Consider the following 115,343-nt stretch of genomic DNA (forward strand, 5'->3'; position numbering starts at 1 on the left):
GGCTTTGTTGAATAAATCAGAATTAGCCGACAGGATGGCTCCCTCTGCTACACCTGTTATCCGATCCTGACGCTGTGTGGCATACCCAACAACGTCATACGGTTCAGCGCTTTGACCATCGCCATTGCTTCACCTACCTGAGCCTCATAGTCACGCAGCCTCAGATGGCCACCCAGCAAAGTTTTTATGCGGAACATCGCTGTTTCTGCCACTGAACGCCGGTGATAACCCACTTTCTTTTTCCACATATCATTACTCCTGCTCAGACGCTGATTCGCCACCGCATGGTTACGTTCATGGTACTTGTCCGGCCAGTATTTCGCTCCGCTTCGCGGCGGGATAAGGGGCCTGATTTTCTTTCTTAGCAACGCATCGTGGCAGTAACAGGCGTCATAAGCACCGTCTGCTGACACTTCCCTGATTTTCCGGTGGGTTTGGTTAATCAGGCCCGGCAGTGACTGCGCATCTGTCGTTCCGCTGAGCGATAAGTCGGCACAGATAATCTCATGAGTCACACTGTCTGCTGCCAGATGAAGCTTGCGCCACACTCTTCGTCTGTCAGCCCCATGCTGCCTGACTTTCCATTCACCTTCGCCAAAGACCTTCAGACCGGTACTGTCGATGACCAGATGCGAGATTTCACCACGCGTTGGCGTTTTTATGCTGATGTTGACGCTCTTTGCTAGTCTGCTGACCAGCGAGTAGTCCGGACAGCACAGCGGCTAAGACATGAGTTTAAAAATCGAATCAACGAAGCCCTGTAATGCCCGGAGCGACAGGTTAAACACACGCTTCATCATCAGGACAGTGGTAACAGCCATATCGCTGTAGTAAAGCGGCCGGCCACGACCTTCAGGCGAAGAACTGTCAGTCCATCCAGCGATGGCCGACTCATCAAGCCAGACCGTCAGGGAACCGCGTTGTCTGAGTGCCTTGTTGTACGCGGGCCAGTTGGTAATTTTAAACTTTTGCTTTGCCATGGGGACCTGATGTTGAAACGAATTTAGCGATCAGCTCCGCCAATCACCTAAAAGTTTGATTTATTCAACAAAGCCGCCACGTTATGGATCATAACGAGTATGCTGACATGAAATTTCTAAATTAATCGCTAATAGACAATTTTATTTAGAACAGGATACTCCCCAATGACTTATTACAAAAGATATCATAAAAATAATAAAAGGCAATTATTTAAATTTTTATTAATTTATAAAATTAATATCATTGAATTTTTAATAAAAAATAATAATTCTAGTTGATTAAATATATAAGAATAATTAACAATATTATTTATATTTATTTATTATTGATCATAAAATTGTAAATTTTATCTAAATCATCAAACTGTTTAACAGCAATATAAATTTTTCTTTTTTCTAAACCGACTATTAATATTCCATCTTTCGATAAATTAATTGTTTTAATATTTTCGTACAATATATAGACATTATTGTAGTAAAAACCTTTATCTTTAAAATAAAGCTTAGGATAACGAATGAATGTTAAGTAAATAGCAATAATAATGGTAATCATTAATAAATAGGTTGTTAGCTGACTACCATGTTGAATAATATTATGATAAATAACAATCGCGATCAGTATAATAAAAATAATGTCATCGATTCTATTTTTACGCCTTAACTTTATTTTTAATTTTGTTTTTCCATTTAATAAGTTCACAATCAATTCTTCATAGATAGCATAAGTTAGCATTAGTAGGATCAAGACAGTCAATACAATATTATTCATATTCATAAGCAAAGACTCCAATCGATTATTAATCTGCTGTAAAGATAAAATTAAAAACGGGAGGTTGCAACCTCCCGCAATTGACAATTAAGAAATTGAGTCTGTTAGCCTAAAAATCCAGCCCAATAGCCAACAATGCCTAGAATAAAGAAACCAATGATAATCCATAGTGGATTAACCTTGCGTCTCAATAACCACATACAACCAAAGGTTAGTAATAATGGCACTAAACCCGGCATTAATTGATTAAGGATAGTTTGTACTGTGGTCATTGTTACCTCACCAGTATTGGGATTTTTTATCTCTGATAGGACTAAAGGGATATTAACATTAGTCCACTTATTGACTAATGCGCCCATGACAAATAGCCCTAGGATAGAAGCACCTTCGGTCATTTTTTGTAAAAAGCCACCCTCCATGTCATGAACAATATCGAGCCCTTTTTTATAGCCATAGGTAACACCGTAATAACGGGTTAATAAGCGAACTAAATTAAACAAAATAAAAAATAGTAGCGGTCCTAGTAGACTACCTGACATTGCAATTCCGGCGCCTAGAGCCGCAAAAACTGGACGTACTGTGCCCCAAAAAATAGGGTCACCAACGCCCGCTAGAGGGCCCATTAAACCTACTTTGATGCCATTAATTGCACCATCATCGATATCCGCTCCATTAGCTCTTTGCTCTTCCATCGCTATGGTGACACCTAAAACAGGCGCTGCTACATAAGGATGAGTATTAAAAAACTCAAGATGGCGTTTAATGGCTTGTTTACGTTCTTCACTGTTTTCAGGGTATAAACGGCGGATCACTGGGATCATTGAAAAACAAAAGCCCAGGGCTTGCATACGTTCAAAGTTCCACGATCCTTGAAAAAGATTGGAACGTAAAAAAACTCCGCGAATATCACCAGCAGTAAGCTTTTTTAGATTTGTTTGTTTTACTGAAGTTGTATCTGCCATTATTACATTCCTTAATTAATCTAATTCATTATCTAAATCACTATTGCCGTTATTTTGCGAAGCCGCAATTTGTGATTGGTTGTATTTTGGACTGAGTTGAATATAGAGAATAGCCATCACAACACCAATCACGCCTAGTGCAACTAGGTTGAAATTGGTAAATGCAGCAGTTACAAAGCCCAAGTAGAAGAATGGCATTAGATAACCTGCACGCATCATATTGATTACCATAGCGTAACCGACAACAACGATCATACCGCCAGCAATATTCAACCCTTTAGTGACAACCTCAGGAATTGAATCCAGTAGGTGTTGGACTTCTGAAGTACCTACAGAGATAGCAACAATTAAAGAAGGAATAGCAATACGCATAGCCTGTAATAACAGAGCTAAGATATGAATTATGGTTAATGCACGTAAATTAGCAGATAATGCAGCGCGATCAGATGCATGTTGGAATGCAACAGTGATTGTCCGAACAATAACGGTCAATACTTGTCCTGCGGCAGCTAAAGGAATTGCTAGTGCAATACCGGTACCAATATCCTGCCCGCCGGCAATAACCAGAATGTTAGAAATAATTGAGGCTAGGGCGGCATCGGGAGCCATGGCCGCACCGATATTCATCCATCCGAGCGCGATCATTTCCAGCGTGCCGCCGATAATTATCCCTGTTTTTAGATCACCAAGTACGAGACCAATTAGTGTACAAGCAATTAAAGGACGATGAAATTGGAATTCATCTAGCACAGAACCCATACCTGCAATACAGGCAACAAGGAAAACGAGTATGATTTGAAAAACGGTAAGCTCCATTGTTTATCTCCTGTAACCAACAACGTTGGTGAATCTATTTTTAAGTCGTGAATGGATAACCAAAAAAAGGAAACTCAGTTTTTTGCTTTTTTGATAAGAGCTAACATATCCAGTTTGTTGTCACTAGAAACTTTACGCGCTTCAAGTTCAATGCCTCGTTTGGATAATTGATTGAAAGCATCAATATCCTCATTATCGATCGAGATTGCATTGTTAACCTGTGTTTTACCTTCACGGTATGCCATGCCACCAATATTCACAGACTTTATTTCGACACCGCCGTCCACAAGGTGTAAAACGTCTGTTGGATTGGTAAATAACAGCATAACGCGTTCACCGGCATACTTAGGATTATTGTAGACACGAATACATTTTTCTACGTCGACCACATGCGCAGTGACACCCGGTGGTGCAACTTGTTTTAATAAGGTGGAACGAACATGATCTTTAGCAACTTCATTACTGACTACGATAATACGTTTAACTTTTGTCTCTTTGGTCCAGCGAGTAGCCACTTGACCATGAATTAAGCGATCATCAATTCGTGCAAGGGCAATAAACATATGGCCTTGCGTAGCTGCATTGGTTACCTTAGGAGGAGGGGGAGTTGGCGTCGGTGAATTTTGCGGTTTATCGCTAGTCTGCTGATTGTTGAGCGCTTTAATTTCGCTGCGACCGGTTTCAATAGCAGTGTTGACTAATTCACTAAAAGTAGGATCATCATCGCGGGATAGTAACGTAGCAACTAACATGGGGACGTTAACTCCGGTAACTATATCATATTTGTCTTTATCTTTACTTTCAATAATTCGACTAGCGGCGTTAAATGGACTGCCTCCCCACATATCTACTAAAAATAACACACCTTGAGAAACATCGAGCTCATTAAGCTTTTGATTATATTTTTCAATTAATGTATCAGCGTTTTTACCTGGAATAAAATCGATATAAGCGATATTTTGTTGTTCGCCAATCAACATTTCAGCGGTCATGAGCAACTGTTTTGCAGCAACACCATGAGTGCTAATTATAATAGCTACACTCACTACTTTTCCCCTTAAGAAGTAGGTTAAATAATAAAAATGATTATTAGAGTGTACTCTCCGTTGACGGATTAATACAATCAAATAATCACTAATATGAATAGTTTTTAATGGGCTTTGTTGAATAAATCAGAATTAGCCGACAGGATTGCTCCCTCTGCTACACCTGTTATCCGATCCTGACGCTGTGTGGCATACCCAACAACGTCATACGGTTCAGCGCTTTGACCATCGCCATTGCTTCACCTACCTGAGCCTCATAGTCACGCAGCCTCAGATGGCCACCCAGCAAAGTTTTTATGCGGAACATCGCTGTTTCTGCCACTGAACGCCGGTGATAACCTACTTTCTTTTTCCACATATCATTACTCCTACTCAGACGCTGATTCGCCACCGCATAGTTACGTTCATGGTACTTGTCCGGCCAGTATTTCGCTCCGCTTCGCGGCGGGATAAGGGGCCTGATTTTCTTTCTTAGCAACGCGTCGTGGCAGTAACAGGCGTCATAAGCACCGTCTGCTAACACTTCCCTGATTTTCCGGTGGGTTTGGTTAATCAGGCCCGGCAGTGCCTGCGCATCTGTCGTTCCGCTGAGCGATAAGTCGGCACAGATAATCTCATGATTCACACTGTCTGCTGCCAGATGAAGCTTGCGCCACACTCTTCGTCTGTCAGCCCCATGCTGCCTGACTTTCCATTCACCTTCGCCAAAGACCTTCAGACCGGTACTGTCGATGACCAGATGCGAGATTTCACCACGCGTTGGCGTTTTTATGCTGATGTTGACGCTCTTTGCTCGTCTGCTGACCAGCGAGTAGTCCGGACAGCACAGCGGCAAAGACATGAGTTTAAAAATCGAATCAACGAAGCCCTGTAATGCCCGGAGCGACAGGTTAAACACACGCTTCATCATCAGGACAGTGGTAACAGCCATATCGCTGTAGTAAAGCGGCCGGCCACGACCTTCAGGCGAAGAACTGTCAGTCCATCCAGCGATGGCCGACTCATCAAGCCAGACCGTCAGGGAACCGCGTTGTCTGAGTGCCTTGTTGTACGCGGGCCAGTTGGTAATTTTAAACTTTTGCTTTGCCATGGGGACCTGATGTTGAAACGAATTTAGCGATCAGCTCCGCCAATCACCTAAAAGTTCGATTTATTCAACAAAGCCCTAATTTTTATTAAAATTATATTGTTGGTAATTGAATCTCTTTAAACATTTCTTCAATTTCTTCATTTGAACGTAAAGCAATCGCTTTATCAACAACATCAGGCGTTAAATGTGGTGCAAAACGCCAAATAAAATCATACATATAGCTACGTAAAAAACTATTACGATGAAAACCTATTTTTGTAGTGCTATAGCTAAACTTATCCCGCATATCAATAATAACTAAGTCCTGATCTTGATTAGGGTCAACTGCCATGCTAGCAATAATTCCTATACCTAATCCCAATCTTACATAAGTCTTAATAACATCAGCATCAGTGGCGGTAAAAATAATCTTAGCCTGTAAACCTGCCTTATAAAAAGCCTCATCCAATTCAGAGCGGCCTGTAAAACCATGGGTATAAGTCACAATCGGGTATTGAGCTAGTTCACTAATGGTAATATTTTTCTTGTCAGCTAAAGGATGATCAGCTTTAACGACAACCGAACGATTCCAATGATAACAAGGTAACATCACTAAATCTTTGTAAAGATGTAACGCTTCAGTCGCAATAGCAAAGTCGCTATTTCCTTTACTGACATCTTCCGCAATTTGTATTGGCGAACCCTGACTCATATGTAATGAAACTTGTGGATAATGTTCAATAAATTGTTTAATAACCGGAGGAAGAGCATACCTTGCTTGAGTATGTGTGGTAGCAATGGCTAATATGCCACGATCAGGATAAGTATGTTCACCAACGACTGCTCGGATAGCGTGCATTTTCGTCATCACTTCTCGAGCAATTTTAATTACTTCCTTTCCGGCTGGAGTAACATGAGTTAAGTGTTTACCACTGCGTCCAAAAATTTGCACTCCCAATTCGTCTTCAAGCATACGAACCTGTTTGCTTATACCTGGTTGTGATGTGTATAACCCTTCTGCTGTTGATGAAACATTTAAATTATGATTTTCAATCTCTACAATGTAACGTAATTGCTGTAATTTCATCTTATTCAGCGTCCTTATAAATTGAATAAAGGATTAATTATTTAATAACTTATAGTAATTTTATTATAACAAAAAGAAATATAAGCATTATTTATTATAATCAATAATATATACGATGAAAATATAACAACAAATAAATTACAAATTAAATATTATTTATATAATGAGCTTATTTTACTAACAATTAATTATATGTTTATTAGTTATAATGAATATAAATTTTGGCAATATTATTAATTAACTGAATGCTAAAATAAAAAGCCAAACAACGCCGTTTACTATTACTCAAGATTTCCTAAACTAACTTTGAATGGCCTAAAATAAATAAATAAATAAATAAATAAATAAATAAATTAATTTATTTAATAATACCGCAAACTACCCTGAAACCACCACCGCTTAATGTTTCTGGATGATCTGAATAATTATCTCCACCTTCATGGATTATTAATGCTCTATGCTTAATTTGACTTATTGATTTTAACCGCGGAGCTAAAATGGCATAGTCAGCACTACCATTAGCATTAACAACTAAACCCGGTAGATCACCTAAATGGCCACTACTACTATATGGACCTTTATGTTGGGCTGTTTTACTAGGATCAAAATGGCCACCGGCTTTTCCTGCTGCGATTAACTTTCCATCTTTTTGCAAAGCATCACAACTAGGATATTCGTGAACATGGAAACCATGTATTCCAGGCGCTAATCCTTGTAATTTGGGGGTAAATAATAACCCAAATTTTTTTCCGTAATCTTAATTTCACCTACCGATTGGCCGTTATCTTTTTTAGTAACTATGTTCATTGGAACTATCATTGTATTGGCTAGCGATGTTGCAGCAAAAAAAGTGCCCATAATTAGTAACATTTTCAATTTCATATATTAATCCAGGTTATGATTTGAAATAGCGACGATATATAAACTAAAAATTAGGATACTGATTTCAGTAGCCTTGTTTAATTATAGAAAATAGATAAATTTTTATTTGTTTTTTTCTATCCATTTGCCATCGATATAAAATGCACTCCAGCAAGTGGCTTTACCATTTTTTTCTGAGGAAACATATTGTTGTTTAGTCTTACGACTCAATCTAACAATCGTTTTATTACCTTCAGGATCGACCGATGGCGCCAGGGTTAAATAGCTAAATTTAGCTGGCAGACGATCTTTAAAACGTACCAATTCTTCAACCAATGGTGCGCGGGTCTCTCTTGATTTTGGAAAAGTGTTAGCGGCTAAAAATATTCCAGCTGCCCCATCTCTTAATACAAAGTAAGCATCAGATTTTTCACAAACTAGTTCCGGCAATGGAATAGGATCTTCTTTAGGCGGAGCCACTTCACCACTCTTCAAGATCTTGCGAGTATTTTTACAAGCCTCATTGGTACAGCCCATATATTTTCCAAATCGACCCATCTTCAGATGCATTTCTAAGCCACATTTATCACATTCAATCATTGGCCCATCATAGCCTTTAATGCGAAATTCACCTTCTTCAACCTGATAACCATTACATACTGGATTATTCCCACATACATGTAATTTACTTTTATTATCAATAAGGTAGCTATCCATCGCGGTACCACATTTAGGGCATCGCCGGCGGGCTCGCAAAGCATGCGTTTCCACATCCTCTTCTTCTGCTACAAGGATATTTGATAATTCATCTTCAGGAATTAAATTAATGGTTTTTTTGCAGCACTCTTTTGCTGGTAAGCTGTAACCAGAGCATCCCAGAAAAACCCCCGTAGAAGCAGTTCTAATTCCAATTTGGCGGTGACAGTCAGGACATTCAATCGATGTTAATACCATCGGATTGGTGCGCATGCCACCTTCCTCGGGTGCTTTATTTGCGCGTTCTAGCTGTTCGGTAAAAGCAGCAAAAAACTCATCTAATACACTCTTCCACTCGATACGATCTTCTGCTATCAAGTCAAGCTGATCTTCCATTCGCGCAGTAAAATCATAGTCCATTAATTCACTAAAATTTTCATCTAACCGGTCAGTAACTATTTCACCTATTTTTTCAGCATAAAAACGGCGATTTTCAATTTTTACATAGCCCCGATCTTGGATAGTTGAAATAATAACCGGATAGGTTGATGGACGACCAATGCCACGTTTTTCAAGTTCTCTAACCAGAGAAGCTTCGCCAAAACGTGCTGGAGGTTTAGTAAAGTGTTGGCTAGGACACAATTTATCCAATTCAAGCTGACTACCAACTTTGACCATAGGTAATATTTTATCTTCATCACCTTTGCGCAATGCGGGCATAACTTTAGTCCAACCATCAAAACGCAAAATACGCCCTTTAGCCTTCAACTCAAAATCTCCAGCTTTGACGGTTATTGTCGTTGAATCAAATTCAGCTGGTATCATTTGACAAGCAACAAATTGGTTCCAAATCAGCTGATATAGTCTTTTGGCATCCGCTTCCATATCTTTTAGAGCATCAACACCAACGTCAATATTAGAAGGACGAATAGCTTCATGTGCTTCCTGCGAACTTTTTTGATTGGTGTAAACATTCGCCTGTTTAGGCAGGTATTTGCTGCCAAATTTATGGTCAATATAATTGCGAGCCATACTTAAAGCATCCTGACTTAAGTTAGTTGAGTCAGTACGCATATAGGTAATATAACCTGCTTCATAAAGACGCTGTGCCATCATCATGGTTTTTTTAACGCCAAAGCCAAGACGTGTACTTGCCGCTTGTTGCAGGGTTGAGGTAATAAAAGGGGCGCTGGGTTTACTAATTGTGGGCCGATCTTCACGATCTGACACCTGATAATGGGCATTTTTTAATAATCTAACAGCAGCATCAATTTGTGCTTTGGTGACGGGTTTAAAAGGCTTACCCTTTTCATGCGTCACTTCCATTCGAATCAATGCCGTATCTACGGTCAGTAACTCAGTATGCAGCTGCCAATACTCTTGTGGGACAAATGCTTTAATTTCCCGTTCCCGTTCTACAATCAAACGTACAGCGACTGACTGAACACGACCGGCAGAAAGGCCGCGAGCAATTTTTTTCCATAATAACGGTGAAACCATATAACCAACAACCCGATCTAAAAAACGCCGAGCTTGTTGAGCATTAACACGATCAATATTTAATTCACCAGGATTATCAAAAGCTTGCTTAATTGCATTTTTAGTAATTTCATTAAAAACTACTCGACTAAAGCGCTGATTATCACCGCCAATCACTTCTCGCAAATGCCAGGCAATTGCTTCCCCCTCACGATCGAGATCCGTTGCCAGATAGATATGCTCTGCGTCGGAAGCAAGCGATCTTAATTCAGCAACGACTTTTTCTTTGCCAGGTAAAATTTGATAATTGGCTTTCCAGCCATGATATGGGTCAACTCCCATTCTATTTACAAGCGCCTCATGCTCATCTTTTTTTACTTTTTTAACCTTGTTGGCTGAGTTTGTATTCTTTTGTGAGCTGGAACCACCACTTTTTGGCAAATCACGTATATGCCCTACGCTACTTTTAGCAACGTAGTTATTACCAAGGTATTTGTTGATAGTCTTAGCTTTTGCCGGGGACTCCACAATAACAAGAGCTTTACCCATAGTTATCTTTACCTAAAATATTGTCTAAGCGTACTGACTTTCCAGCCAGATGGAATGAAATCTCTTTTTATATTGCGTCAGATTCACAATATATCAACTTTTTTTGCTTAAATACTTTGCCATAAAGATAAAAACCTTTGTTAATTCATACTGTAATCAGATTCAATAGTACAATTTTGTCAGCAAAACAATGACAAAAGTAAAGCATCATAAGTAATAAAAAGCCTACACTCTACCTGATAAAAAATGATGCGCAACCACTTATTTTATTCATAGGTATTGTTATGACAACAAAAACCACCTCAATAAGTTATGAATAGATTATAAAAAAATCAATAAAATTATATAAAATTATATAAAAAGTAGCAGAGATCTAGTTCAAACAGATATATAAATAAAATTTTCAGAAAGAAATTAATTTCCAAATAAAATAGCTTAGTAGTGCTGTATAAAATTGTTTATCATGTTTTTAAGTAATTAATTAATATTTTATTTGCAATTAAATAATTAAGTTTTAACTATTACATTATAAAAATACCGGCTGAAAACGCCGGTATGTATTTCTTATTCATAATTTAAAGCAGTGGTCTCTGTCCTCTTTGCCACCAGCGTATTAACAACTTATCTGCATTTTCTACCATGCTGCCCATTAAACGATCAATAAAACGTCTGGCCGGAGTATAAGTTATCTCAATAATTTCACGAGCATCAATTTGATTGATAATAATGTCATCACTAACGCCTATTTCATCAATTAATCCTTTTTCCTTTGCCTGGATACCATACCAATGCTCACCTGTTGCCACAGCATTAATATCAAGGGCCGGCCGTTTTTGATGCACAAAATCTTTAAAGAGCTGATGTGTTTCATTTAAATCTTGTACAAACTTCTTACGCCCTTGCTCGGTATTTTCACCTAATAAAGTTAGTGTACGTTTATACTCTCCGGCTGTATGTAATTCTACATCAATATACTTTTTCTTCAGTAACCGATGAAAATTGGGTACTTGCGCAACTACACCAATAGAGCCAATAATCGCAAAAGGAGCCGCCACAATACGATCGGCGACACAAGCCATCATATAACCGCCACTGGCTGCCACTTTATCCACCGAAACAATTAATTTAAGGCCTTTTTCCCGTAAACGATTTAGTTGAGAGGCAGCTAAGCCATAGCCATGCACAACGCCACCTGGACTTTCAAGCCTAAGCAATACTTCATCTTTGTTATCAGCAATTGCTAAAATTGCAGTAATTTCTTCACGTAATGCATTGACTTCATGAGCATTCATGCTGCCTTTGAAATTAATTACAAAAAGACAAGGTTTTTTTAACGTTGTTTGACCAACTTTAGCATCCGCTTTCTGCTTTTTTTCTTTAATTTTACGTTGTTTTTTATAGGTTTTTAACCAAACTTTATATTCAGCGTCACTCATCTTAACCTGTTGCATCTCACGCTGACGTTGACGATAAGCTTCACTTAAATCAATAAGTTTTAAATTACCTTTTTTGCTATGTTTACGCTGTCCAAAGCTAAAAATAACCAATGAAATCAATATAATAGCAACAACCACTGTTGCTATTTTAGCAACAAATAATCCATACGATGAAAGAAATTCCACAATTCTATCCTTCTTTACAGAATATAAACAATAGGGGTATTGTAACTAAAAACTTGATAAAGTGCTTATAGCTCTTATTAATAAATTTGAATAATCAAAAGTAGGAAAATATCATGCTACCTTACCAAGCTAAAGCTGATTTACTTAAGCAAAAAACCATTTTAATTACAGGCGCGGGCGATGGCATTGGACGTGATGCGGCATTAACTTATTCACGTTATGGCGCCAATCTTATTTTATTCGGTAGAACAACCGCAAAACTAGAACAAGTCAAACAAGAAATTATTTCTAATAGCAAATTTACCCCTTCAGTCTCTATTTATACCCTTGATTTATTAACAATAACCGAATCACAATGCCATGAATTAGCAACTGACATTAGCCAACATTATCCCTATCTTGATGGTGTATTACATAACGCAAGCATATTAGGAAAAATTGCGCCGATTATTTATCAACCTATAAAACTTTGGCATGAAGTTATACAAATAAACGTTAACGCAACTTTTATGCTAACACAAGCCCTACTACCACTGCAGCTACAAGCACCAAATAGTTCCTTAATATTTACCACTTCAAGCGTCGGCAGACGAGGTCGAGCTAATTGGGGGGCCTATTCAGTTTCCAAATTCGCAACCGAAGGTCTAATGCAGGTATTATTTGATGAATATAAAGATACTAATTTACGTGTTAATTGCATTAATCCCGGTGGCACAAGAACGCAAATGAGAGCCAATGCTTTTCCTTCAGAGGATCCTATGCAACTAAAAACTCCACAAGAAATTATGACGATATATCTTTATCTAATGGGAGAAGATAGTATTAAGGAATCAGGAGTAAGTTTTGATGCACAGCCTAATCGTAAACCCGGTGTGGCAATTTAATATTTAGCTATAAAAACTAACCGCAATAAAAATTAATAATAAATGATATAACCAATTATCAAACAAAGTGACTAGTCAATTGACTAGTCAATTAATGAGCTTTATAGTTATTTACTGGGTGCTGCTTTAATATCCCTGCATTAAAAGTACTATAAATTTTCGCCATATTGTAAATGTAGTGGTAATATTCATCATAGATTTGCGCTTTTGACTCTATATTACTGATTTTGTTAGAGTCATCAACAATTTCAACAATTCTATTAGCATAAGATTGTAAAGAATAATTATTAAAATTTGCAATTGGAAGTGCATATTCAAACGAATGCGTTACCGTGTTTTGTTCCTTTATTCCTTTATCAACAATATGAATATTATTAACTTTTGATCCGGCTTTGTTGAATAAATCAGAATTAGCCGACAGGATGGCTCCCTCTGCTACAGCTGTTATCCGATCCTGACGCTGTGTGGCATACCCAACAACGTCATACGGTTCAGCGCTTTGACCATCGCCATTGCTTCACCTACCTGAGCCTCATAGTCACGCAGGCTCAGATGGCCACCCAGCAAAGTTTTTATGCGGAACATCGCTGTTTCTGCCACTGAACGCCGGTGATAACCCACTTTCTTTTTCCACATATCATTACTCCTGCTCAGACGCTGATTCGCCACCGCATGGTTACGTTCATGGTACTTGTCCGGCCAGTATTTCGCTCCGCTTCGCGGCGGGATAAGGGGCCTGATTTTCTTTCTTAGCAACGCATCGTGGCAGTAACAGGCGTCATAAGCACCGTCTGCTAACACTTCCCTGATTTTCCGGTGGGTTTGGTTAATCAGGCCCGGCAGTGCCTGCGCATCTGTCGTTCCGCTGAGCGATAAGTCGGCACAGATAATCTCATGATTCACACTGTCTGCTGCCAGATGAAGCTTGCGCCACACTCTTCGTCTGTCAGCCCCATGCTGCCTGACTTTCCATTCACCTTCGCCAAAGACCTTCAGACCGGTACTGTCGATGACCAGATGCGAGATTTCACCACGCGTTGGCGTTTTTATGCTGATGTTGACGCTCTTTGCTCGTCTGCTGACCAGCGAGTAGTCCGGACAGCACAGCGGCAAAGACATGAGTTTAAAAATCGAATCAACGAAGCCCTGTAATGCCCGGAGCGACAGGTTAAACACACGCTTCATCATCAGGACAGTGGTAACAGCCATATCGCTGTAGTAAAGCGGCCGGCCACGACCTTCAGGCGAAGAACTGTCAGTCCATCCAGCGATGGCCGACTCATCAAGCCAGACCGTCAGGGAACCGCGTTGTCTGAGTGCCTTGTTGTACGCGGGCCAGTTGGTAATTTTAAACTTTTGCTTTGCCATGGGGACCTGATGTTGAAACGAATTTAGCGATCAGCTCCGCCAATCACCTAAAAGTTCGATTTATTCAACAAAGCCTATTGGACCCTGTACTTTTATTCCATCAACAACAATTTGATTATATTTCAAAGAGAATAATTGGTTAGAAATAATTTCTTTAAAAACCGAACTAAAAACCGAACTATAAGAATAATAATATTGCCTGGTAGGATTAATAATTCTCCCCTGGTTACCTGGGTAAATGATAAATTCAGTTTTTTGGCCAATGGGGTATTCAATCGTATGCTTGCCAGCTAGTAAATCAAGTTGTTTAATTTCACCCTGAACAAGTTTAACAGGTTGATTATCAATCTTAAAATAAAGGGCATCTTTATTATTATGACTAACGTAAAATTTTCCATCAGCAGAATGGGTTAATTGCGTCTCATCACAGCTTGCTAACAGAAATATAAATATGCTGCTAGCGATAATTTGCCCAAATTGTGGCATATAAAATTTCAACCTTCTAATCAAACTGAGCCTAATGAAAGTAGCCTATTCTAAGGATCATCTCAATTAAATTAAAAGTATTTATATAGCGCTATTTTTATCTATTAAAAAAGCATTAGGCAGCTGAATTTGACTATAATATTGCCTTTAATTTTATATTATCCTTTACGCGAAGATGTATTACGCCCCCTGGCAGCCCCAGTTGCTCGTTTATTTGTTACTCGCATCGAAGAAACTTGGGTATGCCGTTTTACAGCACGACGGATCTGATTTGCTTTAATACGCCGTCTCTCTTGCTCAACCGATATTTTACTGGCTGTTTCATCTGTAAGACCAACCAGTTGACGCAAATAATTAATCTGGGCTAAACCTAATTCCGTCCATCCTCCTCTGGGTAATCCCTTTGGTAAATAAATATCACCATAACGAACGCGGATCAGGCGGCTGACTTGTATGCCTACCGCTTCCCATAAACGCCTTACTTCACGATTACGGCCTTCCGTTAAAGTAACATTGAACCATTGATTCATGCCTTCTCCGCCACGAAACTTCAGTGTCTTAAAATTAGCTTCACCATCTTCAAGTTGAACATCTTTGGTTAATTGCCGAATTTTAGCATCATTAATTTCACCAAAAACACGAACTGCATATTCACGTTCAACCTCATGACGAGGATGCATCAAACGATTAGCCAGTTCCCCATCTGTGGTAAATAATAATAAACCACAGGTATTTACATCTAAGCGACCTATCGCAATCCAGCGAGAGCCGGTTAATTTAGGTAAGCGATCAAATACGGTTGGACGTCCTTCTGGATCATGATGAGTACATAATTCGCCTTCCGGCTTATAATAAGCCAAGATCCGACAAACTGTTTTCTCCGCTTCTTTGATTTTTAAAAGGTGACCATCTAAGCGAATTTTAGTGTTAGATTTTACTTCTATTCGGTCACCCAAGGTCGCTAATTGACCATCAACACTGATCCTACCGGATTGAATAAAAATTTCTATTTCCCTGCGCGATCCATAACCACAACGAGCAAGGACGTTTTGTAACTTTTCACTTTGCTGCTTTTTAACGCTCATAGCGTAAACCTCTTGTGTCACCTTTACAGGCGTCATAATTATAAAAATAACTAAAAAAATAAACTGTGGTTATTATACACCGTTTTTCTATTAACCTCATCTGAAGCTTTTTTATTCAAATGGTATCGTGGAACCCATTCCAACTCGGATGATATTTGGCATACTCTCTGTTAAATCAACTACAGTGGTTGGTTTTTCACTTAAATAACCAACATTTATAATCAAGTCAACTTGTTGACCAATTAAACTTTCTATCTCATATGATGAAGACTGAGCAAAATCTTCACCTGGCAATATTAAACTAGTCGATAGCAAAGGTTCGCCAATTCCGGCAAGCAGATCTCTGGCAATCGGATTATTGGGTAAACGTATGCCTATTGTTTTACGTTTTTTATTCATTATTCGACGTGGGACTTCTTTTGTTGCACGTAAAATAAAAGTGTAATGACCCGGTGTACTATTTTTAATCATTCTAAACACCTGATTATCTAGATAGGCATATTCAGCTATTTCAGATAAATCACGACACATTAGGGTAAAATTGTGGCGGGAATCCAATTGACTTAGGCGACAAATTTGCATAAGTGCGTTTTTATTATCTAACTTACAGCCCATTGCATAGCCGGAATCAGTAGGATAAACAATAATGCCACCTTTGTTTAATATTTCTATACATTGGTTAATTAATCTAAGTTGCAGATTTTGTGGGTGAATATGGAGAGATTGTCCCATAAATGTTCTCTATATATTTATTTAATCACTATATTATTTAATTAAACTTGAAAATTCAGTTATCAATATACCTAAGCTGCTTACTATATAATATTTAAGCCTAAACGATAATCCCAAATTTTTATTGCCAGGTTTGCCAAATCGGTGTAACACCTGAGGGCAACCAAAGATTTCTACCTAGCTCAGTCCAGGCGCAGGGGCGATGAAAATCAGAACCGACCGAAGCATATAAATCATGTAGTCTAGCTAATTCAGTTAAATTTTTTCGTTCATCAGACAATTGTTGGCATTGAGCAATTTCAATCGCATCACCCTGTTGCTGTTTAAAATATAAAACTAACCTTTTTTGCCATTTTGCTGATAGCGAGTAGCGACCAGGATGTGCCAAGACAGCAACGCCTCCCGCTTGATGAATAACGTCTATGGCCTCATCAAGCTTACACCAATCAGCCGGGACGTAACCTGGTTTACCTCGGGTTAAATATTTTTTAAAAACTTGGCCGATACTTTTTTGTTTAGCATAATCCATAATATAACGCGCAAAATGGCTACGTGTCACCTGTCCACCGGCAGCATAAGCTTTAGCATTTTGCCAGGTATCAGGAATACCGAATTTTTCTAATTTATAGCCTATTTTTTCCGCACGCAGGTTACGCCGTGCTGTTTGCATTTCCAGTAAATGTTTAAGACAGTTTGCATCCAGATTAATGTTAAGACCGACGATATGAATTTCAATTTTTTCCCAAATTGTGGAAATTTCAACACCGGCAATTAATGTTAGCGGCTTACTTTTTTCATTAATATACTGCCATGCTGGCAAAATTCCATTAACTGTATCGTGATCAGTGATAGTTAATACATCGACCCCCATTAATACCGCTCTGTCTACTAATTCTAAGGGGGTGAGATCACCATCAGAAGCTTTTGTGTAACTATGTAGATCATAAATAACAGACAATTTCTCATTGTCGTGGGACAAAGCTTTATCCTCATTTACAGCTGACGATTATAGAAAAAATTCATAGTGTGGCATCAATTACTTGACACAATCCGAATGATCTAATTTACTAGTGCGGTGGTTAGCGATAGCGCTAACCTATCATGACATATTGCGAGGAAGAACAAAAATGAGATTGGTATTTTTTATCATCATTAAAATCAGTTTGTGGCAAAACTCCCTTAAATAGGCAGTTTCTTCCTGCGCGTGCATTAATAACGCAACACCAGATCAAGACCCGCCATGAAGCGGGTTTTTTTATAGCCAATTAATATAATATGAAAGGCAACCAATATGGAAAACATAGCAGTCAATCAAACAACTTTTCGCATATCAGAGAATAAAATTAATTATCAGCCTGAAGTTTGTCTGTTATTTCATCATTTATGCAGCAATCTCCCAGGCACACTATTGCTAGAGTCCGCTACCGTTAATAATAAGCAAAATCTACAAAGTATCCTGATCGTTGATAGTGCATTACGAATTACCGACAACCAACAGCAAGTTACTTTTGCCGCTCTTAGCACTAATATAAATGCACTCTTAAGCCATATTTACACCGCTCTACCCAGTGAATTAGAAAATAGCAAATCGGATGGTCAATTAGTAGTTAATTATCCCCCAATAGAGCCACATCTTGACGAAGATAGCCGGCTAAAAGCAACTTCATCCTTTGATGGGCTACGTTTGATTTATAATTTAGCCAAACATAACACTATTGATGCAGATAAAATTCTGTTAGCGGGGTTATTCGCTTACGATTTAGTTGCTTATTTTGAAAATTTACCACCAGTAGCAAAATCAAATCGCTGTCCTGATTACTGTCTCTATTTAGCTGAACATTATATTGTGATCGAGCACCAAAAACAGTCTGCAAAACTGATAAGCTGTCAATTTTTAACAAAACAATCTATTGCTAATACGATATTAAACCGTCATCAAGCAATTATTACAGCCTGTCAGCAGCAACCTCTACTCCCCTTACCAATCGCAGCTGAGCTAGCAATACCTTTAGTAGTCAATAAAAACGATAATGAATATTACCAGATTATTGAAAAACTAAAAAAATACATCTATCAAGGTGATATTTTTCAAGTAGTACCTTCACGTACATTGATGTTGCCATGTACCGCACCATTAAGCGCCTATCAACGCCTTACAATACAAAATCCCAGCCCTTACATGTTTTATATGCAGGATCAAGAATTTACCCTATTTGGCGCATAGCCTGAAAGCGCACTCAAATATGACGCCAAAAGTCGACCAATTGAAATATATCCAATCGCCGGAACTCGGCCAAGAGGACGTAATGAACTAGGCGAAATAGATGCTGATTTAGATAGTAAAATTGAACTGGCGCGGCGAACCGATCCGAAAGAACTGGCTGAACATATTATGTTAGTTGATTTGGCCCGCAATGACTTGGCGCGGATTTGTCAGCCGGGTAGTCGATATGTTGCCAACTTAAACTATGTTGATCGTTATTCCCATGTTATGCACCTCATTTCGCGGGTAGTTGGTAAATTAAGGGCTGATCTGGATATATTACATGCTTATCAAGCTTGTATGAATATGGGTACTTTAACTGGCGCGCCTAAAATCAAAGCAATGACACTTATTGCTGGCTATGAAAATGAAAATCGAGGCAGCTATGGTGGTGCAATTGGCTACTTTAAGGGCAGTGGAGATTTTGACTCCTGCATTGTTATTCGTGCTGCTTATATTGAAGACAATATTGCCACTATCCAAGTCGGTGCTGGCGTGGTATTAGATTCGGATCCGCAATCTGAAGCGGACGAGACGCGCAATAAAGCCCAGGCAGTTATCAACGCCATTATGCAATCTCATCAAACCCAGGAGAGCAGCTAATGGCTAATATTTTGCTACTTGATAATATTGATTCTTTTACTTATAACTGGGTCGATCAATTAAGAGTATTAGGTCATACAGTCACTATCTATCGCAATACGCTGCCGAAAGCTATCATCGAGCGCCAGCTTAAAATGATGTCTCAGCCTGTACTAATGCTCTCTCCTGGCCCCGGTAGACCTGCCGATGCTGGCTGTATGCCTGCACTTTTGCCATCAGTATTAGGTCAAATACGCGTGATTGGTATTTGCCTTGGTCATCAAGCAATTATTGAAGCTTATGGCGGAAAAATTTCATGCGCTAAAGATATCATGCACGGCAAATCATCATTAGCGATACATGATGATCAACTTATGTTCCGTGATCTGACAAATCCACTACCAATTGCACATTACCATTCTCTGATTGGTGAAAAAATTCCTGCTGATTTGCTCATTAATGCTCACTGCCAAGGTGCAGTAATGGCAGTACGGCATAACCAACATAAAGTCTGCGGATTTCAATTCCATACCGAGTCAATTTTAACAACTAATGGAACCTCTTTATTAACACAAACCCTATTATGGGCATTAAATTAAGGAGCAGCAAAATGCAATTTATTTTGGATAAATTATTTAATGCACAAATACTGACACAACAAGACAGTCATTTACTTTTCAGCGCCATGATGCGAGGTGAATTAACGGAGCCTCAAGTAGCCGGTGCATTGATCAGCATGAAAATCCGCGGGGAAGCACCAAATGAAATTGTTGGTGCCGCGCTAGCTTGTTTAGAAAATGCGCAACCGTTTCCTCGGCCTAATTACGATTTCTGCGATATCGTAGGTACTGGTGGCGATCACAGCAATAGTATTAATATTTCCACTGCCAGTGCTTTTGTTGCCGCCGAGTGTGGATTAAAAATTGCTAAACACGGCAATCGTAGTATTTCAAGTCGCTCCGGATCATCTGATTTATTGGCATCTTTCGGCATTACTCTCGATATGCCGCCAAACTCAGCTCGGCGTGCTTTAGATGAGATCGGAATATGTTTTTTATTCGCACCACAATATCACCAAGGATTTCGCTATGCTGCACCGATTCGTCGTCAATTAAAAACGCGTACTCTATTTAATATTCTTGGCCAGCTAATCAATCCAGCTAAACCGCCAATTTCACTTATTGGTGTTTATGATCCTAAGCTAATTTTATTTATTGCTAAGACATTGCAATTAATAGGATATAAACGTGCTGCTGTTGTTCATAGTGGCGGTATGGATGAAGTTGCCTTACATGCCCCTATTCAAGGGGCTGAATTAAAACAAGATGAAATTTTAACTTACCAGCTAACGGCTCAAGATTTTGGCTTACCAACCTACTCTCTATCAGAATTAACTGGCGGCTCTGTTGATAAAAATTATCAACTTATTACCACATTGTTACAGGGTCACGGGAAGCCAGCCCATGCTAACACCGTTGCTGCCAATGTCGCATTACTGATGAAGCTTAATAACCATGAAGATCTAAAAACCAATACCGATTTTGCTTTGCGGATTATTGGTAGTGGAAAAGCCTATCAACGGTTAACCACACTAGCCAACAGGAGGAAGTTTCACTAATGCAAGCGACTATTTTACAAAAAATTATTGCAGATAAGATGACATATTTAGCGGCAAGAAAATTAAAGCAACCATTAATTAGCTTTATTGGGCAAATTACGCCAAGTGAACGCCATTTTTATACTGCTCTTTCGAAAAGCTATCCGGCATTTATTCTGGAATGTAAAAAGGCTTCACCATCGAAAGGCATTATTCGTCATCACTTTGATCCTGTACAAATTGCTAAAGATTACCAACATTATGCAACAGCAATATCAGTGTTAACTGATGAAAAATATTTTCACGGCAGTTTTGATTACTTACACCTGGTGAGTAACACTGTGCCACAACCAATTTTGTGCACAGACTTTATTATTGATCCCTACCAAATCTATTTAGCTCGCTTTTACCAGGCTGACGCTATCTTATTGATGCGATCAATATTATATGACCAAACCTATCAATCTTTAGCGGCACTGGCGAATAAATTAAAGATGGGCATTCTTACTGAAGTGAGTAACGAAGAAGAGCTAAAACGAGCGGTTAGGTTAAAAGCCAATATTGTCGGTATCAATAATCGTGATCTTCGCGATCTGTCAATTGATCTAAATCGCACTAAATAATTTGCCCCACAATTAGTCGGAAAAACATTAGTCATCAGTGAATCCGGTATTGATAGCCACCAACAAATTCGTCAACTCAGTAAACAAGTTAATGGTTTTTTGATCGGCAGCGCATTAATGGGTGAAGAAAATTTAATGTTAGCTATTCGTCGGCTCATTATTGGTGACAATAAAGTTTGTGGTCTTACTCGCCCACAAGATGCCCAAAGCGCTTATCAAGTGGGGGCGATTTATGGCGGTTTAATTTTTGCAGACAAATCGCCACGCAAAGTAACACTTGAGCAAGCAAGAGCCGTTATAACCGCAGCCCCTCTTAACTATGTTGGCGTTTTTCAACACCAGGTAAATTACATTAATCGCTGAAATTAGTCATCAGTTAAATTTATTTGCCGTCCAGTTGCATGGTTATAAAACAGCTGCTGACATTCAGCAACTTCGTTCTTTATTACCCACAAATTGCGAAATATGGCAAGCAGTTAATATGGCTCAATCACCACCTTGTTTCAACGCAAAAAATATCGATCGCTATTTACTTGATTATGGTGAAGGTGGCACAGGCAAAACTTTTGATTGGTCCAAACTACCTGAGAAACATCTTGATAAAATTATGTTAGCCGGTGGATTAAATGCGGACAACTGCCAACAAGCAGCTGCGTTAGGCTGCTTAGGCCTTGATTTCAATTCTGGTGTTGAACAGCGGCCTGGCATAAAAAGTTGCCATAAATTACAGATTAACTTTGAAAAATTGTTTGATTATTTATAAGCGTAACAATCAAATTAACAATTTAACGATCAGAACAACGGAATAAAGTAATGAGTAAATTAAATCCCTATTTTGGCCAATTTGGTGGTCAATATGTGCCTGAAATTCTTATTCCCGCACTTAACGAACTGGAACAGGCTTTCATCGAAGCCCAGCAAGATGATACGTTTCAACAACAATTTCACGATCTATTACAAAATTACGCTGGCCGTCCCCCCGCCTTAACGCTATGTCGCAATTTAACCATCGGTACTAAAACTAAACTTTATCTAAAACGAGAAGATCTATTGCATTGCGGCGCACATAAAACAAATCAAGTGTTAGGCCAGGCTTTATTAGCCAAACGGATGGGCAAAACTGAAATTATTGCAGAAACTGGCGCTGGACAACATGCCGTTGCTACAGCACTGGCTTGCGCATTACTTGGGCTTAAATGTCGCATCTATATGGGAGAGAAAGATGTCCAACGCCAATTGCCCAATGTATTTCGGATGCAATTATTGGGAGCTAAAGTTATTACGGTAAATAATGGCTCAGCAACCTTAAAAGACGCCTGCAATGAAGCCTTGAGAGATTGGTCAGCCAGTTATAGCAACACCCACTATTTACTTGGCACCGCAGCCGGGCCCCATCCCTATCCAACGCTAGTACGCGAGTTTCAACGTATGATTGGCGATGAAGCCAAAGTTAGCTAGAGAAGGACGACTACCCGATGCCGTAATTGCTTGCGTTGGCGGAGGCTCTAACGCTATCGGATTATTCACAGCGTTTAAATCAGAGCAAAATGTACGTCTAATTGGGGTTGAGCCAGCCGGTCTAGGTATCGACTCTGGCGCCCATGGTGCACCATTAAAACATGGTCGGCTTGGTATTTACTTTGGTATGAAATCTCATCTAATGCAAACCGATGAAGGCCAAATTAAAGAGTCTTATTCTATTTCTGCCGGGTTAGATTTTCCTTCAGTAGAAACAGAGCATACTTATTTAAATAGTATTGGCCGTGCTGATTATGTCTCAATTACCGATAATGAAGCGTTATCGGAATTTAAAAAACTGGTTAATCATGAAGGTATTATCACAGCTTTAGAGTCGTCACACGCCCTGGCTTACGCCTTAAAAATGATTGAAGCAGAACCGGAAAAAGAACAACTACTGATTGTTAATATCTCCGGCCGTGGAGATAAAGATATTTTTACTGTACAGGCTATTTTGCAAGCCAAAGGAGAGATCTAATGGAGCGTTATCAGCAACTGTTTAACACCTTAAATGCTAAAAATCAGGCCGCATTCGTCCCATTCCTCACTTTAGGAGATCCCAATGCAGAAATGTCATTAAAAATTATTGATACATTAATTGAAGCAAAAGCTGATGCATTAGAGATTGGTATCCCTTTTTCTGATCCATTGGCTGATGGTCCAACGATTCAAAAGGCCAATTTACGCGCACTTAATGCCAACATCACACCAACATCCTGTTTTGAGTTATTATCACAGATCCGAAAAAAGCACCCTTTGATTCCTATTGGCTTATTAGTTTATGCAAATCTGATTTTTAACTATGGTATTGATAACTTTTACGCTCAATGTCAGAATGCCGGCATTGATTCCGTTTTAATCGCCGATGTACCGATGAATGAGTCCCTGCCATTTCGCACTTCAGCGTTGCAACATAATATTGCACCAATCTTTATTTGTCCTCCTAATGCTGATGACGATCTTCTACGCCAAATTGCTTTATATGGTCGTGGCTATACTTATCTACTCTCGCGTTCAGGTGTAACAGGCACAGAAAAAAAAGCCAATATTCCAGCTAGCCAGTTATTAACCAAGCTACAAGCCTACCATGCCGCCCCACCACTGTTAGGTTTTGGTATTGCTAGGCTTTGTTGAATAAATCAGAATTAGCCGCCAGGATGGCTCCCTCTGCTACAGCTGTTATCCGATCCTGACGCTGTGTGGCATACCCAACAACGTCATACGGTTCAGCGCTTTGACCATCGCCATTGCTTCACCTACCTGAGCCTCATAGTCACGCAGCCTCAGATGGCCACCCAGCAAAGTTTTTATGCGGAACATCGCTGTTTCTGCCACTGAACGCCGGTGATAACCCACTTTCTTTTTCCACATATCATTACTCCTGCTCAGACGCTGATTCGCCACCGCATGGTTACGTTCATGGTACTTGTCCGGCCAGTATTTCGCTCCGCTTCGCGGCGGGATAAGGGGCCTGATTTTCTTTCTTAGCAACGCGTCGTGGCAGTAACAGGCGTCATAAGCACCGTCTGCTGACACTTCCCTGATTTTCCGGTGGGTTTGGTTAATCAGGCCCGGCAGTGCCTGCGCATCTGTCGTTCCGCTGAGCGATAAGTCGGCACAGATAATCTCATGAGTCACACTGTCTGCTGCCAGATGAAGCTTGCGCCACACTCTTCGTCTGTCAGCCCCATGCTGCCTGACTTTCCATTCACCTTCGCCAAAGACCTTCAGACCGGTACTGTCGATGACCAGATGCGAGATTTCACCACGCGTTGGCGTTTTTATGCTGATGTTGACGCTCTTTGCTCGTCTGCTGACCAGCGAGTAGTCCGGACAGCACAGCGGCAAAGACATGAGTTTAAAAATCGAATCAACGAAGCCCTGTAATGCCCGGAGCGACAGGTTAAACACACGCTTCATCATCAGGACAGTGGTAACAGCCATATCGCTGTAGTAAAGCGGCCGGCCACGACCTTCAGGCGAAGAACTGTCAGTCCATCCAGCGATGGCCGACTCATCAAGCCAGACCGTCAGGGAACCGCGTTGTCTGAGTGCCTTGTTGTACGCGGGCCAGTTGGTAATTTTAAACTTTTGCTTTGCCATGGGGACCTGATGTTGAAACGAATTTAGCGATCAGCTCCGCCAATCACCTAAAAGTTCGATTTATTCAACAAAGCCCTTTTTCGGCTAAACCTGTAGCTAACGATTTAGCGCCAGCCAAAAAGTTAGGAATATCATTAATACCCACCACATCAAACCAAAATACTGAATTTAATGCATGATGTAATCCAACCGAGATTAATAGACGATTAAAAAAAGCATAAATACCGGCACCTAATGAACCCAAATCTTTAATATTTTCACCAAACAGTACTAATGCATTATAGATAAATGGCCAAACATACATCAGAACGAAAGATAACAGGATCATCAAAAATGAAGTCAATATAGGTACTAAACGGCGGCCACTAAAGAACGAAAATGCTTTCGGTAACTCGACACCGCTATAGCGATTATAAAGTTCCGCCGCCAATACACCAACCAATATCCCAACAAACTGATTATTAATTTTACTAAATGCTGCAGGAACTTGCTCGATAGCAATACCCATAATCATCGAATAAGCCGTTGGTGAACATAGGGTTGTTACCACTAAAAAACCGACAAAACCGGTTAATGCCGCCGAACCATCTTTATCTTTTGATAAACCATACGCAACGCCAATTGCAAATAATATTGACATATTATCGGCTTTGTTGAATAAATCGAACTTTTAGGTGATTGGCGGAGCTGATCGCTAAATTCGTTTCAACATCAGGTCCCCATGGCAAAGCAAAAGTTTAAAATTACCAACTGGCCCGCGTACAACAAGGCACTCAGACAACGCGGTTCCCTGACGGTCTGGCTTGATGAGTCGGCCATCGCTGGATGGACTGACAGTTCTTCGCCTGAAGGTCGTGGCCGGCCGCTTTACTACAGCGATATGGCTGTTACCACTGTCCTGATGATGAAGCGTGTGTTTAACCTGTCGCTCCGGGCATTACAGGGCTTCGTTGATTCGATTTTTAAACTCATGTCTTTGCCGCTGTGCTGTCCGGACTACTCGCTGGTCAGCAGACGAGCAAAGAGCGTCAACATCAGCATAAAAACGCCAACGCGTGGTGAAATCTCGCATCTGGTCATCGACAGTACCGGTCTGAAGGTCTTTGGCGAAGGTGAATGGAAAGTCAGGCAGCATGGGGCTGACAGACGAAGAGTGTGGCGCAAGCTTCATCTGGCAGCAGACAGTGTGACTCATGAGATTATCTGTGCCGACTTATCGCTCAGCGGAACGACAGATGCGCAGGCACTGCCGGGCCTGATTAACCAAACCCACCGGAAAATCAGGGAAGTGTCAGCAGACGGTGCTTATGACGCCTGTTACTGCCACGATGCGTTGCTAAGAAAGAAAATCAGGCCCCTTATCCCGCCGCGAAGCGGAGCGAAATACTGGCCGGATAAGTACCATGAACGTAACCATGCGGTGGCGAATCAGCGTCTGAGCAGGAGTAATGATATGTGGAAAAAGAAAGTGGGTTATCACCGGCGTTCAGTGGCAGAAACAGCGATGTTCCGCATAAAAACTTTGCTGGGTGGCCATCTGAGCCTGCGTGACTATGAGGCTCAGGTAGGTGAAGCAATGGCGATGGTCAAAGCGCTGAACCGTATGACGTTGTTGGGTATGCCACACAGCGTCAGGATCGGATAACAGCTGTAGCAGAGGGAGCCATCCTGGCGGCTAATTCTGATTTATTCAACAAAGCCCATATTATCTATAATTGCTGAACCTGATTTCATCAGTAAAGCAGCAATAGTACTATTAGCTCCCCAGCCATTAGGATCGATCCAATAACCGATCCCCATTAAAATCGCAGCGGCAGGCAGCACAGCGACAGGCACCATCAAAGCACGGCCTATTCGCTGTAAATAACTTAACACATTCACTATGTTTTCCCCTTGAATAACCTCATTACTGAGATCTTATTGCTAAATATTATAAATATTCAATTTTTTGCATATATTATCATTAAGTAATTCAGACCCAATTATTTTGCATCACAAATTATGTCAGCTAAAGTTGTGATAAAAGTCTAAATATGACCCTGTTATTTGACTAAAATAGTGGCTAAACAAAAAACTTTTTTTTCATGAAAAATATCTTCTTTTACTAGAATTCAGGCGTTAATAAATAGACAATCTTTGAGTTATAAAAACTCAAGTAATAACAAAGAATAATACAAAATTATTAAAATATAGCTGATATGAAACAAAATTAAGTGAGGTAAAAAAATAATGAGGCTTATTCCTCTAACAGCAGCAAAAGATGTCGGTCTTTTTTCCGCCAATTACATTGCAAACAAAATTAATCAATTTAATCCAACGGATACACATCCATTTGTATTAGGGCTGCCCACAGGCGGAACACCACTAGCTACCTACCATGAGCTAATTAATCTCTATAAAGCAGGTAAAATTAGTTTTAAACATGTAGTTACTTTTAATATGGATGAATATGTCGGCATCCCAAAAAATCATCCACAAAGCTATCATACTTTCATGTATGAAAATCTGTTTAACCATATTGATATTACAAAAAATAATATTAATTTACTCGACGGTAATGCAAAAGATATCGACGCTGAATGCAAACGTTACGAAAATAAAATTAAGTCTTATGGTAAAATACATCTATTTATGGGAGGCGTTGGTAGTGATGGCCATATTGCTTTCAACGAACCTGCTTCATCTCTTTCTTCTCGCACCCGGATCAAAACGTTAACACCAGAAACCCGACAGGCAAATTCTCGTTTTTTTGATAACAATATTGATATGGTGCCTAAATATGCTGTCACTGTTGGGGTAGGGGAACCCTACTTGATGCGGAAGAAATTTTAATCTTAGCAACCGGTGCAAATAAAGCATTAGCCGTTGAGGCTGCGTTCGAAGGTTCGATTAACCATATGTGGACGATTAGCTGCCTACAAATGCATGCAAAATCGGCTTTAGTTTGTGATGAACCAGCAACCATTGAGCTAAAAGTAAAAACTTTAAAATATTTTTGTCAATTAGAATCTGACATCATTAATCAATTTGCTAGTTAAATTAAAATAGCAAAATTCAATATAATAAACAAAAAAATACAAAAAATTCGATAAATTATACTATTTTTTAGCCATTATAGAAAAGTAAAATATCATGTATGCATTAATCAACTGCATTATTTACACAGGTTATGAACGACTGGACAATCATGCTGTTATTATTGAAAAAAAACAGATAAAACAAGTTTGTCCAATTGCAGAATTACCTCAGGATATTGAAATTCATGATTTACAAAATGCGATCCTAGCGCCGGGATTTATTGATCTACAAGTTAATGGCTGCGGTGGTGTACAGTTCAATGATAATCCAGCAAATATCTATATTCAGACGCTGGAAATTATGCAAAAAACAAATGAACGAAATGGCTGTACCAGCTTCCTGCCTACATTGATCACCAGCCCTGATCCGCTGATTAAAACAGCAATAGAGACGATGCGTGACTACCTGGCCAAATATAAAAACCAAGCATTAGGGCTACATATTGAAGGGCCTTACATTAACCCAGTCAAAAAAGGTACCCACAATGTTGAATATATTCGTCAGCCTTCTGCCGAAATGATCAACTATCTATGTCAAAATGCCGATGTGATCACTAAAATTACCTTAGCACCAGAAATAGTTGCAGAAAAATATATTCACCAATTAGTTGAAGCCGGTATTGTTGTTTCAGCAGGCCATTCCAATGCCACTTATGAAGAAGCACAAAATGGCTTCAAGGCAGGTATTCAATTCTCAACCCATATTTTCAATGCCATGCCTGCTATTTCAGGTCGAGCCCCGGGATTAGTGGGTGCTATTTACAACACTCCTAATGTATATGCAGGAATTATTGCCGATGGATTACATGTTCACTGGGCTAATATTCGTGACAGTAAACAATTAAAAGGCGATAAATTAGTTCTAGTAACAGATGCCACCGCACCTGCTGGCCTGGATTCTAATGGCAGTGAAATGGATTATTTTACCTTTGCTAGTAAAACCATATATTATCGCGATGGATTATGTGTTGATAAAAATGGTACATTAAGTGGTTCATCCTTAACGATTATAGATGCTGTCAAAAATATCGTTGAACATGTAGGTATTGCATTAGATGAAGCATTACGAATGGCCACACTTTATCCAGCTCGTGCTATTGTTGTTGACAAAAAACTTGGGAGCATAGAAAAAGATAAAGTTGCAAACCTTATCGTATTTGATCACGACTTCATCATCCGCAAAACCATTCTTAATGGCCGTGAAATAAAACTGTAACGAGCATATATACTGATGAGTAACAATTACATCTTGAAGCAAATTGGTAATATTGATTTAGTTAAACAATTAAATAGTGCTGTTGTATATCGAATTATTGATCAAAATGGCCCTATTTCTCGAATTCAGATCTCAGAACAAAGCCAGTTGGCGCCTGCTAGTGTAACCAAAAGAACCCGCCAACTACTGGAGCGTGGTTTAATTAAAGAAGTCGCTCAACAAGCCTCTACCGGTGGTCGCCGACCAATTTCAATTATTTCTGAACATCATATTTTTCATAGCATCGGTGTCAGATTAGGCCGTCGTGACTGTACATTAGCGCTTTGCGCCTTAAACGGCAAAATGCTCGCCGAAGCGCATTCACCCTTACCAGAAACCGGTCAACAAGAAACAGAAAATCATTTAATTGCCGCCATTTAAAATTTCATTCAACAACATCAACGCCCTAATCGCTAGTTGATTGCTATTTCAGTTATTTTACCTGGCTTAGTCAATCCACAAGCAGGAATTGTCCATTATATGCCCCATATAAAAGTACATAACTGGCAATTGCTGCGTAATCTGAAAGAGCATTTCAAAATAACCTCTTTTATCGGTCACGACATTCGTAGTTTTGCACTGGCAGAACATTATTTCGGCGCTACACAAAATTGCGCCGATTCAATTTTTGTACGCATCCATCATGGCGCTGGTGCAGGTGTGGTTATGGGTGGTGAAATTTTATTGAACAACCGTTACAATCTGGGTGAAATTGGCCATATACAAATAGATCCATTAGGAGAACGTTGCCATTGTGGTAACTTTGGTTGTCTAGAAACCGTTGCAGCTAATAGCGCTATTGAAAATAGAATTAGGCAACAACTTGACCAAAATTATCCGAGCCAATTAAAATCAAATAACTGTTCTATTAAAGCAATTTGCCAGGCGGCAAATAAAAACGATCCGTTAGCAATTGAAGTAATTAAACACGTAGGCCATCATCTTGGTAAAGCAATTGCCATTATTATTAACCTATTTAATCCGCAAAAAGTGGTCATTGCAGGAGAAATTACAGCAGCTGAAAAAGTTCTCCTACCCGCCGTGCAAAACTGTATCAAAACCCAAGCGCTAAAAGATTTCCGCAATGATTTACCGATTGTTACTTCACAACTGGTACATAATTCAGCTATTGGCGCTTTCGCCTTAACTAAACGTGCTATGTTAAATGGTGAACTTTTACAACATTTGCTTGAATAGCAATAGCGTTGTAATACATTTATCTATGCTTTTACTAGCGCGAATATAAAGAATTTATGGTGCCACTCACATTTATCTTTTATTTTAATAGACAACAGCAATTATTAATCACTGCAAACTAGCTGCATAGATATACAATATTACGCGCTAATTTGTTTACTTTTGCCCACTGATAAGTTGCTCAATGGCCATCAACATTTTATCGCAAGATACCAATAAGATGCTTTTGGTTGTTAATGGAAATTATCACTACCATTGAAATAAAAAGCATCGCTTCACTTCATGAGCAAAAATATCTTAACATAATTAGCTTTTATATTTAACATATCAAGCTATTATTATTTGGCGACCACGTCGTTATTTTTTATCGATTTTATCGACAAAATGATTACAACCCAAACAAACAGATACTTTTCTGTAGAAATCGTAAAAAAATCAGTTGACGACTAGGGTCGATATACGCATAATTGCGCCCCGCAACGCCGATAAAGGTTATGCAAAAAGATGGCTACGTAGCTCAGCTGGTTAGAGCACAGCACTCATAATGCTGGGGTCACAGGTTCGATTCCCGTCGTAGCCACCATATTTGCGGGAGTGGCGAAATTGGTAGACGCACCAGATTTAGGTTCTGGCGCCGCAAGGTATGCGAGTTCAAGTCTCGCCTCCCGCACCATTATTTATAAAAATTATTTATATTCTCGTTGGGGTATCGCCAAACGGTAAGGCACCAGGTTTTGATCCTGGCATTCCCAGGTTACAATCCTGGTACCCCAGCCATATTATAGATATTAGTTTATCCAGTTGGGGTATAGCCAAGCGGTAAGGCACCAGGTTTTGATCCTGGCATTCCCAGGTTCGAATCCTGGTACCCCAGCCATCAGCTTTCAATTAGCTACAAAATTAAATAATTTTGCAAATAATTCAAAAAGAATATCCAGTAAGAATATTTTACTTTCCATAAATTAAATTTAAAAGCAACGATATGACATACTTAATGGCGTGATTTTTATCTAATTTAAATATGATTTAAAAATGTCGCTGACTGAAGGTGTACCACCAACAGCCAGCTAACTTAGTAAATTAGGCAAATCAAAAATCCCGAGCGGCATTGAATAAGAATAAGTTACATATAAAAAATGATTTTTTGTTAATAATGATTTACCGGCATATCTCTAGTATTTTAGTTAAACATGGCTAAGGGTAAAAAATCCCCAAAGTGAGATAACCTAAAAATCTAATTAAGAATTGTTTGATAATTTATTCAAACAATTACAAACCATCACAAAATAGCCATTAATTACTTTTTATTAATTATTGTAATACGCCTTTGTTTTGCCAAAAGCTTAGCTCTATAACCAGTTAAAGAAAAGGAAGTTGATGGTTGATAAGAATTAATAACGCCGCTGAAAAACAGCGGCGATCTACTTCAAACGCGTAAAATAAAAAGTATCAAAACATAGCTATTAATATCACAGTAACATGACAGAAATAGTAAAAAACATATGCCAAATTGGACTACCAACACCAGTAAAAACGATAAACTTTATGAATAAAAACAAACATCTAGACACAGTATAACACGTGAATCATAAAAAAATAACAAAAATAATGTTTTTTTGATCCATCTCACAATTTAATTAATCTTGACATTCTCTCAACCTGAAAAACAACGTTTTACAATATAACAGTCAAAAAATATCATAATCGACTTTATATTATAAACCTAAAGCATATTTAAGTAGCTTTTTCTTAACTGTATTTAGTTGTTGTACTAACATTAATGCTAAATTTCGGCCCGATTTCACACCCGCTAGCTGAGAACTAAACAGTGTATAAATAGCATCAATACCTGCCTGCATCAATTTGTTATCTGGCATCCTATCCTGTTGATAAGTCAGTAAAGTTTTTCGAGTATAAAAAGGTAATAAATAGGTTTTAGCATTAATAAATACTTGCAACAAACTATCAACATCACGGTAACCAAGATTAACGCCCTGACCAGCAAGTGGATTAATAGTATGAGCCGCATCGCCAATCAAAGCTAGCCCTTCTTCAACATAACGATTAGCATGATGGCGGGTCAGTGGAAAACTCGCTTTAGCAACAACTTGCAGTGAGCCAAAGCGAGCTGGGAAAGGTGCCATAATTTCTTGCTTAAGCTGCTCTAGGGACATAGCTTGCAGTTGTCTAATTCGGGCAGGTTTATCATACCAAACCAAACAGGCCCAATGATCAAATAACGGCAAAAATGCTCGCGGACCAGAAGGAAAAAATTGCTGCCAAGTAATATCCTGTTGCGGTTGCTCCATCTTAACTGTAATAAGCAGACATGATTGATTATATTGCCAACCGCTACTGCCAATGCCAGCTAAAGATCGCACCTGAGAACATGCGCCATCAGCCGCAATAATTAACTTTGCCGATAGTTGCTGATTATTACTTAAAGTTATTTCCCACTGTTGATTCTGACGCTGCATTGCTACCAATTTGGCGGGACATAACAAGCTAAGATTGGGATATTGAGAAAATTGCTGCCATAATGCCAATTGCAAAATACGGTTTTCAACCATATAACCCAGTTCAGGTAAACCAAGGCTGTCTGCTTCAAACATCACATGTGAGTTTTCCCATTCCCACGTTTCTAACCTTCGATAAGGGGCGGCACGCATATTTAAAACACTATCCCACACACCAAGTTGCTTAAGTAGATGCACCGAAGTATAACTTAGCGCTGAAACGCGTAAATCAGGCTGCTCTAACGGATCGAAAGGTGCAGGTTTAGTGTGTTCAAGTAACAGGATCTGCCAACCTTCTTTGGCTAATCCAATTGCCATGGCTGCACCTATCATACCGGCACCAACCACTACAATGTCATAATTTTCATCTATTCTATTCATATCAACTTAGCTATCAATAGTCATCAATCTAATAGTAGGCCTAGTTTTTCTTAAGTCATTTAATAATAATCTATCCAACATACTGTTCACCGATGCCCCAAACGAATACAATACATATCAAAATTTTCTAATTTAATACATAATGTTCCCAGTATGACAGATTTTGCTACTGAAAACTTCGGATATACAAAATGTTGACGAATAAAAAACTATACATTAGAACCTGGGGCTGCCAGATGAATGAATACGATTCATCAAAAATGGCTGACCTGCTCAACAGCACCCATGGATATCAATTAACAGAAATAGCCGAAGAAGCCGATATTCTACTGCTAAATACCTGCTCAATTCGCGAAAAAGCGCAAGAAAAAGTATTTCATCAATTAGGGCGTTGGAAAAATCTAAAAGATGTTAATCCCGATATTATTATTGGTGTTGGTGGTTGTGTCGCTTCACAGGAGGGGGATTTAATTCGTCAACGGGCTCCCAGTGTTGACATTATTTTTGGCCCACAGACTTTGCACCGTCTACCTGAGATGATCAATCAAGTCAAAGGTACACGTAGTCCAATCGTCGACATCAGTTTTCCTGAAATTGAAAAATTTGATCGATTACCGGAACCTCGAGCAGAAGGCCCTTCAGCTTATGTTTCCATTATGGAAGGCTGTAATAAATACTGTTCATTTTGTGTCGTTCCTTACACGCGTGGTGAGGAAGTCAGCCGACCCTGTGATGACGTTTTATTTGAAATCGCACAATTAGCTGCGCAAGGTGTGCGTGAAATTCACTTATTGGGTCAAAATGTCAATGCCTATCGTGGAACAACTTTTGACGGTGCAATTTGTTCATTTGCCGAATTATTACGTCTAGTTGCCGCCATTGACGGCGTTGATCGCATCCGTTTTACCACCAGTCATCCAATTGAATTTACCGACGATATTATTGCTGTCTATGAAGATACCCCTGAACTTGTTAGCTTCTTGCATCTTCCCGTTCAAAGTGGGTCAGATCGTATTTTGACTATGATGAAACGGTCTCATACAGCCCTTGAGTATAAAAGCATTATCCGAAAATTACGTAAAGCACGACCCAATATTCTTATTAGCTCAGATTTCATTATTGGTTTTCCGGGTGAAACAGAAGATGATTTTCAAAAAACCATGCAGCTTATTGCCGATGTTAATTTTGATATGAGTTTTAGTTTTATCTACTCACCACGCCCTGGTACCCCAGCTGCTAATTTACCTGACGATGTCTGCGAAGATGAAAAAAAACAACGCCTCTATCTACTTCAGCAACGTATTAATCAGCAAGCAATGAATTATAGCCGAACAATGTTGGGTAGCATTCAATGTATTCTGGTTGAAGGGCCTTCACGTAAAAATATTATGGAACTTTCCGGCCGTGCCGAAAATAATCGGGTGGTAAACTTCGAAGGTAGCCAAAATATGATCGGAAAGTTTGTTGATGTCGAAATTGTCGATGTCTATGCCAATTCTTTACGCGGTAAAGTAGTTAAAACAGAAGATAGTATGGCATTAAGGAGCCAAGAATCACCCGAATCGGTTATTGCACGTGCACGGACACGCAAAGAAGACGAGCTCGGTGTAGCAAATTACCAACCTTAATATTAAGTAGAGAGACTAAGTGATCGCAAAAGATAATCCACAAATTGCCACTAGCGAAATATTTTTAGAGCCAGCCGATAACCAACGGTTAATCAGCCTTTGTGGCCCGTTCGATGATAATATAAAGCAATTGGAACGTAGACTCGCTATCGAAATTAATCGTCGAAATAACCGTTTCAAATTGATTGGCAAACCACTTAATATCAACGCAGCTAGCAACATTTTACGCCGCCTATATGTTGATACAGCCCCTATACGTGGCATTATCCCTGACATTGTCCCTGAACAAATCCACTTATCTATTATGGAAAGTCAATTTCTTGAGCAATCCGTTGAAAATGTTGGCAGTTACGACAAATTTGTAAACATTAAAATCAAACGAGGCGTTGTCAAACCACGAACAGCGAATCAGGCTCAATATATTGCTAATATACATAGCCATGATATTACTTTCGGCATTGGCCCTGCCGGAACAGGTAAAACCTATCTCGCCGTTGCTGCTGCGGTTGATGCTTTAGAACGTCAAGAAATACGTCGTATTCTACTCACTCGCCCCGCTGTTGAGGCCGGCGAAAAACTCGGCTTTCTGCCAGGTGATCTTAGTCAAAAAGTTGATCCCTATTTACGGCCGCTTTATGATGCCCTATTTGAAATGCTGGGTTTTGAAAAAGTAGAAAAATTGATTGAGCGCAATGTGATTGAAGTGGCGCCATTAGCCTATATGCGAGGTCGCACACTCAATGACGCTTTTATCATTCTTGATGAAAGCCAGAATACCACCATTGAACAGATGAAAATGTTTCTGACCCGCATCGGCTTTAACTCTAAAACCGTGATCACCGGCGATGTAACTCAAATTGATCTGCCTCGTGGCCACAAATCAGGTTTACGCCACGCAATTGAAGTACTTTCTGAAGTTAAAGAACTGAGCTTTAATTTTTTTCATAGTGATGATGTAGTACGCCATCCTGTAGTAGCAAAAGTGGTTATTGCCTACGAAAACTGGGAAACAAAAGAACAAGAACGAAAACAGTTACTTCGTCAACAAAAAGAACCATCAAGCGCCCTATAGAAAAGGAGATATTTGCTTGCAATCAGTTATTCTTGATCTCCAGCTGGCCTGTAGAGATCATAATGGATTACCCAGTGAAACGACATTCCAACACTGGCTTGAAGCTTTACTGCCACAATTTCAATCTGAAAGTGAAATCACAATTCGTATTGTCGATATAGCAGAAAGCCAATATTTAAATCTGACATATCGAGGAAAAGATAAACCAACAAATGTGCTATCCTTCCCTTTTGAAGCGCCAGAAAACATTACATTACCCTTACTTGGCGATCTGATTATTTGTCGTCAAGTTGTTGAAAAAGAAGCGATTGAACAACAAAAAAACCAAGATGCTCCCTGGGCGCATATGGTAATACACGGTTGTCTTCATCTATTAGGTTATGATCATCTAACTGACTTTGAAGCAGAAGAAATGGAGACAATAGAAACTGAAATTATGCAAAAATTGGGTTATCCTGATCCTTATCAGAATGAAAAAGCATAACTATAATGCTACTTTTGTGCTAAATAATTATGATACGATAAACTACCTAGAGAAACTTTAATAAAACGCCATGAGCGACGACCATCCTACAAACAATGATAATCATCACTCGAAAAAGAGTTTTTTCGGGCGCCTAAATCAACTATTTCACGGTGAACCCAAAAATCGTGATGACTTAGTTGAACTCATTCGTGATTCAGAGCAAAAAGATGTTATTGATCCTGATACCAGAGAAATGCTTGAAGGGGTAATGAATATTTCCGACGAGCGTGTTCGGGATATCATGATCCCACGCTCTGAGATAGTAACCTTAAAACGAAATCAATCGTTAGATGAATGCCTTGATGTGATTATCGACTCAGCACATTCTCGTTTTCCAGTAATTAGTGAAGTTAAAGACCATATTGAAGGTCTATTAATGGCTAAAGATTTACTGCCATTTATGCGTACTGATGCTGAACCTTTCACAATCGATAAAGTATTACGTCCCGCCGTTGTTGTGCCTGAAAGTAAACGTGTTGATCTGTTATTAAAAGAGTTCCGCTCACAACGTTATCATATGGCAATAGTCATCGATGAATTTGGTGGCGTTTCTGGTTTGGTAACAATCGAAGATATTCTCGAATTAATTGTTGGTGAGATTGAAGACGAATATGATGATGAAGAAGACATTGATATTCGCCAGTTAAGCAAACATGCTTATTCTGTCCGTGCGCTAACCCAAATTGATGATTTCAATAAAGCATTTAGCACGCGCTTTAATGATGAAGAAGTTGATACCATTGGTGGCTTGGTGATGCAAGCCTTTGGACATTTGCCGGCCCGAGGGGAAGTTATCACAATTGATGGTTATATGTTTAAAATTACCATGGCCGATAGCCGCAAAATCATTCAAGTTCAGGTAAAAATTCCTGATGAAGCACCAATCCCAAATCTTATAGAAGAATAGCATTAATGAAAAAAATGCCACTCTATCAACGTCAGTGGTTACGAGCTTTGATCGCGTTAATTTTCGGGCTCTGCGGAACACTGGCTTTTTCACCTTTTGATATTTGGTTAGCCGCGCTTTTTTCTCTTTTTGGCTTACAGCTGCTAATTGTTAATTGCTCAAGCAAACAAGCAAGTTTAATAGCATTTTGTTGGGGAATTGGTCTTTTTGGCAGTGGTATTAACTGGGTTTATGTCAGTATTGCCGATTTTGGTGGTATGCCATTAGTGGTTAATGTCTTTTTAGTCATCTTACTGGCAGCTTATTTATCACTTTATCCCGCGCTATTTGCTTATCTGCTCAATCGATTCTTTCCGCGCCTTAATATTGCTCGCTTTATTTTTGCCGCACCAGCAATATGGCAAATAACTGAATATTTACGTGGCTGGATACTAACTGGTTTCCCTTGGCTACAATTTGGTTATAGTCAAATCGACGGGCCGCTTAAAGGCATCGCGCCGATATTTGGCGTTGAGATGATAACATTACTACTGCTGATCATTAGCAGCTGCTTCGTGTTTACTTGCCTAAAACGCAGAATTATTCCGCTCATTACAGCAATTATCTTATTATTGTTACCCCTAATATTTAAAAATTATCAGTGGTTCACGCCGGTCGCAGAAAAAAAATCACAAATTGTTTTAGTTCAAGGTAACATCCCGCAAAGCTTAAAATGGCAACCAGGATTTCTCGAACAAACCATTAGTACTTATCTCGATCTCTCTAAACCTTATTTTGGCAATTCCAATATCGTTATCTGGCCAGAATCCGCTATTCCATCGATCAAATTGGATAATAACGTTTGGCTAACCTCATTAGATAAACTACTGCGCTTACAAAATACTCGCCTAATTACTGGTATAGTTGATGCTAAACCAAGCACACAGGGTGTGAGTAATTTTTTTAATAGTATTATTGTGTTGGGAGATAATAAACCTTACCAATATCCAACCAGTAATCGTTATCAGAAACACCACCGGGTGCCTTTTGGTGAATTTGTACCATTAGAAACTATTCTTCGACCAATTGCCCCTTTATTTAATTTACCAATGTCAGGTTTTAGTCGTGGTGATTATGAGCAGCAGCAGTTAATTGCTGGTAATATTCATCTAACTGCTGCTATCTGCTATGAAATTATTTTAGGCTCCCAAGTTAGAGACAACTTTAAATCAGATACCGATTTTCTATTAACGCTTTCAAATGATGCATGGTTTGGACATTCTATTGGCCCATGGCAGCACTTTCAAATGGCGCGCATGCGGGCACTCGAGCTTGGTCGACCACTATTACGTGCCACTAATAATGGTGTTACAGCAGTAATCAAACCTAATGGTGATATTCAGGCAGAACTTCCTCAATTCACTCGCTCAGTATTAAATACTGAGGTAACACCAACATCTGGTCTTACACCTTATGCACGTTGGAGTAACTGGCCTATGTGGGCATTGGTTGCCCTATTTATCATATTGGCATGTTTTATTAAGCAAAAATAAGACTAATCAATTTAGCATATATTAATTATCATCATGTCTTAACAACCGATGATACTGTTTTATCTTGTTATTGATATTTATCATTAAATTTAGTTAATGAGCTTTTTTATTATAATAATTTGTTAAAAAAAATAATATTTCATTAATTTATATAGATTTATGCTAGTTAGCTATCTGAAAAAGGACTATTAATGATTTCTTTAAAAAATGTTTCTAAATGGTATGGACAGTTTCAGGTGCTTACTGATTGTTCGATGAATGTCAAAAGAGGGGAAGTTGTCGTTATTTGTGGCCCTTCCGGTTCAGGTAAATCAACATTATAAAAACCATTAATGGCTTAGAACCGATTCAACATGGTGAAATATATATTGATAATATTCATGTTAATGACAAAAAGACAGATTTGGCTAAATTGCGCTCAACAGTCGGTATGGTATTTCAACATTTTGAATTATTCCCTCATCTATCAATTATTGAAAACTTAACACTAGCACAGATAAAAGTCTTAAATAGAGATAAAAAAACCGCTGAAAGTACTGCCTTAAAATTATTAGAGCGAGTTGGAGTAGCTAACCATACCAATAAATTTCCAGCTCAGTTATCTGGTGGGCAACAACAACGCGTTGCCATTACCAGAGCACTCTGTATGGATCCGATTGCGATGCTTTTTGACGAACCGACCTCCGCATTAGATCCAGAAATGATCAACGAAGTACTTGATGTAATGATAAAGCTTGCTAATGAAGGAATGACCATGATAGTAGTCACTCACGAAATGGGATTTGCTAAAAAAGTTGCTCATCGAATGATTTTTATGGACGAAGGAAAAATTATTGAGGATAGCAATAAAGATGATTTCTTTGCTGCGCCGCAATCAAAACGTGCTAAAGAATTTCTTGCTAAGATCATACATTAATCCCTCTATCCTTGTTGGGTGACAAAAATCGTCACCCAATCAGCTAAATAATAATATTAAAATAGCGCCTAAAGCGGGCTAGACTTACCATCTAACATACTACCATCTGAAACAACCCACTATTTGCATTAATAAAATTAATTTAACTTGCTCGTTAAATATTTATCAATAGTTGTTGTTAGAGGCATTTATCCGCTATTCTATGCAGATCTAAAATAAACTATATCATTCGCGGCCAATGCCGCATTATCGCCATAGGAACATCGGTGTCATGCAAGAACAATATCGACCAGAAGAGATAGAGCAACACGTACAACGTCATTGGGAAGAAAAACAAACATTTAAAGTAATAGAAGATAATAACAAAGAAAAATACTATTGCCTGTCAATGTTACCTTACCCATCTGGTCAGCTACATATGGGGCATGTACGCAACTATACCATTGGTGATGTTATCTCACGTTATCAACGCATGCTAGGCAAAAATGTACTGCAACCTATCGGCTGGGATGCTTTTGGTTTACCGGCAGAAGGAGCCGCAGTAAAAAATAATACTGCTCCAGCGCCTTGGACTTATACCAATATTGATTACATGAAAAATCAATTAAAAATGCTCGGATTTGGTTATGACTGGAGTCGAGAAGTCACAACTTGTACACCGGAGTATTATCGTTGGGAGCAATGGTTTTTTACTAAGCTTTATGAAAAAGGTTTGGTTTATAAAAAAACCGCTGCCGTTAACTGGTGTCCAAATGATTTAACGGTGTTAGCAAACGAGCAAGTCATTGATGGCTGCTGCTGGCGTTGCGATACCCCGGTAGAACGCAAAGAAATTCCCCAATGGTTCATAAAAATTACCGCTTATGCAGAAGATCTACTCAATGATTTAGATAAACTCGATGGCTGGCCAGAGCAAGTTAAAACCATGCAGCGTAATTGGATCGGCCCCTCAGAAGGGGTTGAAATTACCTTTGAACTGGCAGACATGGATGAAAAGCTAACTGTCTATACTACTCGGCCAGATACTTTTATGGGGGTGACTTATCTCGCTATTGCAGCAACTCATCCGTTAGCAAAAAGCGCGGCAGAAAAAAATGCTAAACTTAACGCTTTTATTGATGAATGTCGTAATACCAAGGTTGCTGAAGCAGAAATGGCAACCATGGAGAAAAAAGGTATTGCCACCAATCTGTTCGCAATTCACCCGCTAACTAATGAAAAAATTTCGATCTGGATAGCCAATTTTGTGTTAATGGAATATGGTACAGGGGCAGTAATGGCAGTTCCAGGGCATGACCAACGTGACTGGGAATTCGCAACCAAATATCATTTACCGATCAAAGCGGTTATTGCTGATAATGAAGGCCAGATGCCCGATCTAAAAGCAGGTCCGTTGACTGATAAAAATGCACTGATTAATTCAGGCGAATTTAGTGGCATGGACAATAAAACAGGCGCCAATGCGATTGCCGATAAACTGGTTTCACAAGCTTCGGCGCAACGTAAAGTCAATTATCGTCTACGCGATTGGGGAGTTTCTCGCCAACGTTATTGGGGAGCACCAATTCCTATGGTAACCATGGAAGATGGTTCTGTCATGCCAGTACCCGAACAACAACTACCTGTCATCTTACCTGAAGATGTGGTGATGAATGGCATCACAAGTCCTATCAAAGCCGACCCACCATGGGCCAAGACTAACATCAATGGTCATGCAGCATTACGTGAAACGGATACCTTTGATACCTTTATGGAGTCTTCCTGGTATTATGCCCGTTATACCTGTCCTAATTATGACCAAGGGATGCTAGATCCAGCCGCGGCCAATTACTGGTTGCCTGTTGATCAATATATCGGTGGTATTGAACATGCCATTATGCATCTATTATATTTACGTTTTTTCCACAAACTAATGCGTGATGCAGGCTTAGTAAATTCTGATGAACCAGCTAACCGTCTGTTATGTCAAGGAATGGTATTAGCCGATTCTTTTTATTACTTAGGTGAAAATGGACAACGAGTTTGGGTGTCACCCGTTGATGTGACTGTTGAACGGGATGAAAAAGGTAAGATTGTCCAAGCAACTGATAAGCATGGACATCAACTCTCCTATACCGGGATGAGTAAAATGTCTAAATCGAAAAATAACGGTATTGATCCACAATTAATGGTAGAAAAATATGGGGCGGATACGGTTCGCTTATTTATGATGTTTGCCGCTCCGCCGGAACTTACTTTAGAATGGCAAGAATCAGGTGTAGAAGGTGCAAATCGTTTTGTTCGTCGTCTTTGGCGTACCGTTTTTGAACATACGCAAAAAGGTAAAACAGCGCCATTAAATAGCACCAACCTTACTACAGAGCAGAAAAACCTGCGGCGTGACCTACATAAAACCATCGCTAAAGTGACTGATGATATCGGCCGCCGTTATGCATTTAATACTGCGATTGCTGCTATTATGGAGTTCATGAATAAACTGACGCGAGCCTCCCATGATAGTGAACAGGATCGAGCATTAATACAAGAATCTCTAGAAGCTATTGTGCGGATGCTATCGCCCATTATCCCCCATGCTTGCTTTATCCTGTGGAAAGCACTTGGTCAGCTGGAAGATATCGATAATGCGCCTTGGCCAGTTGCTGACGAACAAGCAAAAATAGACGATACTAAATTAGTCATTATTCAAGTTAATGGTAAAGTTCGTGGGCGTATTACTGTCGATATCAATGCATCACAAGATTCTGTGTTAGCTATGGCAACGCAAGAGTATGGTGTGGCAAAATACCTTGAAGGTATGAACATCCGTAAGGTAATTTATGTGCCAGGCAAGCTGTTAAACCTTGTTGTCGGCTAACTTAATAAGGAGACCATGTGCGTTATTTAATTACCTTATTTCTAAGCTTAGCCGTGTTGATCACGGCTGGCTGCGGATTTCGCCTACAAGGTACGACGCAAATACCTGAAGAACTAAAAACATTAAGATTCAGTAGTGGTGATCCCTACGGCCCGCTAGCACGTGCAATTAGGCAGCAATTACGCCTAAATAATGTCAACTTAATCGATGAAAATCTTCAGAATGTGCCAATTTTAAAAATAGGGGGTTCATCTGAAAACACCAAAACCGTTTCCATCTATCAAGACGGTAAAAGTGCAGAAAAACAATTAAATTTCTGGGTCAGCGCACAAATTATCCTCCCTAACGGCACTGTTTATCCGATAAAAACACGCGTCGAGCGCGCTTTCTTCGACAATCCGTTAGAAACACTAGCTAAAGACGCCGAAAGCGAACTTGTTAAACAAGAAATGCGTGAACAAGCGGCTCGCCAGTTAATTCGTAAATTACTGATCGTTCATAGCACTATTCAGAATGAGCCAGAAGGATCTGTGGTTGTCGAGAAAGCGCTATCGGTAGACTCAGAATGATCCGTATTTACCCGGAGCAGCTAACTTCGCAGCTTACTGATAAGCTGCGAACCTGTTATCTGATTTTTGGCAATAATCCGCTTTTATCACAAGAAAGCATGGATAACATTTGTCAAGTTGCTCAACAGCAGGGTTTTTCTGAACGTTATACCTATTCGCTAGATACAAGCACCGACTGGGACACTATTTATCATCTTAGTCAATCACTTAGCCTATTTGCTAGCCGACAAATACTAATCTTAATATTACCTGAAAGTGGCCCAACAAGCGTCATAGCGGAAAAGCTACTTAAGTTGGCTGAATTATTACATCCTGATTTATTACTCATATTATGCGGCGGCAAATTAACAAAAGCACAAGAAAATAGTGCCTGGTGCAAAAAAATAGGCAAAGATGCAGTCTATATTAATAGTCTGACACCAGAACAGTCCAGACTACCTCAATGGATAAACCAACGAGCAAAAGCCATATCTGTTACCTTAGATAAACAAGCTAATGAGCTTCTTTGTTACTGTTATGAAGGCAACTTACTAGCTCTTAACCAAGCTCTTAAACATTTATCACTCTTATATCCCGATGGTAACCTCACCCTAACTCGTGTCAAAGAGGCTGTAAATAATGCCGTTAATTTTACACCTTATCATTGGGTTGATGCGCTACTTGCAGGTAAAATTAAACGCGTTTGGCATATCCTACAACAATTACAACGCGAAGATTATGAAGCAGTGATTCTATTACGTATAATTCAACGTGAACTGATATTGCTTTTGACATTAACACAACAAAATAGCGATACAGATTTAAAAAAATTATTTGATCAGCATAAAATTTGGCAAGCCCGCCGCCCTCTTATTAGCGCTGCGCTACAGCGTTTATCCATTCGCGAACTACAGCTTGCAATACAGTTAATTACCCATGCTGAATTACATTTAAAACAAGATTATGGCCAGACAATTTGGCCAAAATTAGAAACTTTATCTATGCTATTGTGCGGTAAATCACTGCCCGAGAGTTTTATTAATGACTCAACAAACTAAGCAAACAGCTAATTCTAAATCTATTCAAGCACTATTTGGTGGTACCTTTGATCCTATTCACTATGGTCACTTACTTCCCGTTGAAGCGCTAGCCAAGCAAGTCGGTTTACAACAGGTTGTTTTACTTCCCAATCATGTGCCACCCCATCGCCCACAACCTGAAGCAACCGTTCAACAAAGATTGGCAATGATAAAATTAGCTATCAAAAATAATCCGCTATTTAGTATTGATACCCGTGAACTTAAACGTAAAACTCCCTCTTATACCGTTGAAACACTACTCTCTTTTCGGCAACAAATCGGTAGGCAAAAACCACTAGCCTTTATTATCGGACAAGATTCACTACTATCAATCAATACCTGGTTTGATTGGCAAAAAATTTTGGATATTTGTCATTTATTAGTCTGCGCTCGCCCAGGCTATAGCACTTATTTTTCAACTCCATCAATGCAACAATGGCTAAAAAATCATCAAGTGCATGAGCCGGAAATACTCAGCCATAAACCTTGTGGTGCCATATATCTGGCTGATACTCCCTTGTTAAATATTTCTGCAACTGAAATTCGTGAACGAAAACGTGATAGAAAAAGTTGCAAAGATATATTGCCACCTGCAGTTTTGCGCTATATTGATAAACATCATCTTTATCAAAATTGCTCATAATTAACCAATAAATATAAAAAATTGACAAAAATTCCATTAAACTATTGTGAGTATATAAGGTGATTGGTAATATCTTGGAGCTTTTTATATTGCTGATGAAAATAAGGCATCATTTCCGATAATTTATCTTAAAACTAATTATAAATATTAAACTGGTTTTACTAAAAATTAGATTAAAATATAGATTATCTTATGCTTATTTCTTTCAACAGAATTTTATAACTGAATAAAATATAACATTAATATTTTTTATTTAACTTGAAATTAAAGGTGAACCTTTGCAAGGAACTGAACTCCAACAATTTATTATCGACAGGCTTGTCGATACAAAAGCGCAAGATATTGTCACTATTGATGTACGTGGAAAATCTAGCATTACCGATTGCATGATAATCTGTACCGGAACATCTAATCGCCACTTAACATCAGTTTCGGACAAATTAATTGAAGCATGCCGTAAGACAGGAATAATTCCTCTGGGTGTTGAAGGACAAGGTGTTTCTGCCTGGATCGTTGTCGATTTAGGCGATACAATTGTTCATATCATGCAAGAAGATAGTCGCCGTATGTATGAACTTGAAAAACTCTGGAGTTGAATTTGAAATTACAACTGATTGCCGTTGGTAGCAAAATGGTTGATTGGATCCAGACCGGTTTGCAAGATTATCTTCATCGTTTTCCAAAAGATATGGCTTTTGAACTCATTGAGATCCCTGCGGGAAAACGTGGGAAAAATGCTGATCTCAAACGTATCATCGAGAAAGAAGAAGAACAGATGCTAGCTGCAGTTGGCAAAGGTAACCGTATAATTACCCTTGATATACCAGGTACAAGCTGGACAACTCGACAACTTGCTGAACAATTAGATCAATGGAAACAAGATGGACGTAATATTAGCTTTCTAATTGGTTGCCCAGAAGGTCTTGCCCCTGCCTGTAAAGAAGCAGCAGAACAAAGTTGGTCACTGTCATCCTTAACAATGCCTCATCCTTTAGTTCGAATATTTGTTGTAGAGAGCCTTTACCGGGCATGGAGCATTACAACAAATCAGCCTTACCATCGGGAATAACATATTTGTATAGGTTATTAGTGTGAATGCGAAGAAAGAAACAAAAAAAAAGAAACGCACCCCTTTTCGCGATTACACCGCTGAATCTACTCTATTCATTCGTCGGGCGTTGATAGCTTTTATTATCATTGTGATATTAGTAAGTATTTTAATTGCTAATCTTTATCATCTACAAGTGGTTCGCCATGAAGACTACCAAACTCGCTCCAATGATAATCGGATAAAATTGGTTCCTGTTCCACCTAGTAGAGGTATTATTTATGACAGAAATGGGATTCCTCTCGCGTTAAACCGAACATTTTATCAGTTAGAAGTCATTCCTGAAAAAGTCCCTAATTTAACAGAGCTATTGGCACAATTGCGTGATGTGGTTGATCTCACTGACGACGACATTGCAAACTTCAAAAAAGAGCGTAAACGTTCACGCCGCTTTACCTCTATACCGTTAAAAACCTCACTAGATAAAGTGCAAGTTGCACGTTTTGCCGTTAATCAATACCGGTTTTCAGGGATTGAAGTCAAAGGTTACCAACGCCGCTATTATCCTTATGGCTCTGCGCTAACGCATGTTATTGGTTATGTAGCCAAAATTAATGATAAGGATATAGAACGTCTAGAAAATGATGATCTACTAAAAAATTACACTGCCACCCATGATATTGGTAAATTAGGTATAGAACGGTATTACGAAAATATTTTACATGGCAAAACAGGCTATGAAGAGGTCGAAGTTAATAGTCGGGGAAAAGTCATACGCCAACTTCATGAACAAGCACCTCAGGCAGGCAAAGATATTTATCTCACTATTGATCTCAATTTACAAATTGAGATCGAAAAGTTGCTCACCACCAGCCGAGCTGCCGTTGTTGTAACCGATCCTCGCAACGGAGAAGTACTGGCGCTGGTATCTACTCCAAGCTATGACCCTAATCTATTTGTTAATGGTATCTCTAATAAAGAGTACCAAGCTTTATTAAATAATCCTAATCGTCCGCTAATTAATAGAACTACTCAGGGATTATATCCGCCCGCCTCAACCGTTAAACCATTCATGGCGGTCGCAGCGTTAAGTGAAAACATTGTCACCGCCAACTCCACCATATTTGATCCTGGTTGGTGGCAATTACCAAATTCCGAAAAACGTTACCGAGACTGGAAAAAATGGGGACACGCTAGATTAAATGTCGTTAGAGCCATTATCGAATCAGCCGACACCTTTTTCTACCAGGTTGCTTATGATATGGGTATCGATCGTATCTCCGATTGGATGCAGAAATTTGGCTATGGCCATTATACTGGTATTGATCTTGCCGAAGAACGCTCTGGCATTATGCCAACCCGGGAATGGAAATTAAAACGCTACAAAAAACCTTGGTATCAAGGAGACACTATTCCAGTCGGCATCGGCCAAGGTTATTGGACCACAACACCGATCCAAATGGCAAAAGCATTAGTGACGTTAATTAATGACGGCACGGTTAAAATTCCCCATCTACTTTATGGCACTAAATTAGGTAATGCTATGCTGCCTGATGAGCAGAAAGAACATATCCAAATTGGTGATATTCATTCAGGCTGTTGGGAGTTAGCTAAAGAAGGTATGTATGGCGTTGCTAATGCACCAAATGGTACAGCACGTAGAAGTTTTGCCAACACTCCCTACAAGGCTGCCGTCAAATCAGGTACGGCGCAGGTATTCAGTTATGAAACCTATAATGCAAGTAAATTAGCTGAGCACTTGCGTGATCATAAATTAATGATTGGATTTGCCCCTTATCAAAAGCCGACCGTTTCCGTTGCTATTATTCTAGAAAATGGTGGGGCTGGACCGGCCGTTGGCGATCTTGTCCGCAATATTCTTGATTATGTTTTGCTTGGTAAAAAAACGATATCACAAACACCAGATACCAGTGTATCTCCAGAAGAAGATCAGTAATATATGACCGATAAATCACATAAATTACCTATTTGGACGCGTTTACATATTGATATTCCAATGTTGCTGATTATTCTCGCCTTAACGATATACAGTGTCATGATCATGTGGAGTGCTAGTGGGCAAGATATTGATATGATGCAGCGTAAGCTGATACAAATCGCGATTGGATTTGTTGTCATGATTGTTATGGCGCAGATTTCACCGCGTATCTATGAAAATTGGGCGCCCTACCTGTATATTTTTTGCTTAATGCTGTTAATTTTTGTCGATGCATTTGGGCAAATCAGTAAAGGTGCGCAACGATGGTTAGATCTTGGCTTCGTTCATTTTCAACCGTCTGAAATTGCTAAAATTGCGGTTCCATTGATGGTTGCACGTTTTGTCAATCGCGATCTCTGCCCTCCCACCTTAAAAAATACCCTGCTGGCATTGATACTTATATTTCTCCCCACACTACTGGTTGCCGATCAACCTGATCTAGGCACATCTATTTTAGTTGCTGCCTCCGGTTTGTTTATCCTGTTCTTAGCGGGTATGAATTGGAAATTGATTGCCATTGCAGCCACGGGCATCGCTTGCTTTATTCCTATTCTATGGTTCTTTCTGATGCACGACTATCAACGAGATCGTGTTATGATGTTACTCGATCCAGAAACAGATCCTCTCGGTGCTGGTTATCATATTATCCAATCTAAAATTGCTATTGGCTCAGGGGGATTATTGGGCAAAGGCTGGTTACATGGCACGCAATCGCAATTAGAATTTCTACCAGAACGTCATACTGATTTTATTTTTGCCGTATTAGCTGAAGAACTAGGGTTAATTGGCGTAGTTATTTTACTGGTATTATATCTACTACTAATCATGCGAGGGTTAATAATTGCAGCTAATGCACAAAATACCTTTGGTAGAGTTATGGTTGGTGGCTTAATGTTAATTCTGTTTGTCTACATATTTGTCAACATTGGCATGGTTAGCGGTATCTTACCTGTAGTGGGTGTTCCTTTACCGTTGGTAAGTTATGGCGGCTCGGCATTAATCGTTTTAATGGCTGGATTTGGAATTATTATGTCAATCCATACCCATCGAAAATTTCTGTCAAACAGCTTATAATCACGAGGTATGTAATGCACTATCACTGGCTTATATTTAGCATTACTATAGCACTTTTAGCAGGCTGTGTTTCTCAAACTAAACAAAATACCAATACGCCTATGGCGCCGGTACAAGATATATCAGGAGCAGAGCAGCGTTATGAACCTTATCACTCTGGCGCTAATAATGACTATCAACTTAATGGCCAAACTTATCAAATAATAAAAGATCCTGCCCATTTCAGTGAAACAGGCTTTGCTAGCATTTTTGGCTCTGAAGTTATCGGTAAAACAACTACGACGGGTGAAACAGCCAGCCCTTATGAGTTCACAGCTTCACACCCTATTTTACCTATTCCAAGTTATGCCCGTATTACTAATTTAATCAATGGCAGAATGATGATAGTCCGCATTAATGATCGAGGCCCCTATATAGCCGGTAAAAATATAGCGCTATCACATGCAGCTGCCGATCGGTTAAATTTAATGCTAACAACACGTATTAAAATTGATCCGATTTTAGTTTCCCCTACCAGCACCTTAAACCACCAAAATTAGAGACCCACTCCTCAAGCAGCAATCAATCAACAGCAGAAAATCACACTCACCAACCCGCTTTATCTCAATCAATACAATCAACAAAAATTCCTAGTACGGTATCAACCAATATGGTGAGTCAAAATAATCCTGCTAATCCGTCGTCAATGAAATCAGCAAGCGTGGCTACTGAACGTTATTTCGTACAAATAGGTGCGTTAAGTGATCAGGCTAAAGCAGCAGCATGGCAACAGGCTGTTTCAAAAAAGCTAAACACACCTGGGCGTATTCAACCATTTAATAATATCTACCGTGTGCAGCTTGGCCCTTTTCAAAATGCTAAAATAGCGGAACAAATACAAAACAAAATATTAATAGAATTAAATCAATCGAGCATTATCATAAATACCAAATAATCTATTGATTAATCAATAAAATCTCATTAGAGTAAAATAAAAAGCAACTAACCAGGCATCTATGTTTCAGAAATAGTATATGACTTTTTAAGCTGATATTACGATGTCCACTCTATTAACATATTGCCAGCGGATCCCGTATATTATTATGAAATATGCAATTTTCTCCCGTTCTATCGGTAGCCTAATACTTAATATTAGCCTTATATTTTCCAGCACTCTATTTGCTAATAGCAATAATGCTATGCAAATTAACGTGATCCCTTCTGCACCAAATATTGACGCTGAAGCATATATTCTTATTGATTATTATTCAGGCAAAGTGTTAGCGGAAAAAAATGCCGATCAACGTCGTGACCCTGCCAGTCTGACTAAAATGATGACGAGTTATATCATTGGTCAAACAATTAAAGCAGGTAAAATTAGCATGAACGATATCGTCACTATCGACGAGAATGCCTGGGCCACAGGTAACCCCGTGTTCAAAGGCTCCTCGCTGATGTTCTTAAAACCCGGTGATCGTGTCTCTGTATCTCAATTGATACGTGGCATTAATTTACAATCTGGTAATGATGCTTGTGTGGCAATGGCTGAGTATGTGGCGGGTGACGAAGCGAGTTTTGTCAAATTAATGAACAACAATGTTCAACGCCTTGGTTTAAAAAACACCCACTTTCTTACTGTCCATGGCTTAGATGCTGATGGACAATATAGTTCCGCACATGATATGGCTCTAATCGGCCAAGCGCTGATCCGCGATGTTCCGGAAGAATATGCCATTTACAAAGAAAAAGAGTTCACTTTTAATAAGATCCGCCAATTAAATAGAAATGGTTTGTTATGGGATAAAAGCCTGAATGTAGATGGCATTAAGACAGGACACACTGCCGCAGCAAGTTACAACCTGGTTGCCTCCGCTACCGAAGGGAATATGCGACTCATATCTGTTGTATTAGGTGGCCATAGCAGTAAAGGTCGGGACACCGAAAGCAAAAAATTACTCACTTGGGGCTTTCGCTTTTTTGAAACCGTCAAACCATTAGAAGGCGGGGTGGAGTTTGCCTCTCAACCGGTTTGGTTTGCTAATACTGATCAGGTAAAATTAGGTATTGAAAACGATCTCTATCTGACCATTCCCCGTGGTCGTATGAAAGATTTAAAAGCTAGCTATACATTAAACAATACTGAACTACAGGCACCATTAGCGAAAAACCAAGTTGTTGGTACCATTAACTTACAATTAGATAATAAGATCATTGAACAACGGCCGCTTGTTGTCTTGAAAGAGGTCGATGAAGGTGGATTTTTTAGTAACATATTAGATTATATTAAATTGTTTTTTCAGCGCTGGTTTGGCTAAAGATTGAAAAATAACATTGCAACCTCCATTATGGTAAATATGTTCAATTTATAACTTAATTTTTTATTTAAGAAATATGAATAAATATACTATCTAAATTATATAACATTTAATATGGCAATAAGCGTGGTGGTAGTATTTTAGGAGAAGCTATGAAAACCAAACTGCATGAGTTCCTAGAGTTTCCTTGCTCATTTACCTACAAAGTGATGGGGCTTGCTAAACCTGAGTTAACAGATCAAATCGTTGAAGTGGTTCAACGACATGTTCCGGGTGATTATGTACCATCGGTTAAACCCAGTAGTAAAGGTAACTTTCACTCAGTATCAATTACCATCACAGCAACCAACATTGAACAAATAGAACAACTGTACGAAGAATTAGCTAAACTAGAATTAGTTCGTATGGTGTTGTAGACACAAATTATTGATGCACTTGAAATTATAAACCCGAAGATAGCAGATTTTCGGGTTTATAGTTTCAAGCGTCACGCTAACTATACTAGCAAGAATAATTTATGCAGGTTATACTGCATAATTATTGCATACCCCTCCTATCAGTGGCAGAAAAAGTTTGTTAAAAAAAACCATTATATTACGTCAATTTGGGCTGCATGCTTACCAACCCATTTCTGATGAGATGCATCAGTTTACTAAAAAACGCGCGGTTGATACACCAGATGAACTTTGGCTAGTGGAACATTACCCTGTTTTTACCCAAGGCCAAGCGGGTAAAAAAGAGCACCTACTCACGCCTGGGAATATTCCAGTTATCCAATCTGATCGTGGTGGACAAATCACTTATCATGGCCCCGGTCAGCAAATAATGTATATTTTATTAGACTTAAAGCGTAATCAAATTGGTGTGAGAGAGCTTGTAACTACACTGGAAAATACGGTAATTAGTACTTTATCCGAATTTGGTATTACCGCCTACGCACAGCGCGAAGCCCCCGGGGTTTATGTTGAACAAAAAAAAATATGCTCTCTTGGGTTACGTATCCATAAAGGTTGTTCGTTTCATGGCTTAGCATTAAATATTAATATGGATCTTGCGCCCTTCGAACGTATTAATCCTTGTGGCTATGCCGGCATGCAAATGACGCAACTAAATGATTTAGTCCCTGGCAGCCAGGTTAAAGATGTCAAACCTTTATTAATAAAACATTTCTGCAACCTACTAGGATTTCAACTTGCAGAATAAGTTGTTATAATTTTTTATAATTATTAAAAAAAATTTAAACATGACATAAATAATGATCACATGTGATAACATAAAATATATCTATTATTGATCCGCAGCAGGAACCTAATGGAACTGGCATAATTATGAGTAGACCAATTCAAATGGAGCGTGGCGTTAAATATCGTGACGCTGATAAAATGGCACTGATCCCTGTCAAAACAATAAGAACGGATCATACAGAAATTTTACCTAAACCTGAGTGGATGAAAATAAAACTCCCCGCTGATTCCAGCAGAATAAAAGAGATAAAAAACGCAATGCGTAAGAATGGCTTACACTCAGTCTGTGAAGAAGCCTCTTGTCCTAACCTCGCTGAATGCTTTAATCATGGTACCGCCACTTTTATGATTTTAGGGGCTATCTGTACTCGTCGCTGTCCATTCTGCGATGTTGCCCATGGACGTCCTAATGCTCCTGATCCTAATGAACCAGCAAAATTAGCAGAAACCATTAAAGATATGGGATTAAAATACGTTGTTATTACTTCAGTAGATCGTGATGATCTGCGCGATGGAGGAGCCCAACATTTTGCTGACAGCATTACCGCTATTCGAGAGAAAAATCCAAACATCAAAATAGAAACGCTAGTGCCTGATTTCCGCGGTCGTATGGATCGCGCCTTAGCAATTTTAGCCGCTGCGCCACCCGACGTTTTTAATCACAATCTTGAGAATGTTCCGCGTATCTATCGCCAAGTACGCCCTGGCGCTAATTACGAATGGTCATTACAACTACTAGCAAAATTCAAGCAAATGCATCCTGCAATACCGACAAAATCAGGATTAATGGTTGGACTAGGTGAAACTAATGAAGAAATATTTGATGTTATGCGAGACTTACGCCGCCACGGCGTTACCATGCTAACCTTAGGCCAGTATCTCCAACCCAGTCGGCATCATTTATCAATAAAACGTTATGTCAGCCCTAAAGAATTTGAAGAAATGAAAAATGAGGCAATAGCAATGGGCTTCACTCATGCAGCATGTGGCCCATTAGTACGCTCATCTTATCATGCAGATTTACAAGCGAAAGGCATAGAAATTAAATAGCGACAACGTTTATAGCAGATGGCCCTTTCTCCCCCTCAGTAATATCAAACTCAACTTTCTGACCTTCGGCCAAAGTCTCTTAAAACCTTCGGTTGTAATAGAACTGAAGTGAACGAACACGTCTTTACTGCCATCTTCTGGAGTGATAAAACCAAAACCTTTTGCTTCGTTGAACCACTTAACGCTACCTTTAACTTTTGACATCAATATTACCTTTACATAAATAAAAACAGTTTGTGTCTTATATAGTACAGCAAAAATTATACTTCATTGTCTACTACTAAGATCACGAAATTAATTAAAAACTTAAATTATCATTGTAATATAGGATAAAAACCTAAAAACAATCAAAAAAACCAATAATAGTGTTTATAAATGTTTATTATAACATTTTTAGCCAATTTTTCGACTATTTCCATTCTTTTCATAATCTAAACGGCTTTGTTGAATAAATCAGAATTAGCCGACAGGATGGCTCCCTCTGCTACAGCTGTTATCCGATCCTGACGCTGTGTGGCATACCCAACAACGTCATACGGTTCAGCGCTTTGACCATCGCCATTGCTTCACCTACCTGAGCCTCATAGTCACGCAGCCTCAGATGGCCACCCAGCAAAGTTTTTATGCGGAACATTGCTGTTTCTGCCACTGAACGCCGGTGATAACCCACTTTCTTTTTCCACATATCATTACTCCTGCTCAGACGCTGATTCGCCACCGCATGGTTACGTTCATGGTACTTGTCCGGCCAGTATTTCGCTCCGCTTCGCGGCGGGATAAGGGGCCTGATTTTCTTTCTTAGCAACGCATCTTGGCAGTAATAGGCGTCATAAGCACCGTCTGCTGACACTTCCCTGATTTTCCGGTGGGTTTGGTTAATCAGGCCCGGCAGTGCCTGCGCATCTGTCGTTCCGCTTAGCGATAAGTCGGCACAGATAATCTCATGAGTCACACTGTCTGCTGCCAGATGAAGCTTGCGCCACACTCTTCGTCTGTCAGCCCCATGCTGCCTGACTTTCCTTTCACCTTCGCCAAAGACCTTCAGACCGGTACTGTCGATGACCAGATGCGAGATTTCACCACGCGTTGGCGTTTTTATGCTGATGTTTACGCTCTTTGCTCGTCTGCTGACCAGCGAGTAGTCCGGACAGCACAGCGGCTAAGACATGAGTTTAAAAATCGAATCAACGAAGCCCTGTAATGCCCGGAGCGACAGGTTAAACACACGCTTCATCATCAGGACAGTGGTAACAGCCATATCGCTGTAGTAAAGCGGCCGGCCACGACCTTCAGGCGAAGAACTGTCAGTCCATCCAGCGATGGCCGACTCATCAAGCCAGACCGTCAGGGAACCGCGTTGTCTGAGTGCCTTGTTGTACGCGGGCCAGTTGGTAATTTTAAACTTTTGCTTTGACATGGGGACCTGATGTTGAAACGAATTTAGCGATCAGCTCCGCCAATCACCTAAAAGTTCGATTTATTCAACAAAGCCAATCTAAACGCCAACTTTTTATATCTAACCCACCGCTGTAACCTACTAATTTACCATCATGACCAATAACACGATGACACGGAATAATAAGCGCAATAGGATTACGCGAATTTGCCATACCAACTGCTCTACAGAAATTATCAGAACCTAGTGCAATTGCGAGTTCCTTATCACTCCAGCATTGGCCATATGGAATTTCACCAAGTTGCTGCCAAAATCTTTTCTGAAAATGGGTACCAGAAGGATTCAAGATGACAGAAAAATTGTCTCTTTCACCATTAAAATATTGCTCTAATTCTTTTATACACTGTTCGGTATGAACATTTTTACGTTCTTTTTCATTTATTTGGTTAACAAAATCAACACCGATTATTCCATTATGATCAGCGGTAATGTGAATGAAAGGTCTTGGAAAACCTTTTGGGGTAGAAAAATAATGGTGGTACATAACAACTTCCTTAAAATAGTGAACTATTTTAACAATTCATTTTATCCCGCAAGCAAAATTACCGCTGTTGGGAAAAATATTTCTACCTATTGGAATATTTGTTAAAAAATATAATAAAAATACAAATTTTTTATTTCTTGTTGAAATAATAAGTTAGATAAAATTCCCACCACAAATTAGATAACACTATATATAGTATGGTTGAATAAAAATAAATCAAGATATAGTATTTATAATGGCTGATCAATTGTAAACTTAGTTATTACCAAATTAAGGAGCCAACAATGAATATTATCGTCTACAGTAAACCAGATTGTGTACAGTGCAATGCAACTTGTCTAGCACTAAAACGTAAAAATTTACCTTATGATGTCGTGGATTTAACCCAAGATCATGAAGCATTGCGTTTTATGACCAAATTGGTCTATCAGCAAGTACCCGTTGTTATAGCCGGTAAACAACATTGGTCAGGCTTTCGCCCTGATATGATCAATCAATTAGCTAGTAATTAACATAATATGATGAAAACTCAGTCACTTATTTACTATTCCAGTAAATCGGAAAATTGCCATCGCTTTGTGCAAAGATTGGGCTTCCCTGCTACACGCATTCCTATTGATACGAATGAGATACTACCAAATGCGATCCAACCTTACGTTTTACTGCTCCATAACTATGGTGGCGGTGGTAAAAACGGTGCTGTGCCCAAAGCTGTTATTTACTTTTTAAATCAACCCCAAAATGGCTTTGTTGAATAAATCGAACTTTTAGGTGATTGGCGGAGCTGATCGCTAAATTCGTTTCAACATCAGGTCCCCATGGCAAAGCAAAAGTTTAAAATTACCAACTGGCCCGCGTACAACAAGGCACTCAGACAACGCGGTTCCCTGACGGTCTGGCTTGATGAGTCGGCCATCGCTGGATGGACTGACAGTTCTTCGCCTGAAGGTCGTGGCCGGCCGCTTTACTACAGCGATATGGCTGTTACCACTGTCCTGATGATGAAGCGTGTGTTTAACCTGTCGCTCCGGGCATTACAGGGCTTCGTTGATTCGATTTTTAAACTCATGTCTTTGCCGCTGTGATGTCCGGACTACTCGCTGGTCAGCAGACGAGCAAAGAGCGTCAACATCAGCATAAAAACGCCAACGCGTGGTGAAATCTCGCATCTGGTCATCGACAGTACCGGTCTGAAGGTCTTTGGCGAAGGTGAATGGAAAGTCAGGCAGCATGGGGCTGACAGACGAAGAGTGTGGCGCAAGCTTCATCTGGCAGCAGACAGTGTGACTCATGAGATTATCTGTGCCGACTTATCGCTCAGCGGAACGACAGATGCGCAGGCACTGCCGGGCCTGATTAACCAAACCCACCGGAAAATCAGGGAAGTGTCAGCAGACGGTGCTTATGACGCCTGTTACTGCCACGATGCGTTGCTAAGAAAGAAAATCAGGCCCCTTATCCCGCCGCGAAGCGGAGCGAAATACTGGCCGGATAAGTACCATGAACGTAACCATGCGGTGGCGAATCAGCGTCTGAGCAGGAGTAATGATATGTGGAAAAAGAAAGTGGGTTATCACCGGCGTTCAGTGGCAGAAACAGCGATGTTCCGCATAAAAACTTTGCTGGGTGGCCATCTGAGCCTGCGTGACTATGAGGCTCAGGTAGGTGAAGCAATGGCGATGGTCAAAGCGCTGAACCGTATGACGTTGTTGGGTATGCCACACAGCGTCAGGATCGGATAACAGCTGTAGCAGAGGGAGCCATCCTGGCGGCTAATTCTGATTTATTCAACAAAGCCCCCCAAAATCGAAAGTTTTTACGGGGCGTCATTGCATCAGGAAATAGTAATTTTGGTGCAACTTACGCTATAGCAGGTAACATTATTTCCGCTAAATGCCAAGTACCATTGCTCTATCGTTTTGAATTACTCGGTACTGAACGGGATCTTCAAAAAGTACGCCAAGGGTTACAACAAGTTTGGCAACAACAAATGCAGTGAAGTAATACGGAGCTTCCTTATGACAGTACAGCCTCAAGAACAACTCGATTATCATGCACTCAATGCCATGCTAAACCTGTATGATAAAGATAATAAAATTCAACTCGATAAAGATAAGCAGGCGGCTCATCATTACTTTCGCCACCATGTCAATCAAAACACGGTTTTTTTTCATAATTTACAAGAAAAACTGGATTTTTTGGTAGCAGAAAATTATTACAACTCGGCAAGACTGGCACAATATGCATTTACTTTTATTAAAAAACTTTTCCAGCAAGCCTATAACCACAAGTTTCGTTTTCAAACATTTCTTGGTGCCTTTAAATATTATACTAGCTACACCTTAAAAACTTTTGATGGTAAGCGTTACTTAGAGCGTTATGAAGATAGAGTTTGCATGGTTGCTTTGACGCTTGCCCCAGGAAATCAAGAGTTAGCTAGTCAACTGGTGGATGAGATTATTAGTGGCCGCTTCCAACCAGCAACGACCACTTTTTTAAATTGCGGTAAAAAACAGCGTGGTGAACTGGTATCTTGTTTCTTACTGCGGATAGAAGATAACATGGAATCGATAGGCCGTTCTGTCAATTCCGCCTTGCAACTGTCAAAACGTGGCGGTGGTGTAGCTTTCTTATTTACTAATTTACGTGAAGCTGGGGCACCGATAAAACTGATTGAGAACCAATCTTCTGGCGTAGTACCTGTAATGAAAATGCTAGAAGATGCCTTCTCTTATGTCAATCAACTTGGCGCAAGACAAGGGGCTGGAGCAGTCTATCTGCACACCCATCACCCTGATATTTTAAGCTTTTTAGATACTAAACGTGAAAATGCCGATGAAAAAATCCGGATTAAAACCTTGTCACTGGGTGTAGTGATCCCGGATATTACCTTTCATCTAGCTAAAAATAATCAAGATATGTATCTTTTCTCACCTTACGATATTGAGCTCTGTTATGGTGTCCCTATGTCAGGGATTAATATTACTGAAAAATATTCAGAAATGGTAAATAATAAAAACATTCGCAAACAGAAAATCAACGCCCGTGAGTTTTTCCTCACCTTAGCAGAAATTCAATTTGAATCAGGCTATCCTATATTTTATTTGAGGATAATGCCAATCGTCTAAATCCTATTTATGGTCGGATTAATATGAGTAATCTGTGCTCAGAAATCTTACAAGTCAATGATGCCAGCATCTACGACGAGAATTTAGAATATCGGCATGTAGGTAAAGATATTAGCTGTAATTTAGGCTCAATGAATATTGCCAAAACGATGGATTCCCCTGACTTTGCTCATTCAATTGAGATTGCCATTAGAGCATTAACAGCTGTTTCAGATATGAGCCAGATCCAATCAGTGCCCTCGATTCAAGCAGGTAATAAAAAATCACACGCTATTGGTTTAGGACAAATGAATTTACATGGCTATCTGGCACGTGAGCATATTCATTATGGTTCAGACGAGGGAATTGATTTTACCAATATCTACTTTTATACCGTAACTTACTACGCATTACAGGCATCGAATAAGCTAACTATTGAGCGCCAACAATATTTTAGCGGTTTTGAGCACTCTAAATATGCCTCTGGCGAATATTTTGATAAATATATTAATCAGCAGTGGCAACCTAAAACTGAAAAAGTAAAACAGCTATTTCAACGCTCAGCCATCCATATCCCAACTACTGAAGATTGGCAAAAACTCAAGCAATCTATTATAGAGCACGGGATCTATAATCAGAATTTACAAGCCATTCCACCCACAGGCTCTATCTCTTATATTAATCATTCAACTTCCAGCATTCATCCGATTGTTGCGCGTATTGAAATTCGTAAAGAAGGAAAAATTGGCCGCGTCTATTATCCAGCCCCTTACCTGACGAACGAAAATTTAGAGTATTATCAAGATGCTTATCAAATAGGTGCTGAAAAAATCATTGATACATATGCTGCTGCTACCCAACATGTCGATCAAGGGCTGTTATTGACCCTTTTCTTTACTGATGACTCAACCACGCGAGATATTAATCGTGCTCAGATATATGCTTGGAAAAAAGGGATTAAAACCCTTTATTACATACGGATCCGACAATCAACATTAGAAGGAACAGAAGTCAAAGGCTGCGTTTCATGTGCACTATAATTTATAGGTTTATCAAATGGCGATAAAAAATTCGATAGTACGAGCAATCAACTGGAACCGTATTGAGGATGATAAGGATCTAGAAGTATGGAATAAATTAACCACCAATTTTTGGTTACCAGAAAAAATTCCACTTTCAAATGATATTCCAACTTGGAATACATTAACAAAACAGGAAAAAACACTAACAATACGTGTTTTTACTGGCTTAACCCTACTTGATACTATTCAAAATAGCGTAGGAGGGCCTGCACTGATGACGGATGCCTTAACACCGCATGAAGAAGCCGTTATGTCAAATATCAGCTTTATGGAAGCAGTCCATGCTCGTTCATATAGTTCTATCTTTTCAACCCTTTGTCTGACTTCCGATGTTGATGATGCTTATCAATGGAGTGAAGAAAATAGCGCTTTACAAAAAAAAGCCCATTTAATATTGGAGCACTATTGTCACACTCATCCTCTTAAGAAAAAAATTGCCAGTGTCTTTCTCGAATCATTTCTCTTCTATTCTGGATTTTACCTGCCAATGTACTGGTAAAGCCGAGGAAAACTAACCAACACCGCCGATCTTATTCGATTAATAATTCGCGACGAAGCGATTCATGGCTACTATATCGGCTATAAATTTCAAAAATCACTCATCAAATATAGTGATAAAGAAAAAAATGAAATAAAAGATTTCGCTTATGAATTATTATTAAACTTATACGATAATGAAATTAAATATAGCGAATCTTTATATGATGACGTTAGTTGGACAGAGGATGTCAAAAAATTTCTTCACTATAATGCCAATAAAGCATTAATGAATTTAGGATATCAGTCTCTTTTCCCTGAAGAGACGACTAATGTCAGCCCGGCAATCTTGTCAGCACTCTCACCAAATGCTAACGAAAACCACGATTTCTTTTCTGGTTCAGGTTCCTCTTACATCATTGGTAAAATGATCACCACAGAAGATGAGGATTGGAACTTTTAATTTATTAATATTCTATTAAATAATGATAAAAAAGCAGGCTAAATAAATACGACATATAATATTATATATCTATATTTTATTTAGCCTGCTTTTTATTATCAATAACAGCTAGCAAATCAATTTTTTAGTTGATAACACAAAGCAAACCTATCTTTACGCTTTATATTAATCAATTACTCATATTATTCTTCTATAAAAAAACAAAAAATAATTAAATTCATAAATTCATTTAATTGGTAAATAAAAAATCATATTAAAGATTATTTGATAATAAAAAAATGCCATCCTCAAAGTAAAATTCAATATATTTGCAGTAATAACAACCAGTTAAAAACAAAAATCTCATTTATTAAAAAATAATTTGGTAATAAAAATAACGTTTTATGCAATATTTGCTAAAAATTACACCCACCTTTTTGATTAATTTTGTTAAACATAGGGTTGCCAGAATATTTCATTATGTTAAGTTATATAAAACATAAATTTAAATAAGGATACGAAAAATTAATACGCCAATTAATTAACTAACCATAGGATATTGTTATTGCATGTCATTTAAAATAGAAGTGAAAAATTTGTACAAAATATTCGGAGATCATCCTCACCAAGCTTTTAAACTTATCAATAAAGGCTTAACTAAAGAACAAATATTTAATAAAACCGGTTTAGCTATTGGTGTTAAAGACGCCAATCTGTCCATTGAAGAAGGCGAAATTTTCGTCATTATGGGTCTATCGGGCTCAGGAAAGTCTACCCTAGTGCGCCTCCTCAATCGCCTAATTGAACCGACCAAAGGCCAAGTCTTAATTGACGGTGAAGATATTGCTAATATTTCGCAGGAAAAATTACGTAAAGTACGGCGTAAAAAAATTAGTATGGTATTTCAATCCTTCGCATTAATGCCCCATCTCAATGTATTAGATAATGTCGCATTTGGTATGGAATTAGCTGGTGTTGCCAAACCAGAACGAACAGAAAAAGCATTAGCCGCGTTGCGACAAGTTAATCTTGAACAATGGACACAATCTTTTCCAAACGAATTATCAGGTGGTATGCGCCAACGTATTGGCCTTGCACGAGCATTGGCTAATGATCCTGATATTTTGCTGATGGATGAGGCATTCTCTGCGCTAGATCCACTAATTAGAACAGAAATGCAAGATGAATTACTGTCATTACAAGGTGATAAACAACGCACGATTATTTTTATCTCTCATGATCTGGATGAAGCTATGCGGATAGGTGACCGGATCGCAATTATGCAAGATGGCGTTATTATCCAAGTTGGTACCCCTGATGAGATCTTAAATAATCCGGTTAATAATTATGTTAAAACGTTTTTTCGTGGCGTCGATATTAGCCAAGTCTTCTCTGCCAAAGATATTGCCCGCCGTAGACCCGACGCCCTGTTACATATTGCTCCTGGTTTTGGCCCACGTTCAGCACTAAAAATACTGAATGATGAAGATCGTGATTATGGTTATTTAATTGAAAGAGGTCACAAATTTGTCGGTATAGTTTCCATCAACTCATTGGAACAAGCATTATTCGATAAAAAAAATATTGAACAGGCAATCTTAACCTCCCCTTGTGCTATTGATGCCAACACTCCACTTAATGAACTTATTTCAACTATTGCTCAATCTCCCTGTGCAGTTCCTGTTATTGGTGATAATCAACATTATATTGGCGTTATTTCTAAAGGGATCTTACTGCAAACATTGGATAAGGAGACAATAAATGGATAACCAAACTCACATAAGTCAAGAAATAATTCATGATCCTTGGAACACTATAACAACAGAAACCTCTACAGATTGGTTAGACATCCCGGTAACCGATGTACCAATCAAACATTTTGATATCATGCATCCCTTTCAACAACCACTCATACCGTTAGACTCATGGGTTTCACATGCTATCGATTGGATAGTTTTACACTTCCGCCCATTATTTCAAGGGATCCGTCTGCCGATTGATTTTATGTTAAGTCGTTTTGAACAAATCCTAACAACATTACCTGCTACTTTTATCATTGTTTGTTTCGCTCTATTAGCCTGGCAGTTATCAAATAAAAAAGTGGCAGTAGCAACTTGCATCTCATTGGTCTTCATTGGAGCTATTGGCGCCTGGCCAGAAGCAATGATAACTTTATCTCTGGTATTAACTTCCTTATTTTTCTGTCTGTTAATAGGTTTACCATTGGGAATATGGTTAGCAAATAGCAAACCAGCAAGCCAAATAATTCGGCCTCTACTAGATGCAATGCAAACTACACCAGCATTTGTTTATTTGGTACCTATTGTTATGTTATTCGGTATTGGTAATGTCCCTGGTATTGTCGTCACAATTATTTTTGCTCTACCGCCAATTATTCGACTAACTATTTTGGGAATAAGGCAAGTACCCGATGATCTTATTGAAGCTGCAGAATCGTTTGGTGCCAGTCGAAATCAACTTTTGTTTAAAGTTCAGTTACCGCTTGCTGCGCCTACTATCATGGCGGGAGTTAATCAGACATTGATGTTATCACTTTCAATGGTTGTTATTGCATCTATGATTGCTGTTGGCGGGTTAGGTCAAATGGTACTAAGGGGCATTGGTCGATTAGATATGGGACTAGCAGCGGTAGGTGGTACTGGTATTGTTATATTGGCTATTATTCTGGATCGGCTAACCCAATCATTAGGTGAAAAAGCCTGCATTAAAAAAAATACCGCTTGGTATCACTCGGGGCCTATTGGCTTAATGACCTGTTTATTGCAAAAAACTAAAACTCGTTTCTGCAAATAAACATGATGTCATTTTTATCATATAAACAATTTTAGCCTATTCATTTTGTCGATACCCCCTAGAGAGGAAATCACATGCGTAAAACTATTTTGCTGGCTGCGGCTTTAACAACATTAATCAGTATTAAACTTGCCGCCACTGAACTACCAGGTAAAGGTATAAAAGTACAACCGATACAAAGCACAATTGCAGAAGAGACTTTCCAAACTTTGATTGTTAATAAAGCATTGGAAAAACTAGGCTATCAAATTTTACCCATCCAAGAGGTGGACTATACCGTTGCTTACGCATCAATTGCGGCCGGTGATGCGACGTTTATGGCTGTCAATTGGCAACCATTACATAATGCCCAATATGCAGCGTTTGGTGGAGATAACCGCCTATACCGTAAAGGCATTTATGTCAGTAATGCCGTTCAAGGTTATCTGATAGATAAAAAAACGGCGGATAAATACCACATCACCAACATAGCGCAATTTAAAGATGCTAATATTGCTAAATTATTTGATACCAATGGTAACGGCAAAGCCGATCTCACTGGTGGTAATCCAGGTTGGGGCTGTGAAGCGGCCATTAATAACCATTTAAATGCTTATCAACTAAACAAAACCGTTGAGCATAATCAGGGTAATTATGCAGCGATGATAGCGGATACCATCACTCGTTACAAAGAAGGTAAACTCATTTTCTATTATACCTGGGCACCTTATTGGGTCAACGCCGTGCTTAAACCGGGTAAAGACGTTATTTGGTTGCAAGTTCCTTTTTCTTCACTACCAAATGATGATAAAAGTGATACCACGTTAGCAAATGGTAAAAATTATGGTTTTCCTCCTAGTACAATGCATATCGTCGCCAATAAAATTTGGGCAGCAAAAAATCCTGCGGCGGCAAAACTATTTGCCATTATGGAAATTCCAATTACAGATATTAATGCCCAAAATCTTCGTATGCATGATGGTGAAGCTTCGCAAGCTGACATTGAACGTCATGCTCAAGGTTGGATAAAAGCTCATCAACAACTTTTTAATAACTGGATAAAGATTGCTTTAAAAAATAACTAGCAAAAATTCTATCGTTACACATTTTATGTGATTTTCTATAAATAGGCTGAATGTTATCTTGGCTTTGTTGAATAAATCGAACTTTTAGGTGATTGGCGGAGCTGATCGCTAAATTCGTTTCAACATCAGGTCCCCATGGCAAAGCAAAAGTTTAAAATTACCAACTGGCCCGCGTACAACAAGGCACTCAGACAACGCGGTTCCCTGACGGTCTGGCTTGATGAGTCGGCCATCGCTGGATGGACTGACTGTTCTTCGCCTGAAGGTCGTGGCCGGCCGCTTTACTACAGCGATATGGCTGTTACCACTGTCCTGATGATGAAGCGTGTGTTTAACCTGTCGCTACGGGCATTACAGGGCTTCGTTGATTCGATTTTTAAACTCATGTCTTTGCCGCTGTGCTGTCCGGACTACTCGCTGGTCAGCAGACGAGCAAAGAGCGTCAACATCAGCATAAAAACGCCAACGCGTGGTGAAATCTCGCATCTGGTCATCGACAGTACCGGTCTGAAGGTCTTTGGCGAAGGTGAATGGAAAGTCAGGCAGCATGGGGCTGACAGACGAAGAGTGTGGCGCAAGCTTCATCTGGCAGCAGACAGTGTGACTCATGAGATTATCTGTGCCGACTTATCGCTCAGCGGAACGACAGATGCGCAGGCACTGCCGGGCCTGATTAACCAAACCCACCGGAAAATCAGGGAAGTGTTAGCAGACGGTGCTTATGACGCCTGTTACTGCCACGACGCGTTGCTAAGAAAGAAAATCAGGCCCCTTATCCCGCCGCGAAGCGGAGCGAAATACTGGCCGGACAAGTACCATGAACGTAACCATGCGGTGGCGAATCAGCGTCTGAGCAGGAGTAATGATATGTGGAAAAAGAAAGTGGGTTATCACCGGCGTTCAGTAGCAGAAACAGCGATGTTCCGCATAAAAACTTTGCTGGGTGGCCATCTGAGGCTGCGTGACTATGAGGCTCAGGTAGGTGAAGCAATGGCGATGGTCAAAGCGCTGAACCGTATGACGTTGTTGGGTATGCCACCCAGCGTCAGGATCGGATAACAGCTGTAGCAGAGGGAGCCATCCTGGCGGCTAATTCTGATTTATTCAACAAAGCCCCGATTAGGCCAAAAATTCATTAGCCTATTAACGAAAAAAACGATAGATGGTTTTGTCTATCGTGTTGATATGCGTCTACGTCCGTTTGGTGATAGTGGACCATTAGTTTTTAGTTTTGCTGCTTTAGAAGATTATTATCAGGAGCAGGGGCGCGACTGGGAACGTTATGCCATGATCAAAATGCGCATGATAGGTAATGATCGCTCAATTTATACTGATGGATTAAAAAATATGTTGCGCCCCTTTGTTTTTCGACGTTATATCGATTTTAGTGTTATTCAATCGTTGCGTAATATGAAAAACATGATAGCGCTTGAAGTACGCCGTCATGGTTGGCAGAATAATATTAAATTGGGTGCAGGTGGTATCCGTGAAATCGAATTTATTGGCCAGGTTTTTCAGTTAATTCGAGGTGGTCGTGAACCTAAATTGCGCTCACAGGCTTTGTTACCTACATTGATTGCAATCGGTGAGCTTTCATTGCTGACAAAGGAGCAGGTCACGCAATTAACGGATAATTATCTGTTTTTGCGTCGAGCAGAAAATATATTGCAATCGATTAATGATCAACAAAGCCAGATGTTACCTGAGCACACTTTACATCGCGCGCGACTGGCCTGGGCGATGGGGTTTGACGATTGGTCGGCGTTTTATCAGCAACTCATCGTCAGAATGCAAAGTGTCCACGCTATATTTAAGCAAATTATTGGCCAAGATGATGAGAAAAGCGATGATACGGAGTTAACATTTTTGTCTATTTTTGGCAACAAATTGCTAATGAAAGTGAATTGCCCCCACTATTTTCTGAATTTAATGACGAAAAAAAGCAAAATATTATTAAACAGTTATGGCTATTTCGCCAAGATTTAGCTAAGCGAACTATCGGGCCCCGTGGTCGTGATGTTCTTGATAAATTGATGCCAAAATTGATAGCTAAAATCTATCATAGAGATGATATTAATAGTATTTTGCAACGAATTATTCCTTTGCTACTTAGTATAGTGAGCCGAACAACTTATTTAGAATTAATTTTAGAGTCTGAACAGGTATTAACCCATGTGATCCGTCTTTGTGCGGCTTCCCCAATGATCGCTGAGCAATTAGCTAGTCATCCGTTGTTACTGGATGAATTAATCGATCCCTTCTCACTATATCAGCCTTTACCTGTTACGGCTTATCGCGATGAATTGAGACAATATTTATTGCGTATTGATGAAGATGATGATGAACAGCAACTTGAAGCATTGCGGCAATTTAAACAAGCACAGCTGTTACGCATTGCCGCAGAAGATATTTCTGGTGTTCTTACTGTTATGAAAGTGAGTGATCATTTAACCTATTTAGCGGAAGCCATTATTGATGCAGTAGTAAGACGGGCGTGGAATAAGTTAATTAAGCGTTATGGTAAACCTGCTCATTTATCTCAACAACAAGCTGCTGTAACCGGTTTTGTAGTGGTTGGTTATGGTAAGCTAGGTGGCTTTGAATTGGGTTATGGTTCTGATTTAGATTTGGTTTTTTTGTTTGATTGCCCATTGTGTGTTGTTACCGATGGGCCACACATAATCGAAGCTCGCCAGTTTTATTTACGATTAGCTCAGCAAATTCTTCATCTTTTTAGTACGCGAACTTCATCGGGTATTCTTTATCAGGTAGATGCTCGTTTGCGTCCATCTGGTGAATCTGGCATGTTGGTAAGTACTTTGCAATCATTCGAGGATTATCAGAAAACGCAAGCATGGATCTGGGAGCATCAAGCTTTGATCCGAGCACGAACGATTTTCGCTGAACCGTCATTAGAACAAGAGTTTAATCGAATTCGACGCGAAGCACTGCTCATACCAAGAGAAGAAACGATATTACGTCAACAGATCGTTGAAATGCGACAAAAAATGTATCAGCATCAAGCTAATCGGCAGCAGGCATATTTTGATTTAAAAACCGATCCTGGTGGTATAAATGATATTGAATTTATTGCTCAATATCTGGTATTACGTTACTGCGCAGACAATGTAGCATTACTCTGTTGGTCAGATAATGTGCGTATTTTTACCATGTTAGCTGAATATGCTGTAATGCCTACCTAGGAAGCTGAAAAGTTAATTCAAATTTATACTGAAATGAGAGATACCTTGCATCATTTGTCATTACAGGCGTTACCCAGTAAAGTGTTAGTCTCTCAGTTTGAACAGCAACGTAACAAAGTTCTGCTTAGTTGGCAAAAATGGTTTTATGCTAGTTAAGTTGAAATAGAATTGACTCGCCGTACTTTTAGTATGATTGATAGAGTTGGGCTATGTTACTATTGGTAGCAATCTTGATTGCGGTAATTTATTTGTAATTGGACTATGGATGAAAATCACTCTCCCTGATTTTAAACAGGCTAGTATTTTGGTGATCGGCGATGTTATGTTAGATCGTTATTGGTATGGATTAACTAACCGAATTTCACCAGAAGCGCCGGTTCCGGTCGTTAAAGTGGAAATGAAAGAAGAACGTCCTGGTGGTGCTGCTAACGTTGCCATGAATATTGCAGCTTTGGGCGCTAATGTTCGTTTGCTAGGGCTGACTGGTATTGATGCTGCTGCTCAAGTATTAACCGAAAAGCTTAATCAAGCTAATGTATGTTGTGATTTTGTTACATTATCAACGCATCCTACGATTACTAAGCTGAGAATTTTATCGCATAATCAACAACTTATTCGACTAGATTTTGAAAAAGGATTCGGTGATGTCGATATAAATCCGCTGTTAGATCGGATTCGGCAAGCTTTGCCACGCGTCGTGGCACTGGTATTGTCTGATTATGGTAAGGGTGCGTTAGCACAAATTTCGCAGATCATTGCATTAGCAAATGCTGCTCAAGTGCCAGTTCTTATTGATCCGAAAGGTAGTGATTTTGAACGTTATCGTGGAGCGACTTTATTAACTCCCAATATGTCTGAATTTGAAGCTATTGTTGGTAAATGTGCAAACAATAGCGAAATTGAGCAGAAAGGAATGAAGTTAATTGATTCCATTGATCTTAAGGGATTACTTATCACTCGTTCAGAACGCGGGATGACACTGTTGCAGCGTGAAAAACCGCCTTTACATTTACCGACCCAAGCGCAGGAAGTTTATGATGTTACCGGAGCTGGTGATACGGTTATTGGTGTTTTGGCAACGGCGTTGGCGGCTCGACTCGATTTTCATCAAGCTTGTGTATTAGCTAATGCGGCTGCTGGAGTCGTGGTTGGAAAACTGGGTACTTCAACGGTATCACCCATTGAGCTGGAGAATGCCATTCATGGTCGAACTGATGATGGTTTTGGTGTGATGAATGAGCAGCAGCTAAAGCATGCGGTTGCAGCTGCCCGCTGCCGTGGTGAAAAGATTGTGATGACCAACGGTTGCTTTGATATCTTACATGCTGGGCATGTTATCTATTTAGCCAATGCACGTAAGTTAGGCGATCGATTAATTGTTGCGGTGAATAGTGATGCTTCAACTAAACGGCTAAAAGGTGATGATCGTCCTATTAATCCATTAGCTCAGCGTATGACCGTGTTAGGGGCGCTAGGTTCAGTATATTGGGTGGTCTCTTTTGAAGAGGATACTCCTCAACGCCTGATCAGTGAAATCTTACCCGATGTATTAGTCAAAGGTGGCGATTATAAGCCGGAAGATATTGCTGGTAGCCAAGAGGTCTGGGCGGCAGGTGGTGAAGTTAAAGTGCTTAATTTTGAAGCGGGGCTGTCGACGACAAATATTATTAATACCATTATGCAAAGTGATTAATATTTTGAGATAAACAATAGCGATGCCACGATAATAGTATCGTGGCATTTTGTTATTCATTCTTGTTTTCGTTGGCTAGCCGTTTTTTTTCTAATTGTTCAATGCGTTTTTCCATTTGTGCCATTTTTTCACGGGTTCGCAGTAAAACTTGTGTTTGAATATCAAACTCTTCACGTGAGACTAAATCGAGTTTTCCTAACTGGGACTGTAATATTGCCCGTAGCTTTTTATCAAGATCTTCGCCTAAGTCGCGTATTCCTTGCGGTAAGGTATCTTTGATCTGGCGAACAACTTGTTCAATTTTTTTCGCGTCAAGCATTACGCTATCCTTTTAGGTCACAAATTATAAGCTATAGGTTATTTAGTAGCAGATCTTAAAATAATCAGCTTACTTTGACAAAATTATTTTTAATAAATTTGCTGAGAATAATGGGTCTAAATTAGTGCAATAACCACTAAATACTAAGTTGGCTGACTATATAAATGAAAATACTATTCCACGATATATTTGGCTATGTCTGCGTAAAGTGTGGTTGTGGGCTAAACTGATCATGATTTCTTCCGACGATAGGTATACATCATGGACGCGATTCAGTTTGATCGCTGGATTTCCAAGCTTTCCAGCCTTAATAATGAGCAGCGGGAGCAGGTGAAAGCCTCTCTTTCAGTAGACAAACCTCTCCCGGATGTGTTGAGAACTACACCGAATAACTGCCTACATTGCCATCTGTGGGCATTACGACCGTGGGGATTCAGTAGTGGTCTTCCCCGCTATCGCTGCAAATACTGTGGTAAAACCTGTAACCCAATGACAGGTACGCCAATGGCCCGGTTACGAAAGCGGCATCTTTGGCTGGATTATGCTGATATGTTGATTCAGAGTCTGAGTGTACGCAAGGCCGCAACAGGCTGTGGCATAAACAAGGATACAGCGTTCCGCTGGCGACACTGATTTCTGAAGCAGATTGCCGGACATCAGGCAGTTCATGCGTCCGGTATCGTCGAAGCTGATGAAACCTTCTTCCTTGAGTCGTTCAAAGGGAAGAGGGGACTTCCACGACCTCCTCGAAAACGGGGAGGAAAAGCCAGGTTGCGGGGGATATCCGCCGAGCAGATCCCCGTACTGGTGGTTCAGGATCGTAGCGGTCAACATGCCGACTTCCAGCTGGATAAACTTGACATTCGGCATGTCGGAGAGCGGTTAGCGCCCTTGATCGACGCGGATGCGATTCTTTGCACCGACAGTACGAAGATCTATGCCCACGTGGCCCGGGAACAGGGAATACCACATTGCCCGGTAAACCTCAGGCAGACGCGCAGGGTGAATGGACCTTTTCATATTCAGAATGTTAACGCCTACGACAGCAGACTGAAAAACTGGATGCGCTCGTTTCATGGGGTCGCCACCAGGTACCTTACGCATTATCTGGGCTGGAGACGCATAATAGAGCGCCATAAAATCCTAATCAATCCTGTGATTTTACTGCAAGAAGCCTTGGGCCTGTTCGATGTACAACATTTAACGCAGACATAGCCTTTTTTTATAGTAATGCGGATAAATGGGTATTAAATAAATAAATTAAAAATGATTTTAGGTGGTCGGTTACGTTTTTTACCTGCCGCTGGCGCTCATCTTGATGATAAAGTTATTAGCTTCTTTTTGGCTGTCGGTATCAATATCAAATATGGTTATGGTATGACAGAAACTTGCGCAACAATTTCTTGTTGGGAAGAGAATAATTATTGCTTAGGTTCGATTGGTACACCGCTATCTGATATTCAGGTGCGTATTGGTCAGGAAAATGAGATCCAGGTTAAAGGGCCTATTGTAATGAGGGGCTACTTTAATAAGCCAACTGAAACAGCACAGGCCTTCACCCAAGATGGTTGGTTCAAAACAGGAGATAGCGGTAAGCTTGATGCAGCCGGAAACTTGTTCATTACCGAACGGTTAAAGGATTTAATGAAAACCTCTAATGGTAAATATATTGCTCCTCAATGGATTGAAGGGGCATTAGGTCCAGATCGTTTTATTGAACATATTGCAGTAATCGCTGATGCGCGTAAATTTGTTTCCGCACTGATCGTGCCTTGTTTTGATGCACTGGAAGAGTGTGCCCATTCAATTAATTTGAAATATTGCTGTCGATTGGAGCTATTACGTAATAGTCGTATTGTTGAACTATTTGATTCACGCCTTCACGCCTTAAAGAAATGCAAAAGAATTTTGCCAGTTTTCATCAAGTAAAACGTTTTACTCTGTTACCTATTGGTTTTTCTATGGAAAATGGCAAATTAACCCCGACTTTAAAATTAAGGCGTATGATCATCGCACAACGATATCAGCGTGAAATTGAATCCATGTACCAAGACTAAATTCTAATAGGGTTTTCATGGTGAAAAAAAAGCAAATTTTGCGGTGAAAATATCTCTTCAGCAAGTTAAAATGGAGCAACATTTATTGTCTCAAGCTTTTGAGACTTTTCCTGTTTGTAAAAGGGGTCATCAACGTGAAATTGGATGAAATTGCCCGTCTAGCCGGAGTTTCTCGCACAACCGCCAGTTATGTTATTAATGATAAAGCTAAACAGTATCGAGTCAGTGATAAGACTATTGAAAGAGTGATGTCTGTTGTTAAGGAACATAACTATTATCCAAATGCGGTTGCTGCAGGTCTGCGAGCTGGTCGTACCCATTCAATTGGTTTGGTGATCCCAGATTTAGAAAATACCAGTTATACACTGATTGCAAATTATCTTGAGCGTAAGGCACGTCAATGTGGGTATCAGTTACTCATTGCCTGCTCGGAGGATCAACCAGATAACGAAACTCGGTGTATCGAGCACTTACTAAAGCGTCAGGTGGATGCAATAATTGTTTCTACCGCTCTAGCCCCGGAACATCCCTTTTATCAGCGCTGGACTAACCGTTCATTACCTATTATTGCTTTAGATCGCGCATTAGAACAACAGCATTTTATTAGTGTTGTTGGTGATGATTTACAAGATGCCAAAATGTTAGCAACTGCATTACACAAATTTTCGGTTAAAAAAGTTCTCTATTTAGGTGCTCTGCCAGAGCTTTCTGTTAGCTTATTACGTGAACAGGGATTTAGAGAATCTTGGCAAGATAATTCACATTATGTCACTTATTTATATGCGAGTAGTTATGAACGTCATGCTGCTGAAGAAATTTTTGCGCAGTGGTTAAATCATAATGAAATGCCGGAAGCGTTTTTTACAACATCATTTTCTCTGTTACAAGGAGTAATGGACGTGATGTTAAAGCGTAATGGGCAATTAGCAAATGATATTGTAATTGCAACTTTTGGTGATAATGAATTGTTAGATTTTTTTACTTGTCCAGTATTATCGGTTGTTCAACGTCACCAAGCTATTGCTGATAAAGTAATAGAACTGGTATTAGCCAGTTTAAGTGAAAATAATAAGCCAAGCATTGGTGTAACACGTATCCAGCGTGACCTATGTAGAAGAGGTAGCTTAAGTCGTAAAATTTAACTTAAGTTAAAAATTATTTAATCACATTTAAAAAATGCGCTATTAAAATGGCGTATTTTTTAAAAATTAATAAACTAATAACAATAAATAGTAATAATTCGGATAATTCCTAATAAAATTGTTTCGAATAATAAGCTTCACACATAAAATAGTCACGGACTAATATAGAATATTTTTCTATTCAAAGTATAGACTTTGTACGATAAGCGATATAAAAAGTTACTGTATATTTATCAGTATTTGCAATATACTGATAAATAATATAATTTTTAAAATTTTACGACAAATAATTTTGGGGAAGCTTGATTAATTGTTATTTGTATGGATAAAGTGTTATCTGAAATAAGTATAAAAATTAATTTATTCAATTGTATAATAATGTTAATTGTTTTTAATTTTTTACTCGTCAGAAAACCCACCAATCATCTTCCAACATTATTCTGTAAATAAAACCACAGCACCGTGCTGTTGCTTGACAAGATTTTCATACCCTTCGTAAACTCTATAGTAAGTGGTAAATTGTGGTGTAATGTGGTGATTTTTGTAATATAAGGATTGAAGAGATATGTTTCGTGGCGCAACACTCGTCAATCTCGACAGCAAAGGGCGATTCACCGTGCCTACGCGTTATCGCGGTATGCTGAACGAGGAGTCTGAAGGGCAGATGGTTTTTACTATCGACCTTCATCAGCAATGCCTATTACTTTATACATTACCTGAATGGGAAATTATTGAAAAAAAACTATCACAACTTTCTACTATGAATCCGGCTGAAAGTCGTGTTCAGCGTTTATTACTTGGGCATGCCAGTGAATGTCAGATGGATAGTGCAGGTCGTCTTTTGCTCGCTAATACTTTGCGGCAACATGCCGGGCTCAAAAAGGCAGTTATGCGGGTTGGTCAAATTAATAAATTTGAGTTATGGGATGAGCAGACTTGGTATCAGTAAGTACAAACGGATGTTGAGGCTCAACACAGCACAAATGAACCAATTATCAACGCGGTTACAGGAGCTATCTCTTTAATATGGCAGACAGTCGGTTTAAACACATCAGTGTGCGTCTTGATGAAGCAGTCAATGGATTGAATATAAAAGCAAATGGCATTTATGTTGACGGTACTTTTGGCCTGGGAGGGCACTCGCAATTAATTCTCTCCCGGTTAGGCAGTGAAGGGCGCCTGATCGCGATAGATAGAGATCCGCATGCAGTGGCAGCCGCTGAAAAAAGGATCACTGATGACAGATTTTTAATTAAACATGGTTCTTTTTCTCAGTTACAGACATTTATTGCAGAAGAAAAATTAGTTGGCAAGATTGATGGCGTACTGCTTGATTTAGGTGTTTCATCACCGCAATTAGATGATCCAGAGCGAGGCTTTTCTTTTATGCGTGATGGACCATTAGATATGCGAATGGATCCGACGACAGGTCAATCTGCCGCTGAATGGCTGATGAAGGCGGAAGAATCGGATATAGCCTGGGTATTGAGAACTTATGGTGAAGAACGATTTGCAAAAAGAATTGCAAAAGCGATTGTGGCTCGTAACCATCATTCAGCGGAAGAGCCATTAACACGGACAAAACAACTTGCAGAATTGATAGCACAAGTTAGTCCGTTTAAAGAGAAACATAAGCATCCAGCAACGCGATCGTTCCAGGCAATTCGTATTTATATCAATAGTGAATTAGAAGAAATAGCAAAAGCATTAGAGGGTTCATTGAAGGTATTGGCACCGCTGGGACGGTTGTCGATTATTAGTTTTCATTCATTGGAAGATAGATTGGTTAAGCGTTTTATCCGCGAGCATAGCAGAGGACCAAAAATCCCGGTCGGATTACCATTAACCGATGTGCAATTAAAAGCAATTGGTAGCCCGATATTGAAAGTGTTAGGCAAAATGAAACCGACAGCAAGAGAAGTTATCGAAAATCCACGAGCAAGAAGCTCAGTTGTACGTTTTGCTGAAATGTTGGAATGATAATGACTGCGGAAAAATATAGCTTAATTAGGATGATTGGTTACGATATTTTTCGGCACGGAGCTGTCCCGTTGATTCTATTGATAGTGATTATCATATCAGCGATTTCAATTGTTACAGTCAGTCATCAAACACGATTATTAACAGCACAAAAGGATTTGATGACAGAAGAAAAAGAATCTTTAGATATAGAATGGCGCAATTTGATTTTGGAAGAAAACTCATTAGGAAATCATAGTCGAGTTGAACGCCTTTCGGTTGAAAAGATACAAATGGTCCATGTAGATCCGACACAAGAACATATTGTGATTGCAAAATAGTTTTAGTCAATAGGTAAACAACATGAAGCCTGCGCGCTCAGTGAAGTATAGAAGACGGTACGAAGAAAAAGTTAGCTATGTTAGCTGGCGTTTCTTGCTATTGTGTGCGGGCATAGGATTGGCATTAATTGGTCTTATTATTCGTGTTACTTATCTACAAGTTATTAACCCGGAAGAGCTTGTTAAAGAAGGTGATATGCGTTCGCTTCGCGTTCAGAAAGGGACGGCTGCACGGGGCATGATAAGTGATCGTGAGGGGCGTCAGCTAGCAGTAAGTGTTCCGGTTTATGCTATTTGGGCTGATCCGAAAATAATTTACGAAAATGGTGGATTAACCAATGATGAACGTTGGCAAGCATTAGCTGATGAGCTAAGGCTCCAGCTCGAGCAAGTGAACCATAAAATTAGTCTTAACCCTAACAGTCGGTTTGCCTATTTAGCGCGCCAAGTGAATCCATCTGTTGGTGAATATATTAGCAAATTAAAAATAGCCGGTATTTATTTGCGTAAAGAGTCTCGTCGCTATTATCCATCTGGTCCAGTAGCAGCGCATTTAATTGGGGTAACAGATATTGATGGACAGGGAATTGAAGGAATTGAAAAAAGCTTTAACTATCTATTAACTGGGGCTCCAGGCGAAAGGATAGTGCGTAAAGATCGTTATGGGCGAGTTATCGAAGATGTTTCTTCCATTGATAGTCAGGTTGCCCACGACTTGGTATTAAGTATTGACGAACGCATACAGTCATTGGTTTATCGTGAATTAACACGCAGTGTAATGGAGCATAAAGCTGAGTCGGGTACTGCTATTTTAGTCGATGTTCATACGGGTGAAGTATTGGCGATGGCTAACAGCCCCTCCTATAACCCGAATAATCTTGCAGGTACTCCAACTCAAGTGATGCGTAACCGAGCGATCACCGATGTATTTGAACCTGGCTCAACAGTTAAACCGATGGTAATCGTTAGTGCATTGAATAATGGAATTGTCAAAGCCAATAGTGTGTTAAATACTCAACCATATATAATTAGTGGTCATGAAATTAAAGATGTAGCAAGGTATAGTGAGTTATCGATTACAGGTATTTTACAAAAATCAAGTAATGTTGGTGTTTCAAAGTTAGCGTTAGCGATGCCTGCCGATGAACTGGTAGACGTTTATGCTCGTTTCGGTTTGGGTAAACCAACAAATTTAGGATTAATTGGAGAAAGTAGTGGCATCTTTCCTAATAAAAAAATGCGGTGGTCTGAATTTGAAAGGGCCACCTTTTCTTTTGGTTATGGGCTAATGGTAACACCACTACAGTTAGCGAGAGTTTATGCAACAATTGGTAGTTTTGGTATTTATCGCCCGCTATCAATTACAAAAGTTGATCCGCCGGTATCTGGAGCTCGTATTTTTCCTGAGGCAATTATGCGGATGGTGGTTCGCATGATGGAAAGTGTTGCATTGCCTGGTGGCGGTGGTGTTCTAGCCGCAGTGAAGGGTTATCGAATAGCAATTAAGACAGGTACAGCAAAAAAAGTTGGTAATGATGGCCATTATATTAATCAATATATTGCTTATACGGCTGGCGTAGCACCGGCAAGTAACCCTCGTTATGCCGTGGTTGTGATTATCAATGAGCCTACTGCGGGGAAATATTACGGTGGTGCTGTTTCTGCGCCCGTATTTGGAGCCATTATGGGCGGCGTTTTACGTTTAATGAATATAGAGCCTGATGCATTGACCTAAGATGATAATGAATTAGTAATTAACAAGATAAAAGAGGATACAGGTGGCAGATCGTAATCTACGCGATTTACTTGCAACACTGGGTGTTAACGCGCCAGATAAGGTGTTACGAGAAATGACGCTTGATAGCCGTAAGGTAGCGGCAGGAGACCTATTTTTAGCAATTAAAGGCCATCAAACAGATGGACGACAATATATTTCTCAAGCGATAGCGCAAGGTGTCGCCGCAATTATTGCTGAAGCACAAGGCGAGACAAAAGCTGGAACGATTCGATATATGCATGGCGTCCCTGTCATTTATATTAATGATTTGAATAATCAATTATCACTGTTAGCGGGAGAATTTTATCAACATCCAGCTGCAAAATTGCGATTAATTGGTGTAACAGGAACAAATGGTAAAACAACCACTACTCAGCTAATTGCTCAGTGGGCTAAAGGGCTGGGCGAAGTCAGTGCTATAATGGGCACGGTTGGTAACGGAATATTAGGACAAATTGTACCTAGTGAAAATACCACCGGCTCGGCGGTTGATGTTCAGGCTGAATTGCAGTTGTTGGTTGACAAGCAGGCAACCTTAGTGGCGATGGAAGTTTCCTCCCATGGCTTAGTGCAAGGTCGGGTGGCTGCTATTCCTTTTACCGCTGCTGTGTTTACTAATTTAAGTCGTGATCACCTTGATTATCATGGTGATATGCAAAATTATGCAGCGGCAAAATGGTTATTATTTTCAAGCCATAAATCTGATAAACAGATTATCAATGTAGATGATGATACCGGTTTGCAGTGGCTTGCAAGATTGCCACAAGCATGTGCAGTTTCGATGGAGGATCTCATACCTACTGATTGGCAGGGTGCTTGGGTGCTAGTGGAGCAAGTTGATTATCATGATCGTGGGGCGACTATTCATTTTAATTCGACTTGGGGAAAAAGTTTGCTAGAAAGCCCACTAATGGGGGCTTTTAATGTTAATAATGTCATGTTAGCCATGGCGACACTTTTAATGATCGGTTACCCATTTGATACGGTGATAAAATCATCACATGCCATACAACCGGTCTGTGGACGAATGGAAGTCTTCACCTCACAAGGGCGGCCAACGGTTGTTGTCGATTATGCTCATACTCCGGATGCACTCGAAAAAGCATTAATTGCGCTCCGTCTCCATTGTCGTGGCAAACTTTGGTGTGTATTTGGTTGTGGTGGTGATAGAGACAAGGGTAAACGTGCATTAATGGGCAGTGTGGCTGAACAGTATGCTGATATTGTGATAGTAACCGATGATAATCCACGTAGTGAAGAGCCAAAAGCCATAATCGATGATATTTTAAGCGGTTTTCTTGATGCTGGTCGGGCAATGCCGATTGTTGGCCGAGTGGAAGCGGTCACTAGTGCGATTATGCAGGCCGATACTGATGATGTCATATTAATTGCCGGTAAAGGTCATGAAGATTATCAAATTATTGGTGATCGTCCGCTCGATTATTCCGATCGCTTGACGGTAGCCCGGCTATTGGGGGTGATGGCATGATCCCTATTTCATTGAAGCAATTGGCTACTGTAACCCAAGGTGCTTTACAGCAAATAAATGATCAGCAGGCAGCGAGTTTATGGCTGGATACGGTAACAACCAATAGCCGCCAGCAATCCATTAATGGTTTATTTATTGCTTTAAAGGGTGAACATTTTGATGGTCACCATTTTGCTAAAGAGGCTATTGCAGCTGGTGCTACGGCATTATTAGTTGAGCGGCCGTTAACTATTCACTGTCCACAAGTTATTGTGAAAGATACGCGGTTAGCTATGGGAAAGTTAGCCGCTTGGGTTCGATCACAAATCAAAGCTAAGGTTATAGGGCTGACGGGCTCTTCTGGCAAAACTTCGGTTAAAGAGATGGTGGCCGCCATTCTATCACAATGTGGTACAACACTTTTTACTGCAGGTAATTTCAATAATGATATTGGTGTGCCGTTAACGTTATTTCGATTGACGGCAGAGCACCAGTATGCAGTGATTGAAATGGGAGCCAATCATATCGGTGAAATTGCCTATACCACTAATATGGTTAGACCGGATAGTGTATTGGTTAATAATTTATTTGCTGCTCATCTTGAAGGTTTTGGTTCATTAGCGGGTGTCGCTAAGGCAAAGGGAGATATTTTTCAGGGATTAGCGGAAACAGGAACGGCAGTTATTAATTTGGCTAGCCATGATTGGAAAAATTGGCAATCTTATTTTAAACAACAACAAACCATTTGGCGTTTTTCTATAGAGAAACAGCAACAGGCTGATTTTTATGCGGAAAATATTACCACGAAATCAATAGGTAGCGAATTTGAGTTGCATACACCAATCGGTATTGTCTCAATATTATTACCCTTAGCCGGTAAACATAATGTTGCTAATGCATTAGCGGCTAGTGCTTTAGCTATGTCTGTTGGTGCGACGCTTGAGCAAATAAGGCTTGGATTGGCAGCTGTGCAGCCGGTATCAGGTCGTTTATACCCAATTCATTTAGCGCCCGGTAAACTTATTTTAGATGACACCTACAATGCCAATACAGGCTCTATGATTGCTGCTGCTGATGTTTTATCTCAAATGCCTGGATACCGTATTTTGGTGGTCGGTGATATGGGTGAATTAGGCGATCAGACCGAAAAATGGCATCAAGCAGTCGGTTTGGCGACTCAGCAAATGAAGCTTGACCGAGTGTTAAGTATTGGTCAACAAATTATCGTTATTAGTCAACAGAGTGGTTGCGGTGAGCATTTTGCTTCTAAAAAAGAGTTAATTGCAAAACTGATCCCATTAATAAAAGAACACGAAACGGTATCAGTTTTAGTTAAAGGTTCGCGCAGTACAGCAATGGAAGAAGTTGTACACGCCTTACAGGAGTGCTTTTTATGTTAGTCTGGTTAGCCGAATATTTAGTTAAATATTTTTCTGGCTTTAATCTTTTCTCCTATTTGACATTTCGGGCTATTACCAGTTTGTTAACGGCTTTGGTGATTGCGCTATGGATGGGGCCCCATTTGATTTCCTATTTGCAAAAATTACAAATAGGTCAGATTGTGCGTGATGAAGGTCCCGAATCGCATTTTTGCAAACGTGGCACACCTACCATGGGCGGTGTGTTGATTTTATCTTCTATTGTGATTTCAGTCATGCTATGGGCGCGGTTAAATAATCCATATGTTTGGTGCGTATTAGCCGTTTTATTGGGATATGGTGTTATTGGCTTTATTGATGATTATCGTAAAGTGGTACGTAAAAACTCTAGAGGGTTGATTGCTCGGTGGAAATATTTCTGGCAATCCGTATTGGCTTTGGGAATAGCATTTGCTCTATATAGCACAGGTAAAGATACGGCAGTCACTCAATTGGTTGTACCATTTTTTAAAGATGTCATGCCACAACTTGGTATGTTTTATATTTTACTGACTTATTTTGTTATTGTTGGCACAAGTAATGCAGTTAATTTAACTGATGGACTAGACGGTTTAGCGATTATGCCAACCGTTTTTATTTCGGCAGGTTTTGCATTAGTGGCTTGGGCAACGGGTAATTTCAATTTTGCCAACTATTTAAAAATTCCTTATATCAGCCACGCAGGTGAATTAGTCGTGGTTTGTACGGCAATTGTTGGTGCCGGTTTGGGATTTTTATGGTTTAACACCTATCCTGCGCAAGTTTTCATGGGCGATGTTGGCTCATTGGCATTAGGCGGTGCATTGGGAACGATTGCGGTTTTATTACGGCAAGAATTTTTATTACTGATTATGGGTGGTGTGTTTGTTGTTGAAACCTTATCGGTAATTTTACAAGTTGGATCATTTAAACTGCGTGGTCAACGCATTTTTCGGATGGCGCCGATCCACCATCATTACGAATTAAAAGGATGGCCTGAACCTCGAGTCATTGTGCGTTTTTGGATCATCTCATTAATGCTGGTATTGATTGGATTGGTAACATTAAAGGTACGTTAATAATGGCTAATTATCAGGGCAAAAAAGTTGTCAGCATCGGGTTAGGCCAGACAGGTCTATCTTGTATCGACTTTTTTCTCTCTCGCCAGGTGGTGCCACGCGTAATTGATACCAGAATAACACCGCCAGGTAAGGATAAATTGCCGGCGGAAGTCGTCTGTCACTGTGGTAGTTGGAATAGTGAATGGTTGATGGCGGCTGATTTGATCGTTGCAAGCCCCGGTATTTCGCTTGCTACTCCAGAATTAAAAACAGCTGCAGATAAAGGTATCGAAATTATTGGTGATATTGAACTTTTTTGTCGTGAAATAGATAAACCGATAGTTGCTATCACCGGTTCTAATGGTAAGAGTACGGTTACAGCATTAGTTGGTGAAATGACAAAAGCAGCTAATTGGCAAGTGGCAGTTGGTGGCAATATTGGAACGCCGGTGCTGACATTATTAGCAAAAGATTATGATTTGTATGTATTAGAGCTTTCTAGTTTTCAGCTTGAAACAACATCAAGTTTAAAGGCTGCGGTAGCAACCATATTAAATGTGACAGAAGATCATATGGATCGGTATCCGACAGGTGTTGAACAGTACCGCGCTGCGAAGTTACGAATTTATGCTGGCGCTAAAGTTTGTATTATTAATGAACAAGAACCACAAACTTGGCCACTATTGGGCCGTGATGCACGTTGTATCAGTTTTGGCATTAATAGTGGGGATTATCAATTAAATACAAGTTGCCAAGAACTACAAATAAAAGGGCAACCGATTATTGATACCGCTGAAATACGGTTAGTTGGGCAGCATAACTATCTTAATGGCGCGGCTGCCCTGGCTTTAGCGGATGCGGTGAAGATTCCAAGAAAAGCAAGTTTAACGGCATTAACTCAATATGCAGGCTTGCCTCATCGTTGCCAATTAGTTCATCAGAATCAAGGTATTCAATGGGTTAATGATTCTAAAGCAACGAATGTTAGCAGCACAGAAGCCGCTTTAAAAGGTTTACAAGTAGCTGGAACGCTTTATTTATTATTGGGTGGGGAGGGAAAGTCAGCAGATTTTTCACCATTAAAACCCTATATCTCAGCAAAAAACATTAAATTATGTTGTTTTGGCCGTGATGGTTATCAATTGGCACAATTAAAACCGAATAGTTTGTTACTAGATACAATGGAGCAATGTCTGCGCGCCATCGCACCGGAATTGAAAGCCGGTGATATGGTACTTCTTTCACCAGCTTGTGCTAGCTTCGACCAATTTCGTAACTTTGAACAACGGGGTGATAGATTTAGCCAATTAGCAAAGGAGTTAGGTCAAGAATGATATTTAACTTCAAACGACTAACAAATTGGGCTAACGGTGAGCCGGATAACGATGTTCTGGATACGATCCTTTATGATCGTACTTTGGTTTGGCTTACATTAGGTCTGGCTATAATTGGTTTTATTATGGTGACATCAGCATCGATGCCAGTTGGGCAGCGTTTAACGCAAGATCCTTTTTTCTTTGCTAAACGCGATGTTATCTATCTTATTTTATCATTTGGTTTAGCTTTATTAGTCTTAAATATTCCAATGGTGTGGTGGGAAAAATATAATTTTTTATTATTGATAACCTCCCTAATATTGTTATTAGTGGTATTGGTTGCCGGAAGCTCAGTTAATGGAGCTTCTCGTTGGATTAATACCGGTATTGTCCGTATACAGCCGGCTGAGATCGCAAAATTAGCCTTATTTTGCTATGTATCCAGTTATTTAGTCAGAAAAACTGATGAGGTGAGAACGCGGTTTTTGGGTTTTATCAAACCGATGTGCATTTTAATATTAATGGCTATTTTACTGCTATTACAACCTGATTTAGGTACAGTAATTGTGCTGGTTGTGACAACTTTAGCACTGCTATTCCTGGCAGGTGCTAGATTAGCACCGTTTATTATCGGTATTGTTATTTGTGCGGTAGGTGTTATTGGCTTGATCTATTTTGAGCCTTATCGTTTGCGTCGAATAACCTCTTTTCTCAATCCATGGGCGGATCCTTTTGGCAGTGGCTATCAATTAACACAATCTTTGATGGCGTTTGGGCGTGGTGAATTATGGGGCCAAGGTTTAGGTAATTCTATCCAAAAATTAGAATATTTGCCTGAAGCACATACTGATTTTATTTTCTCAGTTTTAGCGGAAGAACTTGGTTATATCGGTGTTGTGTTAGTGCTTTTAATGTTATTTTTCGTTGCTTTTCGCAGCATGATGATTGGCAAACGGGCATTAGATGCAAAGCAACATTTTTCCGGTTATCTAGCCTGTTCAATCGGTATCTGGTTTACTTTCCAAGCGTTGGTTAATGTTGGCGCTGCAGCCGGAATGTTACCAACTAAAGGGTTGACACTACCGTTAATTAGCTATGGTGGCTCTAGCTTATTAATTATGTTTATTGCCATTGCTATCTTGTTACGTATCGATTTTGAAACACGCCTTAAGAGAGCACAAGCATTTGTAAGGAGAACGAAATGAGCCAACCAAAACGCCTCCTGGTGATGGCTGGCGGTACTGGAGGACATGTTTTTCCCGGACTGGCAGTGGCTAATTATTTAAAGCTACAAGGTTGGGATGTTCGTTGGTTAGGAACTGCTGACCGGATGGAGGCAGATTTAGTTCCTAAGCATGGCATTGAGATTGAATTTATAAACATTTCTGGTTTACGTGGTAAAGGTATCAAAGCATTTCTGGTAGCTCCGTTTAAAATTATTAAAGCAATAAAGCAGGCAAAAGTGATTATGCAGCGTTATCAACCTGATGTCGTATTAGGCATGGGAGGATATGTTTCTGGCCCAGGCGGTATTGCTGCCTGGTTATCTAATATTCCAATTGTACTGCATGAGCAAAATGGGGTAGCAGGTTTAACCAATCGGTGGTTAGCTAAAATTGCTAAGCGTGTTTTACAAGCATTTCCAAGTGCATTCCCTAATGCTACGGTAGTCGGAAACCCAGTTCGTGAGACGGTCTTAGCCTTACCTGAACCCGAAGAACGTTTAATTGATCGTGATGGCGCTATTCGAATTTTAGTGATAGGGGGTAGTCAAGGGGCAAGAATTTTAAACCAAACATTACCCGCAGTAGCCGCTCAACTAGATGGAAAGGTGACTATTTGGCATCAAGCGGGCAAAGGTGCTCAGCAAATGACGGAAACTTTATATAAAAAGTTATGTGGTAAATCAGATAATTCTAAAGTAACTGAATTTATTGATGATATGGCTGAGGCTTATGCTTGGGCTGATATCATCATCTGTCGAGCAGGTGCTTTAACGGTAAGTGAAGTTGCTGCTGCCGGCTTACCAGCAATTTTTGTTCCTTTTCAGCATAAAGATCGGCAACAGTACTGGAATGCGTTACCGTTAGAGAAGGCTGGAGCAGCGAAAATTGTTGAGCAGCCGCAATTTTCAACGGATGCGTTGGTGAATCTATTACATCAATGGTCGCGTCCGCAGTTATTGGATATGGCAAAAAAAGCACGAGCGACATCGATTACTGACGCAACTAAACGTGTGGCGGCAACCTTAATTGAAGTTGCTAAATGAAACCGATTTTACATTGCAGAATGTTGAAATCAGCGATAGAAATAGTGAAGATAGTAAAGTGAATACACAACAATTAGCAAAATTAAGAGCAACAGTGCCTGAAATGCATCGGGTTAGGCATATCCATTTTGTTGGAATTGGTGGTGCTGGCATGGGCGGTATTGCTGAAGTATTGGCTAACGAAGGTTATGAAATTAGTGGTTCTGATTTGTTACCTAATACGGTTACTGAACAATTAATAGAGCTTGGCGCAAAAATTTATTTTAATCACCGACCAGAGAATGTTGCAAATGCTTGCGTTGTTGTCGTATCTACGGCAATCGCTGCCGATAATCCAGAAATTATTGCAGCACGCGAAGCTCGTATTCCGGTCATTCGACGCGCTGAAATGTTGGCTGAATTAATGCGTTTTCGTCATGGAATTGCTATCGCAGGAACCCATGGCAAAACAACGACTACCGCAATGATTGCCAGCATCTATGCGCAAGCAGGGTTAGATCCAACTTTTATCAATGGCGGATTAGTGAAAGCAGCAGGAGTTCATGCACGTCTAGGGACTAGCCTCTATTTAATTGCAGAAGCCGATGAGAGTGACGCTTCTTTCTTACATTTACAACCACTAGTTGCTGTTATAACAAATATAGAAGCAGATCACATGGAGACTTATGATGGTGATTTTGAGAAATTAAAACAGACTTTCATTAGTTTCTTACATAATCTGCCATTTTATGGTCGAGCAATATTATGTATCGATGATCCTGTGGTGCGTTCGCTGTTACCGCAAATAGGTCGTTATATTACCACTTATGGTTTTAGTGATGACGCAGATGTGCGCATTAAATCCTATGAACAACGAGGCAATCAAGGTTTCTTTACTGTAGCGCGAGAAAACCGAACTGATTTAGAGTTTATCTTGAATGCACCAGGTCGTCATAATGCATTAAATGCAACTGCGGCTATTGCTGTAGCGACGGAAGAAGGAATTGATGATAGTGCTATTTTGACTGCGCTAGAAAAATTTCAAGGCACGGGTCGACGTTTTGATTTCTTAGGTAATTTCCCTTTAGCTGAAGTTAATGGCAAAAAAGGTAGCGTTATGCTGGTGGATGATTATGGTCACCATCCAACAGAAGTTAATGCTACTATTAAAGCAGCAAAAGAAGGATGGCCAGATAAACGTATCGTGATGGTTTTTCAACCTCACAGATATACTCGCACGCGTGATTTATATGATGATTTTGCCAATATTTTAGAGCAGGTTGATGTATTGATAATGCTAGATGTCTATCCGGCAGGAGAGGAGCCTATTCCTGGTGCAGATAGTCGCTCATTATGTCGGACAATTCGCAATCGAGGCAAATTGGATCCTATTTTTGTCGCTGAACATGAGCAAATTAGCGAAACATTAGCACAAATTATCGAAGATAACGACCTGATACTTATACAGGGAGCTGGTAATATCGGCAAGATAGCACGTCATTTGGCTGACACAGATTTACAGCCAATACTAACAAATGAGGGAAAGGATCATGGCTGATAAAGTTGCCGTGCTTTTAGGCGGAAATTCAGCCGAAAGAGAGGTGTCACTGCAATCTGGTGAGGCGGTAGTAAATGGTTTGCGTGATGCTGGAATAGAGGCCTATCCAGTTGATATTAAAGATTTTGCTGTCATCAAATTAAAAGAAGCTGGTTATAATAGAGTTTTTATTGCTTTACATGGACGCGGTGGTGAAGATGGCACGGTGCAAGGGGTTTTAGAATTTTTAGGTTTACCCTATACCGGTAGTGGTGTTTTAGCTTCATCACTTTCGATGGACAAGCTACGTACTAAACAGTTATGGACGGGGATAGGTTTACCGATTGCACCCTATATAGCACTGGAGAAGCAACAGTTAGCAATGATGTCAGATGAAATGCTTTTTGAGTCTGTTTATCATTTGGGCTTACCGCTGATTGTGAAGCCAAGTCTTGAAGGTTCAAGCGTTGGTATGAGTAAAGTAACCACTTTGCCTGAATTAAGAATAGCGCTCGAGTTTGCTTGTCGTTATGACAAAGATGTGCTGATTGAGAAATGGCTAAATGGGCCTGAATATACCGTGGCAATTGTAGGGGAGCAGGTACTGCCTTCGATTCGTATTCAACCGGTAGGCGTTTTGTATGATTATGATGCCAAATATCTCTCTAATGAAACACAATATTTTTGTCCTAGTGGGTTGAAAACTGAAGAAGAACAATTGAATGAATTAGCGTTAGCGGCTTATAAGGCGGTTGGTTGTACTGGTTGGGGACGCGTTGATGTCATGAGGGATAACAATGGTATTTTTTATTTATTGGAAATTAATACCTCACCGGGAATGACCGGTCATAGTTTAGTACCCATGGCTGCCAAACAAGCAGGAATGAGTTTTTCACAGTTAGTTAAAAAGATTTTGGAATTGGCTAAGTAATATGCCGCAGGCATCATTGAACGTTCATAATAAAGAGCCTAAAGAGCGTCACAACGATGGCGGCCGAAGTAATGGTTCTTATTTGGCAGGCATTATCTTCTTCTTGATAGTATTGGGTACTATTATATGGAGTGGGTGGATGGTGTTAAATTGGATGAAAGACGTTAATCGATTGCCTATTTCCAAGCTGGTGATCACTGGAGAACGCCTTTACACCCGTGATGATAATGTTAGAAAAGCAATATTGGCACTAGGTATGCCGGGTACATTTATGACTATTGATGTGAATGCGATCCAGAATCAAATAAAAACCATGCCATGGATAAGGCAAGTTACGGTACGTAAACAATGGCCGGATGAACTAAAAATTCATTTAGTGGAATATAAGCCTTATGCCAAATGGAATGATACCTTTTTTATTAATGCAGAAGGCTCTGTTTTTAGCTTACCAGCGTTACTAAATGTTAAAGGTAATTTCTTAATGCTATATGGTCCACAAGGCAGCCAGCAAGAAGTATTAGAGATGTATCGTGTTATGCAAAAGCAACTAGCGCCACATAATTTTAGCATTAAGTCAGTATCAATGACTGCACGACGCGCGTGGCAATTAGTTTTAGCGAATGATATTCGATTAAATATCGGTAAACAGGATATTAAAGAAAGATTAAACCGTTTTGTTGAGCTTTATCCACTATTAAAACAAGTGACAGATAAACGTATTGGATATATAGATTTGCGATATGGTAGCGGTGCTGCGGTAGGTTGGTTACCACTTTTAGCCGAACCTGTTACACACTGAATTGAAATAGTTTGAGACTGCTGATTGATCAGATACAGGCAAATTAACGATGATTAAAACGACGGACAGAAAATTAGTAGTTGGTCTTGAAATTGGAACTTCCAATGTTTCTGCGCTGGTTGGTGAAATTCTGCCTGATGGGATGGTAAATATTATTGGTGTCGGCAATTGTCCATCTCGAGGGATGGATAAAGGCGGTGTGAATGATTTGGAATCAGTCGTTAAATGTGTGCAGCGAGCTATTGATCAAGCAGAATTGATGGCAGATTGCCAAATATCATCGGTTTATCTGGCGCTTTCTGGCAAGCACGTTAGTTGCCAAAATGAAATAGGTATGGTGCCTATTTCTGAGGATGAAGTTACTCAAGATGACGTAGATAGCGTAGTTCATACTGCTAAATCTGTCCGGGTCCGTGATGAGCATAGAATTTTACACGTTATACCACAAGAATATGCGATTGATTATCAAGAAGGAATTAAAAATCCAGTAGGACTTTCAGGTGTACGTATGCAAGCTAAGGTACATCTAATTACTTGCCATAATGATATGGCCAAAAATATTGTCAAAGCAGTTGAACGTTGTGGTTTAAAAGTAGATCAATTAATTTTTGCCGGTTTAGCGTCAAGTTATTCCGTTTTAACGGAAGATGAACGTGAATTGGGGGTATGTGTCGTCGATATTGGCGGAGGAACTATGGACATAGCCGTTTATACTGGCGGTGCACTGCGCCATACAAAGGTTATACCCTATGCTGGTAATGTCGTGACAAGTGATATTGCTTATGCATTTGGTACTCCCCCTAGTGATGCGGAAACAATAAAAGTTCGCCATGGATGCGCATTAGGTACTATTGTTAGTAAAGACGAAAATGTTGAGGTACCAAGTGTAGGTGGACGGCCGCCAAGAAGTTTACAACGTCAAACATTAGCTGAAGTTATCGAGCCACGTTACACAGAGTTGCTAAACTTAGTAAATGACGAGATTTTGAAATTGCAAGAACAATTACGTCAGCAAGGTGTTAAACATCATCTGGCAGCGGGTATTGTCTTAACAGGAGGCGGTGCTCAAATTGATGGTCTAGTCGAATGTGCCCAAAGAGTATTCCATACTCAGGTACGCATCGGTAAGCCATTAAATATAACTGGTTTAACGGACTATGCACAGGAGCCTTATTACTCCACAGCTGTCGGGCTCCTGCATTACGGCAAACAGACTCATCTTGGGAATGAAGCCGAAATGGATAAGCGTACATCAGTGAGTAGTTGGTTTCATAAAATCACTAGTTGGCTGAGAAAAGAATTTTAATTTTGTAAGAAGCAAATCTTCGCTTCTATATAAGGCACAAAACGGAGAGAGATTATGTTTGAACCAATGGAATTAACCAATGACGCGGTGATTAAAGTCATCGGCGTTGGCGGTGGCGGTGGTAATGCCGTTGAACACATGGTGCGTGAACGCATCGAAGGTGTTGAATTCTTTGCTGTTAATACAGATGCTCAGGCATTACGTAAAACAGCAGTAGGACAAACTATTCAGATCGGCAATGGTATTACTAAAGGCTTGGGAGCAGGAGCGAATCCTGAAGTTGGTCGTAATGCCGCTGAAGAAGATCGTGAAGCCTTGCGCAATGCGCTTGATGGGGCAGATATGGTCTTTATTGCTGCTGGTATGGGTGGTGGTACGGGCACCGGCGCAGCCCCTGTTGTAGCCGAAGTTGCTAAAGAGATTGGTATACTGACGGTAGCGGTTGTGACCAAACCTTTCAACTTTGAAGGTAAAAAACGCATGGCATTTGCTGAAACAGGGATCTCAGAACTGTCTAAGCATGTTGATTCCTTGATTACCATTCCGAATGATAAATTATTAAAAGTGCTTGGACGCGGTATTTCTTTGCTAGATGCATTCGGTGCCGCCAATGATGTGTTGAAAGGCGCGGTTCAAGGCATTGCTGAGCTGATTACTCGTCCAGGTTTAATGAATGTCGATTTTGCAGATGTTCGTACCGTCATGTCTGAAATGGGTTATGCTATGATGGGATCAGGCGTAGCACGAGGTGAAGATCGAGCTGAGGAAGCGGCAGAAATGGCAATTTCCAGCCCCTTGTTGGAAGATATCGATTTATCGGGCGCTCGTGGTGTATTAGTTAATATTACCGCAGGTTTTGATTTACGGCTTGATGAATTTGAAACAGTGGGTAATACCATTCGTGCATTTGCCTCTGATAATGCAACAGTTGTTATCGGTACTTCACTGGATCCTGAAATGAATGATGAGTTACGGGTGACCGTGGTTGCTACAGGAATTGGTATGGATAAGCGGCCAGAAATCACATTGGTTACTAACAAAACAGCCCAAAAATCATCGCTAGAGCAGCGTTATCAGCAGATGCAAGGCTCAATGCCGGCTATGACGCCGTTAACAGAGGAAAAATCTGCTGCTAAAGTGGTGAATGAGCAAAATATGCAATCAAATAAAGAGCCGGACTATCTTGATATTCCAGCTTTTTTAAGAAAACAGGCTGATTAGTTAACAATTGATTGGTTTCTCCGCTTTGTGTGCTAAAATATCTTGCTAATCCTGGAGTGAGGATTAGCAAGACTGTTAACTATGTGAGAGAAAATGATGATCAAACAAAGGACACTAAAAGGTATTGTTCAAGCGACGGGCGTCGGTTTACATACTAGCAAGAAAGTCACTTTAGCATTGCGTCCAGCACCGGCCAATACCGGGGTCATCTACCGCCGTACAGATTTAAATCCACCGGTTGATTTCCCGGCTGAGGCAAAATCGGTACGTGATACTATGCTATGTACCTGCTTGGTCAATGAAGATGATGTACGTATTTCCACGGTAGAACATCTGAATGCTGCATTGGCAGGGCTAGGAATTGACAATATTATCATTGAGGTAGATGCACCAGAAATTCCAATAATGGATGGAAGTGCTGCGCCTTTTGTATTTTTATTGTTAGATGCAGGCATTGAAGAGTTAAACAGCGCCAAGAAATTTCTTCGTATTAAAGAGAGTGTCCGAGTTACAGATGGTGATAAATGGGCTGAACTAGCACCTTATAACGGATTTAGCTTAGATTTCACTATCGATTTCAATCATCCTGCTATTAATAGTAGTACTCAACGTTATAAACTAGATTTTTCGGCAAAATCTTTTGTTAGAGATATTAGCCGTGCGCGTACGTTTGGCTTCATGCGTGATATTGAGTATTTACAATCTAAAGGGTTATGTTTGGGCGGTAGCTTTGATTGTGCGATTGTTGTTGATGATTATCGCGTATTAAATGAAGATGGCTTGCGTTTTGAAGATGAATTTGTACGTCATAAAACGCTAGATGCTATTGGTGATTTATTTATGTGTGGTCATAATATAATTGGTGCGTTTACCGCGTATAAATCAGGCCATGCATTGAATAACAAATTATTGCAGGCTGTTTTAGCGACGGAATCTGCTTGGGATATGGTGACGTTCGAAGATGAATCTGAAATGCCAGTCGCATTTAAAACACCTTCGACAATAATAATATGAGATATATTATTTTAAGCAGGATATTCTAACTATGGTACATCAGTGGATTATTCTCTCTCTTACGTTACTTTCGTTGATGCTTTTTATTCAACACTAATCTTTATTGCTAGTTGCTTTGGTATTCTCTCCGGCCAATGCAGCTAGCCGCTCTAATTTTTCCTTTAGTTTTTTTGGACTTCTTTTTGCTAGGTTACGAATTGTCTTTGCATTTTCTTTGCTTAGCTGGCTTATTATCTGTTTTGATGGTTTTATAGCTATTTGCTGCAATGATAAGCAATTTTTTGAATTTTTAGATGATAATGATGGATTAATCATTATGTTGATTGAAGATAAAGATGGTAAAATAGTGTTACGTAATGTTGAGAGTAGCGAAGGAAGTTCATAGTTTAGTCGTACTTTTCGGCTAGCATTTGTAACTTCTAGAATAAGAATATGTTGACGATAATTAGAGACTCGACACCAAGCCTTTACCTCGATAGGAAGTAGGCTGATAACAGTATTATTGAGTTTAATTAATGCCTGCGCGCGCTGTTGAATCGTTTGTAAGGTATTGGACTCAAGGTTGCTCTCTTTTAACAAAATATTTAAAGATTGGGGATAACTATCGCGCATTTTTTACTCCAACTCTTATATTATATGATATTTAATGAATATATTAGATCTTTGTCGACATTTTGGTAAACGATATTTTTGGCCGCACCTGCTATTAGGTATTGTAACGGCTAGTATTGGTATACCTACAACTTTGGCAAAAGTGACTGAAAATATGTCACATACTAGCCAGTTATTACCCCATTCTCAGCAAAATTTAGCATTAGATCATCTAATAGCTGCCAGTAAATATCGTATTTTTTATAATTGTGGCGCAAATTATTGGCATCAGCATGCTTTACGTAATATGATCCGTCAGCTGACTTTTGTTTTTTCAGCCCAAGAGACACAAAAGCAGCTGGATGCCAACTTAATTGCGCACAACAAACCAATTTCGCTTTATAATATGCTTGACACTCTTTACTCTATGATTAATTTGAGTGTTTTTCATCCTAATGAGCAAAATTTCAGCTATTTATTAACACAATCTTCTTACCACGTTACCTACCAAACTGCGCTATGGGTTGCTTGGGGTCAGGGTATTCGAGCTGGTCCTTAACACAAATTTCATAGACTTTTCGTTGATTCTTATAGCAACCATTGTTCAACTGAATATATTAATTATATTGGTTGAAAATAGATAATATAGGCGGATTCTAACAAGAACACCGCCTTAATTGAGAAAAAATATTTATGTTAACTAAGTTACTAACAAAAATTTTTGGTAGTCGTAATGATCGTACTTTACGTCGTTTAGGTAAATTTGTTGATATTATTAATCAGTTAGAGCCTGCATTTGAAAAATTTTCCGACCAAGAACTTAAAGCCAAGACTGATGAATTTCGCCATCGCCTTAAATCAGGTGCAACATTAGATGATTTAATCCCAGAGGCGTTTGCCACCGTTCGCGAAGCCAGTAAACGGGTATTTAATATGCGGCATTTTGATGTTCAGTTGCTAGGGGGGATGGTACTCAATGAGCGCTGTATTGCAGAGATGCGTACTGGTGAAGGTAAAACATTAACATCTACATTACCTGCATATTTAAATGCTTTAACGGGTAAGGGTGTCCATATTGTTACTGTAAACGACTATTTAGCTAAGCGTGATGCAGAAAATAATCGGCTATTGTTTGAATTTCTTGGTATGACAGTCGGTATTAATTTACCCGGTATGCCTGCTACATTGAAGCGTGAAGCCTATGCCGCAGATATTACCTATGGGACTAATAATGAATATGGTTTTGATTATCTGCGTGACAACATGGCTTTTAGTCCGGAAGAGCGTGTGCAGCGTAAACTCCAGTATGCATTAGTCGATGAGGTTGATTCTATTTTAATTGATGAAGCTCGTACCCCATTGATTATTTCAGGACCGGCAGAAGATAGTTCAGATCTATACAAAAAGGTGGATAAACTAATCCCTAATCTTAAGCAGCAAGAAAAAGAAGATTCAGACACTTTTCAAGGAGAAGGGCATTTTTCTGTTGATGAAAAATCACGTCAAGTTACGTTGACAGAACGTGGATTAGAATTAATTGAGCAATTATTAGCGAAAGCAAATTTAATGAAAGAGGGGGAGTCATTATATTCTCCAGCTAATATTATGCTTATGCACCATGTCATGGCTGCCCTACGTGCTCATGCACTTTTCAGTCGGGACGTAGATTATATTGTTAAAGACGGTCAGATTATTATTGTTGATGAACATACTGGACGGACAATGGAAGGACGCCGTTGGTCAGATGGATTGCATCAAGCCGTTGAGGCAAAAGAAGGTGTTGAAATACAAAATGAGAATCAAACATTGGCATCAATTACCTTCCAAAATTATTTTCGGCTATACGAAAAACTCGCCGGTATGACCGGTACTGCTGATACAGAAGCTTTCGAATTTAGATCTATCTATAAATTGGACACAATTGTTATTCCAACTAATCGTCCGATGATCCGTAATGATTTACCTGATTTAGTTTATATGACTGAAGCGGACAAATTTGCTGCCATTATTGATGAGATTCGTGAATGTACTAGCCGAGGCCAACCGGTATTAGTAGGTACTATTTCAATCGAAAAATCAGAGCTAATTTCTCAGGAGCTAACTAAAGCTAAAATTGCACACAATGTTTTAAATGCTAAGTTCCATGCAATGGAAGCAGATATTATTGCTGAAGCCGGGCAGGCAGGTTCAGTGACTATTGCAACTAATATGGCGGGGCGAGGTACAGATATTGTATTAGGAGGCAGCTGGCAAGCAGAAATCAATAAACTAGAGGACGCTAGTCAGGAGCAAATTGATAAAATAAAGACAGCATGGCAAGAGCGGCATGAAGCGGTAATTGCTGCTGGTGGTTTACATATCATTGGTACAGAACGCCATGAATCCCGTCGTATTGATAACCAATTACGTGGGCGTTCTGGACGCCAAGGTGATCCCGGTTCATCCCGTTTTTATCTTTCAATGGAAGATTCTTTGATGCGTATTTTTGCCTCTGATCGAGTGGCAGGAATTATGCGTAAATTGGGTATGAAACCTGGTGAAGCGATTGAACATCCTTGGGTAACGAAAGCAATTGCTAATGCACAACGTAAGGTTGAAAGCCGTAACTTTGATATTCGAAAACAACTTTTAGTATATGATGATGTTGCTAACGATCAGCATCGAGCTATCTATTCACAGCGCAATGATTTATTAGATGGTGGTGATGTTAGTGAAACGATTGACAGTATTCGTGAAGATGTTATAACCGTAACTATTGATGCTTATATCCCTCCCCAATCTTTGGAAGAAATGTGGGATATTGATGGTTTACAAAAGCGATTAAGCAACGATTTTAGTTTAGAATTACCTGTTCAAGAATGGTTGGATAAAGAACCCAAATTACATGAAGAAACTTTGCGTGCACGTATTCTAGAAAAAACGGTTGCAGCTTATAAGGAAAAAGAGACAATTGTAGGTAGTGAGATGATGCGTAATTTTGAGAAGGGCATCATGTTACAAACTCTTGATACATTATGGAAAGAGCATTTGGCTGCAATGGATTATTTGCGCCAGGGTATTCATTTACGAGGCTACGCACAAAGAGATCCAAAACAGGAATATAAGCGCGAGTCATTTGGTATGTTTGCCAATATGCTAGAAACGCTGAAATATGAAGTAATTAGCACATTAAGCAAAGTAGAAGTTCGATTACCAGAGGAAGTAGCTATACTTGATCAGCAAAGACGTGAAGAGGCAGAACGTCTTATGAAAAAGCAGCACCTGAGCTATGAAATTGAAAATGAAGCATTGATGTCAAAAACAGAAGCTCAAATGGCGGCCCAAGGCCATAAAATTGGTCGTAATGAACCTTGTCCATGTGGCTCAGGTAAAAAATATAAGCATTGTCATGGTAGCTTAGGTTAAAGCTCAGTTGCTAAAACAATTAAAAACAGGAGCGGAAAATATATCCGCTCTTTTACTTTAAACTTCAAAAATAATTAAATTATTTTTATGAAAAAAAAACCACTACATATTGCTATTGGTATTATTAGAAATACGAAACAAGAAGTTTTTATTACCCAACGGGCAGCTAATTCACATATGGGTGGTTTTTGGGAATTTCCTGGTGGTAAATTAGAAATAGGCGAAACACCAGTAGAAGCATTGTTGCGTGAACTTAAAGAAGAAATTGGGATAGATGTTATTAACAGTCAATTGTTGCAGGTTGTTGAACATGAATTTCCTGATCGTAGAATAACATTACATTTTTTTCTGGTAGAGCAGTGGGATTGCCAGCCTTATGGAAAAGAAGGCCAATCTTCACGTTGGCTTTTGCAAAAATCACTGGTAGCCGAAGAATTTCCACCTGCTAACCGAGTAATTGTTGATATGCTAATCAACAACGTGATTTGAGTTTGCCTATCCCACAGATAAGTTACTATAACTAAGTTTTGAAATTATCTTACCTAAGGGTTATATAATGGTACAGGTAAAATTTATAGCATTTTTGACTTTAAGCTTATTTTTTAATGTCATGATCATCGGATATTTCACTCCAATCATCTATTTCGGAAATATTTCGTTGACTTTAGATCCTTTTTTCCTCACCAGCCCATTCACCAAGATCGATTAATCGACATCGTTTGCTACAAAAAGGGCGATAAGGGCTACTCTCTTGCCAAATAACAATTTTATGGCAAGTCGGACATTTTACCGTGAGCTTATCTGGCATAATGACTCCTAACAACAGGCTAATTTAAATGGTAATTCATCAGGTACAATACCATTTTCACTGTCTTCATGTAAGAATCGGATAGCAAAACGTGTTTTATGTCCAGAAATCTGAGGATATAGAGATAGATTTATCGGTAACTTTATTCGGATCAGATCCGCATTTTCTACACTACCTTGATAGAAGCCATTATAACTTTTTTGATTGTTGAATGTATTGGACTTGCGGATCAAATTTAATAGCATATTTAAAGCGGAACGTAACGGAAGGATGCCGTCAATCCAAAAGTTAATTCTAGTGTCTATCTCTTTTTTAGGCGTATTTAACCATAAATGTAAGGCTGGTAAATCAAAACTACAACAACCTCCGGGTATACTTAACCGCTGGCGAGCAATACTAATAACTTTATCTTGCCGTAAGTGTTGACCAATGCGTGGTGCTTCTCTTAATGAAGTGAGATTTTCTTGCAGTTCTTTTAGAAGATTTTTAATCAGAGTTTTATCTGCATGGGGATCACTGCACCATTGATTAAGTTTGTTTTTTTGTTTATCTAATTCTTTAATAATGTCTGCACGTATATCGCTGCGATCTAATACTTCGATTAATTCAGAAACGGCACGAAAAAAAGCTAATCCACTAGCTAATGAGTTGATGTTTTTCAAGTCAATGAGTTGCTGAAGCAAACATTCCATGCGCAGCCAAGAGCGCATTTTCTCATTTAATGGATGTTCATAAATAATAGTAGAAATAGTATTACTCATTGTGTGTTTCCTGAGAAGCATTCATAGCTAATTGCAAATATTTCTGATGTAATTTCGCTAAAGTTTCATCAAGTGTTAAGTTATTATCGTGATTATTAATTATATCATCAGTTTTTTCTAAACGACTTGTTCGGCTAACTTGGTTAGATAAAATATTTTTTGCTTCTTGTTGGCTAATTCTATCACGTTTCATTATACGAGCTATTTGTTCTTCAGGTGTTACGTCAATGACTAGCACGCGGTTGGCAAGGTGCTCTAGATTATTTTCCATTAACAACGGGACAACCCAAACTACATAAGGGGAATTAAGTAAAGTTAGCTGGCGTTGGGTTTCTTGATGTATTAATGGATGAAGCAAATTATTTAACCAATTTTTTTCTCTTGGATCGCTAAATATTTTTTTTCTTAACTTGGCTCGATTTAAAGAGCCATCGTTATTTAGAATAGTTGAACCAAAATGTTGTTTTATCATGTTAAAAGCATAAGTATTAGGCATAACTATTTGTCTTGAAATGATGTCTGCATCAACAATTGTTATTCCTAAGGATGCAAATTTATCTGAAACGGTACTTTTGCCGCTTCCTATCCCGCCTGTGAGAGCAACAATATAGCTCATGCATCCTCTCTTTCAATAAATTTAAATGGTAAATTCCAGGCAAAGGTCTGATAATTTTTTTATGTTTATTATAACGGGTTTTAACATAATAATATTTTTTATTTTATTGTTACATTGATTACGGCTTTGTTGAATAAATCGAACTTTTAGGTGATTGGCGGAGCTGATCGCTAAATTCGTTTCAACATCAGGTCCCCATGGCAAAGCAAAAGTTTAAAATTACCAACTGGCCCGCGTACAACAAGGCACTCAGACAACGCGGTTCCCTGACGGTCTGGCTTGATGAGTCGGCCATCGCTGGATGGACTGACAGTTCTTCGCCTGAAGGTCGTGGCCGGCCGCTTTACTACAGCGATATGGCTGTTACCACTGTCCTGATGATGAAGCGTGTGTTTAACCTGTCGCTACGGGCATTACAGGGCTTCGTTGATTCGATTTTTAAACTCATGTCTTTGCCGCTGTGTTGTCCGGACTACTCGCTGGTCAGCAGACGAGCAAAGAGCGTAAACATCAGCATAAAAACGCCAACGCGTGGTGAAATCTCGCATCTGGTCATCGACAGTACCGGTCTGAAGGTCTTTGGCGAAGGTGAATGGAAAGTCAGGCAGCATGGGGCTGACAGACGAAGAGTGTGGCGCAAGCTTCATCTGGCAGCAGACAGTGTGACTCATGAGATTATCTGTGCCGACTTATCGCTCAGCGGAACGACAGATGCGCAGGCACTGCCGGGCCTGATTAACCAAACCCACCGGAAAATCACGGAAGTGTCAGCAGACGGTGCTTATGACGCCTGTTACCGCCACGATGCGTTGCTAAGAAAGAAAATCAGGCCCCTTATCCCGCCGCGAAGCGGAGCGAAATACTGGCCGGACAAGTACCATGAACGTAACCATGCGGTGGCGAATCAGCGTCTGAGCAGGAGTAATGATATGTGGAAAAAGAAAGTGGGTTATCACCGGCGTTCAGTGGCAGAAACAGCGATGTTCCGCATAAAAACTTTGCTGGGTGGCCATCTGAGGCTGCGTGACTATGAGGCTCAGGTAGGTGAAGCAATGGCGATGGTCAAAGCGCTGAACCGTATGACGTTGTTGGGTATGCCACACAGCGTCAGGATCGGATAACAGCTGTAGCAGAGGGAGCCATCCTGGCGGCTAATTCTGATTTATTCAACAAAGCCGGTTCACTGATGAAAATTTATGATGGTGCTGCTTTTGTGGCGGCAAAAACAGCTGCTAAAGTTATTCCGATTAGAATTGATGGACCTGAATTAAGTTATTTCAGTCGGTTGCACGGCATTTTTAAGCTTAAATATTTTCCTAAAATAACATTAACGATTTTACCAGCAACAAAAATTACGATGCCTGAGTCGAAACGAGCGGCAGACCGTCGTCGGCTGGCGGGAGCACAACTTTATAAGATTATGAAAGAGGCTCGATTGCATAGCCGTTGCCAGCAAACATTAATGGAAGCTTATTTTGCTGCGATGAAAAGTTTTGGCCGTTTCACGGGTTGTATCGAAGATATTGGTTTTAAAGAAGACAGCTATCAAAGTTTTCTCAAGAAAACCTGAGCGGCTGGGCTTATTATTGAACGTTATACCAAAAAACATGAGCATATCGGTTTACTTTTACCTAATGCAACAATGACGGCGGCTACTATTTTTGGCGCAATATTACGTGGCCGGATCCCTGCCATGATGAATTATACTGCTGGTAGCAATGGCTTAAAAAATGCCATCAAAGCGGCATCCATTAAAACAATTTTTAGTTCTCGTCAGTTTATTGAAAAAGGTAAGTTATCACATTTGCCTGAACAGGTTACTGAAGTCAATTGGATGTTTTTAGAAGATCTGCAAAATACCATGACTTGGCAAGATAAAAAATGGATCCTATATCACTTACTATTGCCAAAAAAGGCGCTTATACCAGCAAAACCAGATGATGCGGCATTGATCCTTTTTACCTCAGGATCGGAGGGAACGCCTAAAGGGGTAGTTCATATCCATACCAGTTTATTGGCTAATGTAGAGCAAGTTAAAACAGTGGCTGATTTTACCCCTAAAGATCTATTTATGTCCGCATTACCGCTTTTCCATGCTTTTGGGCTGACGGTAGGTTTATTTATTCCTATTTTTTCAGGTAGTCATGTCTTGCTTTATCCTAGTCCACTACATTATCGGGTGATCCCAGAGTTGGTTTATGACAAAAATTGCACAGTACTTTTTGCTACTCCTACTTTTCTGGCACATTATGCCCGTTTTGCTCACCCTTATGATTTTGCGCGCGTGCGTTATGTTGTTGCAGGGGCTGAAAAACTTATTGAAAGCACAAAAAAATTTGGTTCGACAAATTCGGTATCCGAATACTTGAAGGCTATGGCGTGACCGAATGCGCCCCAATTGTATCAATCAACGTTCCTATGGCGGCTAAAGTTGATACTGTTGGTCAAATTTTACCTGGTATTGAAACCAGACTACTGCCGGTGTCAGGTATTGAGAAAGCCGGCCGTTTACAGTTACGTGGCCCAAATGTCATGAAAGGTTATTTACGAGTCGAAGATCCTAATCATTTAGAATCGCCTCATGCCAAAAACAGCCAAGGAGAGAATGAGGAGGATGGTATGATACCGGTGATATTGTTGAACTTGATAATGATGATTATTGTATTATCCGTGGTAGAGCAAAACGTTTTGAAAAACTAGCAGGTGAAATGGTTTCACTAGAAACAGTCGAGCATCTTGCTGGCAGTTTATCACCCCATGCTCAGCATGGCGTGGTTATCAAAACTACCAATAATAAAGGTGAAAGCCTGATCTTATATACCACCGATAACACATTAGATCGTCGTCGATTATTAGCGGCAGCAAAAGAAAAAGGCTTACCTGAATTAGCGGTACCAAGAGATATTCGCTACCTAAAAACATTTCCTGTACTTGGCAGTGGAAAACCGGATTTTGTGGCGTTAAAAAAAATCGCGGATGAGGAGTCTTGATGAAAGATTTAATAGTATCGCCGCCGCTATTAACTAGAGGTATAAAAGCGCTACTTTTATCTCAATTTTTTTCTGCTTTTGCTGATAATGCCCTATTATTTGTCATTTTAGCGCAACTCAAAGCCAAGCTTTATCCCGACTGGAGCCAACCTATCTTACAAGTGGTGTTTGTTTTTACTTATATTATATTAGCGCCTTTTGTGGGACAAATAGCAGATTGTTTTGCTAAAGGTCGGGTCATGTTATTAGCTAATATTAGTAAGTTGATCGGAGCGGTAGGCATTCTATTAGGACTGGATCCTTTTCTCTGCTATGGTTTAGTTGTTATTGGTGCAGCAGCTTACTCGCCAGCAAAATATGGCATCTTAGCTGAGCTCACTACTGGCAATAATTTAGTTAAAGCAAATGGTTTTATCGAAGCTTCGACAATAGCGGCAATTTTGTTTGGTTCTGTTGCGGGTGGTTTTTTTGCCGATATCGATCTGTTATATGCTTTAGCTATGTGTGTCCTGTTTTATGTAATTGCGGTGGTGATTAATTTATATATTCCTCGATTAGTGCCAGCTAAAAATAAACAAAAATGGGTTTTTCGCCAGCTAATTTTGAATTTTATTGGTCTATTTAAAACACTTTGGCGTGATCATGGCGGGCGATTTTCTTTAATTGGTACCAGTCTTTTTTGGGGCGCCGGTGTAACACTGCGTTTTTTATTAGTGCTCTGGGTGCCAATAGCACTTAATATTACCGATAATACTACACCTACATTGCTGAATGGGGTGGTGGCAATAGTTATCATCATTGGTGCCGGATTTGCGGCACATATAATTACACTCAATAAAGTTAGTCGTTGTATGCCGGTAGGGATCTTTATTGGTGTGATAATTATTATTTTATCAATGTAACAACATCTTTTTTCTACTTATTTGATCCTTATTATATTAGGTGTTTTAGGTGGTTTATTTATTGTTCCGCTTAATGCTTTGCTACAAGAAAAAGGCAAACAGACGATTGGTGCAGGTAATGCTGTCGCTATTCAGAATTTAAGTGAAAATACCACTATGCTAATTATCTTGGTCTTTTATTAATTAGCGCTCAAAACAGGTATTTCTATTATTACGATAGGAATAGTGTTTGGTATAACCTTTGCAGTAGCAATTGGCATCCTCTGGATTTGGTATCTATATCGCAAGATGTATGAAAAAGGAAAATGGCTAAAATGAATAGTGAGCAGCTGCTCTATGAATTAAGTAATAATCTTGCTAATAGCGGCTTTGTTGAATAAATCGAACTTTTAGGTGATTGGCGGAGCTGATCGCTAAATTCGTTTCAACATCAGGTCCCCATGGCAAAGCAAAAGTTTAAAATTACCAACTGGCCCGCGTACAACAAGGCACTCAGACAACGCGGTTCCCTGACGGTCTGGCTTGATGAGTCGGCCATCGCTGGATGGACTGACAGTTCTTCGCCTGAAGGTCGTGGCCGGCCGCTTTACTACAGCGATATGGCTGTTACCACTGTCCTGATGATGAAGCGTGTGTTTAACCTGTCGCTCCGGGCATTACAGGGCTTCGTTGATTCGATTTTTAAACTCATGTCTTTGCCGCTGTGCTGTCCGGACTACTCGCTGGTCAGCAGACGAGCAAAGAGCGTCAACATCAGCATAAAAACGCCAACGCGTGGTGAAATCTCGCATCTGGTCATCGACAGTACCGGTCTGAAGGTCTTTGGCGAAGGTGAATGGAAAGTCAGGCAGCATGGGGCTGACAGACGAAGAGTGTGGCGCAAGCTTCATCTGGCAGCAGACAGTGTGACTCATGAGATTATCTGTGCCGACTTATCGCTCAGCGGAACGACAGATGCGCAGGCACTGCCGGGCCTGATTAACCAAACCCACCGGAAAATCAGGGAAGTGTCAGCAGACGGTGCTTATGACGCCTATTACTGCCAAGATGCGTTGCTAAGAAAGAAAATCAGGCCCCTTATCCCGCCGCGAAGCGGAGCGAAATACTGGCCGGACAAATTACCATGAACGTAACCATGCGGTGGCGAATCAGCGTCTGAGCAGGAGTAATGATATGTGGAAAAAGAAAGTGGGTTATCACCGGCGTTCAGTGGCAGAAACAGCGATGTTCCGCATAAAAACTTTGCTGGGTGGCCATCTGAGGCTGCGTGACTATGAGGCTCAGGTAGGTGAAGCAATGGCGATGGTCAAAGCGCTGAACCGTATGACGTTGTTGGGTATGCCACACAGCGTCAGGATCGGATAACAGCTGTAGCAGAGGGAGCCATCCTGTCGGCTAATTCTGATTTATTCAACAAAGCCCGCTAATAGCCTAAAGAAACACGTTAAAACAATAACTTGTGCAGAGTCATGTACAGGAGGATGGATTGCTAAAGTCATTACTGATATTTCAGGTAGTTCTGCCTATTTTCAGCGAGGTTTTGTTACTTATAGTAATGAAGCTAAGCATGATATGCTAGGTGTGAGTAAAAATACGTTGCATAAATATGGTGCTGTTAGTGAACAAGTTGTCATAGAGATGGCAGAAAGAGCGTTAGCTAGGGCTAATGCTGATTTTGCGGTTTCAGTTAGCGGTATTGCCGGCCCTGGTTGTGGTACTGATGAAAAACCGGTTGGTACAGTTTGGTTTTGCTTGCAAATCTCTTTCTGTTGCAAGGATAGTAACTCGTTGTTGCTTGTTTAAAGGCGATCGTATTCAGATCCGACGCCAAGCCGTGATATTTTCACTAACAACACTATTGAAAGAAATAATCAAAAATTAACTTGATACTGGATGGTTATACAGTATAATTATCAATAACCGATATCAAATCGTCTTATCTGCAGTGAAGTATTATCTTCACTTCATTGCTCGGGGGAGTTAAACAATGGCTATTGATGAAAACAAACAGAAAGCACTCGCTGCCGCATTAGGTCAAATTGAAAAGCAATTTGGTAAAGGATCAATTATGCGCTTAGGTGAAGATCGTTCTATGGATGTAGAAACTGTCTCTACCGGTTCATTATCTCTTGATGTCGCCTTAGGTGCAGGAGGCTTGCCATTAGGTCGTATTGTTGAAATTTATGGCCCAGAATCTTCCGGTAAAACCACGTTAACATTACAGGTTATTGCGGCAGCTCAACGTGAAGGTAAGACTTGTGCTTTTATTGACGCAGAACACGCTTTAGATCCTATTTATGCCAAAAAACTTGGTGTTGATATTGATAATTTACTTTGTTCACAGCCGGATACCGGTGAACAAGCACTGGAGATTTGTGACGCTTTAACACGGTCTGGGGCAGTAGATGTTATTATTGTCGATTCTGTAGCAGCTTTAACACCAAAAGCTGAAATTGAAGGTGAAATTGGTGATTCACATATGGGGCTAGCTGCTCGTATGATGAGTCAAGCGATGCGTAAGTTAGCCGGAAATTTAAAAAATTCTAATACACTATTAATTTTTATTAATCAGATCCGAATGAAAATTGGCGTTATGTTTGGCAATCCTGAAACAACCACCGGCGGAAATGCGTTAAAATTTTATGCTTCAGTGCGTCTTGATATCCGACGTATTGGTTCCGTCAAAAATGGTGAAGAAGTTATTGGTAGCGAAACTCGCGTTAAAGTAGTAAAAAATAAGGTTGCGGCTCCTTTTAAACAAGCAGAGTTTCAAATCTTGTACGGAGAAGGGATTAATATCTATAGTGAGCTTATTGATCTAGGTGTGAAGTATAAATTGATTGAAAAAGCGGGTGCCTGGTACAGTTATAATGGCGAGAAAATAGGTCAAGGAAAAGCAAATGCGACAGTTTATTTGAAAGAACGCCCACAAATTTACACTGAATTAGATAAAAAATTACGGGATATGTTGCTTAATCACGCTGGTGAATTTAGTAGTGCTGCTTCTGATTTTGTGACAGAAGCGGTAGAGGAAACTTCATTACCAGAAGAATTTTAACTTAATAAATAAAATTGATTAAATCTATGGGCTATATTCGATCTGGATATGGCCTTTTGCTTATTATAAATTAGTTATTAATACAAGTTAGATTGAATTATGATTTGAAACACACTTTAGTAAAATAGTCTTAGAATTTACAATATTATTAACAATTAATGGATATGATTAGTTCATTTTTTACAAAAAGTGCTTTGTTTTGTTATATATAGCAAATTGTTATTATTGGCTTAATATATTCAGGCGCAGTTTTTGATTAATTTGTGTTAGACTTACGCTATTGCTTTCCTTAATCTTCTATTTAGCTGATAACTATAGCTTATACGTAATTTAAACTAAGTGAAATTAGCCACTGGAGTTATCTATTGGCAATTATCTTTCTAAATGTAGATGGAGACAAAATTTAACCGCTTTGTCCCGATAATAGGAAAATAAATATAATGAAATAGTGTTAATGTAGTGTTAGTTTCCCTGCGTAATAGTTAAATCGTTTTATGTTAAACTAATCAGACTAGTCGTTGTTGTATTAGGTAGAAAACGATATATTTAGGGAAAGATGTACCTATAAAGCCTGAGAATTTGAGCGATGTATTAATACTTGTCAGTTAGTAGATCCTTGTCACCGATTTAGTCATAAAACAATTTAAGGATTTCTCAGGTTTGCCAGGTAAAAATGCCGTCGGTAACTTGATTGATGATAAAAATGTATTTATCACCTCAAGTCATAGATCTATTTTTCCAGCTTGATTTCAGGATAATTATGAGTAGTAAAAGCACCGCTGAGATCCGTCAAGCGTTTCTCGACTTTTTTCATACTAAAGGGCATGAAGTTGTACCTAGTAGTTCATTAGTACCAAATAATGACCCAACATTATTGTTTACTAATGCAGGCATGAACCAATTTAAAGATGTATTTTTGGGATTGGATAAAAGAGCTGATTCTCGAGCAACAACTGCACAGCGTTGTGTTCGAGCTGGAGGCAAACATAATGATTTAGAGAATGTTGGTTATACCGCTCGCCATCATACTTTTTTTGAAATGTTAGGTAACTTCAGCTTTGGTGACTATTTTAAACAGGATGCAATCAAATATGCCTGGGAACTGCTGACAAGTGAGCAGTGGTTTAATTTACCCAAAGAGCGACTTTGGATCACCGTTTATCACACTGATGAGGAAGCTTATAAAATTTGGCAACAAGAAATTGGTATTCCTGCTGAGCGTATTATTCGGATAGGTGATAATAAGGGTGCCCCTTATGCTTCTGACAATTTCTGGCAAATGGGGGATACCGGTCCTTGTGGCCCTTGTACAGAAATTTTTTATGATCATGGTAAACATATTTGGGGAGGGCCGCCATGGTCACCTGAAGAGGATGGTGATCGCTATATTGAAATCTGGAATATTGTTTTCATGCAATTTAACCGCCAGTCTGATGGCAGTTTAAAGGCACTTCTAACACCTTCTGTTGATACAGGAATGGGGCTTGAACGTATTGCCGCAGTATTACAACATGTTAACTCAAATTATGAGATTGATTTATTTCGTCAATTAATTGCTGCTATTGCTAAAGTGATTGCTTTATCGGATCTAAATAATAAATCATTACGCGTCATCGCTGATCATATTCGATCAAGCGCTTTTCTTATTGGTGATGGTGTATTTCCTGCTAATGAAGGACGTGGATATGTATTGCGTCGTATTATTCGTCGAGCGGTTCGTCATGGATATATGCTAGGAGCGAAAGAGACATTTTTCTATAAATTAGTTGCATCATTAATTCAGGTAATGGGTAACGCAGCTGACGAGCTAAAATCTAAACAAGCAACGATTGAAAAAACATTGAAGAATGAAGAGGAACAGTTTGCTCGTACTTTAGCGCGTGGATTGCAACTACTGGATGACGAATTAGCACAATTACAAGGCGACACTTTAGCTGGTGAAATCGCATTTCGGCTCTATGATACTTATGGTTTCCCATTTGATTTAACCGCTGATGTTTGCCGTGAACGTGATATTAAAGTCGACGAGTTAGGTTTTAACGCTGCGATGGAGCAGCAAAGAGAGCGAGCGCGAGAGTCGAGTGGATTTGCGACCGATTATAATGATGCCATGAAAGTAGATAGACATAGTGATTTCTCAGGCTATGAAAATAACAACCAACAAGCTACAGTAACGGCTATTTTTCATCATGGTAAGCCTGTCAATGTATTAAACCAAGGTGAAGAAGGGATTATTATTCTAGATAAAACCTCTTTTTATGCTGAGTCAGGTGGTCAGGTTGGTGATAGCGGTATACTTAGCAATAGCCATTGTCAATTTGCTGTGTCTGACACACAAAAATATGCTCAAGCAATTGGACATATTGGTAAGGTAATGACTGGCTCAATAGCGGTAAATAATTCGGTCGACGCAGGAATTGACATTGAACGTCGTAACGCTATTCGTCTCAATCACTCAGCTACCCATTTGTTGCATGCCGCTTTGCGTGATGTATTGGGAAATCATGTAAGCCAAAAAGGATCTTTAGTGAATGAGAAATATGTGCGTTTTGATTTTTCTCATTTTGCTGCAATGACGCCGATGCAAATACGCCAAATAGAAGATATCGTAAATTATCAAATTCGTAAAAATGATCCTATTATAACGACATTAATGGATTTAGAGGCGGCAAAAGAAAAAGATGCGATGGCGCTTTTTGGTGAAAAATATGATGCACAGGTACGCGTTCTTAGTATCGGCGATTTTTCTATTGAGTTATGCGGCGGTACTCATGCCAATCGGACTGGCGATATAGGATTATTTCGTGTTAGCAGCGAATCGGGTACGGCAGCGGGAATTCGGCGGATAGAAGCTATAACCGGACAAGTTGCTATAGATGATCTTCACCAGCAATCCAATTTATTGGCTGAAATTGGCCAATTAATGAAAGGTGATGCTAATAATCTAATGGAAAAAATTAAAACGACATTAGATAAAGTTAAGTTATTAGAAAGGTCGTTAGATCAATTAAAAGGGCAACAAGCTGCCCAAGAAAGCGTTTCTTTAAGTCAACAAGTTAAAACAATTAACGGAGTTAGCTTATTAGTTACTCAGTTAAATAACACTGAGCCTAAACAGCTACGTATCATTGTTGATGACTTAAAAAATCAATTAAAATCAGCAATTATTGTGCTTTCTACTATAAGTAATGATAAAGTCAGTCTAATTGTTGGTGTAACCAATGATTTGACTGCTAAAATAAAGGCTGGTGATTTAATTTCATTTGTTGCGCAGCAAGTAGGCGGAAAAGGGGGTGGTCGCCATGACATGGCTCAGGCGGGCGGCTCTAATATAACAGCACTTCCTGCTGCATTAGCATCAGTTGAAGAGTGGGTTAATTCGCGCTTGACATGAATTAACCATGAGGGTTGCATAACTTAATTATGCAACCTTTAACGGATTGTTTTTAAATGACCTAAGTACAAAATTATATTTTTAGCTACAATATTAGTATGATGATTTCTTTAGGTTAAATACTTTAGGTAAATATCATTGCTTTACGGCTTTACGTTTTCACGGTGTGTGATGGATAATAGCGGGGAAACCTAGAGACCCGACTCTTTTTAATTTTCAAGGAGCAAAGAATGCTTATTCTGACTCGTCGAGTTGGTGAAACGCTCATGATAGGCGATGAGGTAACAGTAACGGTGCTGGGTGTAAAAGGCAACCAGGTACGTATAGGGGTTAATGCACCCAAAGAGGTTTCTGTTCACCGTGAAGAAATTTATCAACGGATCCAAGCTGAAAAATGCCAGCCCAATAATCAGTAATTTTTAGTAAAGCGTTCATTCTTAGGTATATGTTCATTATATTTATAGAATGAGCGATGTTTCTTATTGCCATCTATTTTATGTCTGTATTTTTTCAAGCTTAGTATCCTATAAAACCAATTAGATAGATTGTAAAAAATGTCTTTTTTTAGTATTTTTTTACATTATGAATCAAATGCCGGATTTTAATTGTTAGATACCAACGCATTTTTTAAAATACTTACAAATAAATCAATAGATTATTAGGGCTTTGTTGAATAAATCAGAATTAGCCGACAGGATGGCTCCCTCTGCTACAGCTGTTATCCGATCCTGACGCTGTGTGGCATACCCAACAACGTCATACGGTTCAGCGCTTTGACCATCGCCATTGCTTCACCTACCTGAGCCTCATAGTCACGCAGCCTCAGATGGCCACCCAGCAAAGTTTTTATGCGGAACATCGCTGTTTCTGCCACTGAACGCCGGTGATAACCCACTTTCTTTTTCCACATATCATTACTCCTGCTCAGACGCTGATTCGCCACCGCATGGTTACGTTCATGGTACTTGTCCGGCCAGTATTTCGCTCCGCTTCGCGGCGGGATAAGGGGCCTGATTTTCTTTCTTAGCAACGCATCGTGGCAGTAACAGGCGTAATAAGCACCGTCTGCTGACACTTCCCTGATTTTCCGGTGGGTTTGGTTAATCAGGCCCGGCAGTGCCTGCGCATCTGTCGTTCCGCTGAGCGATAAGTCGGCACAGATAATCTCATGATTCACACTGTCTGCTGCCAGATGAAGCTTGCGCCACAATCTTCGTCTGTCAGCCCCATGCTGCCTGACTTTCCATTCACCTTCGCCAAAGACCTTCAGACCGGTACTGTCGATGACCAGATGCGAGATTTCACCACGCGTTGGCGTTTTTATGCTGATGTTGACGCTCTTTGCTCGTCTGCTGACCAGCGAGTAGTCCGGACAGCACAGCGGCAAAGACATGAGTTTAAAAATCGAATCAACGAAGCCCTGTAATGCCCGGAGCGACAGGTTAAACACACGCTTCATCATCAGGACAGTGGTAACAGCCATATCGCTGTAGTAAAGCGGCCGGCCACGACCTTCAGGCGAAGAACTGTCAGTCCATCCAGCGATGGCCGACTCATCAAGCCAGACCGTCAGGGAACCGCGTTGTCTGAGTGCCTTGTTGTACGCGGGCCAGTTGGTAATTTTAAACTTTTGCTTTGCCATGGGGACCTGATGTTGAAACGAATTTAGCGATCAGCTCCGCCAATCACCTAAAAGTTCGATTTATTCAACAAAGCCGATTATTAGCTGACATAACTTATAAAAAGAAAATATTTAGGTTAACTATTTTACTCTGGAATGGTTTTCTTTATTAAAGGATAAGAACCTACTTTTGATCTGTTTTTTTCTGTTAATCTTCCTGTTTTGATGATTTTTTATTGGTGAATATAGAATGCCATATTATTTTATTTCGTTGTTAAACTACTCATCTTGATTGTGAAATGTGCAAATGAACTAAAGAACATAAAAAGATCGGAAAAATTGTTTGACTTCTCAGTCTGGGAAAGTAATATGAGCGCCAAGCAACAGAGAGATGGTTTGAAATTGTCTCGTTGCTTATTCGATGGTGAGGTGGCCGAGAGGCTGAAGGCGCTCCCCTGCTAAGGGAGTATGCGGTTAATAGCTGCATCGAGGGTTCGAATCCCTCCCTCACCGCCATTTTGATAGTGCATCCATAGCTCAGCTGGATAGAGTACTCGGCTACGAACCGAGAGGTCGGAGGTTCGAATCCTTCTGGATGCGCCATATCATAAAACCCTGTCAATTAACGGCAGGGTTTTTTGTTTTATAATTAAAATGTGTTTGTTAATAAAATATACGATTACTTTAATGATTTGCTCTAGATAATCTAGACGGCGACAATTTTAATTATTTACGCTAAAGTAACTTTTCTAAAAGTAAAAATAACGAACGGATAACGGGAGGTCAATTTGATCCCGAATGTATCAAAAGCGCTATCATGGTTAGAGGCACGTCCTAATATTTTACATGGTCTTCGTCGAGGTATTGAACGTGAAACACTGAGAATTACACCAACAGGCGGACTAGCTAAGTCTCCTCACCCTGATAGTTTAGGGAAAGCGTTAACTCATCCGTGGATCACGACTGACTTTGCTGAAGCTTTGTTGGAATTCATCACCCCAGTTGATAATAATATTGGGCACGTTCTAGCATTTTTAAGAGATTTACATCGTTATACAGCACGTCATCTTGATCATGAATTGATGTGGCCATTAAGTATGCCTTGTTTTATAGAGAGCCAAGATAACATTAAACTGGCTCAATATGGTGTTTCTAATATTGGTCGTTTTAAAACTTTATATCGGGAAGGATTAAAGAATCGTTATGGGGCGTTAATGCAAACAATTGCAGGGATCCATTATAATTTTTCTTTACCGATTGAATTTTGGCAAGCGTTGGTTGGTGTTAAGGATGCCGAAAGTGGTAAGGATGAAATTTCTGCTGGTTATTTTCGACTCATTCGTAATTATTATCGCTTTGGTTGGGTTATCCCCTATTTATTTGGCGCCTCGCCTGCAATTTGTGGTTCTTTTTTGCATGGAAATGCCAGGCATCTTCCTTTTGAGAAGACAGCTAAAGGAACCTATTATCTCCCTTATGCCACATCGCTACGAATGAGTGATTTGGGATATACCAACAAATCCCAAAGTGATCTGAAAATCACCTTTAATGATCTAACGACTTATGTTACTGGTCTTAAGCAAGCAATAAAACAGCCTTCTCCCGAGTTTACAAAATTAGGTATATACAATAAAGATGGTAAACATTTGCAGCTGAATACAAATATTTTACAAATTGAAAATGAGTTATATGCGCCGATTCGACCCAAACGAGTGCTTATTGGTGATGAGTCGCCATCCGATGCATTGTTAAATAGAGGAATCGAATATATTGAAGTTAGAGCTTTGGATATTAACCCATTTACTGCCATTGGTATTGATGAAGCGCAGATCCATTTTCTTGATCTCTTTTTAATCTGGTGTGTATTAGCGGATGCGCCCGTGATGGATGAAAGAGAATTAAATTGTTGTCGCACGAATTGGAATCGAGTGATCCTTGAAGGTCGTAAACCTGGACAAATAATCGGTGTGGGTTGTGGTGAATCAATGAGACCTTTAAAAGAGGTAGGGCAGATATTATTTGATGATTTAATTAGAGTTGCTGATGTGTTAGATGTTAGTGGCAATACACGATATCGTGAAATTTGTTCTCAATTGATAGCAATGTTTGAAAATCCAGATCTTACTTATTCTGGCCAAATATTATCCCCGATGAGTGAACAAAGTATTAGTCAATATGGTTTGCAATTAGCTAAGACCTATCATCAACAATTAAGCAATGAACCTTATGAAGTTATTACTGAAACTGAGTTTGCTAATGTTAGTCACACCTCGATTAGCAAACATTTTGCAATTGAACAAGCGGATAAAATAAGTTTTGAGCGTTACTTAAAGGCCCATATCGGGTAAGAATAAAGAAATGGCCACTTTGAAGTGGCCAACATAAAATCTCTTAGAGAATAGGATGATAACAATTTTCGCTTCTTGGTTATGTAAGACTTGCGATATGAAAGGAAGTTCCATTTATTTTGTAAAAAATTAATTTTTTGGAGATCACAGTAATGCCATTACTTGATAGTTTTATGGTTGATCATAACCAGATGAAAGCACCTGCTGTGCGTATTGCTAAAATGATGAAGACTCCGCATGGTGATGCGATCACGGTATTTGATCTTCGTTTTTGTGTGCTAAACAAACAGCTATTAACGGAGAAAGGCATCCATACATTAGAATATTTATTTGCCGGTTTTATGCGTGATCACCTCAATAGTAGCGATGTAGAGATTATTGATATTTCACCGATGGGCTGTCGTACAGGATTTTATATGCGTCTAATCGGCCAGCCTAATGAACAATCTGTTGCTGATGCCTGGAAAATGGCTATGCAAGATGTACTTAAAGTGACGGCTCAGAATCAAATACCTGAGTTAAATAAATATCAGTGTGGTACTTATGAAATGCACTCTTTAGTTGAAGCTCAGCAAATTGCTCGCAATGTGATTGAAAGTGGCATTGTGGTTAATAAAAATAACGAACTAATGTTATTGAAAGAAAAGTTAACGCAATTATCATCATAAAAATAGCCTATAAAAAGCGGCTAAAATGATAGCTAGGATGGTTTTTGTTCTATCGTAAAGGGCAGGTCAATCGGCATTGCTCTAACTTGTTTAATCACGTTGCCATTGATAGCTAATACTATAAAACGGTACTTACCTATTAAGATTTCAATATTTAGCATTGGAATGTCACCTAGTTTTTCTAATAACAGACCATTGATAGTCCTGGCGCCGTCAACCGGTAAGTGCCAATCAAAAGCTTTATTGATTTCGCGTATATTAGCAGTACCATCAATTAATACAGAACCATCGGTTTGTGGTAAAGCTTCCTCGGCTAAACTGGGAGACATTGAGGTAGTAAAATCTCCAACAATCTCTTCAAGAATATCTTCTACTGTTACCAGCCTTTGAATATCACCGTATTCATCAACAATAATACCTACTTTTTCATTATTACGTTGAAATTTTATTAGCTGTGTATTTAATGGCGTACTCTCTGGAATAAAATAAATTTTATCCGCAGCTCTGATTAGATTTTGCTTGTTAAATTCTTTCTTTTCGACCATTAGTCGATAGGCTTCACGAACACGTAGCATGCCTATAATATCATCAAGAGTATCTCGGTAAAGAACAATTCGACCGTGTGGTGAATGAGTTAGTTGGCGGATAATCGATTTCCATTCAGTATTAACGTCAATCCCAACGATTTCATTGCGAGGAACCATAATGTCGCCTACAGTGACTTTTTCTAAATCTAAGATTGAGATCAACATATCCTGATTACGACGAGAGAGTTTACTTTTGGATTCATTAACAATCGTACGCAATTCATCTTTGCTAATCGCATCGCTACTAATAATGGGTGATTTAATACCAAAGAAACGCATGAACATAAGGGTGATGGTGTTAAATAACCAAACAATGGGTAACATCAATTTCTGTAGCGGTTTAAGCAGAAGACTGCTAGGAAAAGCCACTTTTTCTGGATAAAGTGCCGCCATTGTTTTTGGTAGCACTTCAGCAAAAACTAGGATCCAAAAGTTAAGATACCAGTAGCGATGGCCACACCAACATCACCATAAAGTCTCATACCAACAATAGTTGCTAACGATGAGGCCAATATATTAATCAGATTATTACCAATCAAAATAAGACTGATTAGGCGATCTGGTTGTTTTAATAGTGATTCAACGCGACGAGCAGCTTGATGGCAATATTTGGCTAAATGGCGTAATCGATATCGATTAAGGGTCATCATTCCTGTTTCTGAGGCAGACAAATAGGCTGATAAGATAACCATGACAATAAGTATGATGATTAAAGTACTTGTTGAGACCTGCTCCAAGGTAAAATTCCTATGTTGTTCATTAGTTAATCATAAAATAGTCGGCTTTGTTGAATAAATCGAACTTTTAGGTGATTGGCGGAGCTGATCGCTAAATTCGTTTCAACATCAGGTCCCCATGGCAAAGCAAAAGTTTAAAATTACCAACTGGCCTGCGTACAACAAGGCACTCAGACAACGCGGTTCCCTGACGGTCTGGCTTGATGAGTCGGCCATCGCTGGATGGACTGACAGTTCTTCGCCTGAAGGTCGTGGCCGGCCGCTTTACTACAGCGATATGGCTGTTACCACTGTCCTGATGATGAAGCGTGTGTTTAACCTGTCGCTCCGGGCATTACAGGGCTTCGTTGATTCGATTTTTAAACTCATGTCTTTGCCGCTGTGCTGTCCGGACTACTCGCTGGTCAGCAGACAAGCAAAGAGCGTCAACATCAGCATAAAAACGCCAACGCGTGGTGAAATCTCGCATCTGGTCATCGACAGTACCGGTCTGAAGGTCTTTGGCGAAGGTGAATGGAAAGTCAGGCAGCATGGGGCTGACAGACGAAGAGTGTGGCGCAAGCTTCATCTGGCAGCAGACAGTGTGACTCATGAGATTATCTGTGCCGACTTATCGCTCAGCGGAACGACAGATGCGCAGGCACTGCCGGGCCTGATTAACCAAACCCACCGGAAAATCAGGGAAGTGTCAGCAGACGGTGCTTATGACGCCTGTTACTGCCACGATGCGTTGCTAAGAAAGAAAATCAGGCCCCTTATCCCGCCGCGAAGCGGAGCGAAATACTGGCCGGACAAGTACCATGAACGTAACCATGCGGTGGCGAATCAGCGTCTGAGCAGGAGTAATGATATGTGGAAAAAGAAAGTGGGTTATCACCGGCGTTCAGTGACAGAAACAGCGATGTTCCGCATAAAAACTTTGCTGGGTGGCCATCTGAGCCTGCGTGACTATGAGGCTCAGGTAGGTGAAGCAATGGCGATGGTCAAAGCGCTGAACCTTATGACGTTGTTGGGTATGCCACACAGCGTCAGGATCGGTATTCAACAAAGCCAAAATAGTCTAAAAAATTAAATGACGATTACATGCTGTAGTAATCGATTACCAAAAAAAGCCAATGTTAAAAT

Annotated in this window: 84 protein-coding genes, 6 tRNA genes and 26 pseudogenes (1 of these 116 running past the window's edge); 85 read left to right on the forward strand and 31 right to left on the reverse strand. The window is 39.7% G+C overall.

Annotated features, from left to right (window positions below; all coding sequences use genetic code 11):
* Nucleotides 1-56 precede the first annotated feature (56 nt).
* The 10 genes and pseudogenes from E3U36_RS00010 to sohB form a co-directional block, all read right to left on the reverse strand.
* Nucleotides 57-980, reverse strand: a pseudogene (locus E3U36_RS00010) (IS5 family transposase).
* A gap of 316 nt (nt 981-1,296) precedes the next feature.
* A complete protein-coding gene (locus tag E3U36_RS00015; RefSeq protein WP_180817459.1) occupies nt 1,297-1,755 on the reverse strand; it encodes a DUF986 family protein in 459 nt (152 codons plus the stop codon).
* 98 nt (nt 1,756-1,853) lie between these two features.
* Nucleotides 1,854-2,711 carry a PTS mannose transporter subunit IID gene (locus E3U36_RS00020; RefSeq protein ID WP_180816693.1) on the reverse strand — a complete coding sequence of 286 codons (858 nt, stop codon included), beginning with the start codon at nt 2,709-2,711 and terminating at the stop codon, nt 1,854-1,856.
* A 15-nt stretch (nt 2,712-2,726) separates the two neighbouring features.
* A complete protein-coding gene (locus E3U36_RS00025; RefSeq protein ID WP_180816694.1) occupies nt 2,727-3,527 on the reverse strand; it encodes a PTS mannose/fructose/sorbose transporter subunit IIC in 801 nt (266 codons plus the stop codon).
* 74 nt (nt 3,528-3,601) lie between these two features.
* Complete coding sequence (gene manX, locus E3U36_RS00030) at nt 3,602-4,573, reverse strand: PTS mannose transporter subunit IIAB (RefSeq protein WP_180816695.1); 972 nt, start codon at nt 4,571-4,573, stop codon at nt 3,602-3,604.
* Between the two features lie 166 nt (nt 4,574-4,739).
* Complete coding sequence (locus E3U36_RS00035) at nt 4,740-5,663, reverse strand: IS5 family transposase (RefSeq protein WP_180816696.1); 924 nt, start codon at nt 5,661-5,663, stop codon at nt 4,740-4,742.
* Nucleotides 5,664-5,754: 91 nt separating this feature from the next.
* Entirely contained in the window at nt 5,755-6,729 is a 975-nt protein-coding gene (gene cysB / locus E3U36_RS00040) for an HTH-type transcriptional regulator CysB (RefSeq protein ID WP_180816697.1), read from the reverse strand.
* Nucleotides 6,730-7,087: 358 nt separating this feature from the next.
* Nucleotides 7,088-7,611 (reverse strand): annotated as a pseudogene (sodC, locus tag E3U36_RS00045) (superoxide dismutase [Cu-Zn] SodC).
* A gap of 102 nt (nt 7,612-7,713) precedes the next feature.
* Nucleotides 7,714-10,314: a type I DNA topoisomerase gene (topA, locus tag E3U36_RS00050; RefSeq protein ID WP_180816698.1), complete on the reverse strand. Its 2,601-nt coding sequence runs from the start codon at nt 10,312-10,314 to the stop codon at nt 7,714-7,716.
* Nucleotides 10,315-10,889: 575 nt separating this feature from the next.
* Complete coding sequence (gene sohB / locus E3U36_RS00055; protein ID WP_180816699.1) at nt 10,890-11,936, reverse strand: protease SohB; 1,047 nt, start codon at nt 11,934-11,936, stop codon at nt 10,890-10,892.
* Between the two features lie 113 nt (nt 11,937-12,049).
* Here sohB and E3U36_RS00060 point away from each other — a divergent pair, with 113 nt between their 5' ends.
* Nucleotides 12,050-12,820 (forward strand): YciK family oxidoreductase, encoded by a 771-nt coding sequence (locus tag E3U36_RS00060; protein ID WP_180816700.1) that lies wholly within the window; start codon nt 12,050-12,052, stop codon nt 12,818-12,820.
* Between the two features lie 444 nt (nt 12,821-13,264).
* Here E3U36_RS00060 and E3U36_RS00065 read toward each other — a convergent pair whose 3' ends face one another.
* Complete coding sequence (locus tag E3U36_RS00065) at nt 13,265-14,188, reverse strand: IS5 family transposase (RefSeq protein ID WP_180816701.1); 924 nt, start codon at nt 14,186-14,188, stop codon at nt 13,265-13,267.
* Between E3U36_RS00065 and E3U36_RS00070 the strand changes: the two genes are divergently transcribed.
* Nucleotides 14,182-14,331, forward strand: coding sequence for a hypothetical protein (locus tag E3U36_RS00070; protein ID WP_180816702.1), 150 nt, complete (start codon nt 14,182-14,184; stop codon nt 14,329-14,331). The genes E3U36_RS00065 and E3U36_RS00070 overlap by 7 nt on opposite strands.
* A gap of 501 nt (nt 14,332-14,832) precedes the next feature.
* Here the strand turns inward: E3U36_RS00070 and rluB are convergent.
* The 3 genes from rluB to rnm form a co-directional block, all read right to left on the reverse strand.
* A complete protein-coding gene (gene rluB / locus E3U36_RS00075) occupies nt 14,833-15,759 on the reverse strand; it encodes a 23S rRNA pseudouridine(2605) synthase RluB (protein WP_180816703.1) in 927 nt (308 codons plus the stop codon).
* 111 nt (nt 15,760-15,870) lie between these two features.
* Nucleotides 15,871-16,491, reverse strand: coding sequence for an L-threonylcarbamoyladenylate synthase (locus tag E3U36_RS00080; protein WP_180816704.1), 621 nt, complete (start codon nt 16,489-16,491; stop codon nt 15,871-15,873).
* Between the two features lie 121 nt (nt 16,492-16,612).
* Nucleotides 16,613-17,470 (reverse strand): RNase RNM, encoded by an 858-nt coding sequence (gene rnm, locus E3U36_RS00085; protein ID WP_180816705.1) that lies wholly within the window; start codon nt 17,468-17,470, stop codon nt 16,613-16,615.
* Nucleotides 17,471-17,782: 312 nt separating this feature from the next.
* Here rnm and E3U36_RS00090 point away from each other — a divergent pair.
* From E3U36_RS00090 to trpA, 6 genes and pseudogenes are all read left to right on the forward strand, one after another.
* A pseudogene (locus E3U36_RS00090) lies at nt 17,783-19,357 on the forward strand (anthranilate synthase component 1).
* Nucleotides 19,357-19,935, forward strand: coding sequence for a glutamine amidotransferase-related protein (locus E3U36_RS00095; protein WP_180816706.1), 579 nt, complete (start codon nt 19,357-19,359; stop codon nt 19,933-19,935). The pseudogene E3U36_RS00090 and the gene E3U36_RS00095 overlap by 1 nt, the downstream one beginning before the upstream one ends.
* Nucleotides 19,936-19,946: 11 nt before the next feature.
* Nucleotides 19,947-20,954, forward strand: coding sequence for an anthranilate phosphoribosyltransferase (gene trpD, locus E3U36_RS00100; protein WP_180816707.1), 1,008 nt, complete (start codon nt 19,947-19,949; stop codon nt 20,952-20,954).
* Nucleotides 20,954-22,319: pseudogene (trpCF, locus tag E3U36_RS00105) on the forward strand (bifunctional indole-3-glycerol-phosphate synthase TrpC/phosphoribosylanthranilate isomerase TrpF). Before trpD ends, trpCF begins: the two are co-directional and overlap by 1 nt.
* 50 nt (nt 22,320-22,369) lie before the next feature.
* Nucleotides 22,370-23,552: pseudogene (trpB, locus tag E3U36_RS00110) on the forward strand (tryptophan synthase subunit beta).
* Nucleotides 23,552-24,196: pseudogene (gene trpA / locus E3U36_RS00115) on the forward strand (tryptophan synthase subunit alpha); the annotation flags it as partial. The pseudogenes trpB and trpA, both read left to right, overlap by 1 nt.
* A gap of 57 nt (nt 24,197-24,253) precedes the next feature.
* Here the strand turns inward: trpA and E3U36_RS00120 are convergent.
* Nucleotides 24,254-25,177, reverse strand: a complete 924-nt coding sequence (locus E3U36_RS00120; RefSeq protein ID WP_180816040.1) for an IS5 family transposase — start codon at nt 25,175-25,177, stop codon at nt 24,254-24,256.
* A gap of 70 nt (nt 25,178-25,247) precedes the next feature.
* Nucleotides 25,248-25,823 (reverse strand): annotated as a pseudogene (locus E3U36_RS00130) (PTS transporter subunit EIIC); the annotation flags it as partial.
* Nucleotides 25,824-25,898: 75 nt separating this feature from the next.
* On the opposite strand from E3U36_RS00130, the gene E3U36_RS00135 reads away from it, so the two are divergent.
* A complete protein-coding gene (locus E3U36_RS00135; protein ID WP_180815966.1) occupies nt 25,899-26,822 on the forward strand; it encodes an IS5 family transposase in 924 nt (307 codons plus the stop codon).
* Between the two features lie 56 nt (nt 26,823-26,878).
* Here the strand turns inward: E3U36_RS00135 and E3U36_RS00140 are convergent.
* Nucleotides 26,879-27,058: pseudogene (locus E3U36_RS00140) on the reverse strand (hypothetical protein); the annotation flags it as partial.
* 348 nt (nt 27,059-27,406) lie between these two features.
* Here E3U36_RS00140 and nagB point away from each other — a divergent pair.
* From nagB to E3U36_RS00175, 7 genes and pseudogenes are all read left to right on the forward strand, one after another.
* A pseudogene (gene nagB, locus E3U36_RS00145) lies at nt 27,407-28,215 on the forward strand (glucosamine-6-phosphate deaminase).
* Between the two features lie 94 nt (nt 28,216-28,309).
* The gene (nagA, locus tag E3U36_RS00150; protein ID WP_180816710.1) at nt 28,310-29,470 is read left to right on the forward strand and encodes an N-acetylglucosamine-6-phosphate deacetylase; all 1,161 of its coding nucleotides are present in this window, start codon (nt 28,310-28,312) and stop codon (nt 29,468-29,470) included.
* 15 nt (nt 29,471-29,485) lie between these two features.
* Nucleotides 29,486-30,706 (forward strand): annotated as a pseudogene (locus E3U36_RS00155) (ROK family protein).
* Nucleotides 30,707-31,212: 506 nt separating this feature from the next.
* Nucleotides 31,213-31,289 (forward strand) — tRNA-Met (locus E3U36_RS00160).
* Nucleotides 31,290-31,294: 5 nt separating this feature from the next.
* Nucleotides 31,295-31,379, forward strand: a tRNA-Leu gene (locus E3U36_RS00165).
* A 29-nt stretch (nt 31,380-31,408) separates the two neighbouring features.
* Nucleotides 31,409-31,483, forward strand: a tRNA-Gln gene (locus E3U36_RS00170).
* A gap of 25 nt (nt 31,484-31,508) precedes the next feature.
* Nucleotides 31,509-31,583 (forward strand) — tRNA-Gln (locus E3U36_RS00175).
* Between the two features lie 838 nt (nt 31,584-32,421).
* Here the strand turns inward: E3U36_RS00175 and ubiF are convergent.
* The gene (gene ubiF, locus E3U36_RS00180; protein ID WP_180816711.1) at nt 32,422-33,603 is read right to left on the reverse strand and encodes a 3-demethoxyubiquinol 3-hydroxylase; all 1,182 of its coding nucleotides are present in this window, start codon (nt 33,601-33,603) and stop codon (nt 32,422-32,424) included.
* Nucleotides 33,604-33,794: 191 nt separating this feature from the next.
* Here ubiF and miaB point away from each other — a divergent pair, with 191 nt between their 5' ends.
* The 20 genes and pseudogenes from miaB to lipA all read left to right on the forward strand — a co-directional run bounded on the left by miaB (nt 33,795) and on the right by lipA (nt 54,017).
* On the forward strand, nt 33,795-35,231 hold the full coding sequence (gene miaB / locus E3U36_RS00185) for a tRNA (N6-isopentenyl adenosine(37)-C2)-methylthiotransferase MiaB (protein WP_180816712.1): 1,437 nt from the start codon (nt 33,795-33,797) through the stop codon (nt 35,229-35,231).
* 19 nt (nt 35,232-35,250) lie between these two features.
* Nucleotides 35,251-36,303 carry a PhoH family protein gene (locus E3U36_RS00190; RefSeq protein WP_439647270.1) on the forward strand — a complete coding sequence of 351 codons (1,053 nt, stop codon included), beginning with the start codon at nt 35,251-35,253 and terminating at the stop codon, nt 36,301-36,303.
* A 16-nt stretch (nt 36,304-36,319) separates the two neighbouring features.
* Nucleotides 36,320-36,787, forward strand: coding sequence for an rRNA maturation RNase YbeY (gene ybeY / locus E3U36_RS00195; protein WP_180816713.1), 468 nt, complete (start codon nt 36,320-36,322; stop codon nt 36,785-36,787).
* Between the two features lie 70 nt (nt 36,788-36,857).
* Nucleotides 36,858-37,736 carry a CNNM family magnesium/cobalt transport protein CorC gene (gene corC, locus E3U36_RS00200; RefSeq protein WP_180816714.1) on the forward strand — a complete coding sequence of 293 codons (879 nt, stop codon included), beginning with the start codon at nt 36,858-36,860 and terminating at the stop codon, nt 37,734-37,736.
* Between the two features lie 5 nt (nt 37,737-37,741).
* Nucleotides 37,742-39,268, forward strand: coding sequence for an apolipoprotein N-acyltransferase (gene lnt / locus E3U36_RS00205; protein ID WP_180816715.1), 1,527 nt, complete (start codon nt 37,742-37,744; stop codon nt 39,266-39,268).
* Between the two features lie 191 nt (nt 39,269-39,459).
* Nucleotides 39,460-40,184, forward strand: a pseudogene (locus E3U36_RS00210) (amino acid ABC transporter ATP-binding protein).
* 271 nt (nt 40,185-40,455) lie between these two features.
* Nucleotides 40,456-43,038 (forward strand): leucine--tRNA ligase, encoded by a 2,583-nt coding sequence (gene leuS, locus E3U36_RS00215; RefSeq protein ID WP_180816716.1) that lies wholly within the window; start codon nt 40,456-40,458, stop codon nt 43,036-43,038.
* Between the two features lie 17 nt (nt 43,039-43,055).
* Nucleotides 43,056-43,607 carry an LPS assembly lipoprotein LptE gene (lptE, locus tag E3U36_RS00220; protein ID WP_180816717.1) on the forward strand — a complete coding sequence of 184 codons (552 nt, stop codon included), beginning with the start codon at nt 43,056-43,058 and terminating at the stop codon, nt 43,605-43,607.
* Complete coding sequence (gene holA / locus E3U36_RS00225) at nt 43,604-44,644, forward strand: DNA polymerase III subunit delta (protein ID WP_180816718.1); 1,041 nt, start codon at nt 43,604-43,606, stop codon at nt 44,642-44,644. The genes lptE and holA overlap by 4 nt, the downstream gene beginning before the upstream one ends.
* Nucleotides 44,628-45,308 carry a nicotinate-nucleotide adenylyltransferase gene (nadD, locus tag E3U36_RS00230; protein ID WP_180816719.1) on the forward strand — a complete coding sequence of 227 codons (681 nt, stop codon included), beginning with the start codon at nt 44,628-44,630 and terminating at the stop codon, nt 45,306-45,308. The genes holA and nadD overlap by 17 nt, the downstream gene beginning before the upstream one ends.
* Nucleotides 45,309-45,586: 278 nt before the next feature.
* The gene (rsfS, locus tag E3U36_RS00235; RefSeq protein ID WP_180816720.1) at nt 45,587-45,904 is read left to right on the forward strand and encodes a ribosome silencing factor; all 318 of its coding nucleotides are present in this window, start codon (nt 45,587-45,589) and stop codon (nt 45,902-45,904) included.
* Nucleotides 45,905-45,906: 2 nt separating this feature from the next.
* A complete protein-coding gene (gene rlmH, locus E3U36_RS00240) occupies nt 45,907-46,377 on the forward strand; it encodes a 23S rRNA (pseudouridine(1915)-N(3))-methyltransferase RlmH (RefSeq protein ID WP_180816721.1) in 471 nt (156 codons plus the stop codon).
* 22 nt (nt 46,378-46,399) lie between these two features.
* On the forward strand, nt 46,400-48,313 hold the full coding sequence (gene mrdA / locus E3U36_RS00245) for a peptidoglycan DD-transpeptidase MrdA (RefSeq protein WP_180816722.1): 1,914 nt from the start codon (nt 46,400-46,402) through the stop codon (nt 48,311-48,313).
* 3 nt (nt 48,314-48,316) lie between these two features.
* Complete coding sequence (mrdB, locus tag E3U36_RS00250; protein WP_180816723.1) at nt 48,317-49,429, forward strand: peptidoglycan glycosyltransferase MrdB; 1,113 nt, start codon at nt 48,317-48,319, stop codon at nt 49,427-49,429.
* A gap of 14 nt (nt 49,430-49,443) precedes the next feature.
* A complete protein-coding gene (gene rlpA / locus E3U36_RS00255; protein WP_180816724.1) occupies nt 49,444-49,968 on the forward strand; it encodes an endolytic peptidoglycan transglycosylase RlpA in 525 nt (174 codons plus the stop codon).
* Nucleotides 49,969-50,078: 110 nt separating this feature from the next.
* The gene (locus E3U36_RS00260) at nt 50,079-50,363 is read left to right on the forward strand and encodes an SPOR domain-containing protein (protein ID WP_180816725.1); all 285 of its coding nucleotides are present in this window, start codon (nt 50,079-50,081) and stop codon (nt 50,361-50,363) included.
* 148 nt (nt 50,364-50,511) lie between these two features.
* Complete coding sequence (dacA, locus tag E3U36_RS00265; protein WP_180816726.1) at nt 50,512-51,723, forward strand: D-alanyl-D-alanine carboxypeptidase DacA; 1,212 nt, start codon at nt 50,512-50,514, stop codon at nt 51,721-51,723.
* Between the two features lie 152 nt (nt 51,724-51,875).
* Nucleotides 51,876-52,139, forward strand: coding sequence for a DUF493 family protein YbeD (gene ybeD, locus E3U36_RS00270; RefSeq protein ID WP_180816727.1), 264 nt, complete (start codon nt 51,876-51,878; stop codon nt 52,137-52,139).
* A 124-nt stretch (nt 52,140-52,263) separates the two neighbouring features.
* Entirely contained in the window at nt 52,264-52,926 is a 663-nt protein-coding gene (lipB, locus tag E3U36_RS00275) for a lipoyl(octanoyl) transferase LipB (protein WP_238337469.1), read from the forward strand.
* Between the two features lie 125 nt (nt 52,927-53,051).
* A complete protein-coding gene (gene lipA, locus E3U36_RS00280) occupies nt 53,052-54,017 on the forward strand; it encodes a lipoyl synthase (RefSeq protein WP_180816728.1) in 966 nt (321 codons plus the stop codon).
* Here lipA and cspE read toward each other — a convergent pair.
* Nucleotides 54,010-54,221 (reverse strand): annotated as a pseudogene (gene cspE, locus E3U36_RS00285) (transcription antiterminator/RNA stability regulator CspE). The gene lipA and the pseudogene cspE sit on opposite strands and share 8 nt — an antisense overlap.
* Nucleotides 54,222-54,510: 289 nt before the next feature.
* A pseudogene (locus E3U36_RS00290) lies at nt 54,511-55,434 on the reverse strand (IS5 family transposase).
* Here E3U36_RS00290 and E3U36_RS12875 point away from each other — a divergent pair.
* Nucleotides 55,428-55,550, forward strand: coding sequence for a hypothetical protein (locus E3U36_RS12875; RefSeq protein ID WP_255479083.1), 123 nt, complete (start codon nt 55,428-55,430; stop codon nt 55,548-55,550). The pseudogene E3U36_RS00290 and the gene E3U36_RS12875 overlap by 7 nt on opposite strands.
* Here the strand turns inward: E3U36_RS12875 and E3U36_RS00295 are convergent.
* Complete coding sequence (locus E3U36_RS00295) at nt 55,499-55,957, reverse strand: methylated-DNA--[protein]-cysteine S-methyltransferase (protein ID WP_180816729.1); 459 nt, start codon at nt 55,955-55,957, stop codon at nt 55,499-55,501. The genes E3U36_RS12875 and E3U36_RS00295 overlap by 52 nt on opposite strands.
* Before the next feature lie 284 nt (nt 55,958-56,241).
* On the opposite strand from E3U36_RS00295, the gene E3U36_RS00300 reads away from it, so the two are divergent.
* The 9 genes and pseudogenes from E3U36_RS00300 to proX all read left to right on the forward strand — a co-directional run bounded on the left by E3U36_RS00300 (nt 56,242) and on the right by proX (nt 64,943).
* Nucleotides 56,242-56,469, forward strand: coding sequence for a glutaredoxin family protein (locus E3U36_RS00300; RefSeq protein ID WP_180816730.1), 228 nt, complete (start codon nt 56,242-56,244; stop codon nt 56,467-56,469).
* 9 nt (nt 56,470-56,478) lie between these two features.
* Entirely contained in the window at nt 56,479-56,715 is a 237-nt protein-coding gene (locus E3U36_RS00305; RefSeq protein WP_238337565.1) for a class Ib ribonucleoside-diphosphate reductase assembly flavoprotein NrdI, read from the forward strand.
* A 60-nt stretch (nt 56,716-56,775) separates the two neighbouring features.
* Nucleotides 56,776-57,699, forward strand: a pseudogene (locus E3U36_RS00310) (IS5 family transposase).
* Entirely contained in the window at nt 57,696-57,956 is a 261-nt protein-coding gene (nrdI, locus tag E3U36_RS00315) for a class Ib ribonucleoside-diphosphate reductase assembly flavoprotein NrdI (protein ID WP_180817462.1), read from the forward strand. Before E3U36_RS00310 ends, nrdI begins: the two are co-directional and overlap by 4 nt.
* A gap of 19 nt (nt 57,957-57,975) precedes the next feature.
* A pseudogene (nrdE, locus tag E3U36_RS00320) lies at nt 57,976-60,104 on the forward strand (class 1b ribonucleoside-diphosphate reductase subunit alpha).
* Nucleotides 60,105-60,120: 16 nt separating this feature from the next.
* Nucleotides 60,121-61,086, forward strand: a pseudogene (gene nrdF, locus E3U36_RS00325) (class 1b ribonucleoside-diphosphate reductase subunit beta).
* 548 nt (nt 61,087-61,634) lie between these two features.
* Nucleotides 61,635-62,834: a glycine betaine/L-proline ABC transporter ATP-binding protein ProV gene (gene proV, locus E3U36_RS00330; protein WP_180816732.1), complete on the forward strand. Its 1,200-nt coding sequence runs from the start codon at nt 61,635-61,637 to the stop codon at nt 62,832-62,834.
* Nucleotides 62,827-63,879, forward strand: coding sequence for a glycine betaine/L-proline ABC transporter permease ProW (gene proW, locus E3U36_RS00335; RefSeq protein ID WP_180816733.1), 1,053 nt, complete (start codon nt 62,827-62,829; stop codon nt 63,877-63,879). The genes proV and proW overlap by 8 nt, the downstream gene beginning before the upstream one ends.
* 74 nt (nt 63,880-63,953) lie before the next feature.
* Nucleotides 63,954-64,943: a glycine betaine/L-proline ABC transporter substrate-binding protein ProX gene (gene proX / locus E3U36_RS00340; RefSeq protein ID WP_180816734.1), complete on the forward strand. Its 990-nt coding sequence runs from the start codon at nt 63,954-63,956 to the stop codon at nt 64,941-64,943.
* Here the strand turns inward: proX and E3U36_RS00345 are convergent.
* Nucleotides 64,906-65,085: a hypothetical protein gene (locus E3U36_RS00345; RefSeq protein ID WP_180816735.1), complete on the reverse strand. Its 180-nt coding sequence runs from the start codon at nt 65,083-65,085 to the stop codon at nt 64,906-64,908. The two genes, proX and E3U36_RS00345, sit on opposite strands and share 38 nt — an antisense overlap.
* Here E3U36_RS00345 and E3U36_RS00350 point away from each other — a divergent pair.
* The 3 genes and pseudogenes from E3U36_RS00350 (at nt 65,079) to hldE (ending at nt 69,839) form a co-directional block, all read left to right on the forward strand.
* A complete protein-coding gene (locus tag E3U36_RS00350) occupies nt 65,079-66,002 on the forward strand; it encodes an IS5 family transposase (protein ID WP_180816736.1) in 924 nt (307 codons plus the stop codon). The genes E3U36_RS00345 and E3U36_RS00350 overlap by 7 nt on opposite strands.
* A gap of 57 nt (nt 66,003-66,059) precedes the next feature.
* A pseudogene (gene glnE / locus E3U36_RS00355) lies at nt 66,060-68,302 on the forward strand (bifunctional [glutamate--ammonia ligase]-adenylyl-L-tyrosine phosphorylase/[glutamate--ammonia-ligase] adenylyltransferase); the annotation flags it as partial.
* Between the two features lie 109 nt (nt 68,303-68,411).
* A complete protein-coding gene (gene hldE, locus E3U36_RS00360; RefSeq protein WP_180817463.1) occupies nt 68,412-69,839 on the forward strand; it encodes a bifunctional D-glycero-beta-D-manno-heptose-7-phosphate kinase/D-glycero-beta-D-manno-heptose 1-phosphate adenylyltransferase HldE in 1,428 nt (475 codons plus the stop codon).
* A 52-nt stretch (nt 69,840-69,891) separates the two neighbouring features.
* Here the strand turns inward: hldE and ubiK are convergent, their stop codons facing one another.
* Nucleotides 69,892-70,158: a ubiquinone biosynthesis accessory factor UbiK gene (ubiK, locus tag E3U36_RS00365; RefSeq protein WP_180816737.1), complete on the reverse strand. Its 267-nt coding sequence runs from the start codon at nt 70,156-70,158 to the stop codon at nt 69,892-69,894.
* Nucleotides 70,159-70,419: 261 nt separating this feature from the next.
* On the opposite strand from ubiK, the pseudogene E3U36_RS00370 reads away from it, so the two are divergent.
* From E3U36_RS00370 to lpxC, 19 genes and pseudogenes are all read left to right on the forward strand, one after another.
* Nucleotides 70,420-71,373: pseudogene (locus tag E3U36_RS00370) on the forward strand (IS1595 family transposase).
* A 45-nt stretch (nt 71,374-71,418) separates the two neighbouring features.
* Nucleotides 71,419-72,215, forward strand: a pseudogene (locus E3U36_RS00375) (AMP-binding protein); the annotation flags it as partial.
* Between the two features lie 134 nt (nt 72,216-72,349).
* The gene (gene cra, locus E3U36_RS00380; RefSeq protein ID WP_180816738.1) at nt 72,350-73,357 is read left to right on the forward strand and encodes a catabolite repressor/activator; all 1,008 of its coding nucleotides are present in this window, start codon (nt 72,350-72,352) and stop codon (nt 73,355-73,357) included.
* A 565-nt stretch (nt 73,358-73,922) separates the two neighbouring features.
* Nucleotides 73,923-74,382, forward strand: a pseudogene (gene mraZ / locus E3U36_RS00385) (division/cell wall cluster transcriptional repressor MraZ).
* A gap of 1 nt (nt 74,383) precedes the next feature.
* Nucleotides 74,384-75,337 carry a 16S rRNA (cytosine(1402)-N(4))-methyltransferase RsmH gene (gene rsmH, locus E3U36_RS00390; RefSeq protein WP_180816739.1) on the forward strand — a complete coding sequence of 318 codons (954 nt, stop codon included), beginning with the start codon at nt 74,384-74,386 and terminating at the stop codon, nt 75,335-75,337.
* A gap of 2 nt (nt 75,338-75,339) precedes the next feature.
* Nucleotides 75,340-75,657 carry a cell division protein FtsL gene (gene ftsL / locus E3U36_RS00395; protein ID WP_180816740.1) on the forward strand — a complete coding sequence of 106 codons (318 nt, stop codon included), beginning with the start codon at nt 75,340-75,342 and terminating at the stop codon, nt 75,655-75,657.
* Nucleotides 75,658-75,679: 22 nt separating this feature from the next.
* A complete protein-coding gene (ftsI, locus tag E3U36_RS00400; RefSeq protein WP_180816741.1) occupies nt 75,680-77,392 on the forward strand; it encodes a peptidoglycan glycosyltransferase FtsI in 1,713 nt (570 codons plus the stop codon).
* Nucleotides 77,393-77,435: 43 nt separating this feature from the next.
* Nucleotides 77,436-78,923 carry a UDP-N-acetylmuramoyl-L-alanyl-D-glutamate--2,6-diaminopimelate ligase gene (murE, locus tag E3U36_RS00405; protein ID WP_180816742.1) on the forward strand — a complete coding sequence of 496 codons (1,488 nt, stop codon included), beginning with the start codon at nt 77,436-77,438 and terminating at the stop codon, nt 78,921-78,923.
* Nucleotides 78,920-80,302 (forward strand): UDP-N-acetylmuramoyl-tripeptide--D-alanyl-D-alanine ligase, encoded by a 1,383-nt coding sequence (gene murF, locus E3U36_RS00410; RefSeq protein WP_180816743.1) that lies wholly within the window; start codon nt 78,920-78,922, stop codon nt 80,300-80,302. The genes murE and murF overlap by 4 nt, the downstream gene beginning before the upstream one ends.
* Nucleotides 80,296-81,378, forward strand: a complete 1,083-nt coding sequence (mraY, locus tag E3U36_RS00415) for a phospho-N-acetylmuramoyl-pentapeptide-transferase (RefSeq protein WP_180816744.1) — start codon at nt 80,296-80,298, stop codon at nt 81,376-81,378. Before murF ends, mraY begins: the two co-directional genes overlap by 7 nt.
* Before the next feature lie 2 nt (nt 81,379-81,380).
* On the forward strand, nt 81,381-82,694 hold the full coding sequence (gene murD / locus E3U36_RS00420; RefSeq protein ID WP_180817464.1) for a UDP-N-acetylmuramoyl-L-alanine--D-glutamate ligase: 1,314 nt from the start codon (nt 81,381-81,383) through the stop codon (nt 82,692-82,694).
* Nucleotides 82,691-83,881, forward strand: coding sequence for a cell division protein FtsW (gene ftsW, locus E3U36_RS00425; RefSeq protein WP_180816745.1), 1,191 nt, complete (start codon nt 82,691-82,693; stop codon nt 83,879-83,881). The genes murD and ftsW overlap by 4 nt, the downstream gene beginning before the upstream one ends.
* Nucleotides 83,878-84,945, forward strand: coding sequence for an undecaprenyldiphospho-muramoylpentapeptide beta-N-acetylglucosaminyltransferase (gene murG / locus E3U36_RS00430; protein ID WP_180816746.1), 1,068 nt, complete (start codon nt 83,878-83,880; stop codon nt 84,943-84,945). Before ftsW ends, murG begins: the two co-directional genes overlap by 4 nt.
* A gap of 103 nt (nt 84,946-85,048) precedes the next feature.
* On the forward strand, nt 85,049-86,482 hold the full coding sequence (gene murC, locus E3U36_RS00435; RefSeq protein WP_439647299.1) for a UDP-N-acetylmuramate--L-alanine ligase: 1,434 nt from the start codon (nt 85,049-85,051) through the stop codon (nt 86,480-86,482).
* Entirely contained in the window at nt 86,475-87,392 is a 918-nt protein-coding gene (locus tag E3U36_RS00440) for a D-alanine--D-alanine ligase (RefSeq protein WP_180816747.1), read from the forward strand. Before murC ends, E3U36_RS00440 begins: the two co-directional genes overlap by 8 nt.
* Before the next feature lies 1 nt (nt 87,393).
* Nucleotides 87,394-88,191, forward strand: coding sequence for a cell division protein FtsQ (ftsQ, locus tag E3U36_RS00445; protein WP_180816748.1), 798 nt, complete (start codon nt 87,394-87,396; stop codon nt 88,189-88,191).
* Between the two features lie 49 nt (nt 88,192-88,240).
* Complete coding sequence (ftsA, locus tag E3U36_RS00450; RefSeq protein WP_180816749.1) at nt 88,241-89,497, forward strand: cell division protein FtsA; 1,257 nt, start codon at nt 88,241-88,243, stop codon at nt 89,495-89,497.
* A 54-nt stretch (nt 89,498-89,551) separates the two neighbouring features.
* Complete coding sequence (gene ftsZ, locus E3U36_RS00455) at nt 89,552-90,718, forward strand: cell division protein FtsZ (protein ID WP_180816750.1); 1,167 nt, start codon at nt 89,552-89,554, stop codon at nt 90,716-90,718.
* A gap of 96 nt (nt 90,719-90,814) precedes the next feature.
* Entirely contained in the window at nt 90,815-91,732 is a 918-nt protein-coding gene (lpxC, locus tag E3U36_RS00460; RefSeq protein ID WP_180817466.1) for a UDP-3-O-acyl-N-acetylglucosamine deacetylase, read from the forward strand.
* Between the two features lie 93 nt (nt 91,733-91,825).
* Here the strand turns inward: lpxC and E3U36_RS00465 are convergent, their stop codons facing one another.
* Nucleotides 91,826-92,344, reverse strand: coding sequence for a DUF721 domain-containing protein (locus E3U36_RS00465; RefSeq protein WP_180816751.1), 519 nt, complete (start codon nt 92,342-92,344; stop codon nt 91,826-91,828).
* 34 nt (nt 92,345-92,378) lie between these two features.
* On the opposite strand from E3U36_RS00465, the gene secM reads away from it, so the two are divergent.
* The 3 genes from secM to mutT all read left to right on the forward strand — a co-directional run bounded on the left by secM (nt 92,379) and on the right by mutT (nt 96,217).
* Nucleotides 92,379-92,882, forward strand: coding sequence for a secA translation cis-regulator SecM (gene secM / locus E3U36_RS00470; protein WP_180816752.1), 504 nt, complete (start codon nt 92,379-92,381; stop codon nt 92,880-92,882).
* Nucleotides 92,883-93,016: 134 nt separating this feature from the next.
* On the forward strand, nt 93,017-95,728 hold the full coding sequence (gene secA / locus E3U36_RS00475) for a preprotein translocase subunit SecA (protein WP_180816753.1): 2,712 nt from the start codon (nt 93,017-93,019) through the stop codon (nt 95,726-95,728).
* An 87-nt stretch (nt 95,729-95,815) separates the two neighbouring features.
* Nucleotides 95,816-96,217: an 8-oxo-dGTP diphosphatase MutT gene (gene mutT, locus E3U36_RS00480; RefSeq protein WP_180816754.1), complete on the forward strand. Its 402-nt coding sequence runs from the start codon at nt 95,816-95,818 to the stop codon at nt 96,215-96,217.
* Between the two features lie 175 nt (nt 96,218-96,392).
* Here mutT and yacG read toward each other — a convergent pair whose 3' ends face one another.
* From yacG to E3U36_RS00500, 4 genes are read right to left on the reverse strand one after another with little or no spacing between them, the layout of a single operon-like run.
* Nucleotides 96,393-96,536 (reverse strand): DNA gyrase inhibitor YacG, encoded by a 144-nt coding sequence (yacG, locus tag E3U36_RS00485; RefSeq protein WP_180816755.1) that lies wholly within the window; start codon nt 96,534-96,536, stop codon nt 96,393-96,395.
* 8 nt (nt 96,537-96,544) lie between these two features.
* Nucleotides 96,545-97,297: a cell division protein ZapD gene (gene zapD, locus E3U36_RS00490; protein ID WP_180816756.1), complete on the reverse strand. Its 753-nt coding sequence runs from the start codon at nt 97,295-97,297 to the stop codon at nt 96,545-96,547.
* Nucleotides 97,290-97,913, reverse strand: a complete 624-nt coding sequence (gene coaE / locus E3U36_RS00495; RefSeq protein ID WP_180816757.1) for a dephospho-CoA kinase — start codon at nt 97,911-97,913, stop codon at nt 97,290-97,292. The genes zapD and coaE overlap by 8 nt, the downstream gene beginning before the upstream one ends.
* A gap of 21 nt (nt 97,914-97,934) precedes the next feature.
* Nucleotides 97,935-98,117 (reverse strand): hypothetical protein, encoded by a 183-nt coding sequence (locus tag E3U36_RS00500; protein WP_180816758.1) that lies wholly within the window; start codon nt 98,115-98,117, stop codon nt 97,935-97,937.
* On the opposite strand from E3U36_RS00500, the gene E3U36_RS00505 reads away from it, so the two are divergent.
* From E3U36_RS00505 to csrA, 8 genes and pseudogenes are all read left to right on the forward strand, one after another.
* On the forward strand, nt 98,111-99,034 hold the full coding sequence (locus tag E3U36_RS00505; protein ID WP_180816759.1) for an IS5 family transposase: 924 nt from the start codon (nt 98,111-98,113) through the stop codon (nt 99,032-99,034). The genes E3U36_RS00500 and E3U36_RS00505 overlap by 7 nt on opposite strands.
* A 56-nt stretch (nt 99,035-99,090) precedes the next feature.
* Nucleotides 99,091-100,903 (forward strand): annotated as a pseudogene (gene aas / locus E3U36_RS00510) (bifunctional acyl-ACP--phospholipid O-acyltransferase/long-chain-fatty-acid--ACP ligase); the annotation flags it as partial.
* Nucleotides 100,903-102,123: pseudogene (gene lplT, locus E3U36_RS00515) on the forward strand (lysophospholipid transporter LplT). The pseudogenes aas and lplT, both read left to right, overlap by 1 nt.
* Before the next feature lie 122 nt (nt 102,124-102,245).
* Nucleotides 102,246-103,170: pseudogene (locus E3U36_RS00520) on the forward strand (IS5 family transposase).
* A gap of 33 nt (nt 103,171-103,203) precedes the next feature.
* Nucleotides 103,204-103,687: pseudogene (gene pncC, locus E3U36_RS00525) on the forward strand (nicotinamide-nucleotide amidase).
* 105 nt (nt 103,688-103,792) lie between these two features.
* Nucleotides 103,793-104,863 carry a recombinase RecA gene (recA, locus tag E3U36_RS00530; RefSeq protein ID WP_180816760.1) on the forward strand — a complete coding sequence of 357 codons (1,071 nt, stop codon included), beginning with the start codon at nt 103,793-103,795 and terminating at the stop codon, nt 104,861-104,863.
* Nucleotides 104,864-105,623: 760 nt separating this feature from the next.
* A complete protein-coding gene (gene alaS, locus E3U36_RS00535; protein WP_180817467.1) occupies nt 105,624-108,257 on the forward strand; it encodes an alanine--tRNA ligase in 2,634 nt (877 codons plus the stop codon).
* Between the two features lie 230 nt (nt 108,258-108,487).
* Nucleotides 108,488-108,673: a carbon storage regulator CsrA gene (gene csrA, locus E3U36_RS00540; protein ID WP_032115489.1), complete on the forward strand. Its 186-nt coding sequence runs from the start codon at nt 108,488-108,490 to the stop codon at nt 108,671-108,673.
* Nucleotides 108,674-108,975: 302 nt separating this feature from the next.
* On the opposite strand, the gene E3U36_RS00545 is transcribed toward csrA, so the two are convergent.
* Nucleotides 108,976-109,899 (reverse strand): IS5 family transposase, encoded by a 924-nt coding sequence (locus E3U36_RS00545; protein ID WP_180816761.1) that lies wholly within the window; start codon nt 109,897-109,899, stop codon nt 108,976-108,978.
* Between E3U36_RS00545 and E3U36_RS00550 the strand changes: the two genes are divergently transcribed.
* The 5 genes from E3U36_RS00550 to luxS all read left to right on the forward strand — a co-directional run bounded on the left by E3U36_RS00550 (nt 109,893) and on the right by luxS (nt 112,894).
* The gene (locus tag E3U36_RS00550) at nt 109,893-110,051 is read left to right on the forward strand and encodes a hypothetical protein (RefSeq protein ID WP_180816762.1); all 159 of its coding nucleotides are present in this window, start codon (nt 109,893-109,895) and stop codon (nt 110,049-110,051) included. The two genes, E3U36_RS00545 and E3U36_RS00550, sit on opposite strands and share 7 nt — an antisense overlap.
* A gap of 250 nt (nt 110,052-110,301) precedes the next feature.
* Nucleotides 110,302-110,394, forward strand: a tRNA-Ser gene (locus tag E3U36_RS00555).
* Between the two features lie 10 nt (nt 110,395-110,404).
* A tRNA-Arg gene (locus E3U36_RS00560) sits at nt 110,405-110,481 on the forward strand.
* Nucleotides 110,482-110,666: 185 nt separating this feature from the next.
* Nucleotides 110,667-112,226 (forward strand): glutamate--cysteine ligase, encoded by a 1,560-nt coding sequence (gene gshA / locus E3U36_RS00565; RefSeq protein ID WP_180816763.1) that lies wholly within the window; start codon nt 110,667-110,669, stop codon nt 112,224-112,226.
* A gap of 152 nt (nt 112,227-112,378) precedes the next feature.
* Entirely contained in the window at nt 112,379-112,894 is a 516-nt protein-coding gene (luxS, locus tag E3U36_RS00570; protein ID WP_180816764.1) for an S-ribosylhomocysteine lyase, read from the forward strand.
* A 32-nt stretch (nt 112,895-112,926) separates the two neighbouring features.
* Here luxS and E3U36_RS00575 read toward each other — a convergent pair.
* Nucleotides 112,927-114,218, reverse strand: a pseudogene (locus E3U36_RS00575) (CNNM domain-containing protein).
* A 118-nt stretch (nt 114,219-114,336) separates the two neighbouring features.
* Here E3U36_RS00575 and E3U36_RS00580 point away from each other — a divergent pair.
* Complete coding sequence (locus tag E3U36_RS00580) at nt 114,337-115,290, forward strand: IS5 family transposase (protein WP_180816765.1); 954 nt, start codon at nt 114,337-114,339, stop codon at nt 115,288-115,290.
* On the opposite strand, the pseudogene E3U36_RS00585 reads toward E3U36_RS00580, so the two are convergent.
* A pseudogene (locus tag E3U36_RS00585) lies at nt 115,287-115,343 on the reverse strand (cytochrome C assembly family protein) (it continues 732 nt past the right edge of the window). The gene E3U36_RS00580 and the pseudogene E3U36_RS00585 sit on opposite strands and share 4 nt — an antisense overlap.

This window comes from Arsenophonus endosymbiont of Aphis craccivora, from assembly GCF_013460135.1.
Lineage (GTDB): Bacteria > Pseudomonadota > Gammaproteobacteria > Enterobacterales > Enterobacteriaceae > Arsenophonus > Arsenophonus nilaparvatae.

Bases quoted from the DNA above. Each gene is read 5' to 3' on its own strand.
- ubiK (WP_180816737.1), bottom strand. From the start codon at position 70,158: ATGCTTGACGCGAAAAAAATTGAACAAGTTGTTCGCCAGATCAAAGAT.
- nadD (WP_180816719.1), top strand. From the start codon at position 44,628: ATGACTCAACAAACTAAGCAAACAGCTAATTCTAAATCTATTCAAGCA.
- leuS (WP_180816716.1), top strand. From the start codon at position 40,456: ATGCAAGAACAATATCGACCAGAAGAGATAGAGCAACACGTACAACGT.
- mutT (WP_180816754.1), top strand. From the start codon at position 95,816: ATGAAAAAAAAACCACTACATATTGCTATTGGTATTATTAGAAATACG.
- E3U36_RS00015 (WP_180817459.1), bottom strand. From the start codon at position 1,755: ATGAATATGAATAATATTGTATTGACTGTCTTGATCCTACTAATGCTA.
- alaS (WP_180817467.1), top strand. From the start codon at position 105,624: ATGAGTAGTAAAAGCACCGCTGAGATCCGTCAAGCGTTTCTCGACTTT.
- rluB (WP_180816703.1), bottom strand. From the start codon at position 15,759: ATGAGCGTTAAAAAGCAGCAAAGTGAAAAGTTACAAAACGTCCTTGCT.
- coaE (WP_180816757.1), bottom strand. From the start codon at position 97,913: ATGAGCTATATTGTTGCTCTCACAGGCGGGATAGGAAGCGGCAAAAGT.
- ftsI (WP_180816741.1), top strand. From the start codon at position 75,680: ATGAAGCCTGCGCGCTCAGTGAAGTATAGAAGACGGTACGAAGAAAAA.
- secM (WP_180816752.1), top strand. From the start codon at position 92,379: ATGAATATATTAGATCTTTGTCGACATTTTGGTAAACGATATTTTTGG.
- E3U36_RS00300 (WP_180816730.1), top strand. From the start codon at position 56,242: ATGAATATTATCGTCTACAGTAAACCAGATTGTGTACAGTGCAATGCA.
- ftsA (WP_180816749.1), top strand. From the start codon at position 88,241: ATGATTAAAACGACGGACAGAAAATTAGTAGTTGGTCTTGAAATTGGA.
- ftsW (WP_180816745.1), top strand. From the start codon at position 82,691: ATGATATTTAACTTCAAACGACTAACAAATTGGGCTAACGGTGAGCCG.
- mrdB (WP_180816723.1), top strand. From the start codon at position 48,317: ATGACCGATAAATCACATAAATTACCTATTTGGACGCGTTTACATATT.
- hldE (WP_180817463.1), top strand. From the start codon at position 68,412: ATGAAAATCACTCTCCCTGATTTTAAACAGGCTAGTATTTTGGTGATC.
- corC (WP_180816714.1), top strand. From the start codon at position 36,858: ATGAGCGACGACCATCCTACAAACAATGATAATCATCACTCGAAAAAG.
- E3U36_RS00440 (WP_180816747.1), top strand. From the start codon at position 86,475: ATGGCTGATAAAGTTGCCGTGCTTTTAGGCGGAAATTCAGCCGAAAGA.
- E3U36_RS00350 (WP_180816736.1), top strand. From the start codon at position 65,079: ATGGCAAAGCAAAAGTTTAAAATTACCAACTGGCCCGCGTACAACAAG.
- E3U36_RS00295 (WP_180816729.1), bottom strand. From the start codon at position 55,957: ATGTACCACCATTATTTTTCTACCCCAAAAGGTTTTCCAAGACCTTTC.
- ftsQ (WP_180816748.1), top strand. From the start codon at position 87,394: ATGCCGCAGGCATCATTGAACGTTCATAATAAAGAGCCTAAAGAGCGT.
- E3U36_RS00135 (WP_180815966.1), top strand. From the start codon at position 25,899: ATGGCAAAGCAAAAGTTTAAAATTACCAACTGGCCCGCGTACAACAAG.
- mraY (WP_180816744.1), top strand. From the start codon at position 80,296: ATGTTAGTCTGGTTAGCCGAATATTTAGTTAAATATTTTTCTGGCTTT.
- cysB (WP_180816697.1), bottom strand. From the start codon at position 6,729: ATGAAATTACAGCAATTACGTTACATTGTAGAGATTGAAAATCATAAT.
- zapD (WP_180816756.1), bottom strand. From the start codon at position 97,297: ATGAGTAATACTATTTCTACTATTATTTATGAACATCCATTAAATGAG.
- murF (WP_180816743.1), top strand. From the start codon at position 78,920: ATGATCCCTATTTCATTGAAGCAATTGGCTACTGTAACCCAAGGTGCT.
- murD (WP_180817464.1), top strand. From the start codon at position 81,381: ATGGCTAATTATCAGGGCAAAAAAGTTGTCAGCATCGGGTTAGGCCAG.
- holA (WP_180816718.1), top strand. From the start codon at position 43,604: ATGATCCGTATTTACCCGGAGCAGCTAACTTCGCAGCTTACTGATAAG.
- miaB (WP_180816712.1), top strand. From the start codon at position 33,795: ATGTTGACGAATAAAAAACTATACATTAGAACCTGGGGCTGCCAGATG.
- E3U36_RS00545 (WP_180816761.1), bottom strand. From the start codon at position 109,899: ATGGCAAAGCAAAAGTTTAAAATTACCAACTGGCCCGCGTACAACAAG.
- yacG (WP_180816755.1), bottom strand. From the start codon at position 96,536: ATGCCAGATAAGCTCACGGTAAAATGTCCGACTTGCCATAAAATTGTT.
- ftsZ (WP_180816750.1), top strand. From the start codon at position 89,552: ATGTTTGAACCAATGGAATTAACCAATGACGCGGTGATTAAAGTCATC.
- luxS (WP_180816764.1), top strand. From the start codon at position 112,379: ATGCCATTACTTGATAGTTTTATGGTTGATCATAACCAGATGAAAGCA.
- rsmH (WP_180816739.1), top strand. From the start codon at position 74,384: ATGGCAGACAGTCGGTTTAAACACATCAGTGTGCGTCTTGATGAAGCA.
- ftsL (WP_180816740.1), top strand. From the start codon at position 75,340: ATGACTGCGGAAAAATATAGCTTAATTAGGATGATTGGTTACGATATT.
- proW (WP_180816733.1), top strand. From the start codon at position 62,827: ATGGATAACCAAACTCACATAAGTCAAGAAATAATTCATGATCCTTGG.
- lipA (WP_180816728.1), top strand. From the start codon at position 53,052: ATGAGTAGACCAATTCAAATGGAGCGTGGCGTTAAATATCGTGACGCT.
- murC (WP_439647299.1), top strand. From the start codon at position 85,049: ATGCATCGGGTTAGGCATATCCATTTTGTTGGAATTGGTGGTGCTGGC.
- E3U36_RS00580 (WP_180816765.1), top strand. From the start codon at position 114,337: ATGGCAAAGCAAAAGTTTAAAATTACCAACTGGCCTGCGTACAACAAG.
- dacA (WP_180816726.1), top strand. From the start codon at position 50,512: ATGAAATATGCAATTTTCTCCCGTTCTATCGGTAGCCTAATACTTAAT.
- E3U36_RS00120 (WP_180816040.1), bottom strand. From the start codon at position 25,177: ATGGCAAAGCAAAAGTTTAAAATTACCAACTGGCCCGCGTACAACAAG.
- E3U36_RS00465 (WP_180816751.1), bottom strand. From the start codon at position 92,344: ATGCGCGATAGTTATCCCCAATCTTTAAATATTTTGTTAAAAGAGAGC.
- nagA (WP_180816710.1), top strand. From the start codon at position 28,310: ATGTATGCATTAATCAACTGCATTATTTACACAGGTTATGAACGACTG.
- csrA (WP_032115489.1), top strand. From the start codon at position 108,488: ATGCTTATTCTGACTCGTCGAGTTGGTGAAACGCTCATGATAGGCGAT.
- E3U36_RS00025 (WP_180816694.1), bottom strand. From the start codon at position 3,527: ATGGAGCTTACCGTTTTTCAAATCATACTCGTTTTCCTTGTTGCCTGT.
- ybeD (WP_180816727.1), top strand. From the start codon at position 51,876: ATGAAAACCAAACTGCATGAGTTCCTAGAGTTTCCTTGCTCATTTACC.
- topA (WP_180816698.1), bottom strand. From the start codon at position 10,314: ATGGGTAAAGCTCTTGTTATTGTGGAGTCCCCGGCAAAAGCTAAGACT.
- ubiF (WP_180816711.1), bottom strand. From the start codon at position 33,603: ATGAATAGAATAGATGAAAATTATGACATTGTAGTGGTTGGTGCCGGT.
- E3U36_RS00065 (WP_180816701.1), bottom strand. From the start codon at position 14,188: ATGGCAAAGCAAAAGTTTAAAATTACCAACTGGCCCGCGTACAACAAG.
- E3U36_RS00305 (WP_238337565.1), top strand. From the start codon at position 56,479: ATGAAAACTCAGTCACTTATTTACTATTCCAGTAAATCGGAAAATTGC.
- murG (WP_180816746.1), top strand. From the start codon at position 83,878: ATGAGCCAACCAAAACGCCTCCTGGTGATGGCTGGCGGTACTGGAGGA.
- recA (WP_180816760.1), top strand. From the start codon at position 103,793: ATGGCTATTGATGAAAACAAACAGAAAGCACTCGCTGCCGCATTAGGT.
- proV (WP_180816732.1), top strand. From the start codon at position 61,635: ATGTCATTTAAAATAGAAGTGAAAAATTTGTACAAAATATTCGGAGAT.
- E3U36_RS00035 (WP_180816696.1), bottom strand. From the start codon at position 5,663: ATGGCAAAGCAAAAGTTTAAAATTACCAACTGGCCCGCGTACAACAAG.
- E3U36_RS00060 (WP_180816700.1), top strand. From the start codon at position 12,050: ATGCTACCTTACCAAGCTAAAGCTGATTTACTTAAGCAAAAAACCATT.
- E3U36_RS00095 (WP_180816706.1), top strand. From the start codon at position 19,357: ATGGCTAATATTTTGCTACTTGATAATATTGATTCTTTTACTTATAAC.
- lpxC (WP_180817466.1), top strand. From the start codon at position 90,815: ATGATCAAACAAAGGACACTAAAAGGTATTGTTCAAGCGACGGGCGTC.
- trpD (WP_180816707.1), top strand. From the start codon at position 19,947: ATGCAATTTATTTTGGATAAATTATTTAATGCACAAATACTGACACAA.
- E3U36_RS00260 (WP_180816725.1), top strand. From the start codon at position 50,079: ATGGTGAGTCAAAATAATCCTGCTAATCCGTCGTCAATGAAATCAGCA.
- proX (WP_180816734.1), top strand. From the start codon at position 63,954: ATGCGTAAAACTATTTTGCTGGCTGCGGCTTTAACAACATTAATCAGT.
- secA (WP_180816753.1), top strand. From the start codon at position 93,017: ATGTTAACTAAGTTACTAACAAAAATTTTTGGTAGTCGTAATGATCGT.
- E3U36_RS00080 (WP_180816704.1), bottom strand. From the start codon at position 16,491: ATGGGACAATCTCTCCATATTCACCCACAAAATCTGCAACTTAGATTA.
- E3U36_RS00505 (WP_180816759.1), top strand. From the start codon at position 98,111: ATGGCAAAGCAAAAGTTTAAAATTACCAACTGGCCCGCGTACAACAAG.
- lnt (WP_180816715.1), top strand. From the start codon at position 37,742: ATGAAAAAAATGCCACTCTATCAACGTCAGTGGTTACGAGCTTTGATC.
- E3U36_RS00020 (WP_180816693.1), bottom strand. From the start codon at position 2,711: ATGGCAGATACAACTTCAGTAAAACAAACAAATCTAAAAAAGCTTACT.
- rlpA (WP_180816724.1), top strand. From the start codon at position 49,444: ATGCACTATCACTGGCTTATATTTAGCATTACTATAGCACTTTTAGCA.